This window comes from Paenibacillus sp. ALE3, from assembly GCF_054113405.1.
In genome coordinates, this window is sequence record NZ_CM134214.1 from 930,001 (window position 1) to 1,045,343 (window position 115,343).

Sequence of the window (115,343 nt, forward strand, 5' to 3'; positions counted from 1 at the left end):
GCCTGCCCGGTGCTGGAAGGTTAAGGGGAGTGGTAAGCTCTTCGGAGCGAAGCTATGAACCGAAGCCCCAGTAAACGGCGGCCGTAACTATAACGGTCCTAAGGTAGCGAAATTCCTTGTCAGGTAAATTCTGACCCGCACGAATGGCGTAACGACTTGGGCGCTGTCTCAACGAGAGATCCGGTGAAATTTTAATACCTGTGAAGATGCAGGTTACCCGCGACAAGACGGAAAGACCCCATGGAGCTTTACTGCAGCTTGATATTGAATTTGGGTACGATCTGTACAGGATAGGTGGGAGCCGTAGAATCTTGAGCGCCAGCTTGAGAGGAGGCATCCTTGGGATACCACCCTGATCGTATCTAGGTTCTAACTTGGTACCGTGATCCGGTGCGAGGACAGTGTCAGGTGGGCAGTTTGACTGGGGCGGTCGCCTCCTAAAGAGTAACGGAGGCGCCCCAAGGTTCCCTCAGAATGGTTGGAAATCATTCGAAGAGTGCAAAGGCAGAAGGGAGCTTGACTGCGAGACCTACAAGTCGAGCAGGGACGAAAGTCGGGCTTAGTGATCCGGTGGTACCGCATGGAAGGGCCATCGCTCAACGGATAAAAGCTACCCTGGGGATAACAGGCTTATCTCCCCCAAGAGTCCACATCGACGGGGAGGTTTGGCACCTCGATGTCGGCTCATCGCATCCTGGGGCTGAAGTAGGTCCCAAGGGTTGGGCTGTTCGCCCATTAAAGCGGTACGCGAGCTGGGTTCAGAACGTCGTGAGACAGTTCGGTCCCTATCTGTCGTGGGCGTAGGAAATTTGAGAGGAGCTGTCCTTAGTACGAGAGGACCGGGATGGACGTACCGCTGGTGTACCAGTTGTTCCGCCAGGAGCACCGCTGGGTAGCTATGTACGGAAGGGATAAGCGCTGAAAGCATCTAAGCGTGAAGCCCCCCTCAAGATGAGATTTCCCAGTATGTAAGACCCCTTGAAGACGACGAGGTAGATAGGTTGGGGGTGGAAGTGCAGTAATGCATGGAGCTGACCAATACTAATCGGTCGAGGGCTTATCCTAAAGATAAGGCGCAATGAAGTTTCGGATCCAGTTTTCAGGGTGTAACCTTGAAGTTAGAATTTGCGAGGCAAATTCATGTTTGGTGGCGATAGCGGAGGGGTTCCACACGTACCCATCCCGAACACGACCGTTAAGCCCTCCAGCGCCGATGGTACTTGGACCGCAGGGTCCTGGGAGAGTAGGACGCCGCCAAGCGAGTTTTGTAATTATTATTCCCTGATAGCTCAGTTGGTAGAGCACTCGACTGTTAATCGAGTTGTCACAGGTTCGAGTCCTGTTCGGGGAGCCATATGGAGAGGTGTCCGAGTTGGCCGAAGGAGCACGATTGGAAATCGTGTAGGCGCCAAAAGCGTCTCGAGGGTTCGAATCCCTCTCTCTCCGCCAGAATTATTTTATAGTATGGCCCGTTGGTCAAGGGGTTAAGACACCTCCCTTTCACGGAGGTAACAGGGGTTCGAATCCCCTACGGGTCATAGTAGTATGGAGGCTTAGCTCAGCTGGGAGAGCATCTGCCTTACAAGCAGAGGGTCGGGGGTTCGATCCCCTCAGCCTCCACCATTTATTTTTAATAGACTTCCCTACTATTGCCGCGGGATGGAGCAGTTCGGTAGCTCGTCGGGCTCATAACCCGAAGGTCGCAGGTTCAAATCCTGCTCCCGCAACCAATTAACTTTTTAATGAAAATTATTATGGAACTGTGGTGTAGAGGCCTAACATGCCTGCCTGTCACGCAGGAGATCGCGGGTTCGAATCCCGTCAGTTCCGCCATTTTCACAAAGTTACATTACCCTGTTGGGAGCCATTAGCTCAGTTGGTAGAGCACCTGACTTTTAATCAGGGTGTCGAAGGTTCGAGTCCTTCATGGCTCACCATTCATGTACTTATATGTCATGGATATAATTGTATTGCGGACGTGGCTCAGCGGTAGAGCATCGCCTTGCCAAGGCGAGGGTCGCGGGTTCGATTCCCGTCGTCCGCTCCATATTTGCGCCCTTAGCTCAGCTGGATAGAGCGTTTGACTACGAATCAAAAGGCCGGGAGTTCGAATCTCTCAGGGCGCGCCATTAACTTCATAAGCCGGTGTGGCGGAATTGGCAGACGCGCGCGACTCAAAATCGTGAGGGAAACCGTGGAGGTTCGAGTCCTCTCACCGGCATCTATTTCGGGATGTAGCTCAGCTTGGTAGAGCACCTGGTTTGGGACCAGGGGGTCGCATGTTCAAATCGTGTCATCCCGATTCAATAGGAAGTCGCTGGAAGCAGCGACTTTTTTGTTATTATCTTTTGTATAAATCAGTAATCTTCAGGTCACACTAACACAAAAAGTGGGACGGAAGGGATTACTGTGAAGCGATTAAGTTGGAAAAAACAGATGAAACGGCGCTGGAAACAGTGGAGAAGAACAGTGTGGGCATGTACTATTTTGGGTGCGGCTTGCTTACTGGCAGGGTTGGGTATTCTGTTTTCGAATCATATGCAGGCTATGCTGTCGCAACCACTGGCTACTCCCGTTATGGCAGAGATGGAGGAGGAGTCACCAAATTATACTTCTACCGAAGACCGCTCCTCGCAGATGCAGCTATTGCAAAGTATTCATGCTTCCGGTATAAGCAGGAAGACCCGTTTGTTAACTACCTACGTATGTGGTACGGAGACCACTTCCTTGGGAACGTTAAGTTCACAACAACTGGAAAGTTTGCTGAAGCAACATCCCGATTGGAAGGGACGGCTTAATACTAAAGGAGAAGTGTGGCTGGAGCGCAGAGTGGAAGATTTGTCGGAGTCATGCAAAGAGCGTGCATATATGGGCTTAAGCACTGATGGACAGCTTACACTGTTTGAAGGGCTGCCTAAAAAGGAAAAAGTAATTCGTACTTTTTTTCAATTGGATATAGGGTCTATGGAGACGGCCTTGCCGGAAGGGGTATATAAACAACTTCAGCAGGGAATCCGTGTACAGGATATAAATGAGTATAACAGTGTAATCTCCACTTTTAGTGACTTCGCAGTGGAGCGAACACAGAGGGTATTAAAGCAGCATTATTGATTACAAGTACGAGACGTTAGGCTTTGCCCATGAGGTGAGGCTTGTAGCGTCTCTTTTTATGTTTTCACTCATGGTTAAACTTTTTCCTCTATTAGATACAAAGTTTTGTTATAATGAAAAGAACGACACATATGTTCGCTTTATATGGAATTTACTCATGTATAATAACGATAGTGCTAGCTGATGGTTAGTTAGGCATGTTTGAGCGATAGGGGAGAGGTTTTTTTGCGTTTTTTAGGAATTGATCCCGGTATTGCCATTGTGGGCTTCGGGTTTGTAGACAAGATAGGCAGTAAGGTGGTTCCTGTGCAATATGGCTGTATCCAGACGGAGGCCCATACACCGGAAGAAGACAGGTTGCTTCATGTGTATGAAGGCATGTTGCAATTAATTGATAAGTACAAGCCGGATGCGGTTGCATTGGAGAAGCTTTTTTTTAATCGCAACGTTACAACAGCCATGTCCGTGAGTCAGGCACGTGGGGTGCTGGTATTGGCTGCCAAGCAACGTAATTTGCCTATAGGGGAATACACGCCCATGCAGGTAAAGCAGGCTATTGTAGGGTATGGCAAGGCGGAGAAGAAGCAGGTACAGGAGATGGTTAGAATGTTTCTAAAGCTCCAGGCTGTGCCCAAACCGGATGATGTAGCGGATGCTTTGGCAGTGGCTATTTGCCATGCGCATTCCTATGGACTAAATTCAAAATTAAATGAGGTATTACGAAAATGATAGATTTCTTGCGTGGTTCTGTAGCTCACTTGGAAAATGAATATGTCGTTTTGGATGTGCAGGGTGTAGGGTATCGGGTATTTTGTCCGAATCCTTACGCCTTCGCCAAAACGGAAGGACCGGTGGTTATTTACACTCACCATCATGTAAGGGAAGATGCTATTTTACTGTTTGGGTTTGCAACCCGTGAGGAGCAGCAATTATTCCGTAAATTGATCGATGTGTCTGGTATTGGACCACGGGTGGCTCTTGGTATTTTGGGAGGCGGTACGCCTGCGCATGTGGTGACGGCGATTTATCAGGAGAATATCACATTTCTCACCAAATTACCGGGGATCGGTAAAAAGACGGCACAACGTATGATTCTAGATTTAAAAGACAAGCTGGACGGTATTGGGGCGTTAGGAATGGCTACCGGATTGTTTGCGGAGCCTGCTGTAGAAGAAGGCGAAGGTTCGTACTGGAGTGAGGCGCGTGAAGCGCTTAAAGCACTCGGTTACACGGATGCTGAGTTAGATAAGGTATGGAGCAAAATGAAGAAAGATGCGAAACCTGATGATTCTGCCGACATTTTGATGAAACGGGCTTTGCAACTGTTGTTTGCCGGATAGGACGCTGTTGTCCGTGAATAGAAATCTGGTAAAAAGAGGAGCGATGGATTGTGGATGACCGGATTATTTCCGCCAATTTGATGATGGAAGACCAGACGGCGGAGTTAAGCCTTCGCCCCCGTTATCTAAATGAATATATCGGGCAAAATCAGGTCAAGGAAAATCTGAAAGTATATATTGAAGCGGCCAAGATGCGTAAAGAAGCGTTGGACCATGTATTGTTGTACGGACCGCCCGGATTGGGTAAAACCACTTTGGCTAACATTATCGCCAATGAGTTAGGGGTTAATTTACGTACAACTTCAGGACCTGCAATTGAAAGACCGGGAGATTTGGCAGCATTGCTGACCAACCTTCAAGAGGGTGATGTTTTGTTCATTGATGAAATTCATCGCCTTCATCGTACAGTGGAAGAAGTCATGTATCCGGCGATGGAAGATTTTGCACTGGACATTATGATTGGCAAAGGCCCAAGTGCACGTTCAGTTCGTTTGGATTTACCGCCCTTTACTCTTATAGGTGCTACTACACGCGCTGGGTTGCTCTCTGCGCCATTGCGTGACCGATTTGGCGTTATTAGTCGATTAGAGTTTTATACAACAGACGAGCTGGCTTACATCGTGTCTAGGAATGCGGATATTATGGAAATCGAGATTGTCGGGGATGCGGCGGAGGAAATCGCATTGCGTTCACGGGGGACACCGCGGATTGCCAACCGACTGTTAAAAAGGGTACGTGATTTTGCCCAAGTTGCCGGAGACGGTATTATTCATTCAGAGTTGGCTGCAGAGGCACTAAAGAGACTTCAAATAGATCCACTTGGGCTGGATGAAATTGACCATAAAATGCTTAAGGCTATGATTCATTCATTCCGAGGCGGACCTGTAGGATTGGACACCATTGCTGCGACCATTGGTGAAGAGAGCCAGACGATTGAAGATGTGTACGAGCCTTATTTGTTACAAATTGGCCTTTTACAAAGAACACCTCGCGGACGAACGGTGACTCCGGCGGCATATGCTCACCTTGGAATTCCTATGCCAACAGACCCACGGTGACTAGGAAATTATAGTGCACTTTTAAAAATCATTGAGTGTTATTCGTAAGTATGACGATATGAAGTGGATTAGACAGATGAATTGAGCTAAGAAGTGTATAAGTCCGATTCAAGCGGGTTCAAATTTTAGTTTATTCCGCCGATGTATTTAAAGGGATAGACGCGGGTCGAGATCCCGATAAATCATGTAATATAAGTGCTAGTCAGCTAGAATTGGGGGAGCTAGAAATGAGTGGAGATACATTGAACCGAAATAAAAATTTCGGAGCGTGGACAGGCCGGCTCAAACGAGCAGCTTTGATTATGGTATTAGCTACAGCTTGCATACCTTGGCCTTCAGCTGTTCAGGCTGCTGCCGCCCAAGAGGATATTCGTGTAGTGATCTTTGCGGATCTAGGCAGCAAATATAAAGCGACAGTTCCCGCTGTAACTTTGAAATCATCAGGGAGCCTGAGTGTCGGACAGAACAGTGGGGGCAGCTTTCAGGCTTGGATGGGACTGCCAGACAGTACGGCTCGTTTTAGTGTAGACAGCTATCGAGTGAAGGTGCTTGAAGGAAATGAAGCGGCTGCGATAAAAGCGGCTCAAGCTCTGCAAAAGACTAATGATAAACCTACTGTTTTTATTGGTTCAAAAAACGGTGGCTCTGTCTATCAAGTGTATGCGGGATTATATGCTAGTGAACAGTCGGCACAGGCTGCCGTGCAACGGATTTCCTCAGCAACCGGAGCGCAGGCCGAAGTTAAGGGAAACAAACATTGGTCGACGGGAAGCTACGGAAGCGAGCAGGAGGCTAATCTCGTTCGCACGACAATTGCTGCCGCAGGTTTTGATGCTTTTACTGTAATTCAATCAAGAGGCCAGTATGCTGTATGGGTTGGAGAAGAAAGTAATGACAGTAAGCTGTCGGCCTTGAAAACAGAGCTGGAGAGCAAGCAGCCTAGACTCACCCTTTCCAAAGTGAATACTACTCAAACTGGTCTTATCCTAAGACAGGAAGCAGGAGTAACGACAGGCTCACAGGTGATGCCTCATTACATGCTAAGTGGCTCTAATAATAGCAAGATAATTGTCAACGGCGGTAATAATGGAATCCAAGTGGTCGAAAGGTCACAGCGTACATATCGCGGCGACATGGAGATTGGCATATCGTCAGGACAGCTGGCGCTTGTGAATGAAGTCCCTTTGGAGCAGTATTTGTATTCCGTAGTTGGAGCAGAAGTCTATTCCTCATGGCCAGCTGAAGCGCTTAAGGCTCAAGCGGTAGCGGCTCGCAGTTATGCGCTTGCCCAAGGCAATCGGTTTCAGATCGGCAATGTGGTAGATGGCACGCTAAGCCAAGCTTACAATGGTAAGAGCTCAGAACATGCAAATGTCAACGAGGCTGTAGATGCAACAGCTGGTGAAGTTATTAAGAGTGGCGGCAAAGTGGTCGAAGCTGTATTCTCCTCTAATGCGGGTGGTGTTACAGCAGATGCTTCCGAAGTGTGGAATAGTGGTGGCGAAGCGTTTGCGAGCGTGGACAGCTCAGGAGATACCTCAGCGCAAAAAGGAGCACAGGAGTGGTATCATGTACTTCTCTCCAATGGCAAGACAGGTTATATCCGCGAGGATAACGCTAAGGAGCTGGAGGGAGTCACAGAAGCGGGGTTAGACAAAATCACCGTCACTGCGGAAAATACAAATGTGCGTCCTATTCCTCAAATCCAATCAACGGTTACACCCGTAGCAAAGGCGCAGCCGGGTGAAGAGATGATTGTTCTGGAAAAGGTGCCTCAATCCGGAGACTATGCATGGGTTAGAGGGCCCTTTACAGCAGCTCAAATTGCTAAGTCCTTGCAAGGGAAAATAACTGGCACAGTACCGTCCTCTGTTAATCACCTTGATGTTACCAAAAGGGGTCCGTCAGGGCGAGTATTGGAGATTGAAGCAGATGGAACTCCCCTAAAAGTGAAGTATCCGGACATGTATCGCTCAGCGATGGGGGGGCTACCGAGCACACTGTTTGATATTGCGAGTACCGGCAGTTATACTGTATTAGGCGCTGATGGAGCTACTACTCATGTAAGCGGCACACAAGGCACCCAAATTCTGTCGGCATCTGGCAGCAGCACTTCAAGTGGTAACGGGGTGGTCGTCATGAATGAAGATCGCCATGCACGAGTCATCGATAAAACGCAAAGCTTTATTTTTACAGGTAAAGGGAATGGTCATGGCTTGGGCTTATCACAATGGGGGGCCAATGGATTGGCAGAGCAGGGGTATGATTACAAGAAAATTTTGCAACACTATTACAAAAATGTGGATATAGTTAAGGACTGACCAATATATGAACGTAAACGATTACGATTTTGAACTACCTGAAACATTAATTGCACAGACGCCTTTGCTTGAGCGGACCGCTTCTAGATTACTGACGCTAAACAAAAACAACGGTGAAGTGGGACATCATACCTTTTCGGATATTGTGCAGTATCTTCAGCCAGGGGATACGCTGGTTCTGAATGATACCAGAGTAATTCCTGCACGTTTGTTTGGCATCAAGCAAGACACCGGGGCTAAGGCCGAGGTTTTGCTGCTTAAACAACTGGAGGGAGACCGATGGGAAGCATTGGTGAAACCCGGCAAAAAGCTGAAAAAGGGAGCTATTATTGTTTTCGGTGATGAGCTGAAGGCAGTTATTGAGGAAGAAGGAGATATGGGCGGAAGGGTACTTTCATTTTCATATGATGGTATTTTTCAGGAGATCCTGGATCGCTTGGGGCAGATGCCGCTTCCTCCGTATATTAAGGAACAGCTGGATGATCGTGAGCGGTATCAAACCGTTTATGCTCGGCATGAAGGTTCTGCTGCGGCTCCAACGGCAGGGTTACATTTTACCGAAGAATTACTGGACCGGATTAAAGAGAAGGGCGTTACGGTTGCCTTTATCACACTTCATGTCGGTTTAGGGACGTTCAGACCGATGTCGGTGGATACGATTGAAGAGCATGTCATGCATGAAGAATACTATTCATTGTCACAGGAAACGGCGGATGTACTCAATGCAACCAAGGCGCGCGGCGGAAGAGTCGTGGCAGTGGGAACAACCAGTTGCCGAACGCTGGAGACGGTGGGCAGTAACTTCGTAGATGGTGTACTACAGGCCAGCAGTGGATGGACACAGATTTTTATTTATCCAGGCTATGAATTCCGTGTGGTGGATGCAATGATTACGAATTTTCATTTGCCTAAGTCCACCTTGGTTATGCTGGTCAGCGCACTGGCTGGCAGAAAGAATATTATGCATGCTTACCAGGAGGCGATTGACCAAAAATATCGGTTCTTTAGCTTCGGGGACGCTATGTTCATTTATTAATTAAGGATGGTAGAGAAAATATGGCACCAGCAATAAGATACGAACATATTAAGACCTGCAAGCAATCAGGAGCACGTCTTGGACGTGTACACACGCCTCACGGAGTTATTGAGACTCCAACCTTTATGCCTGTGGGAACTCAAGCAACCGTTAAAACGATGAGCCCTGAGGAACTGAAAGCGATGGATGCTCATATTATTTTGAGTAATACGTACCATCTGTTTCTTCGTCCTGGTCATGATATTATCCGAGAAGCGGGCGGACTGCACAAGTTTATGAATTGGGATCGTCCTATTTTAACAGACAGCGGCGGATTCCAAGTGTTTTCCTTAAGTGAAATGCGTAAGATTTCAGAGGAAGGTGTTCATTTCCGCTCTCATCTAAATGGAGATAAGAAGTTTCTTTCTCCGGAAGTGGCGATGGAAGTCCAAAACTCGCTTGGCTCGGATATTATGATGGCCTTCGATGAATGTCCACCGTTTCCGGCTGAGTATGAATACGTAAAAAAGTCACTGGAGCGCACCAGCCGTTGGGCTGAGCGTTGTTTGGAGGCACATGCGCGTCCACATGATCAAGGGCTGTTCGCCATTGTACAAGGAGGCATGCATGAAGATCTGCGTAAGCAAAGTGCGGCAGATTTGACTTCCATGGATTTCCCGGGGTATGCTATTGGTGGACTGAGTGTAGGTGAACCTAAGCATTTGATGTATGGAGTGCTCGATTACACGGTTCCTCTGCTTCCTACTAACAAACCACGTTATCTGATGGGCGTTGGTTCGCCGGATGCTTTGATTGAAGGCTCCATTCGTGGTGTGGATATGTTCGATTGTGTACTTCCAACCCGAATTGCTCGCAACGGAACAACGATGACAAGTCAAGGACGTCTTGTTGTTCGGAATGCGAATTATGCAAGCGATTTTGGCCCGCTTGATCCGGCTTGTGATTGCTACACTTGTCGCAATTATTCACGTGCTTACTTGCGACATTTAATTAAAGCAGATGAAACCTTCGGGCTCCGACTGACAACGTATCATAACTTGCATTTCTTAATACAATTGATGCGTAATGTCAGACAAGCGATTATGGATGACAGGCTGCTTGATTTCCGCGATGAATTTTTTGAGCAGTACGGTCTTCATGATAATGATAAAGGTTTTTAAGTTTTAGGGGAGAGTATACGAAAGGGGGATTTAATGTGTTTCATTTTGCTACAGCTGCGGCTGCACCTGGTGGAGCTGGCGGACTTTTTCAAATGATCTGGCCACTGGCTCTGATGTTTGTAATCTTCTATTTCTTGCTGATTCGTCCGAATCAGAAAAAACAAAAGCAGCGTCAATCGATGCTTCAAGCTTTGAAAAAGGGAGATAAAGTAATTACAATCGGAGGTCTTCACGGTACAATTGTGGAGATTACGGACGATGTGGTTGTTTTGCGTGTGAACGATGTGACGAAGCTGACCTTTGACCGCAGTGCAATTAGTAATGCGATTGCAAAAGACACTGCATCTGAGGAAGTTGTTTCTAAATCGTAATATGCGATTGTTATGCAAAAACCGAGCCTTTGAGGAGGCTCGGTTTTTTTTGTGTTACATACATGTTGACTTACTTACTAAAGTTAATGCCAAACATCCCGCCACCTGCTCCTATAACAAACGCGATTCCTAAGTGCAGCAGGTCTTTACCATTCATGCCTGCATCCAATGCCAAAAAACCGACCAGAAGAACGATTAGTCCATACAGAATGCCTGTAATACCGCCTTGATACCAGCCTTTGTTCGTGGATCTTTTACCGGCGACGAAGCCACCAGATAGCATGGCGAATGCGTGGACGATGTACGTATACAATGATAAGTCCTGTTCTTGCATCTGTGTCATCCACAAGAGTATTGAAAGAATCAATGCGCCAAACAGCATCCATGCAAAGGCATAAAATAAGCCGGATAAAATGGGATGGGCCAGACGAAACGAACACCAGCGGCGAATGAGCTCCATGGATAATTCCTCCTGTACCAAGGTTTGAACTATTATCATTCTATGGCCAAGCTTCCCGGGTTAGTACCAAGTCGTAAGCAGTCTTTCTCTTTATTTCAATAATTTAGCCTTTTGTTTTTTGTATGAGCCAAGTGAGGAACGGTCAGAATACGTGTACAATGAACGACTAATGTCTTGTCGCAAGTACAGGAGAGGAGGCGAACCTATTGAGTCACGATATTTTTGCTCATATTTTTCGGACGCTGCTCATGTATTTTATTGTATATCTGGTGATGCGCTTGATGGGTAAAAGGGAGATCGGAAAATTGTCTGTTTTCGATCTCGTCATATCCATTATGATTGCGGAAATTGCTGTATTCAGCCTGGAGGATATAAAACGTCCACTTTATGAAGGGTTGATTCCTTTAGGAGTGCTGTTAATTTTGCAAATCGGAATTTCCTATTTCAGTCTGAAAAGTCGGCGTCTGCGCTTACTATTTGATGGTAGGCCCAGTGTATTGTACTCAAATGGACAACTAAACAAGGACGAAATGGCGAAGCAACGTTACAACTTAGATGATTTGCTGTTACAACTTCGTGAACAAAATATAGAAAGTTTGGATGAGGTTGAATATGTCATTTTGGAAACAACAGGTAAACTTACGGTGATTGACAAGGATATTTACGATGGCGCTAAACACGAAAAAATAAAGCAGGAACAAAACAAAAATGATTTGATAAGCAAAGAACAACAGGAAAATAAAGTCCACCCTTCTCCACAAATCGGTGGAAAGTTTAGATATGAGGGACTACCGATTCCATTAATTATGGACGGCAAGGTGCTGGATCGAAATTTGGAACGGATGGACATGAACCGTTTTTGGCTTAAAAATCAGATTCAGGCAAAGGGGCATAAAGATTTTAAGGATGTTTTCTTATGCTCGGTCAACCATAGAGGGGATGTGTATATTACACCACCGGCCTATGGAGAATCTTCAGATTAGCTTTTTTTTATGCTTTAAACCATCTTCTCAGGATTGGAATGCGTGTGAGGTTGTCCCAGTCGATCATTTTGATCAAGGTCATCAGGAAAAGGTAGAGAATAATTCCCAAGCCTGCGGCAAACATAAATTGGAGCCACATTTGATCGAAAATCGTTAAATGTCTGTAGGTATATAATACCGCTGCCGCCATAATGATCATGCCCATCCCGGTTTTCCAGAAGTCAAGTAAACGTACACGAAAGCGAAGCAGTCTGCTGACACTGAAGCCATGTAGGAGGGTAACGATAGCACTGTTAATACAGATGGCAATGACAGCTCCGTAGATACCGTACTGAGGCTGAGAAGCAAGCCATACAATCAGCACAATTTTGATAATGGCTCCGATAAAGGTGTTCAATAAGGCACTTCCAGGACGGTCTAACGCCTGAAGTGCTGCCTGAAGAGGGGCCTGAATGTACATAAAAAGTGCAAAGGGAGCCATGAGTTTAAGCATGCCCGCAATATCGCCATTATTGTAGAGCAGCAGACACAGCGGCTCTGCTAATACATACATAATTACGGCAAATGGGGCTCCTGCGACTAAAGCAAGTCGAAGCGATTGATGCAAACGTTTGTGAATGGCAGTAATATGCCCTTTCGCTGCTGCTTCGGATAACGAAGGCACAAGTGAAACAGCCAGCGAACTGGTAAGGGCCCCAGGTAGTAATAACACAGGAATAACCATGCCTTGCATGGCTCCATATTGTGCGGTTGCCACGCCAGTTGCAATGCCTGCTACAGCGAGGCTACGCATGCATAAGATAGATTCGAGCAAATAAGATAAGGAACCGACAAGCCTTCCAGCAGTAACGGGAACAGATATCGACATAAGACGTGACAAAACGGATGATTGCTCGGTATGAACCTTTGGGGGTAAAGGGGCCTTTGGTTGAAGAATGTGATCTTTTCGCTGGTTCCAAGCATATTGCCACAGCAGCACAACCATGCCAATGAATTCACCCGCCAAAGCACCGAGCATGGCACCTGCAGCAGCGTAGGCTACACCATGAGGAAGTAACAAGTAAGCAAACCAAATGACGCAAAAAATGCGCATGACGGTTTCCGCAATGGAGGAACTTGCGGAAGGAATCATATTTTGTTTTCCTTGAAAATAGCCCCTATAAGCTGAGGAAACAGCAACAATGACAATCATTGGGCTCATACTTACGAATGTATAATACACACGGCTGTCGGTCAGGAGATGGCTTGTGATCCAAGGTGCAAACACAAGACAGATTGCCATGGCGATCAGGCTGAGTGTAATGGTGAAGCGCAAGCTAGTGTGCAAAATACGCCGTGACATCTCGGGTTGCCCCGCTGTTTCAGCTTCAGCTACAAGCTTGGCTACCGCAAGAGGGATGCCCCCAGTAATAAGAGTCACTAGTACTATAAAAAAGGGATACCCCTGCTGGTACAAGCCGACTCCTTCGGGGCCGATGATACGCGGGAGTGCGATTCGGGGAATAAAACCCAGTAGCCGATTGATGATTCCCGCTGCCAATAAAATAATTGCTCCATGAATGAATGTCTGCTTTTTCAATCGCAACTCCCTCTTCCCCAAAATGAAATTCTGCGTCTATGTGTTTCCTTAGAAGATATGCTGGACCTGTCCATGTTCATGACAAGCTTTTCAGTTTAGAAACAAGGTGATCCAGACTACAAGAGGGAGAGTGGTGAATTCTGCTATTGACGAGCGAAATGAATGCATATATTGTTGATTTACGGCTATTTTTCGACGAAGAGAAGGGTTTTCCAAGATCAGGACAGAAATGTTCTATAAAGCAGTCAATAACCCCGCTATTTGCTGATCTGGGGAACCGATAGTCGCTGGGAGGAGGAACGACCATCGTGGGTATGGAAGAGCTGGATGAGCAGGATTGGGATGACGCAATTGAGATACTCTGTCAAAGTAAGGCAGACGAGCTGATTCTCGTAGGCTATGAACATGTCACCAGTAAGGACGTGTGGAATTGCGTCAGCCATAAATATGAAAAGGAGGGTATTCCTCCGCTGCACAAGCTCGTTAACGATATACTTTCCCTTAAAGCGACGAGCTTTATGAACTATTTGACGATGTCCGCATTACGGGGCTCCACTTTCGAATAGAAGGGGGTCTTTTTTTGCGTTCAAATTGACTGCTTTTTGAGGGGTAGCTATAATAGGAATATTGAGAATGAAAGGGGAACATGGGACGGAATGAAGAGAATTCTAAGTTTCATCGTGGTCGTGCTCATAACTACTGGTGTTATGGTCGGGACAAGCCCGGGCCTACTAAAAAGTTTAAAACTAGGCCTCGATTTAAAGGGAGGCTTTGAAATTTTATATGAAGCCCAGCCTTTGGAAGCCGGGCAACGTGTAACCAGCCAGTCTCTGATACAAACAGCACAAAGTCTGGAGAGACGTATTAATGCGCTTGGTACGACTGAGCCGGAAGTAACAACTGAGGGGAGCAATCGTATTCGTGTGCGGCTTGCTGGTGTCTCTAATGAGGCGGAAGTCCGCTCCATGCTGAAAAAACCCGCAGAGTTAACCTTCCGTAGTGCAACGGCAGCAGATGCTAAAAAGCCGGGTCAATACAGCAAAATTGAGCTCCGCGGTAATGATTTTGTGGAGAATGGTGCAGTGGTAGGCTATGATCAGCTGAACAAGCCTGAGATTAGTATCAAAGTAAAAGACAAAGCTAAATTTGCAGAAATCACAAAGCGACTTATGAATAAAGAGTTGGCTATTTTCCTGGATGATGAATTACTGTCTGCACCTACAGTGCGTAGTGAATTGACGGATGGCAGTGCTTCGATTACAGGTAACTACACACGTGATGAGGCGAACAAGCTAGCAGATACGATCAACCTGGGTGCTCTTCCGCTTAAACTGACGGAAAAATATTCTCAGAGTGTAGGGGCTACACTGGGTCAGTTGTCACTGGATCAGACGATCCGTGCCGGTTTGATCGGTTCGGTCATCATTCTGATCTTTATGATTGCAATGTTCCGTGTACCGGGACTGATAGCTAGCTTCTGTCTCATCGTTCATACCTGGCTGGTGCTTGCGATTTTTTATTTGGGCGGTTTCGTGCTCACACTTCCGGGTATCGCAGCCTTCGTGCTCGGGATCGGGATGGCGGTGGATGCCAATATCATTACGTATGAACGGATTAAAGAAGAAATCAAGTCAGGCAAAACGATTCGTTCTTCTGTCATTGCAGGCAGTAAGGCCTCGTTCCGTACTGTTATGGATGCCAATATTACGACAATTATAGCGGCAGCCGTCATGTTTGGTCTGGGTACAGGCTCCGTTCGAGGATTCGCTCTCGTGCTCATCGTTGATATTGTCGTGAGTATTTTGACAAATATCTTCTTCTCGCGCTTCTTGCTCAATCTGCTGGTTAAAGCAGATGCTGTGAAGAAGGCCAAGTATTTTGGTGTGAAGGAGAGTGATATCAGTGCGCTTTAATTGGGACTATAAATATGTCAAGATGAGCAAGTGGTTTTACACGTTCTCGATTATTATCACATTGCTTGGTATTTTGAGCTTATCGATATTTGGTTTGAATTACGGGGTTGATTTCCGTTCCGGTTCCAACGTGGATGTTAATTTGACTAAGACAGTTACACAAGAACAGATTCAAGCTTTGCTGAACAAGAACGGGATCGGCAAAGAGGTGGATTATACACCAGGTAAAGAGCGCTTCGGCATTCGTTTTTCACAGGTATTGACGGATCAGCAAGTGAATGAATTCAAAACCTCTTTTAACAAAGAGCTTGATCCGAAGGCATCATTTGAGGTCAATACGGTGGATACGGAAATGGCGCAAGAGCTGGAGCGAAATGCAATCTGGGCGATTTTGCTGGCCTCTGTGGCTATTGCTATCTACATTTCGATCCGGTTTGAATGGCGTTTTGCGGTTGCTGCAATTGTTTCGCTGCTGCATGATGCGTTTCTCGTCATTAGTATATTCTCGATTTTCCGGCTTGAGGTGGATTTGACCTTTATTACGGCTATTCTGACGATTGTCGGTTTCTCCATTAATGACACCGTCGTTATTTTTGACCGTATTCGGGAAAATCTGCGATTTGCAAAGAAAAAGTCCAGAACCGACTTGGAGCAAGTCGTCGATCACAGTATTGCACAGACAATGACGCGTTCACTCGCAACTGTGTTTACAGTGTTTATTGCCTCCGTCTGCCTATTCATTTTTGGCGGCGAGTCCATTCGGATGTTCTCGCTTGCGATGGTTATCGGTTTGCTGTTCGGTGCTTACTCTTCCATCTTCATTGCCAGCCCGCTGTGGGTAGCTTTGAAGGGAAAACAAAAGACGCCAACAACTGGTGGAGCAGCCAAAACTGCAAAGTCTTAAGTTACGCAAATACCAGTAGTATAAATTAAAGAGAAAGCCGCGTCTGCTTGGGCGCGGTTTTCTAAGGTTTTAAGATTTACCTTATGCTGTGGCTAATAGTAAAACACTTGATTGTAGAAGGTTTAGTTTTAAGAATTCGGTTATATTGGATTGGAGCTTTATCGGGAAATGGTTAGTTCAGGATTGAGGGGGAAACGTTGTGAATAGCGAACGCAGCCGATCATTAGAAACTGCGGCGTTGAGCGGGATTGTAGGTAATCTCGCGCTGGCTGTTCTAAAGGGAACCGTCGGTTATGCGGCAAACAGCAAGGCGTTGATGGGGGATGCACTGCACACGGCTGCGGATAGTGCTTCCCGTTTGCAGGAGATGCTGTTTTCCAAGGGTGGTACAGATCACGGAATGCTGGCGCGATTGCGGAACGGTGAAAAAGTTCGGACGGTCATATCTGTGGTGCTGGCTATTTTAGTGCTGATGAGCGGACTTCAGCTAGGTATTTCTGCCGTTCGTTCATTAAGCAGTTCGGAACCGCAGGCTCCCGGTCTGTATGCTTTAATTACCGTGTTAATTGCCCTGGTGTTGAGAGAAGCGTTATTTCAGTTTCAATATCGCTATTCGATTAAACATGGCCATAAAGCGGAAGCAGATCGGTACGCTAACCATGAACGGTACTCGCTGTATGCATCACTGATTGCATTGATCGGTATGATCGGTGCAATGACTGGCGAAGCAATGGAATGGCCTGCATTATTGTATCTTGATCCAACTGCAGCTTTGCTGGTAGCCTGTCTGGTGCTGCGTAAAGGGTATCTGATGGTGATGAATACCGCTTATCAGGCACCTGCACAGCCCTTGCGGGAGGAAGACTCCCAGCGCTTTATGGAGACGATTCAACGAGTATATGGTATTGTAACGGTTGAACACTTACATGCTCAGGAAACGGGCCATTTCATAACAGTGGATGTAACGATAAGTGTTAACCCGCGGATTACGGTGCAGGAAGCGCAGGAAATTGCCGATCGAGCCAAAAATTTACTGTTAGCCCGTTTTCCACAGGTGACTCATGTACAAATGCAGTTCATTTCTTACCAAGCCGGGTATCCTTATAAATCCAATCATGAACTGCCTGATAATGATGCGTCGTCCTTGCTTCAATAAGGCAGGCCGACTATGAAAGAAAGGTGAATAGGATTGCTTCATTCGCAGTACAGATGGAAGACCCCGGATGTTAACCTGGAAGCGGCTCAGCCGTTAACAGAAGAGCTGGGGATTTCACCATTGTTGTCCCGGCTTTTAGTGAACCGGGGCGTCACTACGGCCGGGGAAGCAAACCGCTTTTTGTACGGAAGTGTGGACGATGTACACGACCCATTTCTGCTTCTTGGCATGAAAGAGGCCGTGCCGAGAATTCGCCAGGCTCTGGAGCGCGGCGAGCATATATTAATCTATGGCGATTATGATGCGGACGGCGTATCCAGTACATCATTGATGATTCAGCTTATGCGTTTTCTGAAGGCATCTTATGATATTTACATCCCCCATCGTTCCAATGAGGGATATGGTCTGCACAATCATGCTTTGGACTGGGCACATCAGCAGGGAGTTACGCTGGTCATTACAGTGGATACGGGAATTAGTGCAGTAGAGCAAATTGCTTATGCGACTTCCTTAGGGATCGATGTGATTGTGACTGACCATCATGAACCGCCTGCTGTGCTTCCCGAGGCTTATACTTTGATCAATCCGAAGCTACCGGATTGTCCCTACCCATTTAAAGGTCTTGCAGGCGTTGGTGTTGCCCTGAAGCTAGCTCAGGCGCTGTTGAGTGAAGTACCCGAGGAATGGTTCGAAATCGCTGCTATTGGTACGGTAGCTGATTTGATGCCACTACATGGTGAGAATCGGACGATAGTACGTAGAGGGATTCAATCCATGAGAAACTCAGCATTTCCAGGCATTCGAGCGTTGCTTCATGTAGCGGGCGTGGAGATATCCACAGTGACTTCGGCCAACATCGCATTTGCATTGGCTCCGCGGATTAATGCGAGCGGGCGTCTAGATCATGCGGGTCGAGCGGTTTCTCTGCTGACGACAGAAAAAGAGGAGGAGGCAGACCAACTTGCGCATGCGCTGGATCTGCTCAATCGTGAGCGTCAACAAGTGGTCGAACGCATTGTGGAGCAAGCCGAGCAGCAATTAGCATCCAAACTAAATGGAAGCAAGCTTCCATCTGTTATTGTTCTGGCTGGTGAGGGCTGGAATGTTGGTGTCGTCGGAATTGTGGCATCCAAGCTATTGGATCGTTATTATCGTCCGACCATTATTCTGGGCATAGATACGGAGACAGGCATGTGCAAAGGCTCTGCTCGTTCTATTCCTGCATTGGATATTTACAGTGCTCTTACAGATTGTCATGAGCTTATGGAGCATTTTGGTGGACATCCTTCGGCAGCGGGGATGACGCTGTCCCGTGACCATCTGGAATTATTCGAAGAGCGGCTAAACCGCTATGCAGGTTCCATTCTGACACCGGACGATTTTATCCCTATAGCTGAGGCCGATATGGTCTGCCGTCTGGATGAGGTATCTTTACAAGTGGTTGAAGAACTGGAATTGCTCCAGCCTTTTGGGATGGGAAATCCTTCTCCACGATTCGTATTACAGGGACTTCAATTACGTGAAGCTCGTAAAATGGGACGTGAGAAAAACCATGTGAAGCTATTGCTGGAGCAGAACGGTTTATCGCTGGATGCGATTGCCTTCCGACGTGGCGATTTGGCTGATTTTTTACAGCAGCAAACGGACATAGATCTGTTGGGCGAATTATCAATTAACGAGTGGAACGGTAAACGTTCACTCCAGCTGATGATGCAGGATATTCGTGTACAGGCTCCGCAAATATTTGATTATCGTGGAGTATCGGACCCTCTTGCCGAACTGGAGCGAGGGCTGAGGATCTTCCATCCAAGCTTAGAGGAAAGAAAGAATAATGTTGCGGTGTTGATCCATCCGTCATCCAGGCTTCGGCCATCGAGCTCCGTGAGCGCTGAATCCTTATGGTTATACGATAAAGATGGCAGCGTTACTCCCAGTGAGGGTCAAAAAGATACACAGCACTTTGTGAAGTCGCTGTTCGTACTGGAGCCGCCAGATACACCCGAGCAGTTTCATGCCTTATGGTCTACCTTTGAGAATGTGGAGAATGTATTTCTTCTTCATTCGATCAGTGAGCGTGGCGGCCGGCTCGTAAGCCCCGATAGGGAGCTGTTTAAGCGTATTTACATTGTGCTTTCCCGAATGGGAACACAGCTAATTGACGAAAAGGCAATGCTACCTGCTCTTAGCCGGCAGTGCTCCTGTTCAGTACGCATGTTATCCAAAGTACTGGATATCTTCGAGGATCTTGAGTTTTTGACGCGTACAGATGGTCAATTTCGTTTTGTATCCAATCCGCCCAAGCGGGATTTAACTGCTTCTCCGCGCTATCAGGAATTGTATAATATGGCTGAGATGGAGCGGTACTTATTGGATGCAGACACCACCCAGATGACGAGTTGGATCATGTCGCTTATGAAGGGTGCGTCTTGAGATACTACCTTGCAGTTTTGTAAAATGTATATACTAATTAGAAGTTTACAGTAGGAGGAACTAAGTTGGACTACAAAGAATATATTCGGGTGATTTCCGATTTTCCACAACCAGGGATTAGTTTTAAGGACATTACGACCCTAATGAAAAATGGTGAACTGTATCGTAAGGCAATCAACGATATGAAGGAACTGGTATCTGATTTAAAAATTGATTTGATTGCAGGTCCGGAAGCACGTGGATTCGTTGTCGGTGCACCTCTGGCTTATGCGCTTGGTGTTGGTTTTATTCCCATCCGTAAGAGTGGTAAGTTGCCTGGAGAAACCATTGAGGAAGCATACGGTTTGGAATATGGTAAGGATACTCTGGCTATGCATAAGGATGCGATTGAGCCGGGGCAAAATGTTCTGATTGCTGATGATCTGCTTGCTACAGGTGGAACCATCGCTACATCCGTTAACTTGGTACGCCAACTTGGTGGCAATGTGGCAGGGGCTGCTTTTCTTATCGAGCTGTCTGATCTCAACGGACGGGCAAAGCTGCCTGACGTAGACGTATTCACCTTAATTAAGTATTAAGTATTTCAAAACCGGGGTTTCCCGGGAAATATTTATGTATGGTTTGCCTAAATAGTCCGATGGAACATCTCTTTTCTCTAAAGAGTTGCTCCATCGGACTATTTTGATTAGCAGTAATTATATTGAATTTCCTTATTGTCACGAATTACCACGGTTTTTATTGGAAAAAAGTTATAAAAAAATAAAATAAATGTCGATAAAGATTAAAAAAGAAATAGAGGTGGATATATATTGAGTATATTTCAATTTAAGAGTTTACAAGCACGAACATTTTCTACCTTGGTTCCGCTAGTACTTATAACACTGATTTTAATCAGTTTTTTGTCTTATTTTTTTGCCAAACAGAAGCTGGATACGGAAATAAGCCAAAATGCTGCTCATTCCTTGTCGAGGGTTAAAGCAGATATTGCAGCTAACGTAGATCGTCATGCTTTACTTGTTTCGATGCTGACTAAGAGTGCGGAACAAGTGGGAACAGAAATGAACATTGAAGATTATGGACGACTCTTTGAACAAGAGCTGACATTAAATGATATGACTTACGGGTTAGGGATTTATTTTGCTAAAGATGCGTATGATCCAGGAGTGACATACCGTTCAATATATGTGCATAGAGATGGCGAGCTAGTCAAGCAATCGACTGAATATGACGATCCACAATATGACTATTTAACGCAGCCTTGGTATACAGAAGCCGTGGAACGTGGTAAAGATATAAATTTCACAGAGCCATTTTACGATAGCAAGCTGAAAATCAATATGATTACTGCGGGGAAAGTATTTTACGACAGAGAGGGAAAACTGTTAGGTGTCATTACAGGCGACCTAAACATGACGAATATCCAAACGTATATTGAAAAAATGAAGTTTGGTACTCAAGGTAGTGCGATCTTGATGGATATGAACGGAGCTATTCTGTCATCCGGTCTCCCGTCCTTAAAATCAGGCGAGTCGTTAACAAAAACGATAAATGCGGAAGCAGCACAAGCTATTCAAAAAGGTACATCTGGACAAGTCTCCGTAGCTATTGATCAAGAGAATTATCGGGTAATGTATGAAGCGCTACCACAAACCGGATGGAAAATCGGCGTATTACTGCCAGAATCAGATTTGAATCGCTCTGCGAATGAAATGCTTAAACTGTTATTAATTGTTAGTGTTATAGGTATTTTGCTAATTATGGGAGCGTTATTAATTAACAATTCAGGTATGATCAAAGAGATTAAAAAAATTAGGCAGATGACCAACCGTATGGCTCTTGGGGATTATACCGTTGAACTACCCCATCATCGTAAAGATGAGTTTGGCCAAATGGCTGATGGGATCAATAAGGTGATTGTTGCAACCAGAGGAATGGCATTGCGCTTGAGCGAAGAGTCAGATGTGATCTCAGGCGTATCTTCAAAAATATCCCAAGAGATTTCTGGGGCTACTAAAGATGCGCAGCATAATGCAGGAGAACTGGCACAGGTGAAGGAGGGGGCCGAGCTTCAGTTGACCGCAGCAGCGGAAAGTGCGACTGCGATGGAAGAAATGGCTGTTGGCATACAGCGTATTGCTGAATCTATACAGCATGTATCCGAGGCTACCACTGAGATTGAACATAAAGCACAACAAGGGAATGAACGGTTGAACGTGGTCAGCCAAGGAATGCATAAAGCGAAAATGTCTATGGATGAGGCAGGCAGAGTAGTAAGCTCGTTAAATGAGCGATCCGCCCAAATTGGCAGCATTATTGGAATGATTCAGGAAATTAGTGGGCAGACCAAGTTGTTGTCGTTGAATGCTTCCATTGAAGCCGCACGTGCTGGGGAGCATGGCCAAGGGTTCGCTGTGGTGGCTTCTGAAATCGGCAAGCTGGCTGTTAACGTAAGCGAGTCTGCGGAGCAAATTACAAGTCGAATCCGAACCATGCAGGAAGAAACCAAATTAGCTTTGGAAGGAATGCAACAGGGGACTCTGGAGATGGATGAAGGAGTATCTATTTTACGTGAGGTGGAAGAACGTTTTATAGCGATGAATCAGGATATTCAGCAGGTGGCAATAGAGGTGCAGGAAGTTTCATCTGCCTCTGAAGAAATGTCGGCAGGCTCAGAAGAAGTTGCAGCTTCAATTGGTTATCTTGCAGACATTGCAAAAGCTTCAGCTGTACGTGCAGGGCAAGCCTCGGAACGCTCTGAACGGCAGCTAGAGGATCTGGAGGGTCTGGACAGCTCCGCCAAGTCGCTTACAGGTGTCTCTGATACGCTTAATCAGGTCGTATCCCGTTTTCGTGTGTGATATCTTCTTTTAAAATAAAAGCCGTGCTAAAAAGACGCCGTTCCATGTAAGAGGATACTTACACGCTTGTCTAGATAGTCTGAGCGTGTTGATCCATAACTAACATGGAGCGGCGTTTTAAAATTGAAAAACAGATATCAATCTGGTGTTTTTTCAGTTAAAGGTTCCTGCGTTTTATCGTTCGACCAGCCGAGCACATCAACCAGCTTGAAGAACAAACTCAGGATAATACCGATGATTGTCGCCAATGCCATACCTTTCAAGGTGACAGCACCCCAAGTGAGCGTAGTACCACTGATTCCCACAACAAGCACGATAGTAGCGAGCAGCATGTTGGTTGGCTTGGCGAAATCAACTTTTTGCTCAACGAAGATTCTAAGACCAGAGGCAGCGATCACACCGAATAATAGTAAGGATACGCCACCCATAACTGGAGATGGAATATTAGAAACAATCGCTGAGAACGTACCCGAGAAGGACAACAGGATGGCAATAACAGCCGCTCCGCCAATAACCCATACAGAGTACACTTTAGTTAATGCCATAACACCGATATTTTCACCATAAGTCGTATTAGGTGTAGAACCTACAAAACCGGAAATGACAGTAGAAATCCCGTTACCCAGCAGAGAGCGATGGAGACCAGGATCTTTGGACAGCTCACGTCCGACGATGTTGCTAGTCACAAGCAAGTGACCAATGTGCTCTACAATGACGACCAGAGCAACTGGAAGAATCGTTAGCATAGCCGAGGCATTAAAGGTTGGAGTAGTAATTGCGGGATGGGCGAACAAAGGAGCGTCCGCAATGGCCTGTGTATTGACCATGCCCATGAAATAAGCAATCACATAGCCCACCACGATACCGATTAGAATATGAATGATTTTGGCAAACCCGCGAAACAACACCGCACCCAGAACAGTAACACCGAGCGTAACGAGGGAAAGGGTGATCGTTTTGGGATCTGGCGTCCAGGCTTTAGTAAGATCGGCATTAATAATGCCTGCCATGCCTGCAGCAACCGGGACTAGTTCCAGACCAATTAAGGCTACGATCGATCCCATGACAGCCGGTGGAAAAACGATATCCAGCCAACGTGTCCCGGCATACTTGATTACCAGTGCGACGAGACAGAAAATAATACCTGTAGCGATGAAAGCACCCAGGGCCATTGCATAGCCACTGCTGCCAGGATTACTTTTAAGCACAAGACTGACGGGAGCGATAAAAGCGAAGCTGGAGCCGAGATAGGCAGGAATTTTGCCACGGCAGATCCATATGTACAACAATGTTCCGATACCGTTCATGAGCAAAATCATGCCGGGATCGACGCCGAAAATATTGGGCACCAGCACGGTGCTACCAAACATGGCAAACAAATGCTGTACGCTGAGCAGGATCCCAGGTCCTGCTGGAAGCTTTTCATTAACTTGAATTTCGCGTTGCAACGCAGTTCACTCCTTAGTTCTTTCAATTATTCTTATATACATTAATTACTTTTCGTAATTTTTTCAATATAATTCGTTTCATTTCGACAACAATTCTGATTTTACTTATCCATGTGTGACAAAATAATGCGACAGTGCCAAACCTGTAATAGTTGACGTGTGGCGTGCTAAGCGTCATAATTGTAGGAAATCACTTTTAAAAGGGAACCTTTGCGCGACATTGATCGGCGGGTTCCATTTTGCATAGAAAGGACACGGAATAGAGCAGAATGGGGATAGAGCAATTACTTAAAAAGGCCGGGGCCTATACCAGAGAAGCAGATCTTATCCGCATCAGGGACGCCTATGATTTTGCCGAGCAGGCCCATTCCGGCCAGACTCGTAAGTCCGGTGAACCTTATATTCTGCATCCGCTTGCGGTTGCTGATATCGTCGTTAATATGCAGATGGATACCATCTCCATTATCGCCGCTCTTTTACATGACGTTGTGGAGGATACAACGGTGTCTTTGGCGCAGATTCGCGAGCATTTTGGCGATACATGTGCGATGCTTGTCGATGGTCTGACGAAGCTGGAGCGTATCCAGTTCCGTTCCAAGGAAGAACAGCAGAACGAAAATTATCGAAAAATGTTTATTGCCATGGCGCAGGACATTCGTGTCATCGTCATTAAGCTGGCAGATCGTCTGCACAACATGCGTACTCTGAAATATCAATCGGAAGAAAGCCAGCGTCGAATCGCTTATGAAACGTTGGAAATTTTCTGTCCGGTTGCAAACCGATTGGGTATTTCAGCGATTAAATGGGAAATGGAAGACATTGCTTTGCGCTATCTGAATCCTCAGCAGTATTATCGCATCGCTAATTTGATGCATAAGAAGCGGGCAGAGCGCGAGCAATTTATTGATAATGTCATACAGCGTATCAGAGAGAAGCTTGAAGAGATGGGTATTCAGGCTGATTTGTCTGGACGTCCTAAACATATTTACAGTGTGTTTAAAAAGATGACGACGAAAAACAAGCAATTCAATGAAATATACGATTTGCTAGCAATTCGAATTATTGTGGATAACATTAAAGATTGTTATGCCACACTGGGGATTATCCATACGTTGTGGAAACCGATGCCAGGGCGGTTTAAGGATTATATCGCCATGCCTAAGGCTAATATGTATCAGTCCCTCCATACGACCGTAGTAGGTCCTAATGGAGAGCCTACAGAAGTACAAATTCGCACAGTGGATATGCATCGCACTGCTGAATTCGGGATTGCCGCCCATTGGGCCTATAAAGAAAACAACGGGGCAAATAACACAAACTTTGAGGACAAAATCACCTTTTTCCGAGAAATTCTGGAGTTGCAAAACGAGGCGAAGGATGCTTCGGAATTTGTGGAATCACTCAAAATGGACTTTTTCTCAGACCTTGTGTTTGTCTTTACACCTAAGGGAGAAGTCATTGAGTTGCCGGCTGGATCGGTTCCGCTGGACTTTGCTTTCCGTATCCATACCGAAGTTGGAAATCGAACGATTGGCTCTAAGGTTAATGGAAGAATTGTTCCTTTGGATTATCGTCTAAAAACTGGCGATATCGTGGAAATTATGACGTCCAAGCACTCTTATGGACCTAGTCAGGACTGGCTTAAAATTGCTCAGTCCTCTCACGCGCGCAGTAAAATCAAGCAGTGGTTCAAGAAAGAAAAGCGTGAGGAAAATGTAGAAAAAGGCCGCGAAAGCCTGGAACGTGAGCTAAGAAAGCGTGATATTGAGCCATCCGTGTGGATGAGCGAGGACAAACTTCAGGATGTGGCACAAAAGTTCTCTTTTAATGATTCTGAAGATATGCTGTCTGCGATTGGCTTTGGCGGTATAACCGCAGCGCAGGTTTGTACACGTCTGACAGAGAAGCTGCGCAAGGAACAAGAAGAGGCACGGCTAATTGAACTGACGACCGAGGTCAAGGAGTACAAACCGCAGGGCGAACGGAAAAAAACACCGACCAACGGTGTCAGCGTCAGAGGCGTCGACAATTTGCTCGTTCGCTTTGCACGATGTTGTAATCCCGTACCGGGTGATGACATCATCGGCTACGTAACACGCGGGCGCGGCGTATCTGTGCACCGTACCGATTGCCCGAATATTCCTTCGGGTGTGGGCGAAGATCAGGCGCGCGTGATTGAAGTTGAGTGGGAAGAAGCAGCCGAGGTCAATTATAGCGTCGATATTGAGATTACAGGACATGACCGCAATGGTTTGCTGAACGAGGTGCTCCAGGCCATTTCTGAGAACAAAACTAGCTTCTCGGCCGTGACAGGACGTACAGATAAAAATAAAATGGCAATGATTCACATTACAATTCTTATTCGTAACACGGATCATTTGCATTCTGTTGTCGAACGGATCAAACGGGTGAAGGATGTATACACCGTGCATCGGATTATGCAATAAATTTGTTAGGTGTACACATAGGTTTGTATAGCCTTTGTAATACATCTTGGGCACAAGGATCATAGATGGCTGTAAGAGCCGTGATACGGCTGTGAGCAACTTTTAAGGGAAAAGTAAAGGAGTAGCGGATAGGCGATGAAGATCATTATTCAGCGCTGTAAAGACGCTCAGGTAACGGTGAATCAAAAGGTGGTCGGCAAAATCGGAACTGGATTAATGCTGCTGGTTGGTATTGGTCAGGGAGATACGGCAGCCGATGCCGTTTATTTGGCGGATAAAACAGCGGGATTGCGTATATTTGAAGATGCTGAAGGCAGAATGAACGACAGTGTTCTAGATGTCGGCGGTGCCATTCTGTCTGTCTCCCAATTTACGCTGTATGGTGACTGCCGTAAAGGAAGAAGGCCCAACTTTATGGGAGCGGCCAAACCTCAGGAAGCGGAGAAACTGTATGATTTCTTCAACAGTCAGCTTCGAGCCAAGGGCCTGGAGGTCGAGACCGGAATTTTTGGAGCTATGATGGATGTTTCCTTGACCAACTGGGGTCCAGTGACGTTGATTTTGGATAGCGAGCGTTCTTAGGTATCCATTCTTGGTATGATCTGAGAACTTGAGCAGAAGAGAATAAAATAGCCGTTTAGAGGGACCCTAATGTCATCCCGGTTGGTGAGTAGCCATCTGGAAAGCCTTAAGGGTGACAGGAGAGACGAAACTATGCGTCAGACCCCAAAAATGGACGGATATCGAAGCGCGGTGTTGCTTTATCCTGGGAGTATGCGAGAGGCAATCAGCCTTACCCGTAATGCAGATGCGTTATTACAGCATGTTGCTACAACTATGGACAAGCCAGGACGCGGTGCCCTGCCACGAAGGTAACAACGGGAATTCAATGGTAAATGCAGCATTAACGACGTGTTGCCTAAAGCGGCTATTAAGAGATCTAAAATAATTATGTAGCAGTAAATCAGTGAGGAGCCAATGGCTCCTTTTTCTTTTTCACTTCTGAAAATTGTTATAAACACAGATCGAGCGGGTAATAACAAAGCGTGATAGACAAACAACCCTAACTTTAAACTCGCTCTGAGGATAACCGGAAAGGAGATCTGAACGATAATGAGTAAAATTGCATTTTTGTTGGCTGACCAATTTGAGGATTCTGAAATGAAGGTCCCCTATGATGAGCTGAAAAAGGCTGGACATGAGGCAGATATTATTGGACTGAAGCAAGGTGAAAAAGTGAACGGTAAGCAAGGAAAAGCAAGCTACACTATTGAAAAAGCCATTGCAGATGTGAAATCAAGTGACTATGATGCAGTTGTTATTCCTGGTGGATCATCTCCGGAAAATCTGCGTTTGGATGCAAATGTTCTGAAGTTTGTAACTGAAATGAATGAGTCCAAAAAAACGATTGGCGCTATCTGCCACGGGCCGCAGATTTTAGCTAGTGCCGATTTGCTACAAGGTCGGACGATTACAGCTTATCCTCCATTGAAAGATGACTTGATTAACGCAGGTGCTCATTTCGAGGATCGAGAGGCGGTCGTGGACGGTAACTTTATTACGTCTCGAACCCCTAAGGATGAGCCTGCTTTTGTGCGTGAGTTGTTAAAGGCATTGTAATTTAACCGTGAATGCTTCCGTAAATTTATGCCAGTACAATTCCCATACGAGGAGGATTTGATATGGCTAAACAGATTCAGGCTTATTTTCGCACGGAAGATGAAGCTGAGGGCGCCAGAGCTTCGCTTCAGGCTTATAGAACTGAACATTTGGAAGTAGGTGCTCTGGATGAGGCGCTCGGTCGCGAGACGAGGGTTTTAATTCCATTGGTCCCCTATAACAATACTGGCTCTGTGAGCACAGGAGGTTCTGCTGGTGCGGCAATTCCAGCCGCAGGGGCTTATGGCGAAAATATTCTACCAGATGCAAAGAATGACGAGGTTAACTATGGCGCAGCCCAAAGGGATCTGAATGAGGATCGGAGCGGAACAACGAATCATGACGGAGGTTTGCTCCGTGCGACAGATGTGTATATTAACGGTGATCATGATGAATTACGGTATGTATTGTCCGCCAAGGTAAATGATGCCGATTATGATGAGATCATTTATAAGCTCCGTTCCAATCGTGCATATGTGGCGCAGTTGGATTAAAAAGGAAGCGAGTGTCACAAGATTGTCGATACACGAGGAAATTAGTCACACTAGAGTGGCTGTAATACAATTGTAATATTCGAAACATCATTCCTTAATATTCGTTGTTTATAATAACAGCATGACCCCCTTTTGATATATCTTTTAGACCTGCGGACCGTTTCCGCAGGTTATTTTCTTTTTATAAGACTTATTTGTCTGATTCTAGGGGGAATGTCTTGACTTTGTCGAAGCAGTTCATTAAAATCATAAAATAATGAAAAATGATTTGATGACGGGACCAAGTACTCCGAACCCACAAGCGCAGAGAGGAATTTCCAGGCTGTAAAAATTCCCTTGATGAGCGGACGAATGACCTCCCCGAGAACAGGCGGCGAACAATGAGGAAACTTTGCTGAGTAATGCATGGCATATGCCAAACACAGCAGACCATCCTGCATAATAGCCGTACTGCGCGTTACGGGCGTTATACGTATGAGCGGAGTCAGTGCAATGCTGACGGACACTGAGTCATTTTTATGACAGTGGTCTGGGTAAACTCCGGAATGTGGGTGGTACCACGGGTGATTTGTAAACGACAATCCCTCGTCCCTGTTAATAATAACAGGGCGAGGGATTTTTTGTTTTATATTGAAAGTGGAGTAAGTAGAGAGCGCACAAATAAGAAATATAATGACGGGGGGATACGTTAATGGCCTTTCAAAAACCGACGGGAACACAGGATTTGCTGCCAGGCAGTGTAGAAAAGTGGCAAGTGGTCGAGGAAAAAGCCCGCGAAATTAGCCGCCGCTTTAATTATCGTGAGATCCGTACACCGATGTTTGAACAGACGAATTTGTTCATTCGGGGTGTGGGTGAAACGACCGATGTGGTGGAAAAGGAAATGTATACTTTTGAGGATAAAGGCAAACGGAGCATGACGCTGCGTCCGGAAGGAACGGCAGGGGTTGTCCGCTCTTATGTGGAGAACAAACTGTACGGTGAGCCGGATGTGACCAAGCTGTTTTATATTGGTCCGATGTTCCGGTATGAGCGTCCACAGGCTGGGCGTCAGCGCCAGTTTCACCAATTTGGCATTGAAGCATTCGGGGCGATGGACCCGGCGCTGGATGCAGAAGTTATTGCTTTCGGGTACCAGTTCTGCCGTGAGCTGGGCTTGAAAGGTGTTCAGGTAGAAATTAACTCTGTCGGTAATGCTGCCAGCCGTGCTGCTTATCGGCAGCATTTGGTGGACTTCCTGATGCCCATCAAGGATACGTTGACCAAGGAAAGCCAAGCACGCATCGAGCGTAATCCGCTGCGAGTGCTGGATAGCAAAGATGATCAGGACAAATTTGGCGGGGCACCTTCCATTCTGGATAGTTTGGATGAGGAATCCCGCACGCACTTTGAGAAAGTAAAGCAAAATTTGGATGCGATGGGCGTGGAATATACAGTGAACCCACGCTTGGTACGGGGGCTGGATTATTATACGCTGACAGCATTCGAATTCAAAGCCGAAGGAATTGGGGCTATTGACACGATTGGTGGAGGCGGCCGCTACAACGGATTGGTTGGAGATCTGGGCGGACCCGATCAGCCGGGGATTGGTTTTGGTATCGGGCTGGAGCGAATTCAGCTGATCTTGGAGCATCAGGGTGTCAACTTGAACGAAGCCAAGCCGCTAGATATCTATATGGTGGCGTTGGGTGAGGCAGCAGAAACGGAAGTAACCAAGCAACTGTTCAAGTTGCGGCAAGCTGGATTTTCCGCAGAGCGAGATTATCTGGGACGTAAAATGAAGGCGCAGATGAAATCGGCAGATCGCTTTAAAGCAAGATATACAGCGATTCTGGGTGATGATGAGCTCGTTAAAGGTGAAATTGCGCTGAAAAACATGGAAACCGGTGAGCAGCGTACCGTCAAGCTGGATCAGCTGGTGGAAGAACTAGGTTAAATAGCAGGATGTAACATCAGTCAGGGGGAGCTTCCCTCTGGCTGTCATATAGCATTAACTACTAACATAAACAGGAGTGTGTATTATGAAAAGGAGTCATCAATGCGGCGCATTGACTCATGCGCATATCGGAGAAACAGTTACATTGAACGGTTGGGTACAGACCCGTCGTGATTTGGGGGGCGTACTTTTTATAGACCTGCGTGACCGTAGTGGAATTGTACAAATCGTGTTTAATCCGGCCTATTCCGGTGAAGCACTGCAAATTGCAGACCGTGTCCGCAGTGAATATGTGCTTGAGGTGACTGGCACTGTTGTCAAACGTGATGCAGAAACAATCAATACGAACCTGCCTACAGGTGAAATTGAAGTACGTGTTACTGAAATCGAAGTATTGAATGCATCCAAAACACCTCCATTCTTCATTGAAGATGGCGTAGAAGTAGACGAGTCGCTGCGTTTGAAATACCGTTATCTGGACCTGCGTCGTCCGGAAATGCATCAGACATTGAAACTGCGTTCCAAAGCAGCAAAAGTATTCCGCGACTTCCTCGACGGTGAAGATTTCATTGAAGTGGAAACACCGATTTTGACGAAAAGCTCCCCAGAGGGCGCACGTGATTATCTGGTCCCTAGCCGAGTACACGAAGGCGAATTCTTTGCCTTGCCACAATCGCCACAATTGTACAAGCAATTGCTGATGGTGGGCGGCCTGGAGCGCTACTACCAAGTTGCACGTTGTTTCCGTGATGAAGATTTGCGTGCTGACCGCCAGCCTGAATTTACGCAGATCGACATTGAGACTTCCTTCATGCAACAGGATGACTTGCTGCCTATGATGGAGCGTCTTATGGTGAAATTGTTCAAAGAAACAGTTGGGGTAGAACTGGAAACACCGTTCCAACGAATTACACATGCAGAGGCAATGGACAAGTATGGTTCTGACAAGCCTGACCTGCGTTTTGGTCTTGAGCTGGTAAATGTTAATGATATCGTGGCAACCAGTGGTGTGAAAGTATTTGCTTCCGTCATTGAAAAGGGTGGCGAAGTTAAAGTCCTTAATGCCAAAGGATGTGGCACGTGGAGCCGTAAGGACATTGATGACCTGGGTCCTTTCGCAGCGCGTTATGGAGCAAAGGGCTTGGCTTGGATCCAAGTGAAAGAAGGCGAATTCAAGGGGCCTATCGTTAAATTCTTCACACCAGAAGAAATCGAAGCCTTGAAAGAACGTACGGGAGCCGAAGAAGGCGATCTGTTGCTGTTCTCTGCGGATAATAAAAAAGTAGTTGCTGATGTTTTAGGCGCGCTTCGTCTGAAAATTGGCCGTCATTTGGGGCTCATCGATGATAAGAAATTCAAATTTGCCTGGGTCGTAGACTTCCCGCTTCTGGGCTATGACGAAGAACAAAAACGTTATGTAGCGGAGCACCATCCGTTCACTCGTCCGAAGGAAGAAGACCTGGCCCTCTTGGACACAGATCCAGGTCAAGTTCGTGCTCAGGCCTACGATATCGTGCTGAACGGCTACGAAGTGGGTGGTGGCTCGATGCGTATTTTCAAACGTGAAGTTCAGGAAAAAATGTTCAAAGCGCTCAACCTGCCGCCTGAAGAAGTGAAGGATAAATTCGGTTACCTGCTGGATGCATTTGAATATGGTACGCCTCCACATGGTGGTATTGCCTTCGGTTTTGACCGTCTTGTCATGCTGCTTGCAGGTCGTACAAATCTGCGTGAAACTATTGCATTTCCGAAAACAGCCAGCGCGACAGACCTGCTTATGGATGCACCAGCCGAAGTAGATCAAGCTCAATTGGATCAGCTTCATATTCGTCTTGCTCCGAAGCCTGTTGCTCCTAAAGCTTAAGACAAACGTTGGATTTTGCAAATTGCCATCTGTTGGTATGTAAATAGATTATAGAATGCCGTGAACCCGTTACCCTTTTATGGATAATGGGTTCGTGGTTTGTATGCTGGAGTTCCAGCATAGAGTTTAAACCAGTGAGGGAGGATTACCATATGCTGCATCAATTTTCACGCACGGAACTGGCCATCGGGACGGAAGGTCTGGAGGTTATGAAAAATAGCACGGTAGCTGTATTGGGTATCGGCGGTGTCGGTTCGATTGCAGTGGAAGCGCTGGCGCGAACGGGTGTTGGACGCATTATTTTGATTGATAAGGATGTCGTAGATATTACCAATATTAATCGCCAAATTCATGCGCTGACGACAACAGTAGGTCAAAAAAAGGCGGATCTGATGGTAGAGCGTGTGAAGCTGATTAATCCTGAATGTGAAGCAATTGCACTGAACATGTTCTATACAGAAGAAACATATGAGGAGCTATTCAAGTACGATCTGGATTATGTGCTGGATGCTTCAGATACGATTATTTACAAAGTTCATTTGATTAAAGAATGCTTGAAGCGGGGAATTCCGATGATCTCCAGTATGGGCGCTGCGAATAAAATGGACCCAAGTCGTTTTCAAGTAGCTGATATTTCCAAGACAAGAATGGACCCGATTGCCCGTGTCATCCGCACCAAGCTGCGCAAGGAAGGCATTACCAAAGGCGTCAAGGTTGTATTCTCTGATGAGGAGCCAATGAAGCCGCGCGAAGAAATTACCAAAAAAATTGTACCTGCCAACGCACCTGAAATCCGGAAGGCGAAACAGCCGCCTGCAAGCAATGCTTTTGTACCTCCGGTAGCAGGCTTGATCATGGTGAGTGTGGCTGTGAAGGATCTGTTAGAGCACGCTGGTGTGTAAGCTGAAAAAGTAGCATGACAGTACATTTATAGATTACAGTAGTATGTATTCACTTTTAAGACCTGTAGTTCTGTGCACCACTTCTTGGTGTCACAGTAGGCTACAGCTCTTTTTGTTTTGAAAAAACGCAGCTTACTGCAAACAGATTGAACAACTTGCTGGAGGGTTTTGGTATGAAGGATGGGCTATGGTCCAGAAGTCTCGGTTTCAAGCCCGAGCATCATTGGAAAAAGGAATTAGCCGCGGGTGCCATTTCTTATTTTTCCGTTGTATACATTATTATGGTTAATGCAACTATCTTGGCAGATGCGGGCATTCCTCTTCAAGGGGCAATGCTCGGGACGCTGCTGACATCGATGATCGGCTGTCTACTGATGGCTTTTGGCGGAAAGTCTCCCATGGTCGTTGTACCAGGGATGGGGATTAACGCCTTTTTCACTTACACGCTCGTACATTCCATGAAGCTGAGCTGGCAGGAAGCGTTGATGGTAGTTGCCGTCACAGGGGTGATATTCGCCATTGTGGCATTTACATCATTGTACAAGCTGATAAGCCAGGCGATTCCCCACAATTTGCAACATGGAATTACGGTGGGCATTGGTTTGTTTTTAACCTTTATCGGCTTGCAAAAAAGCGGGATCGTGATTGCACATCAAACGACTTTTGTGGCTATTGGTCATTTTAATGATCCTAAGGTGATTACAGCCTGTGTAACATTACTGCTCGCTATTGTATTATTTGTGCGTAACGTTCAGGGAGGTTTGCTGATCAGCATTTTAGCAGGAACTGGGCTTGCATACGTACTGGGGGCTGTAGAGCCGGCAAGCACGGTGCGAACCTCTGAAACAGTACGACAGTACGGGCAATTGTTTGGAGAACTTTCTTTTTCAGGCATCGTCTCGGTAGCCTTCTGGATCGCTGTTTTTTTGCTGTTACTGATCGTGCTGTTCGAGAATGTTGGAATGATTACTGCACAGACCAACATGATTGGAAGACCGGATTCTTTTAAGAATAGCTTGCGTGTGTTGGCTGTGACCAATATTTTTGCTGGTATTCTGGGCAGCAGTCCCGCAGTAGCCGCTGCGGAATCGACGGCTGGTATCGCCGCAGGGGGACGTTCGGGAATGACACCGCTGGTAACAGCAATTTTATTCGGAGCGACATTTTTCTTTATTCCACTGTTGGCTTATATTCCTGACAGTGCCATTGCGCCTGTATTGATCATTATCGGGGGCCTAATGGTGCAAAATGTGCGAGAGATGGATTTCAGTGATTTTACCGAATCGTTTCCTGCGTTTCTGATCATGGTGATGATGCCCTTTACTTACAGTATTGTAGATGGGATGGCATTTGGTTTTATTGCATACCCCGTAGCCAAGCTGGCAGCAGGACGGGGCAAGGAAGTGCCTGTCGCATTATATATCATTTCTGTACTGTTTGTGGCTAACTTTGTGCTTCATTCTCTGGTGTAGTAAACTCGAAGATAGGTTGTACTGTACATACCCGCGCAGAGCGCGGGTGTTGTTGTTTGAACAAGAAATGGTCAGACAGGAAGCGAGGTTGATGGTTTATGGAAAAAGAACATCATGGGCGACAAGATGAGCAGGAGGATCGGACGAAGGAAAAGCCGGGGAAAAGGCCGGATAAGGCTGGTATGGGTCGGTTTATCAAACTGATTGCGAGTGCACATCCGCCCAAGGCCATTCTGATCATTGCCCTGATTCTGACCCTGATTCAGACGATTGCTGGTTTAATCGTACCGATGATGACCAAAGGGTTAATTGATGGCTTAACCTTTTCTTCACTGAATCGTATGGTCATTATTGGTCTGCTTGGCGCTTTTGTGCTTCAAGCGGTAGCTTCGGCGGTTTCGATCTATATGTTGAACTATGCCGGGCATAAGATTGTGGCTAATATGCGCAAACGTTTATGGCATAAAATCTTATCTCTACCTATCCCTTACTTTGATCGAAATCGGTCAGGAGATACGATGAGTCGAGTCACCAATGATACAAGCCTGATTATGAACTTAATTACCGAGTATCTAGTTAATCTGATCTCTAATGTAATTGCAATTATTGGTGGTATTGCGTTGTTATTTTATCTGGATTGGGTGATGACGCTCATTATTATGACCATTGTTCCGCTAACAGCCCTGATTTTATTTCCGGTAGGCAGAAAAATGTATCGTATCTCCAAAAAACAGCAGGATGAGATGGCAGATCTGACCTCAGTACTGAGTCAGGTTATCGGCGAAATCAGGCTGGTCAAGGCCTACGGAACGGAAAGCAGAGAGGCACAGGCCGGGGAGGATCGCATTTACCGTATGTTCCGCTTCGGGTTGCAGGAGTCACGTATATTGGCCCTTGTAGGTCCTATTTCTACCTTTTTGCTAACTGCGGTGCTGGTTATTATATTGGGTGTTGGTGGTGTTCGCGTCGCATCGGGTGTACTGACTGCGGGAGATTTGGTGGCTTTTATTTTGCTACTATTTCAGGTGATTACACCGATGGCCCAATTCACGACCTTGTATTCACGTCTGCAAAAGGTGGTTGGAGCCACTGAACGGATTCAGACTATTTTAGATCATGAAGAGGAACCACTTGGATTGAAGCAGGAAGCGGCAAAAGAGAGCAGAGATATTGTATTTCGTGATGTTGCTTTTTCCTATACCGAAGGTGAGGAGGTTCTTCATCATGCAAACCTGGTCATACCGGCTAACCGGACGACAGCATTCGTGGGGCCGAGCGGAAGTGGGAAGTCCACCTTGTTTTCATTGTTGGAACGCTTTTATGTGCCAGATACAGGGGAAATTCGTTACGGAGACGAATCGATATCTTCATATACACTTTCCTCCTGGCGCTCCAAAATTGGTTATGTATCACAGGAAAGCTCAATGATGACCGGAACGGTCAGAGATAATATAACGTATGGTTTAGGGCGCGAAGCTGATTTGGAAGAAGTGAGACGAGCTGCCATGATGGCGTATGCGGATACATTTATTATGGATCTACCTCAAGGCTATGATACGGAGGTAGGGGAGCGGGGAATGAAGCTCTCCGGCGGGCAACGTCAACGGATCGCCATTGCGCGTGCGCTTCTTCGCAGCCCTGACATCCTCATGCTGGATGAGGCTACTTCTAGCCTAGACAGCTCATCCGAGCATGAGGTGCAGAAGGCCTTAGCGAACTTGATGGAAGGACGCACAACGATTGTCATTGCACACCGATTGTCTACAGTAGTCCACTCCGATCAAATTATTGTGTTGGACAAGGGCAATGTAACTGGTGCAGGGACCCATACCGAGTTATTAGAGACCCATCAGGTGTACCGCGAGCTGGCTCAAAAGCAGTTTGTGGAGATGGGAGAAAAGCTCCATACTTTGTGAAAGGGCGGGGAAATGGGCGTTTTAGGAAATAAGGTTGGATTTTTGTGGTCAAATGTGTTACGCTTACTTTCCTTTTTTTGTGTCGGAGCAAGTGATAAGATGCAGAAATCGAGACTTGATATTCTTAGGAGGTAACTGAAATGGAGAATGAGTTTCAAAGTGCCTATCAAGAAGAACAGCACAGGCTGTCGCTTGCTATGGAGGAAATTGATCGGAGGCTGGAACGGCTTCGCAATACACCGGTTTACACCGGGCATGACTTTACGGAGCAAGTACTGGAATCGGCACGGGAGGAAAAACGCCAGGCTTTGGCCAAAAGCTCGCAAGAGCCTTACTTTGGGCGTATGGATTTTGACGAGCGCGGTAGAGGGCAGCGGAAGCCGCTTTATATCGGTAAAATCGGGGTGGAGCGTGAAGAAACGTCAGCGTATCCGCTGGTGATTGATTGGCGTGCACCGATTGCTAGCTTGTTTTATTCGTTTACAGGTGGTGAAGAAACGGCGTCTTATGAAGCTCCTGAGGGAACTGTCGAAGGCTTGGTGTATCTGAAACGTAACGTTGTCATTCGTAAAAGGATCCTGGAACGGGTAGCGGATACGTACAATCGTGAAAGTGACGAGCCTGCCGTTTCCGATGAATTTCTCGTTTATCGTTTGGGAGAGAACAAGGATAACCGTTTACGGGATATCGTATCTACCATTCAAGCAGAGCAAGATCAGATCATCCGCGCGGCTAAAAATACAGCCCTCGTTATTCAGGGGGTAGCGGGTAGTGGCAAGACGACCGTAGCGCTGCATCGACTCGCATTTTTGCTGTATCAATACAAGGATCAGGTATCGGCAGACAAAATGGTTATTTTCGCACCCAACCATATGTTTCTCGATTATATTTCAGATGTACTTCCAGAGCTGGGGGTCGGAAATATTCAGCAAAGTACATTTGCAGATTGGGCGCTAGGTTTACTGGGGCTGGATTTACCTTTGGCAGATCCTACCGAAACGTTATCTTATTGGTTTGAAAGTGGCGGCTTGAGAACGGAATCTATGGATGAGGCGCCGGGTAGATTTAAGGGGTCGGTTCATTTTATGAAGCTGCTTCAGGATTTTGTGGAACGACTGGAGCCTATCTCGGTGCCTGAGGGCGACTTTTCACCTTGGGATGGTGCGGTGCTGTCCCGAACTGAGATTTTGAATTGGTTCAATGAGGAATATAAGCCCTATCCGCTCGCGAAGCGGAAGGAGCGTGTGCTGGCAAGAGTCCATCGCTGGATTGAAATGGAACTGAAAAAGTCACCTTCGGCGGCTGCGCTCAAGGAACGGAAGAAAAAAGCTGGATCTCGGGAAAAGGCGTATGCCAAAAAATGGACCCAATACGACGCACTGACGCTCTACAAGCAGCTTTTTCAGGCAGCTAAAGGGTTACCCGCAGAGACCGCTGCGGAAATGAAGGCTTCTTTGCCGGCTCCCATCTTTAAGGCCACACAGTCAGACCTGCGAAGTCAGATCATTCGTGAAGAGGATCTAACTGCGTTAGTATATCTCCACGTGCTGATTCATGAGGTAGAATCATCTCAACGTTTTGACCATGTGGTCATTGATGAAGCGCAGGATTTTTCACCATTTCATATCGCTTTGCTGGATTTGTTCGTAAAAGGGCATTCCTTTACGATACTGGGCGATTTATCGCAGGGGATTCATGAATATCGTGGTGTACATGCATGGGAGGAAATGAGTTCTCTTTTTGCGCCTGAACAAACGGGGTATTTTGCACTTACACGGAGTTATAGATCAACTTTGGAAATTATAGAATTTGCAAATACAATTTTGGAGCAGGGAGTACGTGGCGGCATTACAGCGGTTCCGGTATTTCGTAGCGGCGATCCGGTGCGTACCGTGTCTTACGACTCCTCTGTACGTGAGGAGAGTTTGCTCACCGCTTTAAAAGAGCTTTCCTCCAAGGAGTATCGTACTGTTTCTGTGCTGACACGTACCTTAAAAGAAGCTGTAGAGCTGCATGAGGTTTTCACAAGTGCGGGATTGGATGTCCATTTGATTGACGGTGGTAAAAAGCAATATGAAGGCGGCTTGTCTGTGCTGCCTGTATATCTGTCCAAAGGTCTGGAATTTGATGCAGTTATTGTGGCCGATGCCGACCAGGATCATTATGGAGAACGGACATGGGATGCCAAGCTGTTGTATGTAGGATGTACGCGTGCGCTGCATGAGCTGTGGTTATTGCATGACGGTCCACTTCCAAGTTACGTACAGGCGCAAACGGAGTAATTAGAACGCTGTATGTCATGCCAACCAAAGAACAGCCACGAAATTCATTTTTCGTCCTAGGCTGTTCTTTCTTTTTAGTTGAATCACATGTAAGGCTACAGTTATACCGTGACCAGGCTATCTGCAACTTGTTAACCGATATGGTAGAATAAGAGGCGGTTTATCATCGTTTTAATACAGTAGATCGATTGAATTTTCATGTCTTTTAGCTGTATGGGCGAACTTGTTTTCAATGAAAAAAGAAAGTGTTCGTTCATAAATGATAAGGAAGTGAATGAAATGGACTTATTTTCATATTCCCAGGAGTCAACGCCAAACAATCGGTTGCTTGCAGACCGCCTGCGTCCGACATCGCTGGATGAATATATTGGACAGGAGCATGTTGTGGGTCCAGGCAAGCTGCTGCGAAGAGCTATAGAGGCCGATCAGGTTTCTTCTATATTGCTGTACGGGCCACCGGGATGCGGCAAAACGACACTGGCACATATCATTTCTCAACACACACAAGGCGATTTCGTCCGTCTAAATGCAGTAGAAGCCTCTGTGAAGGATGTAAGAGAAGTCATTGACCGTGCACAGACGAATAAATCGATGTATGGCAAAAAGACCATTCTGTTTCTTGACGAGGTACATCGTTTTAACAGTTCACGCCAGGATGCATTGCTGCCTGCGGTGGAAAAGGGAACGATCGTGTTTATTGGCGCCACGACGGAAAACCCTTTTCATTACGTCAACGGCGCTTTAATGAGCCGTTCTACACTGTTCCAGCTTGAAGCGCTAACCCAGGAGCATTCGCTGGCCGCTATGCGCCGCGCCTTGAGCGATGCGGACAAGGGGCTCGGCTATATGCAGCTTCAGGTAGACGAAGCTGCACTGGACCACATCGCGTCCATGGCGAACGGCGATATCCGCCGTGCATTGAACGCACTGGAGCTAGCGGCGCTCACGACCCCTCCGCTTGCAGACGGCACGATTCATGTGACGCTGGAAGTGGCAGAGGAATCCATCCGCCGCCCGATTGTCAAGGCAGACGAATCCACACAGTATGACGTGCTGTCTGCCTTTCACAAAAGCATTCGCGGTTCCAGCGACGCGGCGCTATTCTGGTTCCTGTATGCCGTAGAGAAGCTCGGTATGGACCCGATGACCTTTATTCGCCGCCTTATCGCAGCAAGCAGCGAGGACATTGGCCTGGCGAACCCGCAGGCGATGGTCCAAGCAGTGAGTGCGCTTGAAGCCTACCGCAATAACGGCTGGCCTGAGGCCAAACTGAACATTGCACAGGCCATTTTATTCGCTGTGGAAAGTCCCAAGTCGAATGCCGTATACACGGCGATTTCACGGGCCATGTCGGCCATGGACGATATGAAATCGGCCGAGGTGCCGCTACATCTGCGCGATGCACACTACAAAGGCTCGGAAAAACTCGGCCATGTTGGCTATCAATATCCGCATAATTTTCCGAATCACTATGTAAGGCAGCAATATTTGCCCGATTCGATAGCAGATCAGACCTTTTACCAGGCCACTGAGCAGGGAAATGAGTCTAAAATCAGGCAAAATCAGCGTTGGCGGGATTCACAATCTTAATATATGGGTGACTTTAATATACGGAATGTGTACGATTTGTTGTCATGTTACACCATGATCCGGTAAGAGCGAAGAAGGGGATAAAAAATGAAAGACGTACTATTCGTCGCCGCGGGTGGAGCTATCGGAACCTCTGCTCGCTACAGCCTGCAATTACTGTTGCCTGCGGCTGGGGCGGATTTTCCGCTTGGCGTGCTGCTAATGAATTGGCTCGGCTGTCTGTTCCTAGGCTGGTTCTTTACGGTAACCTTGCGATCGTGGCGGATCAAACCACATTTGCGACTTGCCATCGGAACAGGCTTTACAGGGGGATTTACCACCTTTTCCACCTTTGCAGTGGATGCTGTACGCCTCACGGTTCACGATCGCATGCTGACGGCTGTGTTGTATCTGCTGCTGAGCGTAGGCGTAGGCTTACTTTTAACGTGGGCAGGTATCCGTCTAGGTACAAAAATGACGCAGACTGCCCCCAAGGGGGGACGCTTATGATTTGGTGGGCTGCGGCAGGCGGAATGGTGGGTACAATAGCAAGATACGGGCTTGGCATGTGGGCCGGAAAAAGGTTGGGTACTGTATTCCCGTGGGGGACCTGGATTATTAATATCAGCGGTTCATTACTGTTAGGGTGGCTGTATGGTGAGTTTATGCAACACAATCTGTCGCCTGCACTCTGGATGCTGCTGGGAACAGGTTTTTGTGGCGGCTACACCACCTTTTCCACATTCGGCTATGAATCTATTCAACTGATGGAACATAAAAAATACCGACGTATGGCTGTATATGTATTGTCTTCTGTAATAGTAGGAGTTATAGCTGCAGCTATCGGGTACAGGGTCAGTTATATCTTATAAATTTTCAAAATGACATGTGAGCACACAATAGAAGCTTCCACCCTCCTATACAAGGCGTTATCAGCCGTAAATAGGAGGGTGGAAGCTTAGTGCGTGTCTATTTAACTATTTTTTATCTCGTTCTTTGTATAATTCAGGTAAAAGTGCTTTGAGTTCAGGTCGTGGATCAGGGTCGGACAGCTTCATTTCCTCTAACGTTTGGACAGCAATCCGCAGTACAGTATAATCTCTATACCAACGATTGTCTGAAGGAACAACATACCATGGAGCTTGCTTGGTTGCACTTAGCTCTAGTACCTCCTCATAGTATTGGGTATATTGCTTCCAAAATTTTCGTTCCTGCAAATCACTCGGATCAAGCTTCCAGTTTTTGCGAGGCTTCTCAATCCGGTCAATCAGCTTTTCCAACTGGAATTGCTTCGAAATATGTAAAAAGATTTTAACCACCTTTACACCACTATCCAGCAACAACTGTTCAAAATGCTTGATATGTTTTATATTCCGTTTGGCCTGCTTATCGGATACCTGCCCGTGGACACGTGTAATCAGCACATCCTCGTAGTAAGAACGGTTGAAAGCTGCAATATATCCGCGTCCTGGAGTTACGCTATGGGCGCGCCACAAGAAATCATGGCTTAATTCCTCCGTCGTAGGTGATTTAAAGCTGTGTACAGTCACCCCCGCAGGGTTAAGATTAGAAAACACCTGCTTGATCACGCCATCTTTTCCGCTGCAATCCATACCCTGGAATACAAACAAAACGGCTTGTTTTTTCTCTGTAAATAGCTTGCTTTGTAATTCCGCGAAGCGTTCCTTCAATTGATCTGTTTCCTGTCGGATTTCTTCTTTGTTTTTGATATTCTTCGTATCCTTGGGGTCCCGTTCTTTCAAAGAAACTTTTTTACCCGGTGTCAGCATTCCCAATGAATCAGACATAAAGGCACGCTCCTTTTCAATTGAAGTAATGATCATCTTGTCTACATCATATACCCAAATGGGGACGTTATCAAAAATTTCATATGTATGATCTTTATTAGCGATTTTTCTACTGGGGATGCCTCTGGTCACGAAATTTTCTTCAGGTTCAACAATTAAAAAGTTAAGTTTTAAGTCTTTAGACATAGGCAGTAAGGTTAATCTTTCTTATAACAATTAGGAATTAAGATGGTTCTCCATAAAGTTTAAGAGTGTTATTATGTCATGACGAACTCTCAACAGAGGTATAATATGACAACTATTAAAGTAACACCTGAGCAGCTTATGACTATCTCTAAGCAATTTGAACTTGCACAGCAAAAAGTGACCCAAATGAACAGCATTTTAATTCAACAAATTTCATCTATGGAACGATTCTGGGATGGAGTGACCAAAGAGCAATTCTATTATAGTTTCCAAACATCTCAGAAGAATATGAATGGCTTTGTTACACTGACAGATTCTGTTGCAAAAGAATTGCGTCGTCATGCGGATAAATTCAGGTTAGCTGATTTGCTGGAAGCAGGTAATATTGATTCAAGCTGCTTACCACCTCCACCTAATTCATGTGCTCCCCCTGCTCCAGATACTAGAAATGCTTTGGAAAAATCAGCAGATAGTTTGGTAGAACTTGGTGAGGATTTTTTGTCTGCTGCGGAGGACAGGTACGAAAAACGCTATGACTCTGTAGGCGGATTTTTAGACTATTGGACGTTTGGAATTCCGAAAGGTTTGTATCAAGGATATGCAGAGCGTGCATCCAAGCAGTTTGATTCAGGGAATGAGTTTTTTAACTTCTGGACTTTTGGTGTACATGGAACAATCAGAGAAGCAATGTTTCCTACAAATGCATGGTCAAAGGAACATTGGGCTAACATGATCGGTACAGCGGGAATCTTTGGGGGAGTCAGTTCAGTAATTAAGCCTAAGATTGGATTGGGCTCGTCAATGAAATATGAGGTGAAATCTGGGGCTAGTCTTGAAGTTAAAGGGACTTCGAATCGATTATCTGATACGATGTTAGGTAAGAATGATGCTGATCCATTTAGGGATATATATGGTCCTGGACGACTTTCTCATCCAGAAGAGTGGAGTACCATTATTAAGAATACGCAAGGAGCCGGGGTTGAAGTTAGAATTCTAGATAGAGATATTATGGCGTATGCACCCAAAGGATCAGGAAAGCCGGGGCAATTGAATATATATGAGGATGCTTCAATTAGTGCACTGCGGCATGAGTACCAACATTTTCTTGATGATAAAGCTAAAGGTTTTCCTAGTTTGGATGTAACATATGAATTCAAAAATAGGATTATCATGGAACTTAGAGCCTATATGGTCGAGATAAAAGAAGCAGAGAGGATTGGAAATAAGGACCTTGCAGAACATCTTTGGAACAATTACAGGGATGAACGGCAGTATCTTTTAGAGAATTATGGGCCAGTTAAACTAGATTGATGGGAGATAACAAAATGAAGCTACTTACTTTATCAAAGGAAATACGAGAGGGGAAAATAGGCGACGATCAATTGGTGGAATGTTTGGATATCCAGCATAATCAGGTACAGTTGAATGCAATGAGTCAGATCGCTAAAAAGAAACTATGCAATGAGAAAATAATTGAAAAATTGAAACATATTAGCCAGTTCAGAGACCCTAAGGTAAATAAGCTTTTTGGTATTGATACGCTTGGACACTATAGTATTGCTGTACTTCGAGTATTGAACACTTCTGAATCTATAAAGCAGTACGAGCTGTTAATGTCTGAACTCGATGATTTTGATAAAGGAATAGTTGAAAGAATTATAGAGGGAATAAGTTAGTGTTCATTTTTTGAAGTCCATAGTTAGGCTTTTTTTGTGAGGAGTTCTACTTGATAATGTAAAAAAATCTTAAAATAAAAGAGCTATTGATTGCTGTATCTAATGAAGCTACTATTTGCATGAAGTTAAAAAGAAGTGTTGGTATTACTTAAGTATCCATGCTAATCCTATCAAATAGGAGGAATTCACTTGGCGACGATAGCTAAGACTTCTGAAGATTTAGAAGGATGGATTGCATTTCTTGCTGCTTTATCTCCGTACTCAGATGAGTTAACTTGTGAACCTATAGCAGGTAAATGGTCGATTCAAGATGTGGTCAGTCATGTTATGGGCTGGGATAAAAACTTCACTAAGGCGCTTATACAGATTATCGATAAGGAACAAGTCATGCTCAAGGAGCATCCTGATGTACAGACATTCAATGATTCATCTGTAGCGTTCGGTAGAACTATGAAACCACATGATTTGCTAAATGAAGCTATTGCTCAGCGTAAGCAAATGATTGCCAAACTCCAAATGGTATCAGAATCGGATTTTATGCGTCCAGTTCCTAATAGTCTGTACACTTTGGAAACGTTTTTACAAGAGATGTTTGTCCAGCATGACAAACATCATAAAGAGCAGATTATGAATTCTTTACAACTTATAAACTAAAAACATCTTTTATAAAAAAGTCGCCCTCCATAAATCTGGAGAGACGACTTTTTTATTTCCTGCTATATCAATGCGAAATGGTCATTAATTAAACTGTTTCAGGCTGAAGTTTTTCAACCTTATCAATGGTTCCGCCGCCCAGACAACGTTCCCCGTCATAAAATACAACAGCTTGTCCAGGGGTAATGGCCTTTTGATGTACATCGAATACGACATGCACGGTTCCATCCGGAAGCCATTGTAAAGTTACTTGCTGATCAGGCTGGCGGTAACGGAACTTGGCTGTGCAGCGGAATTCGCCGGATGGACGTGCATCTGCGCCTTCAATCCAGTTTACATCCGTGGCAATCAGGCTAGTAGAATACAGGCTGTGGTGACGATCACCTTGTACCACATACAGGATATTCTTCTCCAAATCTTTATCTGCTACGAACCATGGTTCGCCTGAACCTGAGCCGCCAATGCCCAAGCCTTGTCTTTGGCCCAGTGTATAGTACATCAGACCATCGTGACGTCCTTTGACTTCACCCGTAGCGATATCCACCATATCTCCACCTTTTGCAGGCAGATAACCACTCAGAAACTCCTTGAAATTGCGTTCGCCGATAAAACATACACCTGTGCTGTCTTTTTTCTTGGCTGTATAAAGTCCCGCAGCTTCTGCAATTTTGCGTACTTCTGGTTTCGGCAGATGGCCGATCGGGAACATGGTGCGCGACAACTGTGCTTGGCTTAATGCATTCAGGAAATAAGTCTGATCCTTGTTGCTGTCCACACCTCGCAGCAAAGTAAAGCGGCCGTCTTCTTCCACAACCCGTGCATAATGTCCAGTAGCAACATAATCTGCTCCCAAATCCAGCGCTTTGTTCAGAAACTCGCCGAATTTAATTTCACGGTTGCACATGACATCCGGATTGGGTGTGCGTCCAGCTTTATATTCATCAAGAAAATAGGAGAATACTTTATCGAAGTATTCTTTTTCAAAATTGACTGTATAGTAAGGAATGTCGATCTGTTCACAGACGCGGCGCACATCCTCCGCATCCTCTTCAGCCGTACAACGGCCAAATTCATCCGTGTCATCCCAATTTTTCATGAAGATGCCGATTACGTCATAGCCCTGCTCCTTTAGCAGCAGCGCGGTAACGGATGAGTCGACGCCACCGGACATGCCGACGACGACACGGGTTTCATGATTGGCTTTAGCCATGGTCATCACCCAATTCTTTCAATATTGTTGTAGAACCCACCTATTGTAACATAAACGATAATAAGTTACGATGTTTGGACGAACAAATGACACGGCGAACGATGCAAGAAAGCTACATAAAACGGGCTAAATCTGTTCCTAATCGCTCGAAAGCAACTTTTTTTAAGATTGTTACCGTAATGTTTCCCTTTACCTGCCCTAATATGTTAACATAAGCTGAGGGTTAGGATCGGAATAGAGAGGTTTACAACTCCAATTATTCCGCGTGTTTAACGGAATTGTTACTATAAGCGAGGTGCCACAATTGAAAATATCAACGAAAGGCCGTTACGGCCTGACCATTATGATGGAGCTTGCAGCCAGATTTGGCGAAGGTCCAACTTCTTTGAAAAGTATTGCCGAAAAAAATCAGCTATCAGAGCATTATCTGGAACAGCTCATTGCGCCTTTGCGTAATGCAGGTTTGGTAAAAAGTATTCGTGGTGCTTATGGCGGTTATATTTTGGCGAATGAACCGTCAGGCGTAACAGCAGGAGACATCATTCGTGTACTGGAAGGTCCGATTTCTCCAGTCGATTTCACGGAAGAAGATGATCCGGCAAAACGCCAGCTTTGGCTGCGAATTCGTGACAGCATTGCTGAAGTGCTGGATTCTACAACACTTAAGGACTTGATCACATACCAAGAACATGATGAATTGGATAACTACATGTTTTACATCTAAATTCCAATATTACTTATAACAAGAAAGAAACTTGTTGTACCAACGTAAAAGCCCCATTTTATGGGGCTTTTATGCTGTATAAAACACATTAAAATTCACATTTCCGGCAGAAACCTGAACTTGAACACGTTGGAAATGGGTTTTGTTCTTCTGGTCAGCGTTTCTCCTGCATTTTTTTGTACGTTTGTGAATAATTTTAGAGTATCCTACTCACTAGAATGTCGGAATATGTAGGAAGTGGCATACTTCTTATTCTTTGTCTTTCATGTCATCAGGTAAGCCTGTTTTTCTAAATAGCATATTCACATATATTGTATATTCTCGGGAAAAATCCTTTGCATTCATCATTTTCTGATTAAATGTATCTATGTGTGTTTCATCTGACTCCTTAATGTATTTTAATAAATGTTCATATGCTATAAAGCGAGAAGTATAGTATCCAGTTGAACTTCTTAACATGTTCTCCAAATCGTATTTTAGGTCATTATGTAACTCCTCAGGAATTACTATTGAATTAATTTTTTTGATTGTTTCTTTATATTTCTCATTGACTTGATGGATTTCCTCACAAATGGCAGGCTTATCGATTTTATCAGCCTTCAACATGTCAAAAACCCCATTGCCTTGTTGCTCATAGGGAGTCATTTCTTTTTCATATTTATTAAAGATACTCTCAATTTGAAGAGCGTTTTTCTTATCAGCGTCACTATATGAAGGTGTGCTCTCATCACCTTCGTTGCTTTCATTAGGAGCTACATCAGTTTGCTCTTGAGGAAAGCTTTCCTTGGATACTGATCTAGACTGATCGCTAGTTGCAACCATACAAAGTATTACTAGGCTGAAAAGTGAGATTAGAAAGTTCCACTTAGCCTTTTTAGTGAGCCTAAATGAGAAGAATATTTCCCAAAGGAGAAAAAGCACAAAGCAAGTCATTAAAACTAAAAATGTATAAAACATTTTTCTTTACATCCTTTTATGCCCCATCGGCTGGGAATTTGCTTATTTTATCTTGTTAATTTTATTATCGAAAACTGACAATAAATTTGTAATACCTGTAGGTTGTTACATGCTGTTCTATCATGAAATAAAAACAACAAGAACAGATCAGCAGCATCTGAATTGTGGAGCACCTGCTGTGCTCACTTTTTCGGAGCGGATAGCAAATATGAGAATCCAAGCAACTAGAACTGGTCTAATTGGGAGATTGGAGGCGGTGACTTCGAACATCTTGGTAGAGGGTTTGTGTGGAAGGGAATTCGGTTGGAATTACGGGCACTGACGAGCTTGAATTTTCTTAACCATTAGTAGAATTAGTAAATTGCCTAATTTAATATCAGAGGGCAAGCTTCCTTGCAAATATAGCGCCTCCTGATCATTACATAGTGAATTAAAGAGGCGCTTTATATTTATATTTTTTTATTATTAGTTTGTTAGGCTACCTGTATTTCTATCTTTTCTCAATGTTGAATACTAGTGAGCTGAAGATCTGTCAACTACTTCTAAGCGAACGTTACTAATAGACACCTGCGTATGGGTAGATTCTACCTTAACGTACCGGATATGGCTCACTTCTGGGTTTCTACTCTTAAATATTGTCCAAGGAATAGTGTAAACACCATCATATCTATCATAATGCAACGGTGTTGAATCTTCTAAATACCATTTTACTCCATCCTGAGAATAGTACAGGGAAACCCACTCAGCATCGTCTCCTCTATTTTCTGTTTTTGCATTGAATACACTCTTAATGCTATACATACTTCGCGGAACTCCAGGATCCCCCAGATCAAAGGTGTAAGACATGCCTCCAGCTTTAGCTTCCCATACTTGGCCAATATGGTAGGTATCTGCCGAAACTGTTTCAGGATAACTAGGAAGAATGGTGACTACAGTAATGAGTGCCATTAATAAAATTGAAAACCATTTATTTCTCATTATATTCATCCTCTCAAGTTGTTCCCGATTATAGATATCTAGTTGTTTTAAAAAAAGTGTCTGTTTATCAACCGGGTTAAATCGTCGTAACTGAACAAATAAGTAGACTTCACTGTCTTAAACGGCAAATCAGTGTCTCGACGGTTACTAATTATGCTATTAAACAGCTATTAAACACTAACTCATTAATTCCTCATTAGAAATCCCACCTTCTGATTTATTATAACTACATTTGTAATTATGAAGAATAAAATGTAAAATTTATATAGGGAAAAATACCTAGTTATTATATTGTTATGTGAATTCAACAGGAAACTTTATTAGCATGTGACACCCTGCAGCAGTCGGAAAATCGGCAGTATGAACATTATTATGAACTGTGAGCTCTCTCTTAAAGATGGTCCAACACGTGGTGTAAGCCGATAGTGGCCTATGGCAAAGTGTGCAGAAGGTGGCACAGGTGCTGATATCAGATACATATGCTAAGTTAGGTAAATACATCGAAACAGTTGGTTGATGGAGAACGATAGGGAATATTAGAAGCTAATGAGGGCATCGTTGCTACTCAGTACACCTTGGTATACAATTGTAAGGAAATTGTTTGATGGGACCGATTTGTATGTGGGACAAGGCATTTGAATCACAAAAAATTACAATTTTGGCGAATACTCACAAACTTCTGCGATTGAAATGCTCTTACAAAAACTTTTACAGTGCATTATGTTAAGAAAGAAGTATATAATGGAACTTCGGCAAATACTAAAAACAAGATGTTTTATATTTGAGGTGGATAACATGAACAGAATTTATCTGGATCATGCCGCATCGACTCCTATGCATCCTGAGGTTGCGCAGACTATGATGGACATCATGACCGGTCAATTCGGCAACGCTTCGAGCGTTCATGCCTTTGGCCGTGATGCCAAGCGCACCGTCAGCGCAGCGCGGGATGCCGTTGCGGCCTCTTTGGGCTGCAAGCCTGAAGAAATTATATTTACGAGCGGAGGGACAGAGAGTGATAATCTGGCCCTGTTTGGGACGGCTACGGCAGATGGTCGTACTTCCGGCCATATTATTACAACCGCGATTGAACATCACGCCGTGCTTCATGCTTGCGATGAGCTGGAAAAAGCGGGATACCAGGTAACCTATATCCCGGTCAATGGTTTTGGGCGTGTGAATCCTGCGGATATTGAGGCAGCTATTCGCCCGGATACTTTTTTGATCAGCATGATGTATGCCAACAATGAGGTGGGCGTCATTCAGCCGGTTCAAGAAGTAGGACAGATTGCGAGAGAGCATGGAATTATATTTCATGTAGACGCAGTTCAAGCCTTCGGGCATATATCCATCGACTGCGGGAATCTCCCGATTGACTTACTTAGTGTGTCTGGCCATAAGATTAACGGTCCGCAAGGGGTGGGTGCATTGTATATCCGTCAGGGTACACGCATTCAGCCGCTAATGCATGGGGGACTTCAGGAGAAGAAGCGTCGTGCCGGAACAGAAAATATCGCCGGCATTGCTGGGCTGGCTAAAGCCGCAACTCTTGCCAATGCTTCTATTGAGGAGCGAGGAGCACACGATATGGCTCTTCGCCAGACACTGCTGAAAGCGTTGGAAGGTTCTCTAGGTAGCCATGAGTTTGTAATTAATGGTGATCCTGAGTATTTTGTTCCTAATGTGCTAAATATTAGCTTTCCGGCCATTGGTACAGAGACCATGCTGATGAATCTCGATATGGAAGGAATCGCAGCTGCCAGCGGATCAGCCTGCACTTCGGGGTCTCTAGAGCTATCGCATGTGTTGCAGGCGATGGATCTTCCTGAAGATGTTTTGAATTCAGCGATTCGGTTTAGCTTCGGTTTGGGTAGTACTACGGAAGAAATGGAATACACGGCCAAGAAAATTGAAACCATATGGAAGCGGCTGCGTACTAGGAACTAGGGATTTCTCCGCATTTTAGTAAGAAGGGAGGGGCGGTTTTCCATTTCATTGCATGAACGAAAAGCAAGGTCTGACAGGCATGTAGGAAAAGGACCGCACCTTCGTTCGGATTGCAGAATGAGGAGGGACCCGATATATGAAGCTTCAAGACATGATCGGACTTGCTGTTTTCGATGTCGAGGACGGGAAGCAGATTGGTAAAATACATGACTTTATGTTGACAGCTGATTGGCGAATTACAGGGATTGAGCTAGAAGGTAAAGGTCTTTTTTCATCTCATGTCAAAATGGTGGCTTGGGATGACATCGTTGCCTATGGTGAGGATGCGATCATGATTCGCAATCAGCAGGCCGTCCGTAAAACAGAGGCCCATGATATACAACATACGTACTTGCTTGGACCTGGTAAACTGAAGGATTTATCCGTGCTAACAGAGGAAGGGCTTATGCTCGGGCACATCTCGGATGTTTATTTTGACCAGGAAATGGGCAATAACATAATAGGCTTGGAAATCAGCGATGGTTTTGTATCGGATATTATAGAAGGGCGGAAATGGCTGCCCTGCACCGAAGATATGTCCATCGGGGAAAATGCTGTTATGGTTCCCCCGTTAAGCGAGCAGCGTCTGGAAAAAGCCATATATTCTGTTAATGGATAGGGTGAGTTTATTGAGATGTCCGAATTGTAATTCCAAAGATATCGGAAAAATTGGCTCCCATCAATTTTATTGCTGGGGATGCTTTATCGAACTTCAAGTGAATGGTGAAAAAATGTCTGTCTACCAAGTGGAAGAGGATGGAACGCTCAGTTCGCTGGACGACTTATTCTTTGGAGATGAGATGGCACAACAGGACTTGCCGCAAATTCACGCTTCTTCCTAAGCTTGATTCGGAAAGTGGACAGGCTGTTTACGAAGAGGTGTGATCTCCCACCTATTGCTTAAAATACAGCTTAGTGGGTTGGATCATGCTTTAATAAAAAATGGAGAGGGTGTCCCGAAAGGCCTTTTGGCCTGGGGGCACCCTCTTTTGTATATCCTATTTTGCGAAGATGGCTAGTTCTACAATTTAAAGCGTTTGACCTCTTCCAATAGAAGATCTGCATGAGAATCAAGTTTGGCAGAAAGGTCGGCAATATTGTTCATAGCATGACCTTGTTCTTGTACTGAGGAAGCTACTTCCTCGGTAGATGCTGCACTTTGCTCAGAGACAGCAACAACGCTAGAGATGACATCTGAAATATGTCCGGCATTCACACGGAGATGATCTGCTGCAGCAGAAACGTCCTCAATTTGGGCAAGCATGTGCTGAGAAGCGCCACGTATGGATTCAAACGCCTGTCTCGTTGCAATGGCAGCATGCTCCTGTTCTACAGTTACAGCAAGAGCCTTCTTCATTTCCTCTGCGCTTTGTACTCCCGCAATTTTAATTTCCTCCAGCTTACTCATGATACTGTCACTGGAGTTGCCCGCTTGTTCGGCCAGCTTTCTGACTTCTCCCGCGACGACGGCAAAACCTCGTCCGTGTTCCCCGGCCCGTGCCGCTTCGATGGATGCATTGAGGGCTAGTAGGTTTGTTTGTGCGGCGATATCGTGGATGGCCCCAGCCAGCCGTCCAATATCCTGGGTTTTCAGCGTGAGTGAATCTACTGCTTCTCCTGCCGCAGTGGTCGTTTGTCTGGACTCGGCTGCCAGTTTCGCTTGACGCTCTGCTGTTTCATACCCAGCCAGCACGGCAGAATCTGTTTCGAATACAGCAGTTTGGGTCCGTTTGACACTTTCGCCAATCTGGTTGATGGAGCCTGTCATGTGTGTCAGCTTCTCAGAACCGGAATATACGGCCTCAGCTTGGTCGCTTGCTCCTTGAGCCAGCTCCTGAACTGCACTGGAAATTTGTGAGGCAATAGTTCCCGTATCTTTGGCGTGTTGATGCATATCATGGGAAGCGGAACTGACATCGCTAGCTGTATCTGATACCTTACGCAACAGGTGAGTGAGATTGTCTGACATGAGGTTAAAATCTGTCCCCAGGCTGGCAATTTCATCTTTACCCTTAATATCCACACGGGCGGTCATATCGCCTTCAGCTATCCGTTTGACATTTGCTTGGAGTCTGCGAATCGGTTTGATAAAGTTGTTAGCCGCCCAGGTCGCCAGCAGCATAGCAACGACTAAAATGATAGCAACAGTAATAATCAACTGATTACGAGTGGAGTAATACTCCTGAAAAGCTATATCTTTGGAAATAGATAGGCCTACAATCCAGCCTGTGCTAGGCATTTTTTTAAAATAAAGCTGACGGTCACTGCCATTGTAGCTATAGTCTGTTTTTCCCGAAGCTGCGCTGAGCAGGGTCGCGGTCGATGATCCTAACTCGGGGGTTTCCTTGAGGTTTTTGCCAGCCAGCTTGTTATCTGGATGCGCGATTACGACTCCCTTTTGGTCAATCAGAAATGCGTAGCCCAATCCGTTCAGGTTTATGCTTTGAATCATTTTTGTCATATCGTTGAGCATAATATCTTCGCTGACTACCCCGGTGATAGAGCCGTTGGCATCCTTGAGCGGTTTAGCGATGGAAATGGTGAAGTCATTACTGCCTGCGTCAGTGTAAGGTGATGAATAATACATTTCTCCCTTGGTTTTGGCATCCTTGTACCACGGGCGAGCGCGAGGATCATAATTTGCTTCAAACCAGCCAGATCCATCCCAGTAAGAACCATCTTCATAGCCTGCATAAATGTTCGAAATATTTTGATCTTTATAGTTTTGGAAAGCTGCTTTCAGAGATGCTATTTTGGCATCTGATGAAATATCACTGGATTCCAGACTCGCAGCTAATGTTTCGATAATTTCAGCTTTGCCGCCTGTCCATCCGTCGAGCTGATTTACGGTTTCGGAAGCTTTGCTGTTCATAAGCTCTTGGATATCATGATTGGCCTGATTTTTAACGCTTGTCATGCTAATGACGGATAAAGGCCCGGCTGCAACGATTACAATGCAAGTGAAAAGAAGAATAAGCTTCATTTTTAAGTTCATGTAACGACCCCCGATGTTTCAGAAATGTGAAAGCTTAGGATAGTGCTTTGTACTTATATCGTCAGATCGAATGACTTTGTTTATTGTTTTCATCCATTTTCATCAATTTTTCACAATGGTTATTTATGGAACACCTTAGACTGGCGGGAAGGATTAAACTAGAGGTACAGGCATATACTTAAAGGAGGCTAGTCCGGTAAGGGGGCACAAAATGGACCAATTAACGAAAAGTAGACTGTTCCGGTACGGCATATGGACGCTGCTGGGACTTGTCATTCTATATTTTATCTGGCTGCTGAGACCTTTGTTTTTGCATTTGTATGAATTTCTGAAAACAATCATTGCTCCGTTTGCGGTAGCGATGATCATCTCCTATGTACTTAATCCTGTAGTCAGTATGCTGGGCGGTCGAAAGGTGCCTCGTAGTGTAGCTGTACTGCTCATTTATGCTGTGTTTTTGGCCAGTCTTATTGTGATCCTGATGAATCTGATTCCAATGTTCATTGAACAACTGGATGAGCTGAATGAGCATCTGCCTGAGCTGACCATGCATGCACAGGGACTAATGACGAATATGGACAGCGGTATTTTACCCCAAGGGGTGCGAACGGGGATGAATCAATGGTTTTTCCAGCTGGAGAATCGGATGGCTACTGGGATTTCTACCTTTATGGACAACATTGGTGGGATGATCAACATGCTGTTCAATGTGTTTATTGTCCCTTTTCTTATTTTTTATATTTTAAAGGATTTTGACGTGTTTGAACGGACGATTGTATCTTATCTCCCGCGTTCTCGTCGTAAGGCGATTGTATCAGTACTTAAGGAAATTGATCAGGCGCTTGGCAACTATGTCAGGGGCCAATTGTTGGTGTGCGTCATTATTGGCGTGATGGCGTATATTGGATATATGCTGATTGGCATGCCTTATGCGCTGTTGCTGGCCGGAGTAGTGGCTCTTTTTAATATTGTTCCATATTTGGGCCCCTTTTTGGGCGCTGCACCGGCGGTAATTATGGCTTCTACGGTTTCCTTAAAAATGGTACTTTTAGTCGTAGTCGTTAATGCCTGTATTCAAGTGTTGGAAAGTAATGTAATCTCTCCTCAGGTGGTGGGACGAACGCTGCATCTGCATCCGCTAGCCATTATTTTCGCTTTGCTAGTTGGTGGGGAAATTGCGGGAATTGCTGGCTTGATCTTGGCAGTTCCTGTGATGGCGGTTTTGAAGGTAGGGCTTCAGCATTTTTTTGCATATTACGTGAAGCGAAAAACGATCTGATTTCGTCTATATCCCGGATGCATGCTGTCTGAAATCGCGTTGACACGGCTAAATGACACGGATATACTGAATTGAGTATGTTTAAATGTGTTTATCCAGTAGGGAAAGCTCATTTCGGAGTGCGGGCTGAACCCGCCGGGATGCTCCCGTTACCAGTGAAAACAAGGCGATCGATCGTCCGTTAAGCAGATGTTGGTGTGCGCTTGCACATGTAGCATTTCGTACAGAAGGGACGGCGATAACCAGGGTGGTACCGCGATACAATCGTCCCTGATCCGTTCAGGGGCGTTTTTCTATTTTTTATGGCCTGTGCCAGAAACCAGTGACACCATAATTAGGAGGCTACTTATATGAAAGCTAGTGAAATCCGCTCCAAATGGCTGGAGTTTTTTGAAAGCAAAGGACATGTGATTGAACCAAGCGCACCGCTTGTTCCGCATAAAGATCCTTCCCTGCTGTGGATTAATGCGGGTATGGCGCCGCTTAAGCCTTATTTTGACGGACGTGTAAAACCAGAAAATCCACGTATCGCTAATTCGCAAAAATGTATTCGGACGAACGATATTGAAAATGTCGGTAAAACCCGCCGTCATCACACGTTTTTCGAAATGCTCGGCAACTTTTCCATTGGCGACTATTTTAAGGAAGAAGTCATCACATGGGCATGGGAGTTTCTGACAGACCCGAAATGGATCGGCTTTGATCCAGAGCGTCTGGCTGTAACGGTATATCCTGAGGATGAGGAAGCGTACAAGCTGTGGAACGAAAAAGTTGGACTTCCGGCTGAACGTATCATCAAACTGGAAGATAACTTCTGGGATATCGGTGAAGGACCTTGCGGACCTTGTACGGAAATTTTTTATGATCGTGGCGAAGCCTACGGCAGCGACATGACGGACCCTGAAATGTATCCGGGCGGAGAAAATGAGCGTTATCTGGAAGTGTGGAACCTGGTATTCTCGCAATTCAACCATAACAAAGATGGTAGCTACACGCCGCTTCCTAATAAAAATATTGATACAGGGGCTGGCTTGGAACGTTTTGCATCCATTTTACAAAATGTGGATTCCAACTTTGATACGGATATTTTCCAGCCACTAATCCAGAAAACGGCTGCGATGGCAGGCGTTAAATATAACGAGAATGTGGACAGTGATGTGGCTCTCAAGGTCATTGCTGACCATGTTCGTACTGTTGCTTTCGCGATTGGTGACGGTGTACTTCCTTCCAATGAAGGACGGGGTTACGTCATTCGCCGTTTGCTGCGCCGGGCTGTTCGTTATGGAAAAATGCTGGGCATGAACCGTCCATTTATGTTTGAACTGGTGGAAACCGTTGGGGATATCATGGGCGTATACTACCCTGAGGTCGTAGACAAGCGTGATTTCATCATCAAGGTGATTAAAACAGAAGAAGAGCGTTTCCATGAAACATTGACTGACGGATTAGCTATTTTGGCTGATATCAGTGCTCAGGCAAAGGCCGAAGGCCGCAACGTCATTAGCGGAGCAGATGCTTTCAAGCTGTATGATACGTACGGGTTCCCATTCGACCTCACAGAGGATTATGCGGACGAGCAGGGCTTGAAAGTAGACCGTGAAGGCTTTGATGAAGCGATGCAGGAACAGCGTCAACGTGCGCGCGATGCTCATCAAGATAATGCCAGCATGAAGATTCAGGGCGGAGCTTTGTCTGATCTGGCGGTTAAAAGTGATTTTGTTGGATATAATGACCTCGTAACTGAGTCCAAAATTGTGGCAATTGTATATGATGATATGCTGGTGGAGAGTGTTAGTGAAGGACAGTCCTGTCAGGTCGTGCTGGATGTGACTCCTTTCTATGCCGAAAGCGGCGGGCAAGTGAGTGACCATGGTTTACTGCGTGGCGGAACGGTAACCGCAAAGGTTGAAGGGCTGTTCAAGGCGCCGCAAGGTCAGCATGTGCATCAAGTCGTTGTAGAGGCTGGTGAGCTGAACGTAGGCGATACGGTAAAAGCTGAAGTAGATCAAGCTTCACGTGGAGAAATTGAGAAAAACCATACAGCTACGCATTTGCTTCACAAGGCGCTTAAAGAAGTGCTGGGTGACCATGTCAATCAGGCGGGTTCCTTGGTAGAACCTGGGCGTCTGCGTTTTGACTTCTCCCATTTTGGTAGCATTACCCCAGAAGAGCTGGCGGATATTGAACTGCGGGTTAACCGTGCCATCTGGAGCCAACTGAATGTGACGATTGAACTGAAACCGATTGACGAAGCCAAAGCTCTTGGAGCGATGGCACTGTTTGGTGAGAAATATGGTGATATCGTACGGGTCGTTAAGGTTGGCGATTACAGCATCGAACTGTGCGGAGGATGTCATGTCAGCAATACTTCGCAAATTGGTTTGTTCAAGCTTGTCAGCGAGAGCGGCATCGGGTCAGGTGTACGTCGTATTGAAGCAGTGACCGGACGTTTTGGTTTTGAGTATATGGAAGGTCAATTAGAGCTGTTGAAGGTGTCGGCTGGGCTTGTTAAATCCAAGCTGTCCGAGGTGCCAAAACGCATCGAATCTTTGCAGCAACAAATTAAAGACCTCAGTCGTGAAAATGAATCACTGCAAAGCAAGCTGAGCGCTATTGAGGCGGGTCAGCTGACTGATCAAGTCGTGCAAGCTGGCGGAGTGCAGTTGTTGGCTGCACGCGTGCAGGCCTCCAGCATGGATGCGCTGCGTGCGATTGCTGATGAGCTGAAAAGTAAGCTCCCTGCAGCTGTGCTGGCGCTAGGCGCTGCAATGGACGACAAAGTTAATTTTGTCGTTGTTGTCCCAGCTGAGCATACCAAGACAGGACTTCATGCAGGTAAGCTCGTGAAAGAAATAGCGGCCGTATGCGGCGGCGGTGGCGGCGGACGGCCTGACATGGCGCAAGCCGGGGGTAAGGATGCCAGCAAGCTGGACGAAGCACTTCAACGTGCGCATGAATTGGTGTCAGCAGCCTCACAAGGATAAAGTTCGATAATTTTTGCGGATTTTTGGAAAAAAACGGACTTAGACATTTCCTTGAAGGGCTTTGCTTATGGTATGATATAAAAGAATAAGCTGGCATAAACATGTACACATGTTTTGTGGAAGCGAGGTGTCAACAATGGATTCCATGGACAAAACGGTCAAATTTAATGTCAAGGCGGATGAGAAGGAAGCTTCTGCTCAGGAGATTTTGTTGACCGTATATGATGCGTTGGTAGAAAAAGAATACAATCCGATCAATCAAATCGTCGGGTATTTGCTATCCGGTGATCCGGCTTATGTGCCGCGGCATAATAATGCTAGAAGCCTGGTGCGTAAAAAAGAACGCGATGAATTGATTGAAGAGCTGGTTCGTTTCTATCTCGCTAAGCATCGTTAGGAGACAGGCATGAAAGTAATGGGATTGGATTACGGGGATCGCCGAATTGGGGTCGCCGTAAGTGATGCCTTCGGCTGGACCGCCCAAGGATTGGAAGTCATAGAACGACGCGGTGACGACAGCGAGTTCGGTAAAATTGCAAATTTGGTTCGTGAACATGAAATTGGTGAGGTTGTTGTAGGCTTGCCGAAAAATATGAACGGAACCGTGGGTCCACGCGGTGAGATTTGCATTGAGTTTGCGAACCGGCTCAAGGAGTTACTGGGTTTACCCGTTCACCTTTGGGATGAACGGCTGACGACGCGTTCGGCAGAGCGTGCGCTTCTGGAGGCCGACGTCAGCCGCAAAAAACGCAAGCAGGTGGTAGATAAACTAGCCGCAAGCCTGATCTTGCAAAATTATTTGGACGCACACAGTACAAGGTGAGGGGGATTTCGTAATGGCTGAAAATCAATTGGGTATGGAAGAAGAGCCGGAAATTATTTATATTGCCGATGACGAGGGCAACGAGGAAGAGTTCGAGGTCATTATGAAGTTTGAGGTAGATGGTTCCGAAGCAAAGTACATGATGGTTGCGCCAGTGGACCCTGAAGCTGATGAGTCCGATGTGTACGCCTTCCGCTACGAAGAAGAAGGCGATGATATTAAATTGTTTGTGATCCAAGACGATGCCGAATGGGAAATCGTCGAAGAGACCTTTAATACATTTGTAGAGGAAGAAGAAGAGGAAGACGGGAAATGACGAGCTATTCACGTGAAGACCTGAGCTGGACCTCTGATTTGAAGGAAGCATTTGACGGCGATGTAGAGTTGCAGGATGAACAGGGTCATGCAATACGCATGGAGTTGGAAGCAGAGTTCAAGGTAGGCGAGCAACGGTACGCCGTATTGCGTAGACCTGGTGCTGCTGCTGGCGAACATGAATTATATCATGTAAGCTCATCCACAGACGGCGAAATCTCCATCACCACCATTGAAGATGATGATGAGTGGGAAGATATTTCTGAGCTGTACGACGAATGTACGTTGCCGGAAGAGCTGTAAGTCTGGATAACGAGCAGATCAAACCTGAAAGGGCGGACCAGTCCGCCCTTTTTGGCTGTGAAGGAGTTGGGTGGATGTGAAGCGAAGGACAAGGATGCTTACGTTGCTTCTCGTGCTTGTTTGTATAGCAGGAGGTGCAATCCTCTATATATGGAATGCCATGCAGCCTGTTCAGCCGAAAACACAACCCGTTGCTTTTACGGTGGTAAGGGGTACGGGAACATCGGCTATTGCAGATACGCTGGAGCAAAAGGGACTTATACGTAATGCGCTCGTGTTTAAGGCTTATGTAAAATTCAAACAGCAAGGAAACGCATTTCAGGCTGGAAAATATGAAGCGCAGCCTGGCGCAACCTTTGATCAGCTGATTGCCAAGCTATCGGCTGGGGACGTAGTCAAAGAGGAAATGATCCGTTTTACAATCCCGGAGGGTTTTACGATTAGACAGATGGCTGAGAAGCTGCAAAAGGAAGGACTGGCAGACCGGCAGCAATTTTTGCAGCTAGCCAACGATCCGTCCGCTTTTGACGTCCCGCTGGTACGGGACATACCAAAGCAGGCGGGGCTTCGCTATGCGCTGGAAGGCTATCTTTTCCCGGAAACTTATGAACTGAAAAAGGGAAGCACAACCAAGGATATCATTCAGACGATGCTGGAGCAGACGCAAAAACGTCTGGATACCATTTCTGACCTGGATGCCGGGCTTCAGCAACGCAGTGAAACACTGCATCAGCTGCTGACAGTTGCCTCTCTGGTAGAGCGTGAGGTGGTTGTAGACGATGAGCGGCCTATCGTAGCTGGCGTTATTTATAACCGTCTTCAACAGGATAAAAAGCTGGAAATTGATGCTACAGTTCAATATATGCTGGACAAGCAAAAGGAACGACTGTATTACAAGGATTTGGCTGTAGAAAGTCCTTATAATACGTATATACACCAAGGACTTCCACCAGGACCGATTGCAAGTCCCAGTCTGAAATCAGTAGTGGCGGCTCTACAGCCGAAATCTACAGATTATTTATTTTATGTGACCAAAAAAGATGGAACACATAAACATTTGTTTGCCAAAACGTATAAAGATCATTTGCATAACATTCAGGTAAGTAACCGTAAGACAAATTAGGAGGTGAGCCTATGGCTTACAAACCCGAACTGCTGGCAACTGCCAGCTCTCCGGAGGATGCCCGTCATATGCTGGAGGCTGGAGCTACTGCATTGCTCATTGGAGATGACCGCTTTGGCATGCGACTGCCAGGACATTTTACACCGGACCAAATCCGTGAGGTTGTGGAAGAGGCACGGAAGCATGCGGCGCAGGTATATATATCTATGACGAATTTGATGACGAATGAGCTATTGCCACTTCTTCCCGAATATGTGCAGACACTAGCTGGATGCGGCGTAGACGCCATTGAGTTTAATGATCCAGCAGTGCTTATGGCTGTGAAGGAGTATGCACCTCATCTGAAACTCTTCTGGAACGGAGAGATGATTTCTACCAACTTCGCAACCGCCAACTACTGGGGGGAAAAAGGGGCGTCACGTGTCATCTTGGCTCGTGAGCTCAGTATGGATGAAATTACGGAAATGATTCCAAAGTTGAATATAGAAGCACAGGCTCAGGTACATGGAATGACCAATATTTATCACTCCAAGCGTAAGCTTGTTCAAAGCTATATGCTGCACCAAGGTCGCACGGTAGAAGGCGATCTCGGCAGAGGGCGTGGCTTGTTTCTGATTGAATCAGAGCGGAAGGAAGAGAAGTTCCCCATTTACGAAGATATCAACGGGACACATATTATGAGTTCGGATGATTTTTGTATCATAGAGGACCTGCATATTCTGATGGAGGCGGGTGTGCACAGCTTTAAGATCGAGGGCTTGTTGAAACCCACCGCTTACAATGAGGCAGTTGTCCGTGCTTATCGCAAAGCAATAGATAGTTATACAGCCGACCCGGATGCTTATGTTTATGATGAAAGCTGGCTGGATGAGGTTCGCCGTCTTCAAGACCCTGAACGGGAACTCTCCTTCGGATTTTTCTACAAAGAGCAGGTTTATTAATTACAAAATGAATTTACAGAGGGGGGAACGTCATGGGAACGATCACCAAAACGAGAAAATATACAGGTAAACGGAATCGTCTGGATAAGCCAGAGCTGTTGGCTCCTGCCGGAAATCTAGAAAAGCTGAAGTTTGCCGTTCACTATGGTGCAGATGCTGTATATATTGGTGGACAAAAATACGGTCTGCGTTCTAACGCCGATAATTTCAGTTTTGAAGAAATGCGTGAAGGTGTAGAATTCGCCAACAAGTACGGTGCTAAGGTGCTTGTAGCGACTAATATCTATGCTCACAATGAAGATATTGCTGGAATTGAGGAATACTTGCGCAATCTGTATGAAGTAGGAATTCATGCCGTTATCGTCGCTGATCCGGCCATTGTATCCGTGGCATTGCGAGCAGTTCCTGGATTGGAAGTGCATTTGAGCACACAGCAGTCCACGCTGAATTGGCAAGCGGTAAAGTTCTGGAAAGACGAGGGGCTGCCGCGCGTGGTACTTGGACGTGAAACCAGCTTGGAGGAAATCGAAGAAATTAAAAAGCATGTGGATATCGAAATCGAAGCTTTTGTCCATGGTGCGATGTGCTCTTCATTTTCCGGGCGCTGCGTGTTATCTAATCACTTTACAGACCGCGATTCTAATCGTGGAGGATGTTGTCAGTCTTGCCGCTGGAAATATGATTTGTTTGAGGATGCCCGTCCAGGTGAGGTTTGGATATCTGAGGAAGAGGCACAGGACAACAATGTACTAAAACAGTTCCAGCTTGGCGTTAACCAGCTTCCATTGTTTGAAGAGAGCGATAATGCTTTTTCTATGGGTTCCAAGGATCTGTGTATGATTGAAAATATTCCTGATCTGATTGATGTGGGTGTAGACAGCTTTAAAGTGGAGGGACGTATGAAGTCCATCCACTATGTGGCTACGGTCGTGAATGTCTACCGTCAAGCGATTGATTCCTATATGGCTGATCCGGAAAATTATGTACTCAAACCAGAATGGATTGAAGAAATTAACAAGGCAGCCAATCGTCCGTTAAATACAGGATTCTTCTATGATACACCGGATCATGAGGATCATATTTATGAGCCGGAAGAAAAAGCAGTCCCTTATGATTTTGCCGGACTGGTCATGGATTACGATGCCGCAAGTGGCATCGCAACGATTCAACAACGTAACCATTTTAAACCAGGGCATGAAATTGAATTTTTCGGGCCGAACGGAACGTTTTTCAAACAAACGGTCGGAACGATCTGGGATGAGGAAGGCAACGAATTAGATGCTGCACGTCATCCGCTTCAACGAATCAAAATGAAGGTAGATCAGCCTGTATCGTATTTTGATATGATGCGTAAAAAGAAGTAAATAAGCCTTAAGTCACAGGTGAAAAGATTCAAAAGCCTCTCCTATCGGTTGGAGAGGCTTTTTTTTGAATAGTTTTCTAGGAAAAAAGTTTCACAAAATTTAGTTGGTACTCAAAGGAAAGCTACATTCCTTGTCGAATAGTTCCGATAGAGATTATATAGATAATAGATACATAAAGGATGACGTGGAACAAGAAACTAATTATATAGTGGTAGGTGAGAGGAATGGGTTTTCGGAAAAAAGAGAGAAATGTAGCAAAAAGGCAACCTAAGAAAACGGATCCAATGAAAGGCTTGAAAGGAAGTAAAGTAACAACGGATAAAGGGGAGGAGACGGTTGTGATGTTTTCGAAAGATACTCCCTGGGTAGCTAAGGCCTTACGTAAATGCACATACAATTTAAAGCGTTTACTTAAGCCTGAAAGATACAGTAAGGATTTTATGCATTTGGTCAAAAACTATAATCCGATCCGTTCGGTTGGAATGAAGTTGTTTCTGATCTTTTTTGCAGCCATTATGTTATTCGTGGTCAGCCTGGGGATGCTCTCGTACTACAAAGCTAAAAGTACGATTGAACAAAATGCAGCTACAGCGTATCAGCAAACAGTTCAGCAAACTTCGGAAAAGCTTGATATTATTTTAGAGCGCTTTCAAGACACATCGACACAGGTATTTTTCGATACTGAATTAAGTGATCAGTTGCAAAAGGCTGTAAAGCAAGATAAAAATCCCTTTGCATCTTTTGTTGCTATGGGCGAAGTAAACAAGAAATTAACGAATATTGCTTTTACAAATAAAGCGATTGATTCATTGTACCTGTACCCGGAAGAAACCAGTTTAGCTGCAATGGGTACCGGAACACAAAAGGATGTACGGCAGGAAGCATGGTTCAAGGATATTTTGAAAAACAAGGGAATGGTTTGGCTACCTACGCAGGTGAATGACAATGGCAGCAAGACCTTTCGTCTGGCACGCTCCATGAACAGCATGTCCGGGTTGGGAGGGACTTATGTTCTGGTTATGGATTTAAAAGCCAGTGCGGTGGAGGACGAGTTGAAAGGTGTTAATTTGGGCTCAGGCAGTATGATTAGCCTTGTGACAGATAAGGGTGAGTTTGTAGGCTCTAACAATGAGAGTTTGGCAGGAGGAAAGACAAAGCTGGATTACGTTTCCAAGCTTGAAGGGATCGAAGGGAACCAAATTATGGAGCAGGTAGCAGACGGAAAAGAGCAAAGTGTGCTTGCGGTTCATAATACACTGGGAACTTCCAAATGGATTCTCGTGGGTGTAGTGCCTGTATCTGAACTGGTGAGAGACGCCAGGGGAATACTTACCACAACCTGGATATTTGCTGCGGTAGCGGCACTCATTGCATTGTTCATTGGTCTGTGGATGGTACGTCTTGTGGCTCGTCCATTGACACACCTGAAGGATTTAATGATTGAAGGCGCCAAAGGCAACTTGCAAATCCGAACGAAGTATAAGGCACAGGATGAGATTGGACAGTTGTCTGAAAGTTTTGATACGATGATGGAACAAATTACACTGCTGGTAGAACAGACGAATGCATCAGCACAGGAGGTACTGAATACAGCGACGGAACTGAGTGATGCCTCGAAGAAGACAGCCGTTTCAGCCAAAGAAATTGCAGCCGCAACGGAAGAGATTGCTCATGGTGCCACTAGTTTGGCAACAGAGGCGGAACGTGGCAGCGGGTTAACCGGGAATATATCCCAGCAAATGGATACGGTTATGACTTCTAATCATGAAATGAGTCTGGTCGCACAAGAAGTTGAACAGTCCAGTGAAAAAGGGACAGTTCAGCTGAAAAATTTATTAAGCAAAACTAAGGTTACGGAAGAAACTACGCATGCTTTGGTAGGCAAAGTAGATGAACTGAAGCAGACAACTTCCGATGTCTTTAAAGTGCTGGACGTATTACAGGATATTGCTAAACAAACGAACATTCTATCACTGAATGCGACGATTGAAGCGGCACGAGCTGGGACAGCCGGGCGTGGTTTTATGGTGGTAGCCAATGAGGTTCGTCAGTTGGCAGAGCAATCACGTCAAGCCATTCGTACGGCTACAGGTATTACAAATAATATCGTCAATGAGATGAATGAAACGGTACAGGCGTTATCTGAAGTGTACCCGCTGTTCCGGGAGCAGATGGGAGCTGTACAAGAAACGACGGACATTTTCCAATCGGTGCAGCAGCAAATGGGAGAGTTCACGCTTCGGTTGGGAACAGTCACCGCATCCATTCATCATCTGAGTGAATCGCAGACTACTTTGTCCGAGGCAATGACCAATGTAAGTGCGGTAGCCGAGCAATCCTCGGCTACTTCGCAGGAAGTCGCTTCTCTCAGTAATGAGCAGGCCAATATCGGTAATCAGCTGGTAGGCTTGTCTGATAAGCTGGAAGGAGTATCGGTGAATTTGAAAGAACAGCTTTCGAGGTTTACAGTGTAGGTGTTCTGAAATCAGGGGTATCAGGAGCGCAAATTATGAATACAAACACAAAGTTGGCTTGGGCGGTTCTAGCCATTACTATTTTTATAACGGTCTATTATTCGTTAGATGAAATTTTAGGTTGGAGCCCATATTCCTCACTAGATATCCCATAAATTCGGTAACCCATTCGACATCCATGTTGAGTGGGTTTTCTTTTTCCATCACCGGACATACTATTGGAAAAATGATGAAAGGAGGATGAATGTGTCTAGGCGTCATAACAGTTTCAATCGTCAACGTCGAATTGCATATATAGCCCTGGGGATCATGGTATTACTACTGATTTTATGTTTCCGACTGGCTTGGATTCAGGGGACAGCGGGTATTCATTTGTCACTTTATGGGGGGCATTCGCTTAAAGAAATGTCAGTACGTCAGCGACAGGAAGGAATCGCTATTGATACTGGGCGGGGACAGTTTACAGACCGACACGGGCAGCCCTTGACTGGAGGAGTCGTATGGACGCCAGTGCTTTTTCCCGATGTAGATGGCCAAGCTGCTTTGCATGGACAAGAACTGGCCAAGCTACTGCATACGAGTAAAGGGCAACTGTTGACGCGATGGAGGGAACTGCAATCTCCACTCATATGGCGGGATGGACGCGGAGAGCCTGTACAAATCCATCCGAATGAAGCGGGCAGACTGTTGAAGTTAGCCCCTTCGCTCATAGAGCTTGTACCGTATGCGCAGCGTTATAGGGATATGTCCAATGGCAGACAATGGCTTGGTTTTCTGTATGAACGTGGTGAACGAGCAAGTGAACTGCCGATGGGGGCAGCTGGCCTGGAAAGAACGCTCGAGCCACTGCTAAGCGGCGTTGGTGAGACGTTCGTCTCTCGGTCTGTAGATGCGCAACGTCGTCCATTGACTCATGTCCCGCTTCGTGTCAGTGCTCCATCCAATAGTCACTATCCATTACAGGTGCAGACTACAATTGATCTCCCGTTGCAGGAACAGATTGAGAAGCTGACAGAATCTAATCATTTGGCAGAAGGTGCAGTGGTTGTGCTTGACGCAGGCAACGCGGATGTTATGGCGATGGTGTCTCGGCCTTTTTATAATCCCATTCATATTGATCCGCAGCAAAAAACAGACTGGTCTAATCGTGCCCTCAAAGCGGTAACGCCTGGTTCTATTTTTAAGTTGGTTACGGCTGCGGCTGCACTTGAATCAGGTGTGGTTCAACCGCAGGAGCAATTTCATTGTCATGGAGCCTATGGCAAGTACGGATTGTCTTGCTGGAAAGAAAAAGGACACGGAACCCTGAACCTGGAGGAAGGGCTTGCCGTATCCTGTAATAGTGTGTTCGCTCATCTCGGCGAACGGCTTAACGCTGAGCAAATTCAGGCCGCAGCCTCTGCACTGGGATTGAGTCGAACCGTGGGCTGGCAGGAACGGAATCTTGCAGGTCTACCTCAATTCAGACCGCTGGATCACGAAGAAAAGGGAGCCGTATTCGGCTCCCATACGAATGCATCTGATCCAGGCGTACGTGTGCAGACAGCTATCGGCCAGCGTGATGTGCTGGTGACGCCTCTCCAAGCAGCCAACCTCATCGTCACCTTGCTGCACGATGGTCAAGTACATGCACCGCGTATCGTAAAACGCATCAGCTACGCAGACGGAAGCACCTTGCTGGAGCTACCTGCTCACGCTGCTCCTTTACCCCAAGGCAGCCGCTCGATTCGCACATCCACGGCTCATACGCTGCGTGAAGCAATGGAACAGGTTGTGGCACACGGTACAGGTGCCTCCTTGCGCAATAAAGCCTGGAAGCTGGCCGGTAAATCGGGTACGGCCCAAGCTTTAAAAAACGGTCACCCAATAAATCACCAGTGGTTTATTGGTTACGGTCCGATAGAGCGGCCACGTTATGCGGTTGCCGTCCTAGTGCAAAATGCTTCAGCGCATGCTGCAAATCAGGCCACAGTACTGTTCGGTCAAGTCATGGATCTGCTAGCTCAATCCTCCTGAGTTCCGCGAGTAGCTTCACGCTCTTCCTCCTGAATTTTGACGATAAACGGAGGCTCGTCAAACTCCTCAGTCGGAAACCGAATCCATTGCTGCAAATAACCTTGCTGCCACAATTCCTTGAGCAAAATGATCAGAATGGGGGATAGGATTAATCCAGCCAATCCGAAGATGGATAACGATATAATGGCAAAGGAAAGCATTAGATAGGCAGATGAAACGCCGATAGAATTACCAGTAATTTTGGGCTCTGCCAACTGGCGCACAATCACGGTGACAGCCATGACAATAAGTAAGCCTACAGCCAAGCCGGTATTGCCCGTGATGAACAAATACACTGCCCATGGAATAAAGATAACAGGCACACCCAACAATGGCAGAATATCAAACAAAGCTGCTACGAGCGCCAACGATAGGGCATTATCCACTTGTAAAATGAGTAAACCTATAAACACAAGCACGAAGGTAATTCCTACCAGTAGAGCTTGAGCCTTGAGAAAGGCAGAAATGGCTTTAAGTACATGATTTTTTAGAAAAAGATATGCTGTTTTTAGTGTCTTCGGTGTTTTACTGCGGGCAATTTCTTTCCAGAGATTAATTTCCATACTCAAAAAGAAGGCTAAAATGATGGCAACCGCAAAGTTGCCCATAAAAACGGTAAAAGAGCTGAGAAATTGAATGAAAAAGGATAATCCCAGCTGTGCCCATTTCGTAGCAATGGTGGTAGCAGTCGCAAAATAATCATTTACACGTTCGGTAACACCCGGAGGCAAGGCAGCAATTTTATCTTGAGATAGATGAAGAATCCGCGTGAATTCCGTTTGGATAATCTGGGTATAATGTGGGAGGTTTTGCGCGACTTTTGTAAATTGAGTAACCAGGATCAGGCCCAATCCGAAAAAAATAGCCAGTAATAAGATGATAAACAGCAATACGGAGAGTGCGGAGGCAAAGGGTTTTTTCATGCCTTTGCGATGAAAATAACGGGCAGCAGGTTCAATGCACCAAAACACAACGAATGAAAGGAACACAGGTGCTGCTAGCTGATACAGCTTGCTGGATACGAACATAATTAAATACACGGTTAATACGATCAGACCGATATCAAAAACAGTACGCCAATATTTTTTGTACAATGGAAGCATATGTATACAACGACTCCTTTAAGATTTTTATTTATTGTACACTAAATTGAATCTCAATGCTGACCATAAGCAAGGGCGAAATCTCGGCATGCTTACGTCATTGTGATAACATATAAGTAAGTGAGTTTTACTCAGGAGGCCTGCTTGGAAGTTCAGAATAGAAAAGTGGGGATAAAACGTGCAGACTTTGCTGTTATGGATGTTTTACATTTCAACTTTTTATGCTTTTATTCCGGCGCTGGTTAGTCGTATATTTGGTTTCCGGGTGTTTAGGCGTGGCAAAAGTGACCAAGAATATGCGCTAACCTTTGATGATGGTCCTGATCCAGTCTATACACCACAGTTGCTCGATTTACTCAAGCGTTTTGATGCCAAGGCTACTTTTTTTGTTGTAGGTATGAATGCCGAAAAACACCCTGAGCTTCTGAAGCGCATACATGATGAAGGTCATCTGATTGGTATCCACAATTATGTGCACAAATCGAATTGGCTCATGCGGCCTGTTACGGTTAGAAGACAAATTACCCAGACAGAGTCAGTCATTCGTCGAGTAACTGGCGAAGGAACGACCTTTTATCGTCCACCTTGGGGGATTGTGAACTTTTTTGATATTTCCAAAAACAATGGTCGTCGAATCGTATTATGGTCCTCCATGTTTGGTGACTGGAAGGCCAGCATTGGAGCGAAACAACTAGCGGAAAGAATGCTCAAAAAGCTGAGGGGTGGCGAGGTGATGCTGCTCCATGACTGTGGTACGACATTGGGAGCTGACGCAGAAGCGCCACAAAATATGCTCATTGCACTAGAGAAGCTATTGAGGGTCGCCCAGAAACAGCAATTACGCAGCGTCCGCGTGGATACATTGTTTTGCCGTCAGTCTGGCAATCAATCCACTGTTTCTAGCTTGTCCAGTACAGATTGGATTAAAAGAACGATGGTATTCGGATGGCTACAATACGAGCGACTTTTTCATGCCTTGTTCCGTCTTCGTCCTGTCAGCAAGGATAATACGATCTTTTATTATCGTCGCCGTATCTATCATGGACCAAATATAAACATGGAGAACGGTAGGTGGCTGGAAAAGGGGGACCCCATAATTGAGCTTCATTTTGACAATAAAATGTTGTTTCAATTAGGAGCGACGGCAAAGTCCTTGGTCCATCTAGCGATTCAATTGATTCGGGTTGTGAAAAGACAACTGCCTGATCTTACCCAACGGGTTGTACATGATTCTGGTATGAAGGGTGTAAAGGCGATCTATGCAGTAAGTATGATTCATCGAGGGCCTGAAAAATTAGGCTTTCAAATTCAGGAGCTTCCCCAAGGACTGTTTAAGTATGTGGCTACTGTATATTTAAAGCTGTTATTTCGTGTCATCCATCCTTCGGGTTCAGAACAATTGAGTGAAAAAAAAGAGGTCATGGTACCGAAACTAATCGTGATGCCCATTGATACCTTGTTTGAACGTTTTCAACCGGGGGATTCGCACCGGGCAGACCAGGCTTTTGATCCAACTGATCAAAGGGATGTGGTTCATACACTCAACAGTGAAATGACCGAAGAAGGGGAGCCTATGCATACTTCGATCAGGGCTTCACAAACAGCGGATACAGGATCAAGCAGTTGACCTAATAAAAAAAGCCTCTCGATCCTTTGTAGGAGTCGAGAGGCTTTTTAGTGGTTCATACAATAATCTATCTTGGCAAAGCACTTAGATTTTCATAATTCCGCCGTTACTTGCGTTCGTCACCAGCTTGGAATAACGCGCCAGGTAGCCTGTCTTCACTTTCGGCTCGAAGCCTTTCCAGTTGGCACGACGACGGTCGAATTCTTCGTCCGTAATGTGAAGCTCAATCTTACGATTGTTCAGGTCCAGCTCAATGATATCGCCGTCCTCAACAAAAGCGATAGGTCCGCCTTCTGCTGCTTCAGGGGAAATATGACCGATGGAGATACCACGGGAAGCACCTGAGAATCGTCCGTCTGTAATCAGACCAACCTTGGCACCAAGCCCCATGCCCACGATTTGTGAAGTTGGAGCGAGCATTTCAGGCATACCAGGTCCGCCCTTAGGACCTTCATAACGAATAACAACAACATGTCCTTCGGCGATTTTACCGTTAGCAATGCCAGCCAGCGCATCTTCTTGTGAATCAAAGCAGATGGCAGGACCTTTGTGATAACCGCCAACAGAAGGATCAACCGCACCGACTTTAATAATGGAACCTTGTGGTGCCAAATTGCCGAATAATACAGCTAGACCGCCGCGCTCGGAATAAGGGTTGTCCAATTTGTGGATGACGTTAGTGTCCAGAATTTCCTGACCCTCTACATTTTCACGAATGGTTTTTCCGGTTACAGTAATACAGTCACCATGCAATGCGCCTGGTTTCTTCAATAGTTCATTCAGTACTGCGCTTACGCCGCCTGCATTATGAACATCCTCAATGTGATAGTCGGAGGCAGGTGCCAATTTGGACAAATGAGGTACACGGTTTGCGACTTCATTGATGCGTTCAATAGGGTAGTCAACTTCAGCTTCATGGGCAAGTGCCAATGTATGCAATACTGTATTCGTAGAACCGCCCATTGCCATATCCAGTGCAAATGCATTATCAATAGCTTCTTTAGTCACGATATCACGTGGTTTCAGATCGAGCTTAATCAATTCCATCAATTGGCGTGCAGATTGTTTAACGAATTCTTTGCGCTCTTCTGCTACGGCGAGGATGGTGCCGTTACCTGGCATAGCCAGTCCCATCGCTTCTGCGAGACAGTTCATGGAATTCGCTGTGAACATTCCTGAACAGGAACCGCATGTTGGACAGCCGTATTGTTCTAGCTCAAGCAAGCTTTGATCATCGATTTTGCCCGCTTGGAATGCACCTACGCCTTCAAAGACGGAAGTCAGGGAAATAGAGCGTCCGTTCTTGTCTTTACCAGCTTTCATAGGACCGCCGCTGACGAAAATAGTCGGAATGTTAACACGCAATGCCCCCATCATCATACCAGGGGTAATTTTATCGCAGTTAGGAATACATACCATGCCATCAAACCAGTGAGCGGAAACGACAGTTTCCAGAGAATCTGCGATAATTTCGCGACTTGGCAAAGAATAACGCATACCGATGTGTCCCATGGCAATGCCATCATCTACACCAATAGTGTTAAATTCGAAAGGTACACCGCCTGCTTCACGAATGGCCTGCTTGACAATTTTGCCAAATTCCTGCAAATGGACGTGGCCCGGTACGATGTCAATATACGAGTTGCATACCGCAATAAACGGTTTGTCAAAATCTTCTTCCTTGACACCCGCTGCGCGCAGCAAGCTGCGGTGAGGAGCGCGGTCAAAGCCTTTTTTAATCATATCGGAACGCATTTTCGTCTTAGCTGTCATGATGCTGGTTTCCCCCCAAAGTATAAAAATAGTATGGCGTTCAATGAACGCCGTAATAGCGCAGATGTTTTCTAAAGAGTCTATCATAGTTGTGCGCATTTTTCTACATATATGAGGATTTTGAAAAAGTATAGAAGTGTTCTGTAAGCAACAATATATAGATATGAACAGTTTTATTTATCTATATATTGCATCTCCGAGGATTTGATTGGATGCTTCGAAACTCTGATATTCTGATATGTTAGCTTATCGGATAAATAGGAAAAGCCCATGCCGCAATAAAGCGGATGGGCCTCAGGCTTGTTTTTATGTTAAAGGAGGGGGTATATGAAACTATATTTTAATTTCTGCCACCTTTACGACCGATGTCTCTGTAGAAATTTTTGTCATGCGACTCAGCTGTAGCATCGCCGCCCTTTTTGCCGATTTCCTGATAAAATTCCTTATCATGTGAGTTTGCGGTTGCTTGTCCGCCTTTTTTTCCAATCTCCTGATAAAATTCCTTGTTGTGCTTCTTGGAAGTAGCTTCTCCACCCATACGGCCTGCTTCTTCGCGACTCATTTTACCCTGATTTTGATTACGTGCCATGACAAATCACTCCTTATGAAAAAGTTGTTTTTTGTTGCGCGTATCTTTTACTTACCACAACTTGCCTGTATGAAACAGGTACTATGCGTGAAGTAAAGAGGGGGAGACCCACTTCCATTTTCGTCTGTAAGCGGGTTGTCGCGTGCTGATTGTGAAATATAAATGGATAAAAAATTACGCAGACCGTCTAAAAAGATAAGGAGCTGGCTTCAACATCCACTCTACTTGTGGCTCAATCAGAGGTCGTGTTGCAGTTCGAACCCAAGGCATGGTCAACAGACAGCACAGACCTGTGGCGGACACTAGAATCAACATGACTTCCACAGGAGTATCTATATACTCGTAGACTCCTTTTGCAACAACGGAACGGACGATTAAGCCATGGAGCAAAAAGACATATAATGTACGCCGTCCCATCTCGGTTATACGTCCTGTGACGGCTGGAACAAAGCTTAGAAACGCCATAGATGCTATCCATTGAACTCCATAAATGCCGATACGGTAAATCCCTGCGTACCATTCGGTATGGCCCAGTTCACCATAAGTCATGTTGCCATATAGCCAGCCTGCCGGGATGCCAAAATACGACGTTCCCGCCAGTACCATAAGTAAAAGAGATACAATACCGGCGATGATACGGACAGGTGTTGTGAAGAAGCGTCGAACGTCCGCATAATGCAAATGATAACCTGCTACAAAGTAAGGCAAATAAACAAAGGTTCTGCATACGCTTAGCCATATACCGTCTACGGGGAGATATCCGACAAGAATACCCAGTAGCACGGATATACCCAGTTGGAAGACTGGTGGTATTTTCTGAAAAGACAGCATTAACAGTCTCCAGCAGATGTGGCTGGCAAGGAACCAAAGCAGCAGATAAGGAGCAAAAAAAGAATGATGGATATGGGGAACGTGAAAGATTACGACATCCAAGACTGAATAAAGGGATTGGAAAATCAGATATTGCATACCGATCTGAAGCAGAACTTTTTGTCCTGCGAGACCTGTCAAAGTGGTTTTGGCAAAGTAGCCTGTAACGAGTACAAACAACGGCATATGAAACATGAATATCCAGCTGAACCATTGTTGGGCAAGATGAAGTGAACCGACTAATGGCTCCAGGGCGTTTCCTGCAAATACGCATATAATCAACAGAAATCGCAAATTGAGAAAGAAGCTTTCCCCTTGTACATCATGGCTTGTCGTCATGTGTTTCCCTCCGAACGGCTTCTGCCGATTAAACTATTTAAAAAATAATTCTTTACAAGGAACAAGGTACGATACTCTGGACCTCAACATTGTGATTTTATTCACAACAGTAAGCGCTATCATGTCCTTTTTATGTGGCGAAAGCTTGAACACGGAATAAAGATGGGCTCATGTCTGGAAACGTGTGCTCATTTGACCCTGTATGTGCAACGATGTTACCCTAACAGGGTTATAGCTATGCTATCGAATACAGCGAAACCTTTTATATTCAAGCTAAGAATTACGAGGTACGAAAGACGAAAGGAACTTTTATAATGAGAAGAAGAACAAGAAGATCATACAATTCTTATGGGACACGCGGTTCTCGGAAAATATGGAAAATTCTTTTAGGCATCCTAATTGTCATCGTGCTAATCGCGGGTTGGGGAGCATGGAAGGTATTTACGCCTTATCAGCCTGACGAGACGGCTGCTGCTGCATTAGCCGAAATAGCGGATACTGTGAAAGTAAATGAGCAAGAGCATTGGTTAAGTTTTGAGCCTGCCAAAAGAAGTGGATCAGGAGTCATTTTGTACCCAGGGGCGTTGGTTAAACCCGAAAGTTATGCGCCCTTGGCACGCCGTTTGGCAGAAAAGGGACATCATGTGATTATTGGAAAAATGCCACTGAACCTTGCATTGATCTCACCGGATTTGGCGAATGAAGTGCTGAAGGCGTATCCGGAGGAAGCCTTTGTTATTGGCGGTCATTCGTTAGGTGGTGTGATGGCGGCCCGATATGCAGCTGCACATTCTGATCAGATCAAAGGTGTATTTTTCCTTGCTTCCTACCCGGATAACAAGGGTAATTTAAAGGATAAAAATCTGCCAGTTATTTCTCTGTTAGGAAGTGATGATGGTGTCATCCAGATGAAAAATGTCCAAAGTGGGAGAACTTATTTACCTGCCAACACGCTGTATTTTACAGTCGAAGGGGGGAACCATGCCCAATTTGGCAGTTACGGTGCCCAGAAAGGGGATAATCCTGCGAAAATTAGCGCCGTTGAGCAATGGAACCAGACGGTAACGGCTTTACAGGATTGGATGAAAGAGAGTGTGGATTCAGCTTCTAAGAACCCGTAAAGGAGGTGTAATGCATGTCTGAGCTGATCGTGCAGGGGAAGCGATACCCATGCCGTGGCATCTTATTCGATAAAGATGGCACGCTGCTGGATTTTATTCAGTTGTGGGGCCCCTGGGCTCGTTCTATACTGGATATGATGGAGCAGCATCTTGTCGTGGCGGGAGCCGGTTTTACAATGGAAAAAGGCAACGTTCTAGGTACTGTTCACGATCGGGAGGGACATGTGATCGGTTACGATCCTTCTGGCCCGCTGGCAATGGGAACGGTGGACGAAAGTACGGGTGTACTGGCTTGGCAGCTTTATACTGCCGGTGTCCCGTGGAATGAAGCTGTGCGGCTTGTCCGCGAATTTAATAAAACAGCGATGGCTGACGTCCGCCGACATCGGGCAGCGAAGGTGTTTCCAGGGTTACGGACTTTATTGGAGAAAAGTCGCCATGCCGGAATAAAGCTGGCGGTTGTGACCTCTGACAGTACAGAGGCTGCACAAGAGCATTTGGAGTGGATGGGGCTGACATCCTATTTTGACGAGATCATTGGACATGATAGGGTTACATACGGCAAGCCTGATCCGGAAATGGCTGAAACAGCTTGCGCGTTACTAGGACTGTCGCCGGCGGACGTGGTAGTGATCGGAGACAGTAATGGGGATATGCAGATGGGCAAGCGTGCTGGAGTACGGCTAGCCATTGGATTTGCGCCGGCATCGGAACGTTCCAGTCATTTGCTGGATGCGGATAAGGTGGTTCGTGGATATGAAGAGCTGGAGGTGCGTAGAGCATGAAAGTTAATACATTGGCGGAATGGATACAGCAATCACAGAATATTGTTTTTTTCGGCGGAGCAGGGACATCAACGGAAAGTGGTATTCCAGATTTTCGTTCGGCAGCAGGCTTGTATCAGAGTGAGGAAAAATTGCCCTACTCTCCTGAGGTTATGCTTAGCCGCTCTTTTTTTGTGAAGCATCCTGAAGTATTCTTCGATTTCTATCGCAGCAAAATGCTGCATCCCGATGCGAAGCCGAACGGCTGTCATCATTTTCTCGCGTCTTTGGAAAAGCAAGGCCGTCTTAAAGCGGTTGTGACGCAAAACATTGACGGATTACATCAGGCTGCAGGCAGTAGAAATGTACTGGAGCTTCACGGCTCGGTACATCGCAACTACTGTATGGAATGCGGCCGCTTTTACGGGCTAAATGAAGTGATGAACAGTTCCGAGGTTGTACCTAAATGTCCGGTAGATGGAGGGATTATCAAACCGGATGTCGTTTTATATGAGGAAGAGTTGAATCAGGATACCCTTATTCAATCCATTCAGGCCATTTCTCAAGCAGATCTGCTGTTAATTGGAGGAACGTCACTGACAGTTCATCCTGCGGCGGGCTTGATTACTTATTTTCATGGTAAACATACAGTGCTGCTGAATACAGACCCCACCTCGTATGATCACAAGGCGGATCTTTTGATCACTGAACCGATCGGTAAAGTTATGGAAAAACTTGCTCATCAATTGGGCTTGTAATCGTTTTCTTGTCAACGCCCGGATAAAAGCGCTATGATGATGGTGTAATGGACATAACAATGTTTCGAGAGAGGCTGTGATAGCATGGTTTATTTAGCTGGCGAAGATCGTTATGAAAGTATGAAATATAACCGTACAGGGAGATCGGGTCTTAAACTGCCCGCTATTTCGCTAGGCTTGTGGCACAATTTTGGCGGGATTAACAACGCGGAGAATGGTCGCAGCATGATTACTCGCTCCTTTGATCTGGGCATTACGCATTTTGATTTAGCTAATAACTATGGTCCTCCTGCAGGTTCAGCTGAGGAATTTTTCGGACAAGTGTTAGCCAGTGATATGAAACCGTACCGGGATGAATTGGTCATCTCAACCAAAGCAGGCTACCATATGTGGGCAGGTCCTTATGGTGACTGGGGATCTCGTAAGTATATGATATCCAGTCTGGATCAGAGTCTGAAGCGATTGGGACTGGACTATGTCGATATATTCTACTCTCACCGCTTCGATCCGAATACGCCGCTGGAAGAAACGATGGGAGCACTGGATCATATCGTACGTTCCGGCAAAGCGCTATATGTGGGCGTGTCTAATTATAGTGCAGAGCAAACGGCAGAAGCAGCTCGCATTTTGAAGGAGCTTGGAACACCGATGTTAATCCATCAGCCGAGATACTCTCTGCTTGACCGCTGGATTGAAAATGGATTACAAGATGTACTGGACGAAAACGGGATAGGTAGCATTGCCTTTTGTCCACTGGCTCAGGGACTGCTAACCAATAAATATTTGAACGGAATTCCCGAGGATTCACGCGCGGCAAGCACATCGGTATTCCTGAATGAGAACCATGTGACGCCCGAAACTCTGCGCAAGGTGCGCGCCTTGAATCAGATGGCTGCTGCACGTGGACAAAGTTTGGCTCAATTCTCACTGGCATGGGCTCTACGCGGTGAACGTCTGACCTCTGTCCTGATTGGGGCTAGCCGTGTAAGCCAAATCGAAGAAAATGTTGAAGCTTTATCCAATCTGGAGTTTTCACAGGAGGAGTTGGATCGGATTGATTCGATTCTAAATGCCGGGAACGGACAAGACGGCGGCACAGCCTAATGACAAAAGATATTCCAGAGTTATCGGCCTAATTTCACATGCTCTTATAAATATATACTTAACAGCCCGCATCCGTTTGAAGGATGTGGGCTGTTTGCGTTATGGCTGGGAGCAGGGGAAAACCAATGCCCTGTCCAGCATCCCCTGCAAAAGAAGATCAACCGTCTGTTGGAAGCAGCAGCTTCGTAAAGCCTCTTAAAGCTTACTTTACGACTGTGGATACTGCTTAACCTTGCTTCGGTACTCGGTTGGAGACTGCCCACAGAAGCGTTTGAATTGACGTGAGAAATATAGAGCATCGGTTAATCCTACAGATGCAGCCACTTGCTCAACCGACAGCTCAGGACGTTCGCGCAGCAGTTGACGTGATTTGTCGATCCGTAGCTTAAGCAGATAGGTGACGGGGGAGATGCCCGTTTCCTTTTTGAATATCCGTGATAAGTATGCACGGTTATAACCAAGTCCTTCAGACATTTGCTCAATGGAAACGGGGTGTGCGTACTGAGTGGACATGTATTGAACCATCTGCTTGACTGTCCGTCGAATTTGCGAATCCGCCCCAGATGGATCAGTCCAGTCACTCAGGTAATTGCTTGCTTCTCCCATAATCAGGTACAAATAGCCCAAGGCTGAAAGATGAGAACTAGATTTTCTGCTGTAAAAGGCCAATTGCATTTGCTCCAGATAACCGGGAATGGGACTTTGATCAGCAGCATGGAAAACAGGCTGATGAACACGCAGTCCTGCCTCTTGCACCACCTGCTCCGTATGGTGTCCGGTAAAGGCAGACCAACGATAGCGCCACGGTTCCTCTTCATCAGAGGTATAGCTCACCAGCTGACCGGGATGAATAAGGAAAAAATCGTTTTTTTTAAGCTGATATGTGTGCTGTTCTGTTCGAAAGATGCCTTTGCCCGACTCTACAAAGTGGAGCAGATAGTAATCATAGATTTTCGGCCCCACAGCATGACCGGATTTGGTCTGGCTCTCTCCTGCAAAAAGCACATGCAGCGGGCTATTTTCATAAAACACCGGATTAGAGGCGACAGCATAACTATATGAATGCGCTTGCAAAATAGAGTCATCCTTCCTGCATTTGTGGATAGTTTAGCGGATGCGGTATACTTACATTGTACATGTCCAAGTCACATTTATCCATAGCTTAAACACATGGATGCATTACATTGTGTGACGCTTTCATTTATACTGAAATCATAAGAGATGTCAACCTGATTAAGATATTACAGGGAAATCAGGGGGACTTTTACTAACGGTGAATGAGGTGGATGCGGATATGGACTCTACTGAATTAAAGAAACATTTTATTGAAAAATATGGTGAAAGCAGCAATGAACTGCTGATATTTCATGCACCTGGGCGCGTCAATCTGATTGGAGAGCATATCGACTATAATGGTGGTTATGTACTCCCGGCTGCGCTGGAATTTGGTACGACGCTGATCCTTCGTGCGCGCAATGATGACCAAATTCATTTTGCTTCGACAAACCTGTCGTACGAAGTGTCTATCCCCCGCGGAGAGATAGGTAAAAGCAAAACGGATGAGTGGGTGGATTATCCGGTGGGTGTGCTGGTGGAGTTGGCTCAAAAGGGAGTGTATCCTTCTAGCGGATACGATCTGCTCTATCATGGAGAAATACCGAACGGAGCTGGATTATCCTCCTCAGCCTCGATTGAGGTCGTGACAGGCTACGCTTTCTTGACTACCGAAAAGCAGAAAACCGACACTGTCGAAATCGCTTTGTTGTCCCAGCGGGCAGAAAACAATTACGTGGGTGTCAATTGCGGCATTATGGATCAGTTCGCTGTAGCGAACGGAGCGGCTGATCATGCAATTCTGCTGATGTGTGATACGCTGGAGTACCGTAAAGTGCCATTCCGCACGGGAGCTTATAAGCTTGTGATCGGCAATACAAATAAGCGCCGCGGTTTGGTGGATTCAGCCTATAACGAGCGTCGCAGTCAGTGTGCGGAAGCACTGTCCATTTTGCAGCAGCAGGAGTCGTCATTGGAATACCTTGCACAGCTGGATGAGGCTCGGTTTGGAGAGCTCCAGCATCATATTGCAGATGAAACAGTTCGCCGCCGGGCACGGCATGTGGTGGAGGAAAACGCTCGTGTGCTGGCTTCTGTCGAAGCTCTCGCGGCGAATGAACTTGCAGCTTTCGGTCAGTTAATGAACGCTTCTCACGATTCATTACGTGACCTGTATGAGGTCAGCTGCACCGAGCTGGATGTTATGGTGGAAGAAGCACGACGCATTCCTGGCACGCTGGGTGCTCGCATGACAGGGGCTGGGTTTGGAGGTTGTACGGTTTCATTGGTTCATGAGGACGATGTGGAACGTTTTGTGAAGGAAGTCGGCGAAGCTTATCAGACCCGTACGGGGCTGGAAGCCAGCTTTTATGTATGCAAGGCAGGAGACGGAGTTAAAGAACTGAAGGAGGACGAATAACATGGCCATTTTAGTCACAGGTGGAGCTGGATATATCGGTTCACATACCGTAGCAGAACTGTTGGATCTGGGAGAAGAAGTTGTTGTGCTGGATAACTTGCAAACCGGACACAAAGGAGCATTACTTGGAGGCAAGTTGTATGAAGGTGATTTGAGAGATAAAGAACTTCTGTCCAAACTGTTCTCTGAAAATAAAATCGACGCTGTTATTCATTTTGCAGCCAACTCGCTGGTTGGGGAAAGCATGCAAAATCCCGGAAAGTATTATGACAACAATGTATTTGGTACGTTGAGCTTGCTGGAGGCGATGAAAGATGCCGGCGTAAGCAAGATCGTATTTTCCTCGACTGCCGCTACCTATGGCGAACCGGAAAAGGTGCCGATTGAAGAAGGTGACCGTACTGAGCCAACTAACGTGTATGGTGAAACAAAGCTGATGATGGAGCGCATGATGTCCTGGTTTGATAAAGTATTAGGCATCAAATACGTGTCTTTACGGTATTTTAATGCGGCTGGTGCCCATGAGAGCGGCAAAATCGGTGAAGATCACCGACCAGAAAGCCATCTGATCCCATTGGTGCTCCAGACAGCATTAAAACAGCGTCCACATATCGCTGTGTTTGGTGAGGATTATGCGACACCTGATGGTACGTGTGTCCGTGATTACATTCATGTAAGTGATTTGGCGGATGCTCATGTGCGCGCAGTGAATTACTTGCGTGAAGGTAATGACAGCAACATATTCAATCTGGGCAACGGGCAGGGCTTCTCTGTGAAGGAAGTTATTGAAACGGCACGCAAGGTTACTGGACTCGACATTCCAGTTGTGACAGAACCCCGCCGTGCAGGCGATCCAGCAATATTGGTTGCATCTTCTGACAAGGCCCGTTCGGTGCTGGGCTGGAGTCCAAAACGTACCCAACTGGAGGATATTATTAGCGGAGCATGGGGATGGCATCAGTCGCACCCTCAAGGCTACGGCGACGAATAGACGGGAGACGATGACATATGAGCGAGCGCCAATCTGTAGATAAAGGCCAAGACCGGGAACTTTCCCGGCACCTGGCCCATGACATCGACGAAACTGTACAGCAATCGGCTCTATATGCGGTGGAGCAACTGGTTGCATTCGCACATAAGAAGGGCTTGATTGGTCTGCAAGATACGGATTACAGTCGTAATCTGCTATTGGAGCAGTTCGGGTTTTCGGAGCCTTATTCCGGTGGGGAAGCAGGGGGCATTATTGCCCCCGAAGCTCTCCAGCCTGTGCTTAATGTATTGATAGATTATGGTTTTGCCATAGGGCTTATCCCTGAAAACACGGATACGTATCGTGATTTGCTGGATTCCAAAATCATGGGCCAGCTAATGGCGAGACCGTCTGAAGTCATCCGTGACTTTCATCAAACGGAGGCTGAACGTGGTATAGAAGCGGCTACAGATGCTTTTTATCAATTATCCATCGATTCGAACTACATTCGAATGGATCGGGTGGCCAGCAATGTGTACTGGAATCAGTCAACGCCTTACGGAGATATGGAAATTACGATTAATTTGTCCAAGCCAGAAAAAAGTCCCAAGGAAATTGCAATGGCGAAGCTTTTACCGCCGCCTGTTTACCCCAAATGTCAATTGTGCCGTGAAAACGTTGGATATGCCGGGAGGGTAAACCATCCGTCCCGCCAAAATTTGCGTATTATTCCGGTCGAATTGAATAGGGAACCGTGGTTTTTTCAATATTCACCTTATGTGTATTACAACGAGCATTGCATTGTGTTCCATCATGATCATGTACCCATGAAGCTTACAAAGGATACGCTGCGGCGGTTGCTGGCCTTTACGAAAGCGTTTCCGCATTATTTCATTGGCTCTAATGCGGATCTGCCTATTGTCGGAGGGTCTATCCTAACTCATGATCATTTTCAGGGTGGTCGTCATACATTCCCAATTGAAAAAGCGGGTGTGGACGGCGTATACCATAATGAAGAGTTTCCGCAGGTTACGGCAGGTATTGTAAACTGGCCGATGTCGGTCATTCGTTTTACGTCAACAGATCCCGACGCACTGTTGGAGGCGGGGAATGCTGCTTTTGAAGCCTGGAAGGGTTATAGTGATCCATCGGTAGACGTTCTCTCTCATACCGAGCTGGAGGGGGAAACGATTCCGCATAATACAGTAACGCCGATTGTGCGCCGGGATTCTGAAGGAAGATATCAGATGGATCTCGTACTGCGGAACAATCGAACGAGTGAAGAATATCCGGAAGGTATTTTCCATCCCCATCGCGAGATGCATCATATCAAAAAGGAAAATATCGGTCTGATCGAGGTGATGGGGCTTGCCATCTTACCAGGTCGACTCAAGGATGAGCTGGATGGAATTGCTGATATCTTGTGTGGGGACGACGAATTGGCCGTGGCTATGCAGCAGGAAGGACATCCACTGTTTAAGCATGCAGACTGGATTTACCAGTTGAATACCCGGTTCGGTCGCCTGTCTGATAAGGAGACGGCTGTTCGTACCGTACAAAATGAGGTTGGACTGAAATTCAGTGAAATTTTAGAGCACGCAGGAGTGTATAAACGGAATCCATCCGGTCAGCAAGCGTTTGGCCGTTTTATGAAACAATTGGGCTATACCTTGGGAGAATAAAGTTGCTTATGTTGCCACATAATACAATACGAGAACCCTCCCAAGATGTGAAATGTAACCATACTCCTTAAGGGGTATGGTTTTTTTTCTGAAAATAAAGCAATTTGTTTCCTGTAACCATAAAGGTTATAATAGAGTAGTTTCTTAACATTAAACTTTAGAATTATTGGAGGCGAACGTTTGCGATGAAAGCATTCGAATTTTATAATCCTACACAATTGATCTTCGGTAAAGGACAATTGGAGGCTCTCAAGCGTGAAGTTCCTAAATATGGAAAACGTGTACTACTTGTATATGGCGGCGGCAGCATTAAGCGCAGCGGTTTGTACGATAATGTAATAAAATTGCTTGGTGAAATTGGTGCAGAGGTAACAGAACTGGCGGGTGTAGAACCAAATCCTCGCTTGTCTACGGTACATAAGGGTGTTGAATTGTGTAAAACAAATCAAATCGACCTTGTACTGGCTGTGGGCGGTGGTAGTGTACTGGATTGCTCCAAAGCTATTGCTGTCGGTGCAAAATATGATGGGGACATGTGGGATTTTGCAGAGCGTAAAGCGGCTCCCAAAGCAGCCTTGCCATTAGGTACGGTTCTGACCATGGCTGCAACCGGCTCTGAAATGAACGCAGGTTCTGTTATTACAAACGAAAAAACTCAGGAAAAATTGGGCTGGGGTAGCGTACATGCGTTTCCTGCGTTTTCCATTCTTGATCCGGTGAACACATACTCTCTGCCACAAAATCAAACGGTTTACGGAATTGTGGATATGATGTCACATACGCTCGAGCATTATTTCCATTTGGAATCCAATACTCCGGTTCAATTGGGCTGGTGTGAAACGATTTTGCGTACGGTCATAGATGCGGCGCCGGGACTGGTTAACGATCTGGAAAACTACGAGCTGCGTGAAACCATTATGTATTGTGGTACGATGGCACTGAACGGCTTCCTGAACATGGGGCTGACAGGTGACTGGGCTACGCACAATATTGAGCATGCTGTGTCTGCTGTTTATGATATTCCGCATGGTGGAGGACTGGCTATTCTGTTCCCGAACTGGATGAAACATAACTTGCATGTGAAGCCTGAACGCTTCAAACAGCTGGCTGTGAATGTGTTCCATGTGAACCCAGAAGGTAAGAGTGATGAAGAAGTAGCGTTGGAGGGTATTCAAGCGTTGCGTGATTTCTGGAGCTCGATTGGTGCACCAAGCCGTCTGGCTGATTACGATATTGATGCGTCCCAAATTGATGTAATGGCTGATAAAGCTGTGAAATTCGGACCTTTCGGTGGCTTTAACAAGCTCAATCGCGAAGATGTAGTCGAAATTTACAAAGCATCCCTGTAAACAGCGGTTGGAGCATATAGGCACGTTTGTGCGTCATTAGACGTACGAACGTGCTTTTTTGGGTTTAATTTGGAATATAAGAGGTAAATTTTGAAACTTTTTGAGGTTGAATACGTAAACATAGTTATAGACTGGAAACCAGACTGAAAAGGTACATGGAAGGAGGAGTCGCATGGAAACCTTATTTTGGTGGTTATTGGCAGGAGGAGCAATCTTTACCGTGGTTAGCGTGTTGATCGGGGATGTACTCGGTAGCTGGCTGGATGGGGCCTTAGAACTGCCGGGCCTTGATTGGTTCAGACCTGTCGTTCTACTTGGGGCTATGACTGCTTTTGGCGGGGCTGGAGTACTACTGACAAAGTATACTGGGCTGGCCATGGGCTGGGTCGTTGTGCTTGCTTTAGGGATTGCACTTGTTATTGGAGTGCTAGTGTTTTTTGCGTTTATCAAGCCTATGGCGAATTCAGAGGTATCCAGTGGCTTCTCAATGCGTGAACTAACTGGCAGAATCGGTGAGGTCACCATTCCTGTACCTGAGGTTGGTTACGGGGAAGTTATGATCCGCTTGGGTGCAGGCAACACCATACATACAGCATCTAGCTTTGATCACAAACCGCTAGCTGCGGGAACCCGTATTGTCGTGGTTGAGGTCGCAGAGGGCGTCGTCCGCGTAGCGTACCTGGACACATAGACGGCGCATTCGCTTAACTTGAAGGGAGCGTGATCGGGAGTGTCAAGTTTGCAAGATATTGTGTTGATCCCTGGAATTGTTGTCATTGTTATCGTCATATTAGGGATTGCTTTTTGGGCCCGTTACAAAACGGTAGGACCGGATGAAGGAATGATTGTGACAGGTTCTTTTCTGGGAAATAAAAATATTTCCGAGGATGATTCTGGTCGCAAGATTAAAATTGTACGTGGTGGGGGCGCTTTCATTTGGCCTATTTTCCAGCAGTCCGAATTTATCTCTCTGTTGTCTCACAAATTGGACGTAACTACACCGGAAGTATATACAGAGCAAGGAGTACCCGTGATTGCGGATGGTGTGGCGATCATCAAGGTTGGCAGTTCCATTGAGGATGTAGCCACAGCAGCCGAGCAGTTCATCGGAAAGCCGCTGGAAGCGCTTAGAGGAGAGGCTCAAGAAGTGCTGGAGGGACATTTGCGGGCAATCCTCGGCTCCATGACGGTAGAGGAAGTATATCGTAATCGGGATCGGTTTGCGCAGGAAGTACAGGGCGTGGCTGCGCGCGATCTGAAAAAGATGGGCTTGCAGATCGTTTCATTCACCATCAAAGACGTGCGCGATAAACATGGGTATCTGGATGCGCTCGGTAAGCCGAGAATTGCTGCTGTGAAAAGGGATGCAGAGATTGCAGAAGCCGAGGCAGTGCGGGATGCCCGAATTCAGAAGGCACGAGCAGAACAGGAAGGACAGAAGGCCGAACTGTTGCGGGATACGAATATTGCCGAGGCGGCCAAGGAGAAGGAATTGAAGGTGGCTTCGTTTAAGAAAGAACAGGATACAGCCAGGGCAGAAGCCGATCAGGCTTATCACATTCAGGAGGCCCGTGCTAAGCAGACTGCTGTCGAGGAACAGATGAAAGTTGAGTTGGTACGTAAGGAACGGGAGATTGATATTCAAGCCAAGGAAATACAGGTACGTGAAAAGCAGTATGATGCGGAAGTGAAAAAGAAGGCGGAAGCCGATCGGTATGCAGTAGAACAAGCGGCGGAAGCCGACAAATCGCGTAAAATGCGTGAGGCGGAATCGCTGCAATACTCGATTGAAACACAGGCTAAAGCGTCAGCTGAACAAAAACGTCTAAACGGGCAAGCAGAAGCGGATGCAGAACGGGCCAAAGGTACAGCCGATGCAGATGTCATCCGTTTGCGTGGTCTCGCGGAAGCCGAGGCCAAGGAAAAACTGGCGGAGGCGTTCCAGAAGTTTGGAGAGGCTGCCGTGCTCGATATTATCGTGAAAATGCTGCCGGATCTGGCAGGACGCATTGCCGAACCGATTGCATCCATTGATAAACTGACTGTTGTGGATACGGGTAAAGGGGAAGGAGCAACGCGTGTCAGCAATTATGTCACCGAACTGATGGCGACGGCTCCTGAGATGCTTAAGAGTGTATCCGGTATTGATGTAGAGCAGTTGATCAAGGGACTAACCACTGGAAAAAATGGTCTTCATTCCGTACCGTCCTCCGGTGATGCGAACAAGCTACACAATCCAGCCTCGGTTGAGATGGCACTAACGGATAAAGAATAACGATAAGCCTTTGGGGAACAGATTCTCAGCCCCCAAAAGACCGCTTTTCATCACAGCATTTCCTGGAAATTGTGATGAAAAGCGTTTTCTTTTTATTGACCTTTAGCGGAATATTTGGTACTTTAACGTGGATTCCTCTGAGCTTCATGCTATAATTCTTAGGGATCAAGGTTCTGATAAAAGAGGTGCGGATGTGAGCAGCCTAAAAGTGGCCAAAGCGCTGAATAACAATGTGATTATAGGGATGCATCCCGAGCATGATGAGGTTGTCGTGATTGGAAAAGGAATCGGTTTCAATCGCAAACCCGGCGATCTAATGCCGTTGGATTCAGTTGAAAAATTATTTATATTAAAAAGCCATGAAGAGCAGGAGCAATACAAACGATTGCTTCCTGAGCTGGATGAAAAGCTCATTGAGGTCATCGGTGAGGTGCTTCATCTTGTTCAGCTTCAAGCCAAAAAGCCTCTTAATGAGCACATACTAATTGCTTTAACTGACCATATTGCCTTCTCCATCAACCGTCATAAACAGGGGATTACGATTCATAATCCGTTCTTGTATGAAACTAGGGAAATATATCCTCAGGAATACAAGATGGCTGAGCAGGCTGTTGCTTTGATCAAGGATAAGATGGACGTGGATCTGGGAGAAGATGAAATCGGATTCGTAGCTCTGCATATTTATAGTGCTATGACGAACCAACATATCTCCGAGGTTAGGAAGGATTCTCGTCTGATTGCTGACATGGTTCAGGTGGTCGAGACGACACTGGATTACCGAATTCCTCTCCAATCCCTTGATTATTCCCGTCTGCTGACTCATCTGAGATTTGCGATTGAACGTGTACGACGAGGAGAGATTGTGCAGGAGATTTACCGATTGGACAAGCTTTTGAATGAAGAATATCCAGAAATGTATATGCTGGCCTGGAAACTTACGAAGATTATGGAGAAAAGGCTACGTAAACCGGTGTATCCAGCTGAAGTTAGCTATTTGACGATGCATCTGCAGCGTTTGTCCCAACGCAAGCAGGGAGAGCAACAAACCGTGATAAAGCCCGAATAAAAAAGTATTGCCTCGCATTTAGCGTGGTGCTATAATCAATTTTGCAATGAGGAAGACAACAACTAAACATTTTAACGTGTTACTGATTCGATCAGGCATGAGTTGTTTTAAGTTATGATTGTTTACAGCCTAGTGGGGTAAGCTATATCCCAAGGTTGTGTTCAAACATACTTAAATCGGCTCATGCCTTTTTTGTTGTTTTACCTCTGTTCTAAATTTCAGAGAAGGATGTGGAAGGTATGTTTAAAAAGCTTTTCGGCGTTTTACAGCGTGTCGGTAAAGCGTTAATGCTTCCGGTAGCCATTTTGCCAGCTGCGGGGCTTTTATTGGGTATCGGCAACATGCTGGTCAACCCTGATTTTCTCCAGTACATCCCTGCATTAAATGCGGGCTGGGTTCAATCGGTAGCGACCATCATGATGAATGCCGGACAAATTGTTTTTGATAATCTGGCGCTGTTGTTCGCAGTCGGCGTAGCCGTCGGTCTGGCGGGCGGCGAAGGTGTAGCAGGTTTGGCTGCGATCATCGGTTACCTCGTAATGAACATTACGCTGGGTACAGCTGTGGGAGTCACACCTGGTCTGATTGCTCAAAAAATACCGGGTTATGCGAATGTGTTGGGTATTCCTACACTGCAAACCGGGGTGTTCGGCGGGATTATCATCGGTATACTGGCCGCTGCTATGTACAACCGATTTTTCAAAATCGAGCTTCCTTCGTACCTGGGCTTTTTTGCGGGTAAGCGCTTCGTTCCAATTGCAACGGCAGTATCTTCACTGATTGTCGGACTGGCACTGGTTCTGATCTGGCCTCCAGTTCAGCAAGGGCTTAACGCAGTATCTCACTTTATGGTGTATTCCAACCCGACCTTGTCGGCGTTCCTGTTCGGGGTTATCGAACGTGCGCTCATTCCATTTGGTCTGCATCACATCTGGTACTCACCGTTCTGGTTTGAGTTTGGTGAATATGTTAACAAAGCAGGTCAAACCGTTCACGGTGACCAGCAAATCTTCTTTAGTCAGCTTCGCGACGGCGTGGCACTGACAGCAAGTACGTTCCAAGTAGGTAAATTCCCATTCATGATGTTCGGATTACCAGCTGCAGCACTTGCGATGTATCATGAAGCAAGACCAGAACACAAAAAATATGTAGCAGGTATCATGGGTTCAGCAGCCTTGACTTCGTTCCTGACAGGTATTACGGAGCCACTGGAATTTTCCTTCCTGTTCGTAGCTCCATTGCTGTTTGCAGTACACTGTGTATTTGCAGGTTTGTCATTCATGACGATGCAAATTTTGAATGTTAAAATCGGCATGACGTTCTCTGGTGGATTTATTGACTTCCTGATTTTTGGGATTATTCCAACCCGTACGCCATGGTGGTATGTAATTATCGTCGGTCTGATTTTGGCGGTTATTTACTACTTCGGATTCCGATTCATCATACGGAAATTCAACTTGAAGACACCAGGACGTGAAGAAGCTACAGATAATGTGGAGGGTGCAGCAAGCGGTAGCAGTGACGAGCTTCCACATAACATTTTGGCTGCTTTCGGTGGTTCATCGAATATCAAGCATCTGGATGCATGTATCACACGTCTTCGGATCGAAGTTAATGAAAAATCAAACGTTGATAAAGCTCGTCTGAAACAACTTGGCGCCTCGGGTGTCCTTGAAGTAGGTAACAATGTACAGGCCATCTTCGGTACCCGTTCCGATACGATTAAAACTCAAATGGCTGATATCATGGCAGGACGTACACCTGCACCTGCTCCTTCAGAACCAGCTCCACAAGAAGAAAAGGAAGCCGGAGAACAAAAGCAAACGATCGTTGTGGAAGATATTGTGATGCCAGTTAATGGTGAATTGGTTGACATCTCGACCGTTCCCGATCCGGTATTCGCAGAACGTATGACAGGTGACGGCTTTGCAGTTGTGCCAAATGATGGAACCATTGTATCTCCTGTCTATGGTAAAGTATTCAATGTATTCCCAAGCAAGCATGCGGTTGGTATTCAATCCGATGGTGGTAAAGAAGTGCTTGTTCATATCGGGGTAAATACAGTGAAACTTAAAGGTCAAGGATTTGACGTTTTGGTGAACGAAGGCGATCTTGTGTCAGCCGGCCAGCCTATCATGAAAGTAGACCTGGAATATGTGAAGGCCAACGCTAAATCCATCATCTCACCTGTCATTTTTACCAACCTTCCAGAAGGTTCTTCGGTAACTTTAAACAAAACTGGAGTATTGAAGGCTGGCGAAGATGGTATAATTACGATAAAATAAACTCTATGTGTTTCGGATTAGTTGATTAGGCGGCTTAAGCCGCCTGGTCATCTGCCCGGTATACTGCGTGTAAACAAATATTATCTTTAGGAAAGTGGGAGGAACAAATTATGCAAACAACTTTTAGAATCACGGATGAAGACGGTATCCATGCACGTCCTGCAACTGCGCTGGTAAATACAGCTAACAAATTCAGCGGTGCTGAGTCTTTCGCCGAAGCTAACGGTAAAAAAGTAACTTTGAAATCCATTCTGGGTGTATTGTCTCTGGGTCTGGAACAAGGGGATACTATTAACATTATCTGCGAAGGCGCTGAAGCTGCTGAAGCATTGAAAGCTCTTGAAAATGTAATCGTTAACGAAGGGCTGGGCGAAGTTCATGCTTAAAATTTCCGGGATTGCCGCTTCGGCAGGCATAGCCATTGCCCGGGCGTTTATCTTGGAGCATCCGAATTACGCTGTAGAGAGACGCGCGGTTGGTGATGTTGAAGCTGAAATCGCAAGATTGGATGCAGCTTTGGCAGAATCTCAAACCGAATTGGAATCGATTAAGGAGAAAACGCTTCGGGAGCTGGGTGAGAAAAAAGCAGAAATTTTTGCATCTCACCTGCTCATCCTGAATGATCCTGAATTGATCGATCCGGTTAAAGCTAAAATCAGAGACGAGCAGCTCAATGCTGACTATGCTTTGAATGAAGTAGCTACACAGTTTGTTTCCATGTTTGAAAACATGAAAAGTGCATATTTGCAAGAACGCGCATCGGACATGCGTGATGTAACCAAACGGGTGCTTAATCATCTGCTTGGTGTTCATTTTGTCAGCCCTGCAGAAATTGCCGAAGAAACGATTGTACTTGCAGAAGATTTGACACCTTCCGACACAGCTCAGCTGAACCGTGAATTTGTTAAAGGCTTTGCAACGAACATCGGTGGACGCACCTCGCACTCGGCTATTATGGCTCGTTCATTAGAAATTCCTGCTGTTGTAGGAACGAAAAATATATTGTCTCAAGCTAAAAGCGGCGATTTGATTATCGTCGATGGTCTGGATGGTCATGTATTCGTGAATCCTACCGAAGAAATCATTGCGGAATACCGCGCTAAACAGGTGGCATATGAAAAGCAACGCGAAGAGTGGCGTAAGCTGCGTGGCGAAGCTACGGTTTCCGTTGATGGTGTCCATGTCGAACTGGCAGCCAATATTGGTACGCCTAACGATGTAGCTGGTGTTCTGGACAACGGTGGAGAAGGCGTTGGCTTGTACCGTACGGAATTCTTGTACATGGGACGCGACAAGCTCCCATCCGAAGATGTACAGTACACAGCTTACAAAACGGTTCTGGAAAGAATGGAAGGCAAACCGGTTGTAGTCCGTACTTTGGACATCGGTGGAGATAAAGAACTTCCTTATCTGGATCTGCCGAAAGAAATGAATCCGTTCCTCGGATTCCGTGCTATTCGTCTGTGTCTGGATCGCCAGGATATCTTCCGCACTCAATTGCGTGCTTTGTTGCGTGCAAGTGTACACGGTAACCTGCGCATTATGTTCCCAATGATTGCTACGCTGAACGAATTCCGTGAAGCTAAAGCTGTTTTGTTGGAGGAAAAAGAAAAGTTGGTAGCCGAGGGTGTATCCGTATCTGAAGAAATTCAGCTGGGCATCATGGTAGAAATTCCTTCCACAGCGGTATTGGCTGACCAATTCGCAAAAGAAGTGGATTTCTTTAGTATCGGTACTAACGATCTGATTCAATACACCATGGCAGCAGATCGTATGAACGAACGAGTTTCTTACCTGTATCAACCATATAACCCATCTATTTTGCGTCTGGTGAAAATGGTTATTGATGCCGCTCACCGTGAAGGACGTTGGGTTGGTATGTGTGGTGAAATGGCAGGAGACACCACAGCAATTCCGTTGCTGCTGGGTCTGGGACTTGATGAGTTCAGCATGAGCGCAACTTCCATTCTGCCAGCACGTAGTCAAATCTCTAAGTTGTCCCGTGCGGACATGGAGAAATTGGCTGCAAAAGCTCTGGATATGCAAACAGCTGAGCAGGTTGTTGAATTGGTTCAAAGCATCGAAGCATAAGGAAGGGTATCACATTTTTCAAAGGTTATATCTTTTTCCAACAAAAAATTGCTGTATACATACAGCAGCCGGTATCTCAACAGATACCGGCTTTTTTGTATGCTTTGGATTGTTGGGTTGAATTTATTCTTAACTACATGTGCAATTCAGCACAGGTTTACGAGCTGCAGTGGTTTCATCCAGGCGCGTGACTGGAGTGGTATAGGGGGCATTGAGCACCAGCTCAGGGTTCTCCTCGGCTTCGCGCGCAATATGAATCATAGTGTCGACAAAAGCATCAAGCGTCTCTTTACTTTCTGTTTCCGTCGGCTCGATCATGATGCATTCCTCTACATTCAGCGGAAAATAAATGGTAGGTGGATGGTAACCGAAATCAAGCAACCGTTTGGCTACATCAAGCGTGCGCACTCCAAACTTCTTCAAGCCTCGTCCCGACATGACAAATTCGTGTTTACAATGCACGGGATAAGGCAGGTCAAAATACGGAGCCAGCCGATGCATCATGTAGTTGGCATTGAGTACAGCACATTCGGACACTCGCTTCAAGCCATCAGGGCCGTAGCTGCGGATATAGGCATAGGCACGGACGAGAATGCCGAAGTTGCCATAAAAGGCTTTGACCCGCCCAATAGAATCTCCCTGCTCCCGATCCCAGCGGTACCTACCCTGCGGATCACGTACGACAAGCGGCTTGGGCAGAAAGGGAATCAGTCGCTGCTTTACGCCGACGGGTCCAGCGCCCGGGCCCCCTCCACCGTGCGGAGTACTCATCGTTTTGTGCAAATTGAGATGCACCACATCAAAGCCCATATCCCCAGGGCGGGTAATCCCCATGATAGCATTGGAATTTGCGCCGTCATAGTAGAGCAGGCCACCTGCGTCATGCACAATTGCGGCAATATCAGTGATTTGCTTCTCGAACAGACCAAGCGTGTTCGGATTGGTCAGCATGAGCGCAGCGGTGTCGTTGCCTACGGCTTGACGCAGCGCATCCAGATCCACCAGCCCCTCAGGGGTGGAGGGAAGGGTGATTGTTTCGAAACCCGCGACGGTTGCACTGGCGGGGTTCGTTCCGTGCGATGAATCCGGCACGAGCACCTTGGTACGTCGCTCGCCACGTGCTTCGTGGTAAGAGCGGATCATCATCAGCCCGGTCCATTCGCCATGGGCGCCAGCAGCGGGCTGAAGCGTAACGGCATCCATGCCGGTCAACGCAGCTAGATCATTTTGGAGCGTATGCAGCAGCTCCATAGCCCCCTGGATGCTATCCTCCGGCTGATATGGGTGAATTTTAGCAAAGCCTGCGTAACGGGCGACATCCTCATTCACTTTTGGATTGTATTTCATCGTACACGAGCCAAGCGGATAAAACCCGTTGTCGACGCCGAAGTTGCGCTGGGACAGGGCGGTATAATGGCGAATAACATCTACTTCATATACCTCGGGTAATGCCGCAGGTTCGCTGCGCAGCGCATAATCCGGCAAAAGCTCTGCCACCGGGCGACGAGGAACGTCGCACTCGGGAAGGGAATAAGCGATGCGACCCGGACGGCTCAATTCAAAAATGAGCGCTTGATCGTGTTCCTTCAACAGCTCTTGTTTCTGGTCCGGTCCGGTGTGTGTCATAGCAATCCCTCCAAGGTGTGTACAAATTGGTCGATCTCTTCTTTGGTTCTTTGCTCCGTCACGGCAATCAGCATGTGACCCGCAAGTTCCGGATAGTCCCGGCCCAAATCATAGCCTACGATAAATCCAGCAGCTAGCAGATTGTCCTGAAGTTGGCTCACATCCGTACCTTCAGGCAGCCTAAGGGCAAACTCGTTAAAGGTCGGTGCGTGAAATGAGGCAGTTACGCCTTTCAAGCTCAGCAATTGTTCTAACGCATAGCGGCTTTTATGCAAATTCAGCTCGGCTACTTCCTGGATGCCCTGTCTCCCCATGACGGACAAGTACACAGATGCAGATAATGCAAGCAACGCTTGATTGGAGCAAATGTTAGACGTGGCCTTTTCGCGGCGGATATGCTGTTCCCGCGCTTGCAAGGTCAGCACGAAGCCGCGTTTGCCGTTACGGTCTGTGGTTTGGCCTACGATACGCCCAGGGATACGACGCATATGTGCCTGAGAAACGGCAAAGTAACCGCAGGTCGGACCGCCGAGGGAGGACGAGATCCCAAACGGCTGCGCGTCTCCTACAACAATATCCGCGCCCTGCTTGCCGGGCGCCTCCAGCAAGCCAAGTGCCAATGGGTTGGCACTGACGACCATAAGCCCCTTGTGTGCATGGATCAGGTCAGCCATCGGCTTCAGATTTTCCACGGCTCCAAAAAAGTTGGGGCTTTGGATCAAGACAGCCGCCGTCTGTTCCGATACGGCCGCGGCAAGCGCATCGACATCTGTTACGCCGTCCGAACAGCCGATCTCCACGATGTCCAAGTCCAATCCGCGTGCATAGGCTGCCAATACCTGGCGTGCCTCTGGATGGACAGAACTTGATACAATAAGCTGTTTACGGCGCGTGGCTGCGGCGGCCAGTGAGCCCGCTTCCGCCAGAGCTGTCGCTCCATCGTACATACTGGCATTAGCTACTGCCATGCCTGTCAACTCGCAAATATATGACTGGAATTCAAAAATGGCTTGTAGCTCGCCCTGGCTTACTTCTGGCTGATAGGGGGTGTAGGCTGTGTAAAATTCGGAACGTGAGGTGATGTGTTGGATAACGGATGGAATATGATGATCATAAATACCTGCACCAAGAAAGCTGGCATGTGTATCTGTATTGGCGTTTCGTCCGGCCAGCTCGGCCATGTGGCGAGTTAAGGCTCTTTCGTCGAGCCGAGAGGAAAGAGGAAGTTCCCCTTGGTATCGAATAGCCTCTGGAATGTCACTGAATAAATCATCAATGGATGATACGCCCACCACACGCAGCATTTCGGTTTGGTCTTGTTCGGTCATGGGGAGATAGCGATGCTGCTTCATAGGTTCTGGCTCCTTTCGAAAAGCAAAATTTAGATAGTAAATTAGCTAATACATAGTCTTAATTGGAAAATCCAGAATTTTATATCTGACATGATCGCTTGTTTAGAATGAAGAGGATTAAGATCAGCGTAGCCGTTTATAAAAGGGGGCTGGGACCACTTCCGCACGCAGGCGTTTACCACGAATTTCGACCTCCAGCGGTGTCGATAGGGTGCTAAAACGACTGTCCACCAGGGCCAGCCCCAGATTACGCTTCAAGGTGGGCGATTGAGTACCCGTTGTGACCTCACCGATGCGTTGACCTTCAGCGAACACCGGATAATGAGCGCGCGGGATACCGCGGTCAATCATTTCCAGCCCGATCAACTTGCGAGGAATTCCTTGTTCTTTTTGACGTTGCAGTGCTTCCCTGCCGATAAAATCTCCTTTGTTCAACTTGACGAAGAAACCTAAACCAGCCTCAAGCGGTGAAATTGTGGCAGATAACTCCTGTCCGTACAACGGGAGCCGTGCCTCGAAGCGCAGCGTATCGCGAGCACCAAGTCCAGCGGGAATCAGCCCATTCGATTCACCGCAACGAAGTAAACCATCCCACACGGCGGGTGCTTCCTCAGCAGGGATATAAAATTCAAAACCGTCTTCGCCGGTATATCCAGTTCGCGAGACAAGTGCTTTTGCTCCGAACAATTGCACGTTCTCATGGAATCGGAAAGAAGCCAGATTCGTAATATCTGCATCTGTCACAGCTGCGGCAATACGTGCAGCTTCCGGTCCTTGTAATGCCAGCAATGCTATCGCATCAGACACATTCTCCAGATGAACCGATGCAGGTATGTGGCGAATGAGCCAATCCCAATCTTTGTCGATGTTGGAGGCATTCACAACGAGCATGTAGCGCTCTGGTCCTTTGCAATATACAAGCAAGTCATCCACTACGCCTCCATCGGGGTAACACAGGAGTGAATATTGTGCTTGGCCCGGTTCCAACTGACTGACATCATTCGTAGTTACCTGTTGCAAAAAAGCCTCAGCTTCTTTGCCTTCAACCAAGAACTCGCCCATATGCGATACATCGAATAAACCTGCACGTTGTCGGACGGCCTCATGCTCCTTTTGAATGCCGCTAAACTGAACGGGGAGTTCCCACCCGCCAAAGTCAATACAACGAACCCCGGGCTGCGTCCCGTAGGACGAATATAGTGGTGTTCTTCGCAAATTAGACATTTTTTCACTCCTATCCAGTGTAATCGGCTAAACAAAAAAGACAGGCTAAAAGAAACGTATAGACGGCAGTCCATACTCTTCTTTCAGCTCTGTCCTTGATACCAGAAAGTTACCCCGGTGTGAACCAGGTTTCCCCTTGGGTGATCCGCTCTTTTCACGGATGCTCTCCAGAGATGCGTCCGGCAGAGGTCCTTTTGCCTGAGAGATTCACCTGCAATGCAAGTTTACTCCTTCGGCGCTACCTTTTGGATCAACGGTATGTTACCCGGTTTTGCAGATAACAACTTGACCCGATTCGCGTGTACAACTGTCTCACAAGCGACAACAGCTATGCGAATCTTTTTTGGTAGTCTCTCCCTCCGCGTTCATCCGCGTTTGCAGTTGTCGAGGTGTTTTCAAAAGCAATTACTATAACCCATTAATACGCAAATCCATTTAAAATGTCAATAAAAATGTCATATAAAACAACCTAAAAAACATTTATTGTATAAATAAGAATATGTAAGCGTTTGTTACAAGTTATCATTTTTTTATAGACTGCGCTATATGAGTTGGTATGGAGTATTTTTGTTAGTATTATTGACATGGATGTTCTTGTTGTCATAATCTTAACTTGTCTAATACAGGTGATCAAAAGCATTTTATTCATGTGGAAGTGAGGCGAAGCAGGATGAGTGAAGTGAAACAGCAACTTTGGTATACAGACGAACATGAGTGGGTTCAGCGCACAGTGGATGGGACGTTGCGGATCGGCATTACAGACTTTGCACAGCATCAACTGGGTGATATTGTTTTTGTGGAATTACCTGGGGCGGGAACAACGATTGGACAGGGGACGGGGATTGGTACAATTGAATCGGTGAAGACCGTATCCGATCTTTTTGCTCCGGTGACGGGAACCGTTTTGAAAGTAAATGAAGCTCTGGAAAGTACACCTGAGTTGGTGAATGAATCACCCTATGAAGAGGGTTGGATGATCGAAGTAGAGATGAGCAATGATGTCGAGGAAGCTCTGGGCAAGTTGCTGTCTGCGGAGCAGTACGAGCAGTTGATTTCAGATGAGCAATAATGAGCAATACAGCATGAAATAATAGCGCTTTATTCTGATTTTTTATATGGATATTGAATTAAATAAGAGCATCGTTAGTCCGCTCAGTTTTTGTATAAAATAGTCGCTATGACCTGACATAGCGGCTATTTTTTTGTTGTCTTTTAGAAGACGTATTTACGTTGTTTGCTCAGACTTAGAAGAGAGCATCACTATAAAATTGTGTAGATTTACAACAGTGTTTTTTCGACTAATTTCTATTGTTATCGGCCATATTAAGAAGAATTATGCAGGTATAATGCCTTGTCGTTACTTTAAATTTAAATGTTGTCATCAACGTTCATGACGAAAGTACGTTTTCATTTCGTTGATGAAGATAGCGCTGTCATTTAGTATGAATTTTAAGAAAAGGTAGTGATGCTATTTACTCACAAGGAGGATATGAATATGAGCACAGTGGACACAAAGTCCAGTTCAAACGGTGGCGCTCGTGTCGCCGTACAGCGTTTTGGCCGCTTTCTCAGCGGTATGGTTATGCCCAATATGGGAGCCTTTATCGCATGGGGATTAATTACGGCCCTTTTTATTCCGACCGGGTGGTTCCCGAATGAGGGTTTTGCACAACTGGTTGATCCGATGAAAAATTATTTGCTGCCACTGCTGATCGGTTACACGGGAGGCACGATGATTCACGGACAGCGTGGAGGTGTGATCGGTGCCATTATGACGATGGGGGTCATTGTGGGGGCCGATATCCCGATGTTCCTGGGCGCGATGGTAGCTGGTCCGCTGGCTGCATGGATATTGAAGAAGTTCGATAAGGCCATTGAGGGCAAAGTCAAATCAGGTTTTGAAATGCTGGTCAATAATTTCTCGGCTGGGATTATCGGTGCCATTCTAGCATTACTAGCGCATGTTGCGATCGGCCCGGTCGTGCAAACCATCAGTCAAGTGTTGTCGACAGGGGTACAGTTCCTCGTAAACGCAGGGCTACTGCCGCTTGTCAATCTCATTATTGAGCCCGGAAAAGTATTATTTCTCAACAACGCACTGAATCATGGAGTATTGAGTCCGATTGCGCTGGAGGAAGCTGCAAGAACAGGAAAATCCGTTTTGTTCATGCTTGAATCCAATCCTGGCCCGGGACTCGGTATTTTGCTGGCCTATTGCCTGTTCGGTAAAGGCTCTGCGAAGTCGTCTGCTCCTGGTGCAGTCATTATTCATTTTTTCGGCGGGATTCATGAAATTTATTTCCCTTATATTTTGATGAAGCCGATTCTGATTCTCGCTGCTATAGCAGGGGGCGTTGTTGGAACCTTCTGTTTTATGTTGACAGGTGCCGGACTGGTTGCTGCTCCTTCACCAGGCAGTATCATTGCTTACTTCCTGATGACACCCAAAGGCGGATATTTGCCGATGCTGAGCGGAGTAATCGCAGCTGCGGTCGTATCCTTTGCGGTTGCCGCAGTATTACTCAAAACTGGTAAGCAAAAGGAAGAGGGGCTGGAGGAAGCTGCATCCCGTCTGAAAGATATGAAAAATCAAAGCAAGGGTGCAAGTGCTAACGCCACTGTAATGGAAGATAACCGCGCATCCGATCGTGCTGCCGAGATTGCCGCAGATCGAACGCTTAAGGATAAATCTGAGGTGAATAAAATTGTCTTTTCTTGTGATGCAGGTATGGGTTCAAGCGCCATGGGAGCCTCAATTTTGCGCAAAAAAATGAAACAGGCGGGCGTGGGCGTTACGGTAACGAATACGGCAATCAGTGAAATTCCACAGGATGCGGATATTGTCATTACACAAAAAACGTTGACAGACCGGGCTAAAACGGTAGCCCCGAATGCTGAGCACATTTCCATTGACAATTTTCTGAAGAGCCATGAATACGAAGCGCTGGTTGAACGGCTGAAATCCGATTCTTAATCCCCATAAAGTCAGGCCGGCTGTATACAGTTTGTATTTCCTGCTGGAAGGGATGAGAGCTTGGGAAGGAACGGTATGCGCTTATGAATATTACGAAACGACAATCTGACATCGTAGAGTATCTTTTGGAGCAGCCTCAAGAGGTTACGGCCGGGGAAATTGCTGAGAAGATCAATGTCAGCACAAGGACGGTTCATCGGGAACTTGGCGCAGTTGAGTGTTGGTTGGCGGCTCATGAGGTAAAGCTGGAGAAAAAATCAGGGATCGGTATTTTTGTGGATGCCGACCCGATTCAGCTTGCAAGTCTGCGGGAGCAATTGCTGCATACGAAGTCAGACGAATACTCGGCTGAGGAGAGAAAAATTGTAGTTCTGTGCATGCTGCTGGATACACAGGAGCCGATCAAGTTGCTGGCGCTAGCATCGGATTTGAAAGTCACAGTAACTACGGTCAGTCATGATCTGGACGAATTACAAGGCTGGATCGAAGATCGAGGGCTCATGCTTGTGCGCAGACGGGGATACGGTGTCGAGATTACAGGACGGGAGATAGACAAAAGACGGGCGATTTCTGAGCTTGCTCTCGAATATTTGGATGAATCGGATCTGTTTTCCGGCCGAGAGGAGCTTCGTCCCGTAACACGTGTCACAGAAAAATTGCTGGAGATGATTGGCAGAGAGAATCTGCTAACCGTGGAGAATGCCCTCTGGCAGCCTCATGATCAATGGCTGAAAAACATGGTGGAAAGCAAATATATGGAACTGCTGATTCAAATTTGCGTTTCTCTGGCACGTCTGCGCCTTGGGTACGTTGTGGATCATCGTCTCTCGTATTTGAAAACAGATTCAGAGGAGAATATCATGCTGCGCACAGCTATGGTGGAGCGTATATGCGCAGAGTTGTCAGCGGCGCTGGATATTGAATTTCCAGAACCGGAACGATGTTATTTCGGGTTGCTGTTCCGTGATGCTGAGGATCATTCCACCCGCTTGCTGCCACTGGATGATCTTGTACTGCTGGAGTCGGTTCATGAGTTGATTCGTCGTGTAGAGGCAGAGACAGGCACACCATTAGCAGAGGATCGTGTCCTGCGTGAAGGGCTGATTGCCCATATGGCTCCAGTATTCAAACGTTTGAGGGAAGGGAGAGCGATCCGCAACCCTCTCCTTCAGCAAATCCGCAAGGATTACGGCAGCTTGTTCGACTCGGTCAAAAAGGCTGCGGCGGATATGACAGAAATGGAAGTACCAGATGAAGAGATCGGATTTCTGGTCATGCATTTTGGCGCTTCGTTGGAACGGCTGCGACAATTGCAGCGGGAGGTTCGAGCAATCGTAGTCTGCACGAGCGGAATTGGGTCCTCCAGACTTCTGGCAACAAGACTGGCCAAGGAGCTGCCACAGATCAAAATCGTGGATAGGGCCTCATGGTACGAGGCAACGCGGATTCCCAAGGAGGATTATGATCTGATCATTTCGACAGTGGAGCTACCGCTTGAGCCGGATCGGTATCTCAAAATCAGCCCGCTGCTGACGCAAGAGGAGAGTGACCGCCTGCGTCATTTCATCCAGCATATTACACTCAATCAACTCAGTGATCATCGTCAGGAACAGGCTGTTCTGCCCGGCCAGGGCATGGAGTGGCTTACTGGTCTACGGAAAAGTCTTGAGGAGATTGTGCACATTGTACAGCAATTTCAAGTGTATCCACTGGAAAATCAAGGGATGGATATGCCAGCTACCATAGAGGCTATATGCATGTTGGAGGCAGGGCGGGGAAATGTCACAGAGCCTTCTGTTGTTGCTGAACAGCTTATGGAAAGAGAGCGCCAAGGTAGTCAGGTGATTGCTGATACCTCCGTTGCTTTAATTCATACACGCAGTCCCTATATTCGCCAGCCTTCGCTGGCCTTGTATAGGCTGGCTGAGCCGCTGTTGGCGGATGTAGACGAACAAGTGGAATGCGTTCTGCTGATGTTGGGACCTCGTGAGTTACCGAAAGAAAGCTTGGAGGTATTGAGCGAGATTAGTGCATTACTGCTGCAGGAAGACATGATTACACTACTGGAACACGGTAGTAGAGATCAGATTGCCAATTATATATCGACTGAGCTGGCTGAATTTTTTCACAGTAAATTAGGGACAGGGAGGAACCTACCGTGAGTATTATGACGATAGACAAAATAAAAATGAACGCAACCGCCAAAGACAAATATGAGGCGATTCGTATGGCAGGACAAATCCTGCTGGATGCAGGACATATTACAACTGAGTACATTGACAAGATGCTTGAACGCGAGGAGATTGTATCCACCTATATCGGGAACGGGCTGGCTATTCCACATGGTACCAAGGAATCCAAGACACTTGTTCAATCCACTGGCATCTCCATCGTTCAGTTCCCGCAAGGCGTAGATTTCGGGGAAGAAAAAGCATACATGGTGATCGGCATTGCAGCCCAAGGCGGCGATCATATGGAGATTTTGACAAGTATCGCTGTGGTATGTGCGGAGGAAGAAAACATGGACAAACTTCGCAACGCGGTGATCCCACAGGAAATTATAGATCTGTTCGAAAGTGAGCTGGAGCTATGAGAGCCGTCCACTTTGGAGCAGGAAATATCGGTCGCGGCTTTATTGGGCTGATTCTGTCGCGTGCAGGCTATGAGGTTGTTTTTTCAGATGTCAACGAGACACTTGTATCTGAGTTACGCCGCCGCAAGCAATATACTGTTGAGTTGGCGAATGATACGAAGGATACGGAGACAGTAACGAATGTAACCGCGATTGACGGCAGAGATGCATCCGCTGTAGCGGATGCAGTAAATCATGCTGATCTGGTAACGACCGCAGTCGGGGTTAGCATCCTCAGGCATATTGCAGCAGGTATTGCCGAGGGGATAGCACGGCGGGTAGAGCGTGGAGCAGGCCCGCTGCATGTGATTGCTTGCGAAAATGCAATTGGAGGCAGCGCCCAACTGAAAGAGCATGTTTTTGCGCTACTCGATGAGGCGACTCGTGCCAAGGCAGAGGCTTCGGTATATTTCCCCAATGCTGCTGTAGACCGGATTGTGCCGATCCAGCATCATGAGGACCCGTTGCATGTGCAGGTAGAGCCTTTTTACGAGTGGGTGGTGGATCGCTCGCAAATGGCACCTGACCATGAAGAAATCGAAGGCATTCTTTACGTGCAGGATCTGGAGCCTTATATTGAACGCAAGTTGTTCACGGTGAATACGGGGCATTGCGTGGCGGCCTATATTGGTTATACCGCAGGTTATGCCACGATCCAGGAGGCCATGAAGGATACCAAGGTGGTAGATTCAATCCAAGGGGCGCTGGAGGAAACAGGAGCGGTGCTTGTAAAGCGATTCGGCTTGAATCAAGGGGAGCATAAGAAGTACATCTCTAAGATTCTGGATCGCTTCCGCAATCCTAATCTGACAGACGAGGTTACTCGGGTCGGACGTTCACCGCTTCGCAAGCTGTCTCCCAATGACCGTCTTGTACGTCCCGCGCTGCAAGCGCAGGAGTATGGTATCCGGACCGATCATCTGGCGTTAGGAATGGCTGCTGCCTGTAAATTTGATATTACGGAAGATCCCGAAGCGGTTGAACTTCAGCAGGTGATTCGCAGCCAAGGGGTGAGTGTAGCGCTGACACGTTATACGTCCATACCTGCAGATGACCCGTTACATCGGCAGGTATTGGAGCAATATGATATTATAAGTTCATAAAACAACGCAATAACACGCACTTATTTCAATCATCCTCTTGAAGACCAAACATCTACATGAGCACAAAAGTGTTCTGTAGAGTTGAGCTTCAAGAGGATTTTTATATGCGTGATTTACATCACATAACAACCTGACTAAATTATATATATTGATAATGATTATCATTATCTATAAAATATCATTAACAGTATATATATTAGGGGGATTATAGTGAAACCGATTTATATTACCTTAGGGTTTTTATTTTTGGCACTTGGCGTTATTGGCGTAGTGGTGCCGTTGCTGCCGACTACACCGTTTCTGCTGCTGGCAACCTTTTTCTTTATGCGGGGGTCTGAAAGGATTCATCGGTGGTTTTCCAATACGTCTCTGTATCATAAATATCTGGAAAGTTTTGTTCAAACCAGGTCGTTGAAATTGTCTACAAAAATTACGTCATTGGGCTTAGCGTCAGCTATGCTGATTACAGGCTTTATCTTTACCCCTAATATATGGGGCAAAACGCTCATCGTCTTGGTCATCCTTTTTAAATATTATTACTTTATATTCCGAGTCGGAACTGTGAGAGAAGCTGAGGTGGAAACTCCGACTTCAACTGAAGCCGTTCCTACTCCAAAAAAAAGATCTAAAATGGTCGACAGTCGTCTGTTAGGCCTGGTGGAGCATTCTCGAAAATATATCATCTTGGGTGTGCTTGTACAGTGGATCGGTCTTTTAGGGAGTATAGCCGCTGTTTTGTCTATGGCCTTTGTGATGCAGCAAGCATGGGAGGGACAAGTGACTCGCAAGCTGATTCTATTCATGACGGTCATTGTTATGGCTGCCATTGCAGTTCGCTTTCTGAGTAATTATGCAGCCAGTATGTTGTCCTATCGGGCTTCAATCAATGCTAAAAAAACGCTGCGCTCACAGATTTACGGCAAGCTGCTAAAGCTGGGGCCCTCTTATACAGATCATACTTCCACTTCGGGGGTTATTCAGGTTGCTGTAGAAGGGGTGGAGCAGCTTGAGACCTATTTTGGAAGATATATGCCTCAGCTATTCTATAGTCTGCTTGCGCCTGTAACGTTGTTCATCACCCTCTCTTTTGTCAGCTTCAAAGCGGCTATTATTCTATTAATCTGTGTTCCCTTAATTCCAGTGTCCATTATTGTCATTATGAGGATGGCTAAAAAGCTGTTTCGGAAATATTGGGGCAGCTATGTCAATTTGGGTCACAGCTTTTTGGAAAATGTACAAGGTCTGACCACGCTCAAAATTTACGGGACAGACCAGGATAAACATCAGGAGATGAACACAGCGGCTGAGGATTTTCGCAAAATGACGATGAAAGTCCTGACTATGCAGTTAAACTCCGTGGCTGTCATGGATCTTATCGCATTTGGTGGTGCCGCCGCTGGTGTGCTGGTCGCGGTAAGCGAATATTCTTCAGGTCATATTGGCTTGGCGGGAGCGCTCATCATTGTTTTGCTGTCGGCAGAGTTTTTCATTCCGCTGCGTCTGCTCGGTTCCTACTTTCATATCGCCATGAACGGAATGGCAGCAAGCGACAAAATATTCCAAATGTTGAGTACAGAGGATTTTATACAAGGACAACAAAGCATAGAAGCCACAGACATTCAACTGGAACGGGTAAATTTTGCTTACGATGAAAGAGATACCTTACGAAATATATCCATGAATATCCCTCAAGGGAGCTTTGTTTCCATTGTTGGAGAATCAGGTTCAGGTAAAAGTACGGTAGCCGGATTGATCGTTGGACATCATGAGGGCTATCAAGGAAGCCTGAAGATCGGAGGAACCGAACTGACCTCCATTACGGAAGAAAGCCGCTTGCGTCATATGACCTGGATCGGTTTTAACAGCTACATTTTTAAAGGCACTGTAGAAGCGAATTTGAGAATGGGGAATGAGCACGCGGATGAGCAACAAATGCTGGAAGCGTTGCGGCAAGTGAAGCTGTATGATTTTATTCTCTCCGAAGGGGGACTGGAAGCAGAGATAGAGGAGCAGGGAGCGAATCTGTCAGGAGGACAGCGCCAACGGCTAGCACTGGCCAGAGCGTTGCTGCACGATAGTCATGTGTATATTTTTGATGAGGCTACCTCTAACATTGACGTTGAGAGTGAGGAAGGCATCATGGAAGTCATACATGCACTGGCAGGTCAAAAAACAGTGATTCTCATCTCTCACAGACTGGAAAACGTGATCCAATCTGACTGCATTTATGTGCTGCAAAATGGCTTAGTGGCAGAATCCGGAACGCATCAGGAGCTGTTGAGCCAGCAGGGACATTATGCGGAGATGTATCTCAGTCAGCATAGGATGGAACAGTTTGTGAAAGGAGGTGCTGTATATGCGTAGACACGGTTTACGGATTATGGGTCAATTGTTGGTCTTGGCAGGGCCTCTTTTACCTGTGCTGCTCATAACGATTGTTACAGGAGTGCTTGGTTTTGTATGTGCTATTGGCATTATTGTGTATGGGGCCCTTGCCCTACTGACAGCAACGGGCATCACGACAGGCTACAGCATGACATTTTTGCTGACTACCATCGTGCTATGTGCTGTATTACGCGGCGTATTTCGTTATGGCGAGCAAATGAGCGGTCATTATCTCGCCTTCAAGCTGCTGGCCGTGCTGCGTGACAAGGTGCTTCTAGCCTTGCGTAGGTTGGCTCCAGCCAAGCTTGAAGGCAAAGACAAAGGGAATCTGATTTCGCTGATTACAAGTGATATTGAGCTATTGGAAGTATTTTATGCGCATACGATAGCGCCTGTTATGATCGGCATTATTACTTCATTGCTTATGGTGTTTTTTATAGGCTCTTATGAGCCTTTACTAGGCGGGATCGCTGCGCTTGCTTACATAACCGTCGGTTTATTCATTCCTCTGCTTACGTCACGTATGGGCAAGCGCCAAGGGATGGAATACCGGAGCAGCTTCGGCCAGCTGAGTAGTTATTTTTTAGACAGCTTACGCGGGATGAAGGAAATTGTTCAATATGGGCAAGGGGAACAACGATTAAATGAAATTAACCGTCGTACGGAGCAGTTGGATGCCAAGCAGAAGGACTTGAAGCATCACGAAGGCATCACAAGAGCGATCACAGATGCGGCTGTAGTCGGATTTTCATTCTTGATGCTGCTAGCTGGATTGTATGGCATGTCTAAGGGGCAGATGGATTTTACAAGTATGCTGATTTCAGTCATTGCCCTGTTTAGTTCATTTGGTCCGGTGGTCGCGCTGAGCAATTTGTCTAACAATTTGCTTCAGACGCTGGCAAGCGGGGAACGAGTGCTGAGTCTGCTGGAGGAGACCCCGGAGGTAGAAGAAAATATGGATGGAATGACTGTTGGCTTTACTGGAGCGCAGATAGATAAGGTGACTTTTGCATACGATGGTCAAACGGTGCTGAAGGACGTAAGTCTCACGATACCGCCCAAGCGAATTATAGGTATTCAGGGTAAAAGCGGCTCCGGCAAGTCAACGTTGTTGAAGTTGCTGATGCGATTCAGGGACCCGCAACAAGGTGGAATTTTGCTATCTGAACACGATTTAAAGGACATTGAGACCCGACATTTGAGAAGCTTGCAAAGCTACGTCGATCAGCATACGTTCCTGTTTGATGATTCCATTGCAGCTAATATCAAAATTGGAAAGCCTGATGCTACACATCAACAGGTTGTAGAAGCAGCCCGTAAGGCATCAGTGCACGATTTTATTATGACATTGCCTCAAGGATATGACAGCCGAGTTGGAGAGTTGGGGGACAGGCTGTCTGGTGGAGAACGTCAGCGCTTGGGACTGGCCAGAGCCTTTGTTCATGATGCGCCCCTCTTACTGCTGGACGAACCAACTAGCAATTTGGACAGTTTGAACGAAGCGATTATTTTAAAATCGTTAAAAGAACAGCAGCAAGATAAAACAATTATCCTTGTATCGCATCGAAGCTCTACCATGCGAATGGCTGACGAAATTTTTCAAATGGATAACCGCCGACTCTCCTGAAAATGGTACATGGTTTAGCATGCTTTTTTCAGTCTAGTCTATAAGTGATAAAAGCTAGAAAATAAATGTGATGCTTTGGAGGCGAAAGCTGTAGCCTGTTCATCGTTTTGTCATAAAATGGAGTGTGCGTGTTGAAATGAGAGTGTCATCCTTATTTAATTCATCCAGCTTTTCAAGCTTGTCTTATTTTGATAGCCTATGAGGTGAGGATTTTGCAAATCCTGAGGTATATTGACAAGTCATAAACATCATAAATGATGGATGAACAGAGGCTATAAGCCGATGTATAAAAATGGGTGGTGAACAGGAATGTCTGATTTCAATCAGCTCAAGGGACTTGAGCACACAGCATATCCCATATATGAAGGCTATGATTTGGGTCTTACTTATACGCCTGCGGGCAGCAAATTTAAGGTATGGGCACCGACTGCACAGCAGGTTCATATAGCGTTGTATAGCGACGCAGGGGTGTACGATCAGGAAGGAATCGTTCAGGAGCACGGTGGTGGTCAGGAATTTCTAATGAGCCGTGATGATCAAGGTGTATGGTCTATCGAACTGGAAGGCGACTGGAACAGATATTATTACATGTACAGGCTGGAGTGGGTGGACCACACCATTCATTATGCTGCCGATCCATATGCCAGAGCGGTATCAGCCAATGGGCAACGTACGGCTATCATTGATTTGGATCGAACCAACCCGGATGGATGGGAACAGGATGAGGGGCCTGTACTTGAGCGTGCGACAGATGCCATTATCTATGAGCTTCATGTGCGTGATTTTTCGATGGACCCCCATTTTAATACGGGTATAAAAGATTTATCTGCCGCTCAGGGGCGGTTTGCAGCCTTTACGTATACGGGATTAACGGATTCCGAGGGTAACCGTATCGGACTGGATCATTTGCTGGAGCTGGGCATTACACATGTTCATTTGCTTCCCGTGGCTGACTTTCATACGGTGAATGACTTTTCGGAATTAGGAACTGAATATAACTGGGGCTATGATCCGCAGCACTATAATGTGCCGGAGGGGTCCTACTCTTCCAATCCAGCTGATCCGGAGGCTCGTATACGCGAGTTGAAATTGCTGGTACAGTCTCTGCATGCGGCCGGCATCGGTGTCATTATGGACGTCGTGTACAATCATACGTATTCGGTGGAAAAGGGTCCGTTTGAGCCAGTTGTACCAGGATATTATTATCGTACAGATGAGCAAGGGAAGCTCACCAATGGATCAGGTGTAGGTAATGAGATGGCAACCGAACGTCCGATGGTGCGCAAGTATATCAAGGATTCACTGCGCTATTGGGCAGAGGAATATCACATAGATGGCTTCCGGTTTGATTTGATGGCGTTGATTGATACACCGACTGTAGAGCAGCTTACCCGAGAACTTCGCTCTGAGATACGTCCCGATCTGCTGATCTATGGTGAGCCTTGGACAGGAGGAGAGTCCCCTCAGCCTTTGCTTACATTAAAAGGAACGCAGCGGGATAAGGGTTTTGCCGTTTTTAACGACAATTACCGTTCTGCCATTAAGGGAGATAGCGACGGTACAGGAAGCGGGTTTGCTACGGGGGCGGAAAATCAGGAGGAACGGGTACTTCAAGGTGCTTTTGGAGCTATTTATGATTTCACAGCTCAGCCATCAGAGACCGTCAATTATGTAACGGCCCACGATAATCTCAATTTGTGGGATAAAATTTTGACGGTGAGACATTTGCGGGAGCATTGTCGTTTTCCGCAATGGGAGCAGGGGAACCCCAAAGATGGAAGGACAGCCGAACAAGCCGTAGCCGAAGCAGACCCGTATCAGGAGATGGATGAAAGTAACCTACTTGAAAACGAAACTGTACGTAAGTCCCTGTTAGCTAACGGAATGGTTCTGACATCGCAAGGCATTCCTTTTATCCATGCAGGGGATGAACTGCTGCGTTCCAAATATGGAGACCATAACAGCTACCGAAGCTCTGATGTGGTGAACGCCATCCGTTGGAATCACAAGGCGAGGTTTCGACCTGTGTTTGATTACTACAAAGGCTTAATTGCTTTGCGGCGCAGTCACCCGGCATTCCGTATAGATCAGCGTGAGCTAGTGGAGCAGCATATGGAAGTCCTGCAAAGCAGTGGACATGTGGTGGCTTTTGCCTTGAGGCATCATGCTAACGGCGATGCCTGGAATCATATTGTAGTGATTTATAACGGTTCGGATACAGAGCAGACCATATCATTGCCTGCGGAATCGGACCGTTGGCATGTGGTCGTGGATGCACACGGGGCCGGGATTGAGACACGGTATGAAGTGGTAGGTCATCGTGTGACGGTATCGCGCTGGTCGATGATGGTGTTGTACGATCAGGATGGACCTCCCCAAGCCTCCTTTTTGACAGAGCATGATCATCAAGCTAACGAGCAAATGGATAACAAAACGAAAGGCTTGGATGAGCGGACAAATCAAGAGATTGCAGGTACAGCAATGACAGATGCCCAGCTAGGAAACGATAGAGAGGTTATTCCATTCCGCACAATTGAATTGATCTACGAGCGTGCAGATCGGCAATACTCTGGCTGGAATGTGTGGGTATGGGGCACTGGGTACCGTGACGGACATGTTAAATTTCAAGATTTAGATGACGGCCGGGCAATAGCCCGCATTCGGGTGGCTCCTGATGTACAGCGAATTGGCTACATTGTCCGCCTGAATCACTGGGATGCCAAGGATGTGGAGGCAGATCGTTATATTGTTGTAGATCTGACCCGGTCTGTGATGCAGGTATTGATTCATAGTGGCAGAGAGGAATATTTATTACTGGTTAACGATAACCGAGCGGGATAGACTTGTATGCCTGGTTGCCATATATACACGAGAAAATAGCATTTTTCGATCATTTCGAGAAATGCTATTTTTTTATGCAAGTGTGCGTCACTTTCAGAAAAAAGGGGTAAAATAGAATTATGGAGTTGTTTAGTTTTGCCAGCTTGCTGGCTCATATTCTGTAGTACGACTGGTAAACCAAGCAAGATTCTTGGAGGAAAATCATTTGTAAGGTAACCTGAAGGAGGTTGTATATCATGAGTTCTAATGGAGGAAGTATTCAACTAACCGCCCAGCCGAGAACAGAGAAGAAGGGTTCGGCCATTCGTGGATTAAGGTTAAAAGGACGGATTCCAGCTGTGGTTTACGGCTCTGAAATCGAGGGAACCCCTGTACATGTCGATGCCAAGGAATTTAATAAAGTAGTCAGAACCGGACGTTCAGAGGTTTTTAATCTCACAGTAGAAGGCGGAGAAACGATCCCAGTCATTATTAAAGATTATCAACAGCGTGACAACCAATGGTTGCATGCCGATTTTTTAAAAATTTCCAAAAACAAACCGCTTCGCGTGCGTGTTTCTATTGATTATCAGGGAACCCCTGTAGGTACAAAAACAGGCGGTATCCTGCAAGTTCAAGAAACAGAAGTCGAAGTTGAAGGTTTGCCTTCTGACTTGCCGTCCACCATTGAAGTGGATGTATCCGCACTGGACATTGGCGACAAGCTGAGCGCAAGCGACTTGAAGCTTCCTAAAGGTGTGACGCTGCATGTCTCTGAAGAGGAGTTGCTGGCATCCGTGATCGTGCCGCGTGCAGTCGAGGTAGAGAATGCTGCTGTGGAAGGTGATGCAGCGGCAACTGAAGGCGCTGAAGAGGCTTCCGAAAACAAGGAATCTTAATGAAGTCAGCAGGCATATTGAACGTTGGCTGATTAAAGAAGATGATCAAACCGTTGAGCTAAAAACCGTTCCCTGTTAGGGGGCGGTTTTTCTCTTTAAAACACGACCATCATTCAATACGCGTCCTGATATGACGATATATATAGTATGGCATTTACATTTTTATTTTATAAATACCTAATATATATCTAAGGAGCGCGTACGCAATCATGGACAGAACGAATGAATTGTTGTGGCAAAGAAACAAATTGGTGATCATTATTTTTTGGATTATGACTTTGAGCAGCATCATCCCGGCAGTATCTAATCCCTCGATGTGGGTATCTAGTGGTGTAGGATTTGTAGTCGCGGCAGTTTTGACAATTCTGAATATGAAAAAGAAAGGAATCCGTCTTATTCCTTGGATTATTACATTTTATAGTGCATTTATATGTATATTTGTGAACTTGTCTAGCGTGGATGTAGTAGTTTCGATCTTTATCTGCTCATTGTTGTTGCTCTACCCATCTTACCGATATTTTCTGGTAACCATGACCTTAAATCTGTGTAATATTTTTGTACAAATTACGATCGGTACGCCCGCAACTCCCCAGGCTACCGGTTCTTTGCGTTATGTGCATGAGTTTATCATTGTTTTACTGATTGGTTTGCTACTGTTAGTGGTATCGGTGTTAAATCAAAAGCAGTTTCAGAAAACGGAAGAGCAAAATAAAGATATGGAGGCCACAAGGCAACGGATTGAATTCCTGTTTGAGCAAGTTAGACAAGCTGTAGCTGGATTGCATAGCTTTACAGAACGATTCAGGAATCAAGTGGATGCTACAGGCAACGTGACGAATGAAGTCGCTATCGGGTTTCAGGAGGTTGCCAAAGGGGTAGAAATGCAAGCTTCGAATATCACTGAGGTCACGGATAACTTGGCTCAGTCTGATCAGCACGTGCGCGAGGTTGCCGATCATTCCCGAGAACTGAAGCAGCTCTCCGAAGATACGAAAAATGCCGGGGGTAGAGGGAGCAGTCAACTACTTGCACTAACATCTCAAATTAAGGATTTGGGTCGGGTGATGAGTCGTACCAAAGAAGAATTAGATGAGTTTAAAGTGCAGAGTGACAATATGTCTGCCATGCTTAAAGATATTACTCAAATCTCAAAGCAAACCAATTTGCTGTCCTTGAATGCATCCATTGAGGCTGCCAGAGCGGGAGAGCATGGGAAAGGATTTGCGATTGTGGCTGGAGAAGTGCGTAATTTGGCTGAAATGGTTGGAAACACCTCAGTGGCGATGGAAGGTATTTTAGAGCAGCTGAGAACTCAGATGGATTCTGTTGTAAGTCAATTTGACATGGGACAGGAAAGATTACAACAAAGTATGGAGTCGGCACATTCGACCGAAATTGTACTGGAGGATATTCTGCAAAATGCCAATAAAGTATTGGTGCAGGCCGTGGAGGTAGAGTCCAGTACGAATAGTATGCAGCAATTTTCGTCTCAGGTCGTTCAAGAGATGATGGAATTTTCCAGTGTGACTGAACAAGCAAGTGCAGCGTCAGAGCAAATTTTGGCTGGAGTAGAGGAGCAGCAAAATATAACCTCCAATATGGTGGCGGGATTTAGTGAGCTGGAGGCATTGATTATTCAGTTGAAAGAGCTGGTGCATGACCAGAATGAGGGCGGCAGTTCTAGCAAAATCAGCAAAAGTAAATAACCGAAAAGCTTCATCAGCGGACTAGAGATCCGGGGCTTATCGCTAACAAGCGGTATCCCCGGTTTTTTACTGTGTTTAAGAAGAAGGGAAATGAAGTGGGAAGTTTTAGAAGCTATAATTAGATGGAAGTTGATGGTATAATTTGTGGCAGTTTAAATGCTTTGTAACAAGGGGGAATGACCATGATGATGGGAAAGCAAGCACCTAAATTAAAAGCTGGAGACGAGATACGCATTCTTTCGCCATCCCGAAGCTTGTCTATTGTTTCTGAGGAAAATCGCCTGATTGCCCAGCATAGACTGGAGACACTTGGGTTTAAAGTGAGCTTTTCACAGCATGTGCTGGAAAACGATGACTTTGCATCTTCTTCGATAGAGTCTAGAGTAGCTGACTTGCACGAAGCTTTTGTGGATCCAAAGGTAAAGGGCATTCTGACCTCCATTGGGGGGTATAATGCCAATCAGCTTCTAGCCCATCTGGATTATGATCTGATCGGCGCTCATCCTAAACGATTATGTGGCTATTCGGATATAACGGCGTTAAGCCATGCGATTTATGCCAGAACAGGGCTTATCACGTATGCAGGACCTCACTTTTTGACGTTTGCTATGTTGCGAGGAAATGAATATACGACGACTTATTTCCAAAGGTTAATGTTGGAAGAGGGCAGCATTCAAATCCAATCGTCGCCAGAGTGGAGTGACGATACTTGGTATCTGGATCAGGATCAAAGAAGCTTTCACCGCAATGCGGGTCCATATGCGATTCATGAAGGCGAAGCAGAGGGTACGATTGTGGGCGGAAACTTGTGTACTCTGAATTTGTTACAGGGAACCCCATACATGCCAAGTCTAAAAGGAACCATAGTGTTTGTTGAGGATGATTACGAAAGCTCTCCCGCTACATTTGACCGGGATTTGCAATCATTGTTGCACCAGCCCGGATTTGATCAGGTTAAAGGAATCATCATAGGACGATTTCAGAAGGCATCGCATATGACAGAAGAATTGCTGCGGCAAATCATTCGCTCGAAAAGAGAATTGGCCTCTATACCGGTGATTGCAGATGCCGATTTTGGCCACACCACGCCGCAGTTTACATATCCGATTGGCGGAAAGGCGCTTATTCGTGCCCGTAATGGCAGGGTGAGGATTGAAATATGTGAATAATGATAGAGTGATAGAATTTATCGAACTGGGGGAGAAATTCCTATGGAGCTTAAATATTTGTTAATCGGCGTGTTAAGCCTATTGGGTAGTGGAGTGATATATACGATGGAGCGCTTTATATCCGTCATTCAATGGGCTGCGAATTCCGTCCCTGTTAAATTGAATAGTTCAGGTATATCTAATTCAGAACCTGATATGCCGAGTTTTATTGACAATATATTTGTTATTATTTTATTCGTATGTGGCTTGATGATACTCGGGTATGGTGTGTACGAACGACGTACACGATAACACAACCTATGTAGGCATATCCGTTTTTATTTGGGAGGAACGCATGTGAACGCCTTGTTGGAAATGCTGATGCAGCTATTTGAGCGCGCGGCATTGTTGCTGATTTGTTTGTTTTTTATTACACGTATCCCCCGGTTTAAGGAAACCTTGCAGAAGAACAGTCATTCTCCGGCAGAGCTGACGTTACTAACATTGATTTTCTGTATGTTTGCACTGTTTGGTACCTACACCGGGATTGAAGTTGAAGGCTCGCTGGTTAACGTTCGGATTATCGCAATTATGGCGGGCGGAATTTTATTTGGACCTTGGGTTGGGATCATTACAGGTATTGTATCTGGGATTCATCGTTATCTGATTGATATCGGGGGAATCACCTCGATTCCGTGTCTGATTACAAGTATTCTGGCAGGTGTGGTGTCAGGATATATCGGTCGCCGGGTCAATCGTTCCAAGAGATGGCTGGTCGGTATCGCCGCAGGTATGGTCTGTGAAGCGTTGACGATGCTGCTCATTCTGGTGATGGCCCAACCTCATGGTCTTGGTGTGGACATCGTTTCCAAGATCGGTCTACCGATGATTATCGGGGAAGTCAGTATCGGTTTAATCGTTCTATTAATCCAGAGTGTGGAGGGGGAAAAGGAGAATATCGCGGCCAGACAGGCCAAGCTGGCATTGGATATTGCCAACAAAACGTTGCCTTATTTTCGTTCCATTAATGCGGAATCCTTGCATACGATTTGCTCAATTATAAAAGAAGACATCAAGGCAGATGCGGTGGCGATTACGGATACCCGAGATGTGCTGGCTTACGTCGGTTTTGGCGAAGAACGCTATCATATCGGGGATGAAATCATTAGCGATGTGACTAAATCGACGATCCGTAGCGGTAAAATCACGATCCGCAACCATATCGCTGACGACAAAACGCCCCAAATCCAGTCTCTGCTCATTATCCCGTTAGAGGAGCGGGGAGAAGTAACCGGAACCCTAAAGATTTACTACCGAAAAGCTTATAAAATCACGTATCCGTTGCAGACGATGGCGATTGGCTTGTCTCAGATCATTTCCACGTTAATGGAAGTGTCGCGTGTGGAGCAAATTAAGGAAGCGGCGAATAAGGCCGAGTTAAAGGCACTCCAGACGAAGATCAACCCTCATTTTCTGTTCAACGCGTTGAATGCCATTGCCTCGACGACGCGCACCAAACCGGATAAGGCGCGAGAGCTGATCATCAATTTGTCAGGCTATCTGCGTTATAATTTGGAGCTGAATGATGATTTGATCGAAATTCACAAGGAGCTTCAGCAGGTGTCGGATTACGTAGAAATTGAAAAAGCTCGCTTCGGCAATCGGCTTCAGGTGGAGTATGTAATGGATGAGGTGTCCGTGCGTATTCCGAGCCTAATTATCCAGCCCCTAGTTGAGAATGCGATTAATCATGGAATCCTCAAGAAAAAGGGACCAGGTACAGTAACCATTTCTGTAAAAGACCGTGGCGAAAAGGTGCGTATTTCTGTAGCTGATACCGGGGTGGGTATACGGGACGATGTAGTGGATAACCTATATCATGATCAAGTTCCGGCTAAACAGATCGGCTTGTACAATGTGCACAGAAGACTCAAGCTTATGTACGGTGAAGGAGTTATTACTCTTAAACATGATCCGGGCACCGAAGTATATTTTGACATACCAAAGGAGAAGTCATGAAGGCCATAATTGTAGAAGACGAACTTCCAGCGCGTGAAGAGCTGGAGTATCTTATTCAGACTCATAGCAGCATTGAGGTGACCGA

Annotated in this window: 93 protein-coding genes, 11 tRNA genes, 2 rRNA genes and 2 riboswitches (2 of these 108 only partly in view); of the genes, 90 read left to right on the top strand and 16 right to left on the bottom strand. The window is 46.1% G+C overall.

The window, feature by feature from the left end:
• The 21 genes from ACXHJ2_RS04250 to yajC form a co-directional block, all read left to right on the top strand.
• Positions 1-1,065 (top strand): 23S ribosomal RNA (locus ACXHJ2_RS04250); it begins 1,865 nt to the left of the window's first position.
• A 78-nt stretch (positions 1,066-1,143) separates the two neighbouring features.
• Positions 1,144-1,260 (top strand): 5S ribosomal RNA (rrf, locus tag ACXHJ2_RS04255).
• Between the two features lie 18 nt (positions 1,261-1,278).
• Positions 1,279-1,354, top strand: a tRNA-Asn gene (locus tag ACXHJ2_RS04260).
• 3 nt (positions 1,355-1,357) lie between these two features.
• Positions 1,358-1,449, top strand: a tRNA-Ser gene (locus ACXHJ2_RS04265).
• 17 nt (positions 1,450-1,466) lie between these two features.
• Positions 1,467-1,538 (top strand) — tRNA-Glu (locus tag ACXHJ2_RS04270).
• Between the two features lie 9 nt (positions 1,539-1,547).
• Positions 1,548-1,623 (top strand) — tRNA-Val (locus tag ACXHJ2_RS04275).
• Positions 1,624-1,653: 30 nt separating this feature from the next.
• Positions 1,654-1,730: transfer RNA gene (locus ACXHJ2_RS04280), tRNA-Met, on the top strand.
• A gap of 26 nt (positions 1,731-1,756) precedes the next feature.
• A tRNA-Asp gene (locus tag ACXHJ2_RS04285) sits at positions 1,757-1,833 on the top strand.
• Between the two features lie 28 nt (positions 1,834-1,861).
• A tRNA-Lys gene (locus ACXHJ2_RS04290) sits at positions 1,862-1,937 on the top strand.
• A gap of 35 nt (positions 1,938-1,972) precedes the next feature.
• Positions 1,973-2,047: transfer RNA gene (locus ACXHJ2_RS04295), tRNA-Gly, on the top strand.
• Positions 2,048-2,052: 5 nt separating this feature from the next.
• Positions 2,053-2,129: transfer RNA gene (locus tag ACXHJ2_RS04300), tRNA-Arg, on the top strand.
• A gap of 12 nt (positions 2,130-2,141) precedes the next feature.
• A tRNA-Leu gene (locus ACXHJ2_RS04305) sits at positions 2,142-2,221 on the top strand.
• Positions 2,222-2,228: 7 nt separating this feature from the next.
• Positions 2,229-2,302 (top strand) — tRNA-Pro (locus tag ACXHJ2_RS04310).
• Positions 2,303-2,409: 107 nt separating this feature from the next.
• Entirely contained in the window at positions 2,410-3,111 is a 702-nt protein-coding gene (locus tag ACXHJ2_RS04315; RefSeq protein ID WP_013372653.1) for a BofC C-terminal domain-containing protein, read from the top strand.
• Positions 3,112-3,336: 225 nt separating this feature from the next.
• Positions 3,337-3,840, top strand: coding sequence for a crossover junction endodeoxyribonuclease RuvC (gene ruvC / locus ACXHJ2_RS04320; protein ID WP_025675038.1), 504 nt, complete (start codon positions 3,337-3,339; stop codon positions 3,838-3,840).
• Positions 3,837-4,451 (top strand): Holliday junction branch migration protein RuvA, encoded by a 615-nt coding sequence (gene ruvA, locus ACXHJ2_RS04325; protein WP_025675036.1) that lies wholly within the window; start codon positions 3,837-3,839, stop codon positions 4,449-4,451. Before ruvC ends, ruvA begins: the two co-directional genes overlap by 4 nt.
• Before the next feature lie 50 nt (positions 4,452-4,501).
• Positions 4,502-5,509 (top strand): Holliday junction branch migration DNA helicase RuvB, encoded by a 1,008-nt coding sequence (ruvB, locus tag ACXHJ2_RS04330; protein ID WP_013372650.1) that lies wholly within the window; start codon positions 4,502-4,504, stop codon positions 5,507-5,509.
• Positions 5,510-5,736: 227 nt separating this feature from the next.
• Positions 5,737-7,830 (top strand): SpoIID/LytB domain-containing protein, encoded by a 2,094-nt coding sequence (locus tag ACXHJ2_RS04335; RefSeq protein WP_165083036.1) that lies wholly within the window; start codon positions 5,737-5,739, stop codon positions 7,828-7,830.
• Positions 7,831-7,837: 7 nt separating this feature from the next.
• Positions 7,838-8,866, top strand: coding sequence for a tRNA preQ1(34) S-adenosylmethionine ribosyltransferase-isomerase QueA (gene queA, locus ACXHJ2_RS04340; protein ID WP_165083038.1), 1,029 nt, complete (start codon positions 7,838-7,840; stop codon positions 8,864-8,866).
• 20 nt (positions 8,867-8,886) lie between these two features.
• Positions 8,887-10,026 carry a tRNA guanosine(34) transglycosylase Tgt gene (gene tgt / locus ACXHJ2_RS04345; RefSeq protein ID WP_165083040.1) on the top strand — a complete coding sequence of 380 codons (1,140 nt, stop codon included), beginning with the start codon at positions 8,887-8,889 and terminating at the stop codon, positions 10,024-10,026.
• Positions 10,027-10,061: 35 nt separating this feature from the next.
• Positions 10,062-10,397, top strand: a complete 336-nt coding sequence (gene yajC, locus ACXHJ2_RS04350; RefSeq protein ID WP_013372646.1) for a preprotein translocase subunit YajC — start codon at positions 10,062-10,064, stop codon at positions 10,395-10,397.
• A 70-nt stretch (positions 10,398-10,467) separates the two neighbouring features.
• Here the strand turns inward: yajC and ACXHJ2_RS04355 are convergent, their stop codons facing one another.
• Entirely contained in the window at positions 10,468-10,857 is a 390-nt protein-coding gene (locus ACXHJ2_RS04355) for a TIGR04086 family membrane protein (protein WP_013372645.1), read from the bottom strand.
• 206 nt (positions 10,858-11,063) lie between these two features.
• On the opposite strand from ACXHJ2_RS04355, the gene ACXHJ2_RS04360 reads away from it, so the two are divergent.
• Complete coding sequence (locus ACXHJ2_RS04360; protein ID WP_165083042.1) at positions 11,064-11,840, top strand: YetF domain-containing protein; 777 nt, start codon at positions 11,064-11,066, stop codon at positions 11,838-11,840.
• A 7-nt stretch (positions 11,841-11,847) separates the two neighbouring features.
• On the opposite strand, the gene spoVB is transcribed toward ACXHJ2_RS04360, so the two are convergent.
• Positions 11,848-13,419 carry a stage V sporulation protein B gene (gene spoVB, locus ACXHJ2_RS04365; protein WP_165083044.1) on the bottom strand — a complete coding sequence of 524 codons (1,572 nt, stop codon included), beginning with the start codon at positions 13,417-13,419 and terminating at the stop codon, positions 11,848-11,850.
• A gap of 308 nt (positions 13,420-13,727) precedes the next feature.
• Between spoVB and ACXHJ2_RS04370 the strand changes: the two genes are divergently transcribed.
• From ACXHJ2_RS04370 to ACXHJ2_RS04400, 7 genes are all read left to right on the top strand, one after another.
• On the top strand, positions 13,728-13,985 hold the full coding sequence (locus tag ACXHJ2_RS04370; RefSeq protein ID WP_013372642.1) for a post-transcriptional regulator: 258 nt from the start codon (positions 13,728-13,730) through the stop codon (positions 13,983-13,985).
• A 90-nt stretch (positions 13,986-14,075) separates the two neighbouring features.
• A complete protein-coding gene (gene secD, locus ACXHJ2_RS04375) occupies positions 14,076-15,332 on the top strand; it encodes a protein translocase subunit SecD (RefSeq protein WP_165083046.1) in 1,257 nt (418 codons plus the stop codon).
• Positions 15,322-16,236, top strand: coding sequence for a protein translocase subunit SecF (gene secF, locus ACXHJ2_RS04380; RefSeq protein ID WP_016819133.1), 915 nt, complete (start codon positions 15,322-15,324; stop codon positions 16,234-16,236). Before secD ends, secF begins: the two co-directional genes overlap by 11 nt.
• 199 nt (positions 16,237-16,435) lie before the next feature.
• Positions 16,436-17,392, top strand: a complete 957-nt coding sequence (locus ACXHJ2_RS04385) for a cation diffusion facilitator family transporter (RefSeq protein WP_013372639.1) — start codon at positions 16,436-16,438, stop codon at positions 17,390-17,392.
• Between the two features lie 33 nt (positions 17,393-17,425).
• Complete coding sequence (gene recJ, locus ACXHJ2_RS04390; protein WP_165083048.1) at positions 17,426-19,822, top strand: single-stranded-DNA-specific exonuclease RecJ; 2,397 nt, start codon at positions 17,426-17,428, stop codon at positions 19,820-19,822.
• A gap of 65 nt (positions 19,823-19,887) precedes the next feature.
• Complete coding sequence (locus tag ACXHJ2_RS04395; protein ID WP_013372637.1) at positions 19,888-20,400, top strand: adenine phosphoribosyltransferase; 513 nt, start codon at positions 19,888-19,890, stop codon at positions 20,398-20,400.
• 231 nt (positions 20,401-20,631) lie between these two features.
• The gene (locus ACXHJ2_RS04400) at positions 20,632-22,680 is read left to right on the top strand and encodes a methyl-accepting chemotaxis protein (protein WP_165083050.1); all 2,049 of its coding nucleotides are present in this window, start codon (positions 20,632-20,634) and stop codon (positions 22,678-22,680) included.
• A 137-nt stretch (positions 22,681-22,817) separates the two neighbouring features.
• Here ACXHJ2_RS04400 and uraA read toward each other — a convergent pair whose 3' ends face one another.
• Entirely contained in the window at positions 22,818-24,128 is a 1,311-nt protein-coding gene (uraA, locus tag ACXHJ2_RS04405) for a uracil permease (protein ID WP_165083052.1), read from the bottom strand.
• A gap of 269 nt (positions 24,129-24,397) precedes the next feature.
• On the opposite strand from uraA, the gene ACXHJ2_RS04410 reads away from it, so the two are divergent.
• The 14 genes from ACXHJ2_RS04410 to crcB (ACXHJ2_RS04475) all read left to right on the top strand — a co-directional run bounded on the left by ACXHJ2_RS04410 (position 24,398) and on the right by crcB (ACXHJ2_RS04475) (position 41,541).
• Complete coding sequence (locus ACXHJ2_RS04410; RefSeq protein WP_013372634.1) at positions 24,398-26,575, top strand: RelA/SpoT family protein; 2,178 nt, start codon at positions 24,398-24,400, stop codon at positions 26,573-26,575.
• Positions 26,576-26,710: 135 nt separating this feature from the next.
• Positions 26,711-27,157, top strand: coding sequence for a D-aminoacyl-tRNA deacylase (dtd, locus tag ACXHJ2_RS04415; RefSeq protein WP_165083054.1), 447 nt, complete (start codon positions 26,711-26,713; stop codon positions 27,155-27,157).
• A gap of 132 nt (positions 27,158-27,289) precedes the next feature.
• Positions 27,290-27,451: a hypothetical protein gene (locus ACXHJ2_RS04420; protein WP_165083056.1), complete on the top strand. Its 162-nt coding sequence runs from the start codon at positions 27,290-27,292 to the stop codon at positions 27,449-27,451.
• A gap of 237 nt (positions 27,452-27,688) precedes the next feature.
• A complete protein-coding gene (locus ACXHJ2_RS04425; RefSeq protein WP_013372630.1) occupies positions 27,689-28,195 on the top strand; it encodes a type 1 glutamine amidotransferase domain-containing protein in 507 nt (168 codons plus the stop codon).
• A 62-nt stretch (positions 28,196-28,257) separates the two neighbouring features.
• Complete coding sequence (locus ACXHJ2_RS04430; protein WP_165083058.1) at positions 28,258-28,728, top strand: hypothetical protein; 471 nt, start codon at positions 28,258-28,260, stop codon at positions 28,726-28,728.
• Between the two features lie 691 nt (positions 28,729-29,419).
• Positions 29,420-30,664, top strand: coding sequence for a histidine--tRNA ligase (hisS, locus tag ACXHJ2_RS04435; protein ID WP_165083060.1), 1,245 nt, complete (start codon positions 29,420-29,422; stop codon positions 30,662-30,664).
• An 85-nt stretch (positions 30,665-30,749) separates the two neighbouring features.
• Complete coding sequence (aspS, locus tag ACXHJ2_RS04440) at positions 30,750-32,528, top strand: aspartate--tRNA ligase (RefSeq protein WP_165083062.1); 1,779 nt, start codon at positions 30,750-30,752, stop codon at positions 32,526-32,528.
• A 152-nt stretch (positions 32,529-32,680) separates the two neighbouring features.
• Complete coding sequence (locus ACXHJ2_RS04445; RefSeq protein ID WP_016819123.1) at positions 32,681-33,430, top strand: tRNA threonylcarbamoyladenosine dehydratase; 750 nt, start codon at positions 32,681-32,683, stop codon at positions 33,428-33,430.
• Positions 33,431-33,603: 173 nt separating this feature from the next.
• Positions 33,604-34,902 (top strand): NCS2 family permease, encoded by a 1,299-nt coding sequence (locus ACXHJ2_RS04450; RefSeq protein ID WP_013372625.1) that lies wholly within the window; start codon positions 33,604-33,606, stop codon positions 34,900-34,902.
• Positions 34,903-35,000: 98 nt separating this feature from the next.
• Positions 35,001-36,818: an ABC transporter ATP-binding protein gene (locus ACXHJ2_RS04455; RefSeq protein WP_165083064.1), complete on the top strand. Its 1,818-nt coding sequence runs from the start codon at positions 35,001-35,003 to the stop codon at positions 36,816-36,818.
• Positions 36,819-36,958: 140 nt separating this feature from the next.
• The gene (locus tag ACXHJ2_RS04460; RefSeq protein WP_165083066.1) at positions 36,959-39,100 is read left to right on the top strand and encodes a HelD family protein; all 2,142 of its coding nucleotides are present in this window, start codon (positions 36,959-36,961) and stop codon (positions 39,098-39,100) included.
• A gap of 279 nt (positions 39,101-39,379) precedes the next feature.
• Positions 39,380-40,690: a replication-associated recombination protein A gene (locus ACXHJ2_RS04465; protein ID WP_090738437.1), complete on the top strand. Its 1,311-nt coding sequence runs from the start codon at positions 39,380-39,382 to the stop codon at positions 40,688-40,690.
• Between the two features lie 87 nt (positions 40,691-40,777).
• Positions 40,778-41,179 (top strand): fluoride efflux transporter CrcB, encoded by a 402-nt coding sequence (gene crcB / locus ACXHJ2_RS04470; protein WP_013372621.1) that lies wholly within the window; start codon positions 40,778-40,780, stop codon positions 41,177-41,179.
• Complete coding sequence (gene crcB, locus ACXHJ2_RS04475; RefSeq protein ID WP_165083068.1) at positions 41,176-41,541, top strand: fluoride efflux transporter CrcB; 366 nt, start codon at positions 41,176-41,178, stop codon at positions 41,539-41,541. Before crcB (ACXHJ2_RS04470) ends, crcB (ACXHJ2_RS04475) begins: the two co-directional genes overlap by 4 nt.
• Before the next feature lie 105 nt (positions 41,542-41,646).
• Here the strand turns inward: crcB (ACXHJ2_RS04475) and ACXHJ2_RS04480 are convergent, their stop codons facing one another.
• Positions 41,647-42,477 carry a PPK2 family polyphosphate kinase gene (locus ACXHJ2_RS04480; protein WP_165083071.1) on the bottom strand — a complete coding sequence of 277 codons (831 nt, stop codon included), beginning with the start codon at positions 42,475-42,477 and terminating at the stop codon, positions 41,647-41,649.
• Between the two features lie 291 nt (positions 42,478-42,768).
• On the opposite strand from ACXHJ2_RS04480, the gene ACXHJ2_RS04485 reads away from it, so the two are divergent.
• From ACXHJ2_RS04485 to ACXHJ2_RS04495, 3 genes are all read left to right on the top strand, one after another.
• Positions 42,769-43,974 carry a WXG100 family type VII secretion target gene (locus ACXHJ2_RS04485; RefSeq protein WP_165083073.1) on the top strand — a complete coding sequence of 402 codons (1,206 nt, stop codon included), beginning with the start codon at positions 42,769-42,771 and terminating at the stop codon, positions 43,972-43,974.
• A gap of 14 nt (positions 43,975-43,988) precedes the next feature.
• Complete coding sequence (locus tag ACXHJ2_RS04490; RefSeq protein ID WP_058710644.1) at positions 43,989-44,339, top strand: hypothetical protein; 351 nt, start codon at positions 43,989-43,991, stop codon at positions 44,337-44,339.
• A gap of 189 nt (positions 44,340-44,528) precedes the next feature.
• Positions 44,529-44,993: a DinB family protein gene (locus tag ACXHJ2_RS04495; RefSeq protein ID WP_238791097.1), complete on the top strand. Its 465-nt coding sequence runs from the start codon at positions 44,529-44,531 to the stop codon at positions 44,991-44,993.
• An 88-nt stretch (positions 44,994-45,081) separates the two neighbouring features.
• Here ACXHJ2_RS04495 and mnmA read toward each other — a convergent pair whose 3' ends face one another.
• Positions 45,082-46,203 (bottom strand): tRNA 2-thiouridine(34) synthase MnmA, encoded by a 1,122-nt coding sequence (gene mnmA, locus ACXHJ2_RS04500; RefSeq protein ID WP_025676145.1) that lies wholly within the window; start codon positions 46,201-46,203, stop codon positions 45,082-45,084.
• Positions 46,204-46,507: 304 nt separating this feature from the next.
• Here mnmA and cymR point away from each other — a divergent pair, with 304 nt between their 5' ends.
• On the top strand, positions 46,508-46,927 hold the full coding sequence (cymR, locus tag ACXHJ2_RS04505; protein ID WP_013372613.1) for a cysteine metabolism transcriptional regulator CymR: 420 nt from the start codon (positions 46,508-46,510) through the stop codon (positions 46,925-46,927).
• Between the two features lie 249 nt (positions 46,928-47,176).
• Here cymR and ACXHJ2_RS04510 read toward each other — a convergent pair whose 3' ends face one another.
• Entirely contained in the window at positions 47,177-47,884 is a 708-nt protein-coding gene (locus ACXHJ2_RS04510) for a hypothetical protein (RefSeq protein ID WP_058830117.1), read from the bottom strand.
• Between the two features lie 513 nt (positions 47,885-48,397).
• Positions 48,398-48,862 (bottom strand): hypothetical protein, encoded by a 465-nt coding sequence (locus ACXHJ2_RS04515; protein ID WP_058830116.1) that lies wholly within the window; start codon positions 48,860-48,862, stop codon positions 48,398-48,400.
• A gap of 795 nt (positions 48,863-49,657) precedes the next feature.
• On the opposite strand from ACXHJ2_RS04515, the gene ACXHJ2_RS04520 reads away from it, so the two are divergent.
• The 3 genes from ACXHJ2_RS04520 to ACXHJ2_RS04530 all read left to right on the top strand — a co-directional run bounded on the left by ACXHJ2_RS04520 (position 49,658) and on the right by ACXHJ2_RS04530 (position 51,690).
• Complete coding sequence (locus ACXHJ2_RS04520) at positions 49,658-50,809, top strand: cysteine desulfurase family protein (protein WP_165083075.1); 1,152 nt, start codon at positions 49,658-49,660, stop codon at positions 50,807-50,809.
• Positions 50,810-50,945: 136 nt separating this feature from the next.
• Positions 50,946-51,467, top strand: coding sequence for a PRC-barrel domain-containing protein (locus ACXHJ2_RS04525; protein WP_013372611.1), 522 nt, complete (start codon positions 50,946-50,948; stop codon positions 51,465-51,467).
• 10 nt (positions 51,468-51,477) lie between these two features.
• Entirely contained in the window at positions 51,478-51,690 is a 213-nt protein-coding gene (locus ACXHJ2_RS04530; RefSeq protein WP_013311529.1) for a hypothetical protein, read from the top strand.
• A gap of 179 nt (positions 51,691-51,869) precedes the next feature.
• Here ACXHJ2_RS04530 and ACXHJ2_RS04535 read toward each other — a convergent pair whose 3' ends face one another.
• The gene (locus ACXHJ2_RS04535) at positions 51,870-53,843 is read right to left on the bottom strand and encodes a methyl-accepting chemotaxis protein (RefSeq protein ID WP_058830114.1); all 1,974 of its coding nucleotides are present in this window, start codon (positions 53,841-53,843) and stop codon (positions 51,870-51,872) included.
• Positions 53,844-54,054: 211 nt separating this feature from the next.
• On the opposite strand from ACXHJ2_RS04535, the gene ACXHJ2_RS04540 reads away from it, so the two are divergent.
• From ACXHJ2_RS04540 to ACXHJ2_RS04590, 11 genes are all read left to right on the top strand, one after another.
• Positions 54,055-55,122 carry an AI-2E family transporter gene (locus ACXHJ2_RS04540; RefSeq protein ID WP_013372609.1) on the top strand — a complete coding sequence of 356 codons (1,068 nt, stop codon included), beginning with the start codon at positions 54,055-54,057 and terminating at the stop codon, positions 55,120-55,122.
• A 350-nt stretch (positions 55,123-55,472) separates the two neighbouring features.
• Positions 55,473-58,106, top strand: a complete 2,634-nt coding sequence (gene alaS, locus ACXHJ2_RS04545; protein WP_058830113.1) for an alanine--tRNA ligase — start codon at positions 55,473-55,475, stop codon at positions 58,104-58,106.
• 136 nt (positions 58,107-58,242) lie between these two features.
• A complete protein-coding gene (locus tag ACXHJ2_RS04550) occupies positions 58,243-58,503 on the top strand; it encodes an IreB family regulatory phosphoprotein (protein WP_007431624.1) in 261 nt (86 codons plus the stop codon).
• 9 nt (positions 58,504-58,512) lie between these two features.
• Positions 58,513-58,929, top strand: a complete 417-nt coding sequence (gene ruvX / locus ACXHJ2_RS04555; RefSeq protein ID WP_016819084.1) for a Holliday junction resolvase RuvX — start codon at positions 58,513-58,515, stop codon at positions 58,927-58,929.
• A 13-nt stretch (positions 58,930-58,942) separates the two neighbouring features.
• Positions 58,943-59,245 (top strand): DUF1292 domain-containing protein, encoded by a 303-nt coding sequence (locus ACXHJ2_RS04560; protein WP_013372606.1) that lies wholly within the window; start codon positions 58,943-58,945, stop codon positions 59,243-59,245.
• Positions 59,242-59,547, top strand: coding sequence for a DUF1292 domain-containing protein (locus tag ACXHJ2_RS04565; RefSeq protein WP_013372605.1), 306 nt, complete (start codon positions 59,242-59,244; stop codon positions 59,545-59,547). Before ACXHJ2_RS04560 ends, ACXHJ2_RS04565 begins: the two co-directional genes overlap by 4 nt.
• Positions 59,548-59,641: 94 nt before the next feature.
• Positions 59,642-60,670, top strand: a complete 1,029-nt coding sequence (mltG, locus tag ACXHJ2_RS04570) for an endolytic transglycosylase MltG (RefSeq protein ID WP_013372604.1) — start codon at positions 59,642-59,644, stop codon at positions 60,668-60,670.
• An 11-nt stretch (positions 60,671-60,681) separates the two neighbouring features.
• Positions 60,682-61,611: a peptidase U32 family protein gene (locus ACXHJ2_RS04575; RefSeq protein ID WP_058830112.1), complete on the top strand. Its 930-nt coding sequence runs from the start codon at positions 60,682-60,684 to the stop codon at positions 61,609-61,611.
• 32 nt (positions 61,612-61,643) lie between these two features.
• Positions 61,644-62,975 (top strand): peptidase U32 family protein, encoded by a 1,332-nt coding sequence (locus tag ACXHJ2_RS04580; RefSeq protein WP_013372602.1) that lies wholly within the window; start codon positions 61,644-61,646, stop codon positions 62,973-62,975.
• Between the two features lie 224 nt (positions 62,976-63,199).
• Entirely contained in the window at positions 63,200-65,449 is a 2,250-nt protein-coding gene (locus ACXHJ2_RS04585; protein WP_058830111.1) for a methyl-accepting chemotaxis protein, read from the top strand.
• Positions 65,450-65,689: 240 nt separating this feature from the next.
• On the top strand, positions 65,690-67,465 hold the full coding sequence (locus tag ACXHJ2_RS04590) for a peptidoglycan D,D-transpeptidase FtsI family protein (RefSeq protein WP_238791099.1): 1,776 nt from the start codon (positions 65,690-65,692) through the stop codon (positions 67,463-67,465).
• Here ACXHJ2_RS04590 and ACXHJ2_RS04595 read toward each other — a convergent pair.
• The gene (locus ACXHJ2_RS04595) at positions 67,453-68,607 is read right to left on the bottom strand and encodes an AI-2E family transporter (protein ID WP_058830109.1); all 1,155 of its coding nucleotides are present in this window, start codon (positions 68,605-68,607) and stop codon (positions 67,453-67,455) included. The genes ACXHJ2_RS04590 and ACXHJ2_RS04595 overlap by 13 nt on opposite strands.
• 178 nt (positions 68,608-68,785) lie before the next feature.
• Between ACXHJ2_RS04595 and ACXHJ2_RS04600 the strand changes: the two genes are divergently transcribed.
• Positions 68,786-70,234 (top strand): polysaccharide deacetylase family protein, encoded by a 1,449-nt coding sequence (locus ACXHJ2_RS04600; protein WP_165083079.1) that lies wholly within the window; start codon positions 68,786-68,788, stop codon positions 70,232-70,234.
• Between the two features lie 84 nt (positions 70,235-70,318).
• Here the strand turns inward: ACXHJ2_RS04600 and ilvD are convergent, their stop codons facing one another.
• From ilvD to ACXHJ2_RS04615, 3 genes are all read right to left on the bottom strand, one after another.
• A complete protein-coding gene (gene ilvD, locus ACXHJ2_RS04605) occupies positions 70,319-72,007 on the bottom strand; it encodes a dihydroxy-acid dehydratase (protein ID WP_016324645.1) in 1,689 nt (562 codons plus the stop codon).
• Positions 72,008-72,347: 340 nt separating this feature from the next.
• Complete coding sequence (locus ACXHJ2_RS04610; RefSeq protein WP_013372595.1) at positions 72,348-72,596, bottom strand: KGG domain-containing protein; 249 nt, start codon at positions 72,594-72,596, stop codon at positions 72,348-72,350.
• A 174-nt stretch (positions 72,597-72,770) separates the two neighbouring features.
• The gene (locus tag ACXHJ2_RS04615; RefSeq protein ID WP_165083081.1) at positions 72,771-73,805 is read right to left on the bottom strand and encodes an acyltransferase family protein; all 1,035 of its coding nucleotides are present in this window, start codon (positions 73,803-73,805) and stop codon (positions 72,771-72,773) included.
• A 314-nt stretch (positions 73,806-74,119) separates the two neighbouring features.
• Between ACXHJ2_RS04615 and ACXHJ2_RS04620 the strand changes: the two genes are divergently transcribed.
• The 4 genes from ACXHJ2_RS04620 to mgrA all read left to right on the top strand — a co-directional run bounded on the left by ACXHJ2_RS04620 (position 74,120) and on the right by mgrA (position 77,552).
• Entirely contained in the window at positions 74,120-74,926 is an 807-nt protein-coding gene (locus ACXHJ2_RS04620; protein ID WP_013372593.1) for an alpha/beta fold hydrolase, read from the top strand.
• Positions 74,927-74,940: 14 nt separating this feature from the next.
• A complete protein-coding gene (locus ACXHJ2_RS04625) occupies positions 74,941-75,711 on the top strand; it encodes an HAD family hydrolase (protein ID WP_165083083.1) in 771 nt (256 codons plus the stop codon).
• Positions 75,708-76,448 carry an NAD-dependent protein deacylase gene (locus tag ACXHJ2_RS04630; RefSeq protein WP_040103078.1) on the top strand — a complete coding sequence of 247 codons (741 nt, stop codon included), beginning with the start codon at positions 75,708-75,710 and terminating at the stop codon, positions 76,446-76,448. The genes ACXHJ2_RS04625 and ACXHJ2_RS04630 overlap by 4 nt, the downstream gene beginning before the upstream one ends.
• 84 nt (positions 76,449-76,532) lie before the next feature.
• Entirely contained in the window at positions 76,533-77,552 is a 1,020-nt protein-coding gene (gene mgrA / locus ACXHJ2_RS04635; protein ID WP_025676133.1) for an L-glyceraldehyde 3-phosphate reductase, read from the top strand.
• Positions 77,553-77,759: 207 nt separating this feature from the next.
• On the opposite strand, the gene ACXHJ2_RS04640 is transcribed toward mgrA, so the two are convergent.
• On the bottom strand, positions 77,760-78,626 hold the full coding sequence (locus tag ACXHJ2_RS04640) for an AraC family transcriptional regulator (protein WP_025676132.1): 867 nt from the start codon (positions 78,624-78,626) through the stop codon (positions 77,760-77,762).
• A 220-nt stretch (positions 78,627-78,846) separates the two neighbouring features.
• Here ACXHJ2_RS04640 and ACXHJ2_RS04645 point away from each other — a divergent pair, with 220 nt between their 5' ends.
• The 10 genes from ACXHJ2_RS04645 to ptsP all read left to right on the top strand — a co-directional run bounded on the left by ACXHJ2_RS04645 (position 78,847) and on the right by ptsP (position 91,743).
• Positions 78,847-80,025: a galactokinase gene (locus tag ACXHJ2_RS04645; protein WP_045244585.1), complete on the top strand. Its 1,179-nt coding sequence runs from the start codon at positions 78,847-78,849 to the stop codon at positions 80,023-80,025.
• A gap of 1 nt (position 80,026) precedes the next feature.
• Positions 80,027-81,016: a UDP-glucose 4-epimerase GalE gene (gene galE / locus ACXHJ2_RS04650; protein WP_016819067.1), complete on the top strand. Its 990-nt coding sequence runs from the start codon at positions 80,027-80,029 to the stop codon at positions 81,014-81,016.
• 17 nt (positions 81,017-81,033) lie between these two features.
• Complete coding sequence (locus ACXHJ2_RS04655; protein WP_017426738.1) at positions 81,034-82,677, top strand: UDP-glucose--hexose-1-phosphate uridylyltransferase; 1,644 nt, start codon at positions 81,034-81,036, stop codon at positions 82,675-82,677.
• Positions 82,678-82,862: 185 nt separating this feature from the next.
• Positions 82,863-84,026 carry an iron-containing alcohol dehydrogenase gene (locus tag ACXHJ2_RS04660; protein ID WP_016819065.1) on the top strand — a complete coding sequence of 388 codons (1,164 nt, stop codon included), beginning with the start codon at positions 82,863-82,865 and terminating at the stop codon, positions 84,024-84,026.
• A gap of 172 nt (positions 84,027-84,198) precedes the next feature.
• Positions 84,199-84,717: a protease gene (locus ACXHJ2_RS04665; protein WP_090889856.1), complete on the top strand. Its 519-nt coding sequence runs from the start codon at positions 84,199-84,201 to the stop codon at positions 84,715-84,717.
• A gap of 48 nt (positions 84,718-84,765) precedes the next feature.
• On the top strand, positions 84,766-86,301 hold the full coding sequence (locus tag ACXHJ2_RS04670) for a flotillin family protein (RefSeq protein WP_165083164.1): 1,536 nt from the start codon (positions 84,766-84,768) through the stop codon (positions 86,299-86,301).
• A gap of 193 nt (positions 86,302-86,494) precedes the next feature.
• Positions 86,495-87,367 (top strand): glucose PTS transporter transcription antiterminator GlcT, encoded by an 873-nt coding sequence (gene glcT, locus ACXHJ2_RS04675; RefSeq protein ID WP_013372581.1) that lies wholly within the window; start codon positions 86,495-86,497, stop codon positions 87,365-87,367.
• Positions 87,368-87,606: 239 nt separating this feature from the next.
• On the top strand, positions 87,607-89,652 hold the full coding sequence (gene ptsG / locus ACXHJ2_RS04680; protein WP_165083085.1) for a glucose-specific PTS transporter subunit IIBC: 2,046 nt from the start codon (positions 87,607-87,609) through the stop codon (positions 89,650-89,652).
• A 110-nt stretch (positions 89,653-89,762) separates the two neighbouring features.
• Positions 89,763-90,038 carry an HPr family phosphocarrier protein gene (locus ACXHJ2_RS04685; protein WP_013372579.1) on the top strand — a complete coding sequence of 92 codons (276 nt, stop codon included), beginning with the start codon at positions 89,763-89,765 and terminating at the stop codon, positions 90,036-90,038.
• A complete protein-coding gene (ptsP, locus tag ACXHJ2_RS04690) occupies positions 90,031-91,743 on the top strand; it encodes a phosphoenolpyruvate--protein phosphotransferase (RefSeq protein WP_165083087.1) in 1,713 nt (570 codons plus the stop codon). The genes ACXHJ2_RS04685 and ptsP overlap by 8 nt, the downstream gene beginning before the upstream one ends.
• 129 nt (positions 91,744-91,872) lie before the next feature.
• On the opposite strand, the gene gcvPB is transcribed toward ptsP, so the two are convergent.
• From gcvPB to gcvT, 3 genes are all read right to left on the bottom strand, one after another.
• Entirely contained in the window at positions 91,873-93,369 is a 1,497-nt protein-coding gene (gene gcvPB, locus ACXHJ2_RS04695) for an aminomethyl-transferring glycine dehydrogenase subunit GcvPB (protein WP_165083089.1), read from the bottom strand.
• Complete coding sequence (gcvPA, locus tag ACXHJ2_RS04700; protein ID WP_165083091.1) at positions 93,366-94,721, bottom strand: aminomethyl-transferring glycine dehydrogenase subunit GcvPA; 1,356 nt, start codon at positions 94,719-94,721, stop codon at positions 93,366-93,368. Before gcvPA ends, gcvPB begins: the two co-directional genes overlap by 4 nt.
• A gap of 123 nt (positions 94,722-94,844) precedes the next feature.
• The gene (gcvT, locus tag ACXHJ2_RS04705; RefSeq protein WP_165083093.1) at positions 94,845-95,945 is read right to left on the bottom strand and encodes a glycine cleavage system aminomethyltransferase GcvT; all 1,101 of its coding nucleotides are present in this window, start codon (positions 95,943-95,945) and stop codon (positions 94,845-94,847) included.
• Positions 95,946-96,024: 79 nt separating this feature from the next.
• A riboswitch (glycine riboswitch) is annotated at positions 96,025-96,121 on the bottom strand.
• Positions 96,122-96,314, bottom strand: a riboswitch (glycine riboswitch). It lies immediately after the preceding riboswitch.
• Between the two features lie 301 nt (positions 96,315-96,615).
• On the opposite strand from gcvT, the gene gcvH reads away from it, so the two are divergent.
• From gcvH to ACXHJ2_RS04775, 14 genes are all read left to right on the top strand, one after another.
• Entirely contained in the window at positions 96,616-97,014 is a 399-nt protein-coding gene (gcvH, locus tag ACXHJ2_RS04710; RefSeq protein WP_165083095.1) for a glycine cleavage system protein GcvH, read from the top strand.
• Between the two features lie 426 nt (positions 97,015-97,440).
• Positions 97,441-98,919, top strand: coding sequence for a PTS mannitol transporter subunit IICB (locus ACXHJ2_RS04715; protein ID WP_165083097.1), 1,479 nt, complete (start codon positions 97,441-97,443; stop codon positions 98,917-98,919).
• An 83-nt stretch (positions 98,920-99,002) separates the two neighbouring features.
• Positions 99,003-101,081, top strand: a complete 2,079-nt coding sequence (locus ACXHJ2_RS04720) for a BglG family transcription antiterminator (RefSeq protein ID WP_165083099.1) — start codon at positions 99,003-99,005, stop codon at positions 101,079-101,081.
• On the top strand, positions 101,078-101,512 hold the full coding sequence (locus ACXHJ2_RS04725) for a PTS sugar transporter subunit IIA (RefSeq protein ID WP_013372570.1): 435 nt from the start codon (positions 101,078-101,080) through the stop codon (positions 101,510-101,512). The genes ACXHJ2_RS04720 and ACXHJ2_RS04725 overlap by 4 nt, the downstream gene beginning before the upstream one ends.
• Positions 101,509-102,654: a mannitol-1-phosphate 5-dehydrogenase gene (locus ACXHJ2_RS04730; protein WP_165083101.1), complete on the top strand. Its 1,146-nt coding sequence runs from the start codon at positions 101,509-101,511 to the stop codon at positions 102,652-102,654. Before ACXHJ2_RS04725 ends, ACXHJ2_RS04730 begins: the two co-directional genes overlap by 4 nt.
• Positions 102,655-102,864: 210 nt before the next feature.
• Positions 102,865-105,018, top strand: coding sequence for a DUF454 family protein (locus ACXHJ2_RS04735; RefSeq protein ID WP_165083103.1), 2,154 nt, complete (start codon positions 102,865-102,867; stop codon positions 105,016-105,018).
• A complete protein-coding gene (locus ACXHJ2_RS04740; RefSeq protein ID WP_165083105.1) occupies positions 105,011-106,666 on the top strand; it encodes an amino acid ABC transporter ATP-binding/permease protein in 1,656 nt (551 codons plus the stop codon). Before ACXHJ2_RS04735 ends, ACXHJ2_RS04740 begins: the two co-directional genes overlap by 8 nt.
• A 309-nt stretch (positions 106,667-106,975) precedes the next feature.
• A complete protein-coding gene (gene pulA, locus ACXHJ2_RS04745) occupies positions 106,976-109,507 on the top strand; it encodes a type I pullulanase (protein WP_165083107.1) in 2,532 nt (843 codons plus the stop codon).
• A gap of 236 nt (positions 109,508-109,743) precedes the next feature.
• Positions 109,744-110,385: a 50S ribosomal protein L25 gene (locus ACXHJ2_RS04750; RefSeq protein WP_013372564.1), complete on the top strand. Its 642-nt coding sequence runs from the start codon at positions 109,744-109,746 to the stop codon at positions 110,383-110,385.
• Positions 110,386-110,594: 209 nt separating this feature from the next.
• Positions 110,595-112,091 (top strand): methyl-accepting chemotaxis protein, encoded by a 1,497-nt coding sequence (locus tag ACXHJ2_RS04755; RefSeq protein ID WP_165083109.1) that lies wholly within the window; start codon positions 110,595-110,597, stop codon positions 112,089-112,091.
• A 182-nt stretch (positions 112,092-112,273) separates the two neighbouring features.
• Entirely contained in the window at positions 112,274-113,260 is a 987-nt protein-coding gene (locus ACXHJ2_RS04760; RefSeq protein WP_165083111.1) for a S66 family peptidase, read from the top strand.
• Positions 113,261-113,302: 42 nt separating this feature from the next.
• Positions 113,303-113,551: a hypothetical protein gene (locus tag ACXHJ2_RS04765; protein WP_013372561.1), complete on the top strand. Its 249-nt coding sequence runs from the start codon at positions 113,303-113,305 to the stop codon at positions 113,549-113,551.
• 45 nt (positions 113,552-113,596) lie between these two features.
• Positions 113,597-115,258 (top strand): sensor histidine kinase, encoded by a 1,662-nt coding sequence (locus ACXHJ2_RS04770; protein WP_185156539.1) that lies wholly within the window; start codon positions 113,597-113,599, stop codon positions 115,256-115,258.
• Positions 115,255-115,343: the start of a LytR/AlgR family response regulator transcription factor gene (locus ACXHJ2_RS04775; protein WP_013372559.1), read on the top strand. It continues 676 nt past the right edge of the window; the window shows 89 of its 765 coding nt (coding positions 1-89); its start codon is at positions 115,255-115,257; its stop codon lies beyond the right edge, outside the window. The genes ACXHJ2_RS04770 and ACXHJ2_RS04775 overlap by 4 nt, the downstream gene beginning before the upstream one ends.

Coding starts and splice junctions, on each gene's coding strand:
- ruvA (WP_025675036.1), top strand. CDS start 3,837: ATGATAGATTTCTTGCGTGGTTCTGTAGCTCACTTGGAAAATGAATAT.
- ACXHJ2_RS04335 (WP_165083036.1), top strand. CDS start 5,737: ATGAGTGGAGATACATTGAACCGAAATAAAAATTTCGGAGCGTGGACA.
- queA (WP_165083038.1), top strand. CDS start 7,838: ATGAACGTAAACGATTACGATTTTGAACTACCTGAAACATTAATTGCA.
- tgt (WP_165083040.1), top strand. CDS start 8,887: ATGGCACCAGCAATAAGATACGAACATATTAAGACCTGCAAGCAATCA.
- ACXHJ2_RS04355 (WP_013372645.1), bottom strand. CDS start 10,857: ATGGAGCTCATTCGCCGCTGGTGTTCGTTTCGTCTGGCCCATCCCATT.
- secD (WP_165083046.1), top strand. CDS start 14,076: ATGAAGAGAATTCTAAGTTTCATCGTGGTCGTGCTCATAACTACTGGT.
- ACXHJ2_RS04410 (WP_013372634.1), top strand. CDS start 24,398: ATGGGGATAGAGCAATTACTTAAAAAGGCCGGGGCCTATACCAGAGAA.
- dtd (WP_165083054.1), top strand. CDS start 26,711: ATGAAGATCATTATTCAGCGCTGTAAAGACGCTCAGGTAACGGTGAAT.
- ACXHJ2_RS04420 (WP_165083056.1), top strand. CDS start 27,290: ATGCGTCAGACCCCAAAAATGGACGGATATCGAAGCGCGGTGTTGCTT.
- ACXHJ2_RS04425 (WP_013372630.1), top strand. CDS start 27,689: ATGAGTAAAATTGCATTTTTGTTGGCTGACCAATTTGAGGATTCTGAA.
- ACXHJ2_RS04430 (WP_165083058.1), top strand. CDS start 28,258: ATGGCTAAACAGATTCAGGCTTATTTTCGCACGGAAGATGAAGCTGAG.
- hisS (WP_165083060.1), top strand. CDS start 29,420: ATGGCCTTTCAAAAACCGACGGGAACACAGGATTTGCTGCCAGGCAGT.
- aspS (WP_165083062.1), top strand. CDS start 30,750: ATGAAAAGGAGTCATCAATGCGGCGCATTGACTCATGCGCATATCGGA.
- ACXHJ2_RS04445 (WP_016819123.1), top strand. CDS start 32,681: ATGCTGCATCAATTTTCACGCACGGAACTGGCCATCGGGACGGAAGGT.
- ACXHJ2_RS04450 (WP_013372625.1), top strand. CDS start 33,604: ATGAAGGATGGGCTATGGTCCAGAAGTCTCGGTTTCAAGCCCGAGCAT.
- ACXHJ2_RS04455 (WP_165083064.1), top strand. CDS start 35,001: ATGGAAAAAGAACATCATGGGCGACAAGATGAGCAGGAGGATCGGACG.
- ACXHJ2_RS04460 (WP_165083066.1), top strand. CDS start 36,959: ATGGAGAATGAGTTTCAAAGTGCCTATCAAGAAGAACAGCACAGGCTG.
- ACXHJ2_RS04465 (WP_090738437.1), top strand. CDS start 39,380: ATGGACTTATTTTCATATTCCCAGGAGTCAACGCCAAACAATCGGTTG.
- crcB (WP_013372621.1), top strand. CDS start 40,778: ATGAAAGACGTACTATTCGTCGCCGCGGGTGGAGCTATCGGAACCTCT.
- crcB (WP_165083068.1), top strand. CDS start 41,176: ATGATTTGGTGGGCTGCGGCAGGCGGAATGGTGGGTACAATAGCAAGA.
- ACXHJ2_RS04480 (WP_165083071.1), bottom strand. CDS start 42,477: ATGTCTGATTCATTGGGAATGCTGACACCGGGTAAAAAAGTTTCTTTG.
- ACXHJ2_RS04485 (WP_165083073.1), top strand. CDS start 42,769: ATGACAACTATTAAAGTAACACCTGAGCAGCTTATGACTATCTCTAAG.
- ACXHJ2_RS04490 (WP_058710644.1), top strand. CDS start 43,989: ATGAAGCTACTTACTTTATCAAAGGAAATACGAGAGGGGAAAATAGGC.
- mnmA (WP_025676145.1), bottom strand. CDS start 46,203: ATGGCTAAAGCCAATCATGAAACCCGTGTCGTCGTCGGCATGTCCGGT.
- ACXHJ2_RS04510 (WP_058830117.1), bottom strand. CDS start 47,884: ATGTTTTATACATTTTTAGTTTTAATGACTTGCTTTGTGCTTTTTCTC.
- ACXHJ2_RS04515 (WP_058830116.1), bottom strand. CDS start 48,862: ATGAGAAATAAATGGTTTTCAATTTTATTAATGGCACTCATTACTGTA.
- ACXHJ2_RS04520 (WP_165083075.1), top strand. CDS start 49,658: ATGAACAGAATTTATCTGGATCATGCCGCATCGACTCCTATGCATCCT.
- ACXHJ2_RS04525 (WP_013372611.1), top strand. CDS start 50,946: ATGAAGCTTCAAGACATGATCGGACTTGCTGTTTTCGATGTCGAGGAC.
- ACXHJ2_RS04535 (WP_058830114.1), bottom strand. CDS start 53,843: ATGAACTTAAAAATGAAGCTTATTCTTCTTTTCACTTGCATTGTAATC.
- ACXHJ2_RS04540 (WP_013372609.1), top strand. CDS start 54,055: ATGGACCAATTAACGAAAAGTAGACTGTTCCGGTACGGCATATGGACG.
- alaS (WP_058830113.1), top strand. CDS start 55,473: ATGAAAGCTAGTGAAATCCGCTCCAAATGGCTGGAGTTTTTTGAAAGC.
- ACXHJ2_RS04550 (WP_007431624.1), top strand. CDS start 58,243: ATGGATTCCATGGACAAAACGGTCAAATTTAATGTCAAGGCGGATGAG.
- ruvX (WP_016819084.1), top strand. CDS start 58,513: ATGAAAGTAATGGGATTGGATTACGGGGATCGCCGAATTGGGGTCGCC.
- ACXHJ2_RS04560 (WP_013372606.1), top strand. CDS start 58,943: ATGGCTGAAAATCAATTGGGTATGGAAGAAGAGCCGGAAATTATTTAT.
- ACXHJ2_RS04565 (WP_013372605.1), top strand. CDS start 59,242: ATGACGAGCTATTCACGTGAAGACCTGAGCTGGACCTCTGATTTGAAG.
- mltG (WP_013372604.1), top strand. CDS start 59,642: ATGCTTACGTTGCTTCTCGTGCTTGTTTGTATAGCAGGAGGTGCAATC.
- ACXHJ2_RS04575 (WP_058830112.1), top strand. CDS start 60,682: ATGGCTTACAAACCCGAACTGCTGGCAACTGCCAGCTCTCCGGAGGAT.
- ACXHJ2_RS04580 (WP_013372602.1), top strand. CDS start 61,644: ATGGGAACGATCACCAAAACGAGAAAATATACAGGTAAACGGAATCGT.
- ACXHJ2_RS04585 (WP_058830111.1), top strand. CDS start 63,200: ATGGGTTTTCGGAAAAAAGAGAGAAATGTAGCAAAAAGGCAACCTAAG.
- ACXHJ2_RS04590 (WP_238791099.1), top strand. CDS start 65,690: ATGAATGTGTCTAGGCGTCATAACAGTTTCAATCGTCAACGTCGAATT.
- ACXHJ2_RS04595 (WP_058830109.1), bottom strand. CDS start 68,607: ATGCTTCCATTGTACAAAAAATATTGGCGTACTGTTTTTGATATCGGT.
- ilvD (WP_016324645.1), bottom strand. CDS start 72,007: ATGACAGCTAAGACGAAAATGCGTTCCGATATGATTAAAAAAGGCTTT.
- ACXHJ2_RS04610 (WP_013372595.1), bottom strand. CDS start 72,596: ATGGCACGTAATCAAAATCAGGGTAAAATGAGTCGCGAAGAAGCAGGC.
- ACXHJ2_RS04615 (WP_165083081.1), bottom strand. CDS start 73,805: ATGACGACAAGCCATGATGTACAAGGGGAAAGCTTCTTTCTCAATTTG.
- ACXHJ2_RS04620 (WP_013372593.1), top strand. CDS start 74,120: ATGAGAAGAAGAACAAGAAGATCATACAATTCTTATGGGACACGCGGT.
- ACXHJ2_RS04625 (WP_165083083.1), top strand. CDS start 74,941: ATGTCTGAGCTGATCGTGCAGGGGAAGCGATACCCATGCCGTGGCATC.
- ACXHJ2_RS04630 (WP_040103078.1), top strand. CDS start 75,708: ATGAAAGTTAATACATTGGCGGAATGGATACAGCAATCACAGAATATT.
- mgrA (WP_025676133.1), top strand. CDS start 76,533: ATGGTTTATTTAGCTGGCGAAGATCGTTATGAAAGTATGAAATATAAC.
- ACXHJ2_RS04645 (WP_045244585.1), top strand. CDS start 78,847: ATGGACTCTACTGAATTAAAGAAACATTTTATTGAAAAATATGGTGAA.
- galE (WP_016819067.1), top strand. CDS start 80,027: ATGGCCATTTTAGTCACAGGTGGAGCTGGATATATCGGTTCACATACC.
- ACXHJ2_RS04655 (WP_017426738.1), top strand. CDS start 81,034: ATGAGCGAGCGCCAATCTGTAGATAAAGGCCAAGACCGGGAACTTTCC.
- ACXHJ2_RS04660 (WP_016819065.1), top strand. CDS start 82,863: ATGAAAGCATTCGAATTTTATAATCCTACACAATTGATCTTCGGTAAA.
- ACXHJ2_RS04665 (WP_090889856.1), top strand. CDS start 84,199: ATGGAAACCTTATTTTGGTGGTTATTGGCAGGAGGAGCAATCTTTACC.
- ptsG (WP_165083085.1), top strand. CDS start 87,607: ATGTTTAAAAAGCTTTTCGGCGTTTTACAGCGTGTCGGTAAAGCGTTA.
- ACXHJ2_RS04685 (WP_013372579.1), top strand. CDS start 89,763: ATGCAAACAACTTTTAGAATCACGGATGAAGACGGTATCCATGCACGT.
- ptsP (WP_165083087.1), top strand. CDS start 90,031: ATGCTTAAAATTTCCGGGATTGCCGCTTCGGCAGGCATAGCCATTGCC.
- gcvPB (WP_165083089.1), bottom strand. CDS start 93,369: ATGACACACACCGGACCGGACCAGAAACAAGAGCTGTTGAAGGAACAC.
- gcvPA (WP_165083091.1), bottom strand. CDS start 94,721: ATGAAGCAGCATCGCTATCTCCCCATGACCGAACAAGACCAAACCGAA.
- gcvT (WP_165083093.1), bottom strand. CDS start 95,945: ATGTCTAATTTGCGAAGAACACCACTATATTCGTCCTACGGGACGCAG.
- gcvH (WP_165083095.1), top strand. CDS start 96,616: ATGAGTGAAGTGAAACAGCAACTTTGGTATACAGACGAACATGAGTGG.
- ACXHJ2_RS04715 (WP_165083097.1), top strand. CDS start 97,441: ATGAGCACAGTGGACACAAAGTCCAGTTCAAACGGTGGCGCTCGTGTC.
- ACXHJ2_RS04720 (WP_165083099.1), top strand. CDS start 99,003: ATGAATATTACGAAACGACAATCTGACATCGTAGAGTATCTTTTGGAG.
- ACXHJ2_RS04730 (WP_165083101.1), top strand. CDS start 101,509: ATGAGAGCCGTCCACTTTGGAGCAGGAAATATCGGTCGCGGCTTTATT.
- ACXHJ2_RS04740 (WP_165083105.1), top strand. CDS start 105,011: ATGCGTAGACACGGTTTACGGATTATGGGTCAATTGTTGGTCTTGGCA.
- pulA (WP_165083107.1), top strand. CDS start 106,976: ATGTCTGATTTCAATCAGCTCAAGGGACTTGAGCACACAGCATATCCC.
- ACXHJ2_RS04750 (WP_013372564.1), top strand. CDS start 109,744: ATGAGTTCTAATGGAGGAAGTATTCAACTAACCGCCCAGCCGAGAACA.
- ACXHJ2_RS04755 (WP_165083109.1), top strand. CDS start 110,595: ATGGACAGAACGAATGAATTGTTGTGGCAAAGAAACAAATTGGTGATC.
- ACXHJ2_RS04760 (WP_165083111.1), top strand. CDS start 112,274: ATGATGATGGGAAAGCAAGCACCTAAATTAAAAGCTGGAGACGAGATA.
- ACXHJ2_RS04765 (WP_013372561.1), top strand. CDS start 113,303: ATGGAGCTTAAATATTTGTTAATCGGCGTGTTAAGCCTATTGGGTAGT.